The following is a 92,515-nucleotide window of genomic DNA, read 5'->3' on the forward strand; positions in this document are numbered from 1 at the left end:
CGCCTCGACCCGGTCCCTGCCCGCCTGCTTGGCCACATACACCGCCGAATCCGCACGCAGCAGCAACCCATCTATATCCTCATCGGCCCGCCAACTGGCCACGCCAAAGCTGGCGGTGACGATACCCACCGGTTCCATCGACGTATTGCGCAACGACTGCCACAACTGCGTCGCCAGGCTGTAAGCCTGGGCGCCATCGGTGCCGGGGCACAGCACCGCGAACTCTTCGCCGCCTACCCGGCAGAAGACATCGGTACGCCGCAAACGCTGGCCAATGCGCTTGCACAACTCCTGCAATACGCGGTCACCCATGGCGTGGCCGTGCTGGTCGTTGATCCGCTTGAAGTGATCGATATCGAGCATGATCAACGACAGAGTACCGGCGCTGCGGTTAAGGCGGAGCATCTCGACCTTGAGGCGATCCTGGAAATAACGGCGATTATAAATGCCCGTCAATGAATCGGTGATGGACAGCGCACGCAGTTCTTCCTCGACCCGCTTGAGATCGGAGATATCCGATACATAACCGTGCCAGAGCGTACCGCCTCCCGGTAATTCCTCCGGCGTCGCCTCGCCGCGAATCCAGCGCAGGCCTCGCTGCGGCAATTGCACGCGGTACTCTTCGCGCCAGTGGCTCAATTGCAGGGCCGACAAACGAATCGACGCCCGCACCCGCTCGGCGTCCAACGGGTGAATGCGCTCGAACACCGTGCGCGCATCCTGTTGCAACACGCCGAGTTCAATTTCATAGATATCGCGCATGCCTTGGCTGGCGTAGATGAAACGCCAGTTGTCCTGGGGTTCCAGGGTGAACTGGAAGATTCCGCCAGGCACGTGACTGCTGAGCTTCTTCAGCAAGCGGTCCCGCGCGGCAAGGGCTTCGTAGGCGCCCTTCTGCGCGGTGATGTCCAGGTAAATCGCCAAATGCCCGACCCATAGGCCGTAGTCGTCCAGCAGTACCGTTACCAGCATGTTGACGGTCAGCTGGCTGCCGTCCTTGCGTACCAACGTCCACTCCCGGGCTTCATGTTGGCTGTCAGGGCTCTCCACCAGCATCGCCTGGCTCGGCGGGATGCGCTTGCCCAACGCCGCGCTCAACGGCACAGCGCGTGCTTCAAGTTCCGAGGCCAGGTGCAGGCTTTCCAATTTCAGGCGGCCCAGCACCTCTTCGCTCTTGAACCCCAGCATGCGTTCGGCGCCAGCGTTGAAGGTGTTGATCACACCACGCAAGTCGGTAGCGATGATCGCCACTTGGGTCGCCGCGTTCAGCACACTGCGCAGCTGACCATGAGCCCCACGTAACTCCTGCTCTCGCAAGCGCAACTGCACGGTACGCTGCTCCACCAGTTTCAACGCGCGCTGGCGCTGGCTGACCAACACGTAGAGCAAGGCACTGAGCAAGGCACTGAGCAGCACGCCCATGGCCAGGACGGTGTTCATGGACGAGTGATTCGCCATGTCGAACACCTGGCTCGCACGCACGCTCAGGGCGTAGACATGGTCACCGAGGGCAAGACGGCGCGTAGACGACAGGTCACTGTTGCCCAGTGCATTGCTCGACGCATATAACTCCCGCTGCTGGCTGTCGGAAGTATCGACGATCTGCATCACCAGGTTGTCGCGGTTCGGTTTGGGTAAACCGTCGGTCACCAGCTGGCGCATGCTGATCACCGCCATGACAAAACCGTAGGGCTCGGTATCGCCAGCTTTGCTGACCGGCGCTACCAGCAATACTCCGGCTGCATAGGCAGGCTCGACGCCCACCAATTGCATGGGTTGTGACACCGCAGGCTTGCCGCTTTGTTGTGCACGTTCCAGGGCTGAGCGGCGCAAAGGCTGGGCCAGCAGGTCAAAACCCAAGGGGGCGCCCAGCAGGCTTTGCGTCTGGCTGTAGAGTACCGGGACGTATTCATCGCGCTCGGTGGCCGGCGCCAACTCGCCCAAGGCATTCAGTTCACGGATCGCAAAAGGTACGCCGCGCTGGCGTGAGATTTGTTGTTCAAACTGGCTGCGCTGCTCGCGAAATACCCGCGGCGCCCAGGAATAGGCACGGGCATGCAGCAGCAGCGGCTGGGCAAAACCGTCGAACTCGCTACGGGACACATCAGCGGAATTGGCGAAGAAACGCTGCAAGCTACCCAGGCGTTGTTCCTGATCTTCGAAACGTTCCTGGATACGAGTGAAGCGTTCATTGACCAACAATTGGAAACGCTGGTGCACCTGCTGCTGATACAGGTCGGCCGCCGCCCACGCGACAACCACCGTCAATGCGCTACCGACCGACAGTACGACCAACGCCACCAGCCAAGCCGACGCCTGCTCACTGATAAAACCAAGGATTTTCGGGCGACCGGCTTGCATCGGCATGGGCAACACTCGCAACGCCAGCGTGCGGGGGCGTCACTATGGCTAGGCTTTCAGTTATAGCCATTGGCCCAGGGTTTGACCAGCGTAAAAACTGCGGGCGCTTGATGTTGGAGAGGGTTTGCTCCCGATAGAGGTGTATCAGTCAATACATCGGGTGACTGACACTTTGCTATCGGGAGCAAGCCCCCTCCCACACTGGATACTCAACGCATTCAGAACTTCTGATGTTTAATCAGCGTGCGGTGATTTTCCAGGCCCGGTGGATCTTCGCATTGCGCGCAAAATCCGGATCGATGGTCTTGTCGCTGATCTCCTCGACCGCATAGCGTTCACTGAGGTTGGCTTCCAGCTGGAACTTGCGGAAGTTGTTGGAGAAGTACAACACTCCACCCGGTGCCAGGCGGGCCATGGCCAGGTCGAGCAACTGCACGTGGTCGCGCTGCACATCGAAGATGCCTTCCATGCGCTTGGAGTTGGAGAAGGTCGGCGGGTCGATGAAAATCATATCGAACTCATCGCGGCTGGCCTCCAGCCATGCCATGACGTCACCCTGCTCCAGCCGGTTTTTGTCGGAGAAACCGTTGAGCGAGAAGTTGCGACGCGCCCAGTCCAGGTAGGTCTTGGACAGGTCGACGCTGGTGGTGCTGCGCGCACCGCCCTTGGCGGCGTGCACACTGGCGGTGGCGGTGTAGCAGTACAGGTTGAGGAAGCGCTTGCCCGCCGCTTCCTTCTGGATACGCATGCGCATCGGGCGGTGATCGAGGAACAGGCCGGTATCCAGGTAGTCGGTGAGGTTGACCAGCAACTTCACGCCGCCTTCACTGACTTCGGTGAACTTGCCCTGGGCGCTCTGGCGTTCGTATTGCTTGGTACCGCTCTGGCGCTCACGACGCTTGACCACCACGCGGCTCTTGTCGACGTTGAGTGCCTGGGGAATCGCTGCCAGGGCATCGAACATGCGGGCCGAGGCTTTTTCCGGGTCGATGGATTTCGGCGCGGCGTACTCCTGCACGTGCACCCAATCGTGGTACAGGTCGATAGCCATGGAGTATTCAGGCATGTCAGCGTCATACACACGGTAGCAATCCACGCCTTCACGCTTGGCCCATTTGCCCAACAGCTTGAGGTTCTTTTGCAGGCGGTTGGCAAACATCTGCCCGCCTTCACTCAAGCGCGCCTGCTCTACCACGGGCGCCGGGGCCGGCTTGATCGGGTTGCCGTTCTTGTTGTAATGGCGCTCTACCGGCTCGGTCGGGGCCTGGTCGTAAGCCGCTTGCTCACGCTCGGCCTGGCGCTGTTCCGGGGTACGGCGTTCGCCGGTGACGAACTGATCCGGGTTGACCTTGATCAGCAGCAATTTGCACGGCAATGCGCCGTTCCAGAAGGAATACTGCTTGTGACTGCGGATGCCCATGCGCTTGCCCAGGTCCGGCGCGCCGGTGAACACAGCCGCTTCCCAGCCCATGCAGGCCTGGCGCAGGCGCTCGCCGAGGTTCTGGTAGAGGTACAACAGGCTGGCTTCGTCACCCAGGCGCTCGCCGTAGGGCGGGTTGCAGATCACCAGGCCTTTCTGGTTCTGGTCCGGGCGCGGCTCGAAGGTGCCGACTTCGCCCTGGTACACCTTGATCCAATGGCTCAGGCCAGCGCGCTCGATGTTGTTGCGTGCCGGCTGGATCAGGCGTGGGTCAGCTTCGTAGCCTCGTACCCACAACGGCGGTTTGTTCATGCCGATGGCCGCGCGTTCGGTGGCCTCGCTGTGCAGCTTCTTCCACAGCGCCGGGACGTGGCCCAGCCAGGTGGTGAAGCCCCACAGTTCGCGGTTGAGGTTGGGGGCCATGTCGGCGGCGATCATCGCGCCTTCGACCAGGAAGGTGCCTACGCCGCACATCGGGTCAGTCAGCGCGCCGCCTTCGGCGGCGATGCGTGGCCAGCCGGCGCGGATCAAAATCGCTGCCGCCAGGTTCTCCTTCAACGGTGCCGCGCCCTGCTGCAGGCGGTAGCCGCGCTGGTGCAGGCTGTGGCCGGACAGGTCCAGGGACAGGATCGCTTCGCCACGGTCCAGGCGCAGGTGAATGCGCAGGTCAGGGTTGATTTTGTCGATGGACGGACGTTCGCCGGTCGGGGTGCGCAGCTTGTCGACGATCGCATCCTTGACCTTCAGCGCGCCGAAGTGGGTGTTGTCGATGCCCGAGCCATGACCGCTGAACTCCACCGCCAGGCTGCCATCGGGCACCATGTGGTCGGCCCATTCGATATCCAGCACACCATGGTAGAGGTCTTCGGCGTCCTTCATCGGGAAGCGCTTGAGCACCAGCAGCACACGGTTGGCCAGGCGCGACCACAGGCACAGGCGGTACGCGGTTTCCATGTCGGCCATGCCGCGCACAGCCGAGGTGTGCTCGCGGGCTTCCTCAAGGCCAAGCCCGACGGCTTCCTCGATCAGCAGGCCTTCAAGGCCCTTGGGGCAAGTGAGGAAGAGTTCAAAACGGTCCGACATGGGGCATTCCAGGCTTTTCAGCAATAAATGAACGGGCGACGCATCGCCGGCTCGGTTTTCAATCAAGCACTTTTCTTGAAGAGTGCTCGCGTGGCACGAATGTGCCGTTCCACCCCGTCTGACGGGCCCTCGGGCCTTTATTGACGGGGCAGAGAGAACTTTTTAGCGATTACATCCGCAACAAAACGAAATATTCTGACCCTTCGTCGAATAATAACCGACTGCAACAGGCGGAAATTCTCACTAAAGGATTAAACCCTTTCTCTTTGCAGGGCACATCATAGCTGGCTTTGCCCAATAAAAGGGACGAAAAGCCATCCCAGCTTATGGCTATAGCATCGTTATCGTTACGTGCTTATGACAAAACGATCATTGAATCCATGTGACCTATTGGTTAGAACTCAACACAGGTTGGCGCCGTAACGACGCCGACACATCGGCTCGCCACGCCGGCAGCGAGCCCACCAACGGCAGAAAAACTCTGCCCGGCCTTGGACAAGGCCGAAGGATATCTAGACAGTCAACAAGTGAGGGAAACACCCTATGAGAAGACTTAAGCGTGATCCGTTGGAAAGAGCATTTTTACGCGGATATCAATATGGTGTTCATGGAAAATCCCGTGAGCTTTGCCCATTTACTCTACCGTCGGTACGCCAAGCCTGGATCAATGGCTGGCGAGAAGGACGCGGCGACAACTGGGACGGTATGACTGGCACTGCGGGCATACACAGACTCAACGAACTTCACGCCGTCGGCTAATCAGGGCACTTAAATTCCGACACACACCTCTGAATATGTAACGACTTAACCACGCGCGCCCCATCCGGGCGGCGGGCTTCGGCCCAGGGGCTCCTTTATGGAGCCCTTTTTATTACCTGCCGATTAGCGTTTACATCAGCGCAAGGCAGCGATGGCATCCACCGACTGGCGTATCAGCGCCGGTCCCTTGTAGATAAACCCTGAATACAACTGCACCAGGCTCGCGCCAGCCGCGATCTTTTCGGCAGCGTGCTTGCCTTCGGTGATACCGCCCACCGCGATGATCGGCAACCGCCCAGCCAACTCGGCCGCCAGCACCTTGACGATATGGGTGCTCTTGTCCCGCAACGGCGCGCCCGACAGGCCGCCCGCCTCGTCACCATGGGCCAGGCCTTCGACGCCCACGCGGCTGAGGGTCGTGTTGGTTGCAATCACTGCGTCCATCCCCGACTCCACCAGGGCCTGGGCCACCAGCACGGTTTCTTCATCGCTCATGTCCGGCGCGATCTTGATCGCCAATGGCACGCGCTTGCCATGGCGCACGGCCAGATCTTCCTGGCGTTGGCGCAAGGCTTCGAGCAGTTGCTTGAGGGAGTCACCAAACTGCAGGCTGCGCAGGCCCGGCGTATTGGGCGAGCTGACGTTGACGGTGACATAGCTGGCGTGCGCATAGACCTTGTCCAGGCAGATCAGGTAGTCATCCACCGCGCGCTCAACCGGCGTATCGAAGTTCTTGCCGATGTTGATACCAAGGATGCCTGTGTACTTCGCCGCCTGGACCCGCGCCAGCAGATGGTCGACGCCCAGATTGTTGAAACCCATGCGATTGATGATCGCCTCGGCTTCCGGCAAGCGGAAAATGCGTGGTTTGGGATTGCCCGGTTGTGGCCGCGGGGTCACGGTGCCGATTTCGACAAAGCCGAACCCCAGCTGCGCGAACCCATCGATGGCCGCGCCGTTCTTGTCCAGGCCGGCTGCCAGGCCGACCGGGTTAGGGAAATCCAGCCCCATCACCGACACCGGCATTTTCGCCGGGGCCTTGCATACCAGGCCATTGAGTCCCAGGCGGCCACCGGCACCGATCAGGTCCAGGGACAGATCGTGGGAGGTTTCCGGGGAGAGTTTGAACAACAGCTGGCGGGCCAAGGTATACATGGGCGGGCTAGACTCGGATGGCGGCAAAAGGTGGCGCCGATTATAGCCGGGGTGGCGGGCCGCATGCGAGGCGCGCCGCGCTGATCTCATTGACGCTGCGAAACCAGCGCTTCATAACGCACCCAGATCCTTTCCGCGTACCGCAGGCGTAGTGCCTCACGCTGCGGGCCTGGCCCCGGCCCGACGTTGTAGGCACCCACCGCCGTCCAGTTATATCCGAAACGCTGGATAAACTCAGCCAGGATCGAGGCACCGACCTCCACTGACAGGCAAGGCTCGTTCAGCAGACGCTCTTCGGTAATGCCCTGCTTGAGCAAACGCGGCAGGTGGATGCTGTTGATCTGCATCAGGCCGATATCACGCGTGCCGTTGCGGTTGGTGTAGTTCATTGCCTGGGAGCGGTAACCCGACTCTACTGCAGCGATGGCCTGCAACAACTCAGGTTCCAGATCGTATCGCCGGGCCATTTCGTCCCAGCAATAGGCCAGTGCCTGGTTGCTGCCCATCAGCAAGCCGAGCAGCAGGCTCCTGCTCCCCCCCTTAAGCATTGCTGGCCTGACCGCAGAATGAGCACACGTGCACAACGTGCCTTGATGGGTCGCTAACCACCCGCACCGGGCAGGTAAAGCGATACCCCTTGCCGTAGATCGTCTTGATAAATCCTTTGTCAGCACCCAGGTGCTTGCGCAGGGAGTAAATGCATCGCGTCAGTGACTCATCGGCCACCTCGCCCCGGGACCAGGCCAGTTCCAACAAACGGTCCTTGGTCATCAACGTGCCACCGGAGGCCAGCAGCAGACGCAGAACCTGCCCCTCCTTGGGTGGCAACTGAATATCCGCGTGCCCGCCCGTCAACCGGCCATCGCCATGCAAAGTCCAGCGAGCAAAGACCAGGGAAGTCGCAGGTTCAGCAGTCACGACGACCATACACACCTCTGCATTCGACTACTGCCATTCAAAATCCTTATTTCCTGTGCCAGCTCGCGCCAATGTCACAACTATAGAAATCGGCACTTCGGCCCGCGCTAGGACAAAACCCATTCAGCCGACTTTTTTTTACACCCTCCGGTAGGACAATTCGCTACCCGCTCTTATTGAGAGATCCACTCCTGATAGGTCTCCTGCAACTCCACCCCCAGCCGGTCCTCCAGTTGCACCAGCTCACCCAATGCCATCAGTTGCCCATTGACCCGCACCTCCACACATCGGGTTACCCCTGGATCCAAGGGCAGCACCTTCCCCGGTGCGAACGCAGCCAGACGCTTGCGGCTGATCAGTTGTTCCTGCAACAGTATTTCCAGGTGCATGGACAAAGGCCTTTTTCAGGGGGAAAACTCAGGATCTGTTTGCAGGAACGCACGTTGCACAGGCTCAAGTTGCGCGGTGGTCAACTGCGCCAGCACGGTCGTGGGCGGCAATGGGGCACGGCTGAAGGTGTGCAAGCCCTCAGCCCGTGCCAGGTACGCCTCGCACCAGGCAGCTCGACTGCTCAGCAACAACACGCCACAGATCAGCCCGAGGTACAGCCAGCGGTATTTGATCGTTACAGATGAATCAGCGTACACCGTAGATATTCCCGGGCTGTATGGCTTGAAGAAGCGGCCATACTGCGAGGCGCACGAGGTTCAATCATGATGGAAAGCTGACGGCAGAACCCACCCTCCAGCCCATGGCATGTGCCTTGCTATGCACTCTGTAACAGGCCCGCGCCAAAGACTCGGCGAGCCTACGTACATAGGCGTGGTTACCCTGCAATGGCCTGCACCGCCACCCCAGGGAATCACGGCTCTCCTGGAAAAAGGCAGGTGTTGATGAACGATCCACTGGCTTGGGTAAACGGCAGTGACGCCCCGGAAAAAAGCAGCCTCGACCTGGGCTTCATGGCATTGACCGATTGCGCCTCGCTGGTAGTTGCCGCCACCCAGGGCTTTGCCCAACCCTATGGCCTCACGCTGAATCTCAAGCGCCAGTCGTCCTGGGCCAACCTGCGTGACAAGCTGGTCAGCGGCGAACTGGACGCCGCCCACAGTCTCTACGGGCTGATCTATGCCGTGCATCTGGGCATCGGCGGTGTCGCACCCTGCCCCATGGCGGTGCTGATGGGGCTGAACCAGAACGGCCAGAGCATCAACCTGTCCCGCGGCCTGCAAACCCAGGGTGTGGTCACTCCTGAGGCACTGGAACGCCATGTGCACCAAAGCCGGACGAAACTGACCTTCGCCCAGACATTTCCCACCGGCACCCACGCCATGTGGTTGTATTACTGGCTGGCCAGCCAAGGCATTCATCCGTTGCGGGATGTGAACAGCGTAGTGGTGCCGCCACCGCAGATGGTTGCGCACCTGCAAGCCGGACGCATCGAGGGGTTTTGTGTCGGCGAACCCTGGAGCGCCAGCGCAGTGAAGGAAAATCAAGGCTTTACCCTGGCGACCAGCCAGGCGATCTGGCCCGATCATCCGGAAAAAGTCCTGGGCTGCACCCAGGCCTTCGTCGACGAGTATCCCAATACCGCCCGCGTGCTGGTGATGGCGATCCTCGAGGCCAGCCGGTTTATCGAACAGGGCAGCGAAAACCGCCGCTCCACTGCGCAACTGCTCAGTGCCCCTGAGTATCTGGACGCCCCACTGGACTGTATCGAGCCGCGCCTGCTGGGCAACTATGACGATGGCCTGGGCAACCAGTGGCAAGATCCCCACGCATTGCGTTTTTTCGCCGGTGGCGAAGTGAACCTGCCCTACCTCAGCGACGGTATGTGGTTCATGACCCAGTTCCGACGCTGGGGCTTGTTGCGTGAAGACCCTGACTACCTGGGCGTCGCCCGGCAGGTGCAGCAACTGGCGCTGTATCGCCAGGCGGCCGAGACGCTGGGCATTGCCGCCAGCGACTCAGAGATGCGCAGCAGCCAGTTGATCGACGGCAAGACCTGGGACGGCTCCGACCCTGCCGGCTACGCCCGCAGCTTCCGCCTGCATGCCCTGGCCGATGACGCCAGCCGCCAAGCGCTGCGCTGAAAGGGGTAAGACAATGCTGCGAATCCTGTTGATCAATGACACTGCGCGCAAGGTCGGGCGCCTCAAGGCTGCGCTGACCGAGGCTGGTTTCGAAGTGATCGATGAGTCGGGGCTGACCATCGACCTGCCCGCACGCGTCGAAACGGTGCGCCCGGACGTGATCTTGATCGATACCGAGTCACCCGGTCGCGATGTGATGGAGCAAGTGGTGCTGGTCAGCCGCGACCAACCCCGGCCCATCGTGATGTTTACCGATGAGCACGACCCGCACGTGATGCGTCAGGCAATCAGGGCCGGGGTCAGTGCCTATATTATCGAAGGCATCCAGGCCCAGCGCCTGCAACCGATCCTTGATGTGGCCATGGCCCGCTTCGAGAGCGACCAGGCCCTGCGCGCCCAGCTTCACGCCCGCGACCAGCAGTTGGCCGAGCGCAAGCGCATCGAGTTGGCCAAGGGCCTGTTGATGAAAATGAAGGACTGCAATGAAGAAGAGGCCTACACCCTGATGCGCCGCCAGGCCATGAGTCGCCAACAGAAACTGATCCAGGTGGCGGAGCAGATTATTGCCATGAGCGAGTTGCTCGGCTGATCTGGCTCAGCTCTTGCTAAACAATCCTGACAGGTAGCCAACGGCGGTTGCCCCTCCACGACAAAGACGTCGCCCATCCGGTTTGCCCCTCGCGAACCTGGTGGCGGCGTTTTTTGCGTTTTGGTCCCCTAGCCCCCAACCGTTGAGGTGCATGATGAAATCAAGCTTTTGGAAATCCGGGCATACCCCGACCCTGTTCGCCGCGTTCCTGTATTTCGACCTGAGCTTCATGGTCTGGTACCTGCTGGGCCCGCTGGCGGTGCAGATTGCCGCCGACTTGCAGCTGACCACTCAACAGCGTGGCCTGGTGGTGGCGACACCGATCCTGGCGGGCGCGCTACTGCGCTTTCTGATGGGCATGCTGGCCGATAAGCTATCGCCCAAGACCGCAGGTTTGATTGGTCAGGTGATTGTGATCGTGGCGCTGTTCTGTGCCTGGAAACTGGGGATCCACAGCTACGAGCAAGCCTTGCTGCTGGGCCTGTTCCTGGGCATGGCTGGTGCCTCCTTCGCGGTCGCCCTGCCCTTGGCGTCCCAATGGTACCCGGCGGAACACCAGGGCAAGGCCATGGGCATCGCCGGCGCCGGTAACTCCGGGACCGTGTTCGCCGCATTGCTGGCACCGGTGCTGGCGGCCGCGTTCGGCTGGAGCAACGTGTTCGGCTTTGCGCTGATTCCGCTGGTGCTGACGCTGATCGTGTTCGCCTGGCTCGCACGCAATGCACCAGAGCGGCCGAAAGCCAAATCCATGGCCGACTACTTCAAGGCCCTGGGCGACCGCGACAGCTGGTGGTTCATGTTTTTCTACAGCGTGACCTTCGGCGGTTTTATCGGCCTGGCCAGCGCCCTGCCCGGCTACTTCAACGACCAGTACGGCCTGAGCCCGGTGACTGCCGGCTACTACACCGCCGCCTGCGTGTTCGGCGGCAGCCTGATGCGGCCCTTGGGCGGCGCCCTCGCGGATCGATTCGGCGGGATTCGCACCCTGCTCGGCATGTACGGCGTGGCGGCGGTGTGCATCGCTGCAGTAGGTTTCAACCTGCCGAGTTCTTACGCGGCATTGGCGCTGTTCGTCTGCACCATGCTCGGCCTCGGCGCCGGTAATGGCGCGGTGTTCCAACTGGTGCCCCAGCGTTTTCGGCGCGAAATCGGCGTGATGACCGGACTGATCGGCATGGCCGGCGGTATCGGTGGCTTTGCCCTCGCGGCGGGCATGGGTGCGATCAAGCAGAGTACCGGCAGTTATCAACTGGCCCTGTGGTTGTTCGCCAGCCTCGGTGTGCTGGCCTGGTTCGGCCTGCATGGCGTGAAACGGCGCTGGAGAACCACCTGGGGGTCGGCCGCCGTGACCGCCGCACGCGTTTGATGAGCCTGCAACTGAGCGTCGCCCAGGCCAGTGCCATCGGCCCGCGCAGCGAAAACCAGGATGCGCTGCGCGTGGTCACGCCCCTGGCGGAACTGGCGGCGAGCAAAGGCTACCTGTGCGCACTGGCCGATGGCGTCAGCCAATGCGCCGACGGTGGCCTGGCCGCACGCTCGACCCTGCAGGCCCTGGCCCTGGACTACTACGCCACGCCGCAGACCTGGGGCGTGGCCCAGGCGCTGGAGCGTCTGCTGCTGGCGCAGAACCGCTGGTTGCAGGCCAATGGCGGCGGGCAACCGTTGCTGACTACCTTGAGCGCCCTGGTGTTTCGCGGCCGGCGTTTCACCCTGGCCCATGTCGGCGATTGCCGGGTATATCGCTGGCTCGACGGCGAGTTGCAACGCATCAGCGAAGACCATGTGTGGGAACAGCCGGGCATGCAACATGTGCTCAAGCGCGCCCTCGGCCTGGATCAGCACCTGGTGCTGGATTTCCTCGACGGCGAACTGCGCGAAGGTGAATGCTTCCTGCTGCTCAGCGACGGGGTGTGGGCCACGCTGGGCGACGCCAGCATCGGCACGATCCTGCGTGAACAAAGCGACCTCGACCTGGCCGTCAACACCCTGGTCAACGCTGCGCACCTGGCCGGCAGCCAAGATAACGCCAGTGCGTTGCTGGTGCGCATCGACCAACTCGGCGCCGCCACCCTCGGCGACGCCCTGGTGCAGTTACAGCAATGGCCGCTGCCGCCAGTGCTGAAGGCCGGCCAGACCTTTGAAGGCTGGCGAGTGGAGAACGTGCTGGCCGAGAGTCGGCAGTCGCTGCTGTATCGGGTCCGCGATGCCCAGCATCAACCCTGGCTGCTCAAGACCCTGCCACTGAGCCACGACGACGACACCGAAGCGGCCCAAGCCTTGTTGTCGGAAGAATGGTTCCTGCGCCGAGTCGCCGGCCGCGCCTTTCCTGAAGTCCACGCCGCCAGTGGTCGTCAGCATTTGTACTACGTCATGCGCGAATATCCCGGCCAGACCCTGGCCCAGCTGTTCCAGCAGCAAGGCCCGTTGCCGCTGGCGCAGTGGCAGACTATCGCCGAACGTTTGCTGCGCGCCGTAGGCCTGCTGCATCGCCGACAGATCCTGCACCGCGATATCAAGCCGGAAAACCTGCTGCTGGGGGACGATGGCGAACTGCGGGTGCTGGACTTCGGCCTGGCCTACTGCCCTGGGCTGTCTGAAGACCGCGCCCATCTGCTGCCCGGCACCCCGAGCTTTATTGCACCGGAAGCCTTCGGTGGCGAGCAGCCTACGGCGCAACAGGATTTGTATGGCGTTGGTGTGACCTTGTATTACCTGCTGACCGGGCATTACCCCTACGGCGAAATCGAAGCCTTCCAACGCCCGCGCTTTAACCAGCCGGTCAGCGCCAGCCGCTATCGTCCCGACTTGCCGGATTGGTTGCCCCTGAGTCTGGAACGTGCCGTGGCCATCCTTCCCGCCCAACGTTATGAAACCGCCGAAGAATGGCTGCTGGTACTGGAACAGGCCGACCGCCGCGAACTCAATGTACGACCACGGCCTTTGCTGGAGCGCGAACCGCTCAAGGTGTGGCAGACCCTAGCGGTGGCTTCGCTGCTGATCAATCTGGTGCTGATGTACTGGCTTTTGCACCACTAACGAGCAAAATCCGCCGAGGCTCTATTTAGACGCCCAATAAAACAGGGGGCATTCGAACTTGGCACAGCTGCTGCATTAGCTTTCCCAACAACCCACATACAGCCGCCCCTTCAACGACGAAGGCGCGTGCTTCCCGAGAGAACGGGACCAGGACAAAGGCGTCCTCGCTAGCTGACTAGCGGGGACGCCTTTTTTTGTTTGCGCGTGTTTGGTCGGAGAGCGACATGAAAAAACTCAAGCTGGTGATGATCGGCAACGGCATGGCCGGGGTGCGTACCCTGGAAGAACTGCTCAAGCTCAGCAGCGACATTTATGACATCACCGTGTTCGGCGCCGAGCCCCACACCAACTACAACCGCATCCTGCTGTCGCCGGTGCTGGCCGGTGAGCAAACCTTCGAAGAGATCGTACTCAACGACCTGGACTGGTACCTGGACAACAACGTCAAGTTGCTGCTCAACCGCAAGGTGGTGCAGATCGACCGGGTCAAGCGCAGAGTCATCGCCGAAGACGGTACTGAGGCCGAATATGATCGCCTGCTGATCGCCACCGGTTCCACGCCGTTTATCCTGCCGATCCCCGGCAACACCCTGCAGGGCGTGATTGGCTACCGCGATATCGCCGATACCCAGGCCATGATCGACACCGCCAAGACCCACAAGCATGCGGTGGTGATCGGCGGCGGCCTGCTCGGCCTGGAAGCTGCCAATGGCCTGATGCTGCGTGGCATGCATGTAACCGTGGTGCACCTGGGCGAATGGTTGCTGGAACGCCAGCTGGACAAAACCAGCGGCCAACTGCTGCAGACCGAGCTGGAAAGCCGTGGGCTGGTGTTTCGCCTGTGCGAACAGACCCAGGCCCTGCACGACGCCGGCAATGGCCGGGTCGGCTCGGTGCAGTTCAAGAATGGCGACATCATCCCCGCCGACCTGGTGGTGATGGCCGCCGGTATCCGCCCCAATACCGAACTCGCGGAAAAGTCCGGCATCCCCTGCAACCGTGGGATCCTGGTCAATGACACGATGCAAACCTACGATCCGCGCATCTACGCCATCGGCGAATGCGCCAGCCATCGCGGCATCGCCTATGGCCTGGTGGCGCCCCTTTTCGAACAGGCCAAGGTCTGCGCCAACCATCTGGCCCAGCTGGGTTTTGCCACCTACAAGGGCTCGGTCACCTCGACCAAGTTGAAAGTCACCGGCATCGACCTGTTCTCCGCCGGCGACTTCATGGGCGCAGAAGGCACCGAGACCATCACCCTCTCCGACCCGATCGGCGGCGTGTACAAGAAGCTGGTGATCAAGGATGACATCCTGGTCGGTGCCTGCCTGTACGGCGACACCGCGGATGGTGGTTGGTATTTCCGTCAGATTCGCGAGAACCACGCCATTGGCGAAATTCGCGATCACCTGATGTTCGGTGAGAATGCGCTGGGCGACGTCGGCCACCAAGGGCAGGACAAGGCCATGAGCATGGCCGACAGCGCCGAAGTCTGTGGCTGCAACGGCGTGTGCAAGGGCACCATCGTCAAGGCGATCCAGGAACAAGGCTTGTTCAGCGTCGACGAGGTGAAAAAGCACACCAAGGCCGCCAGTTCCTGCGGCTCCTGTGCTGGCCTGGTGGAACAGATCCTGATCAACACCGTGGGCGGTGCCGCCGACGTTAAACCCAAAAGCGAAAAGGCCATCTGCGGCTGCAGCGATCTCAATCACGGGCAGATCCGCCAGGCCATCCGCGAGCAGCACCTGCTGACCATCGACAGCACCCTGCGTTACCTCAACTGGCGCACGCCCAATGGCTGCGCCACCTGCCGCCCGGCCCTCAACTATTACTTGATTTCCACCTGGCCCGGCGAGGCCAAGGACGACCCGCAATCACGGCTGATCAACGAGCGCGCCCACGCCAATATTCAGAAAGACGGCACCTACTCGGTAGTCCCACGGATGTGGGGCGGTGTGACCAACCCCTCGGAACTGCGCCGAATTGCCGACGTGGCCGACAAGTACAACGTGCCGATGGTCAAGGTCACGGGCGGCCAGCGTATCGACCTGCTCGGCATCAAGAAGCAGGACTTGCCGGGCGTATGGAAGGACCTGGATATGCCGTCAGGCCACGCCTACGGCAAGTCCATCCGCACCGTGAAAACCTGCGTGGGCAGCGAGTTCTGCCGATTCGGCACGCAGAACTCCACGCAACTGGGCATCGAGCTGGAGCATGACCTGTTCAATATGTGGTCGCCCCACAAGGTCAAGCTGGCGGTCTCCGGCTGCCCACGCAATTGCTCGGAAGCGGGGATCAAGGATGTCGGAATCATCGGCGTCGACTCTGGCTGGGAGATGTACATCGGCGGCAATGGCGGGATCAAGACCGAAGTCGCGGAGTTCTTCGTCAAGCTGAAAACCGCTGAAGAGGTGCGCGAATACAACGGCGCGTTCCTGCAGCTGTACCGTGAAGAAGCTTTCTACCTGGAGCGCACGGTGCACTACCTGCAACGGGTTGGCATGGAGCATATCAAGAAGGCGGTGCTTGAGGACCCGGCCCGCCGCAAGGCCCTCAACGAGCGCCTGCAGTTCTCGCTGTCATTCGAGCAGGACCCGTGGAAAGAGCGTCTGGAACAGCCGCTGCTGAAAAAGGAATTCGACGTTATCGCTGTCAAACAGCTGGAGGTCTCGCTATGAACTGGCTGGATATCTGCGCCCTGGATGAAATCAACACCCTGGGCTCGCGCATCATCAGTGGGCCGAAAGGCGACATCGCGATTTTTCGCACCAGTGACGACGAAGTCTTCGCCCTCGACGACCGATGCCCGCACAAGGGCGGCCCGCTGTCCCAAGGCTTGATCTACGGCAAGCGCGTGGCCTGCCCGCTGCACAACTGGCAGATTGACCTGGCGTCCGGCGAAGCCCAGGCCCCGGATATCGGCTGCGCCCACCATCACCAGGCCCGGGTGGAAAACGGTCGGGTGATGCTGGCCCTACGGGACGCTGGTTGATGAACCGCCAGACCACCGCGTCCACCTGCTGTTATTGCGGGGTGGGCTGCGGCGTGCTGATCGAGCACGACGGCGTGCAGATCCTCGGCGTGCAAGGCGACCCAAACCACCCGGCCAACTTCGGCAAGTTGTGCAGCAAAGGCGCGAGCCTGCACCTGACCGGCGACTTGAGCGCGCGCGCCCTGTACCCGCAATTGCGCCTGGGCAAGGACTTGGCACGCACGCGCACCGATTGGGGCACCGCCCTGGAACACGCGGCCACTGTGTTCGCCGACACCATCGCCGAACATGGGCCCGACAGCGTGGCGTTCTATATCTCGGGGCAGCTGCTGACCGAGGATTACTACAGCTTCAACAAATTAGCCCGGGCCTTGGTTGGCACCAACAATATCGACAGCAACTCACGGCTGTGCATGTCTTCGGCCGTGGTCGGCTACAAACGCAGCCTGGGCGCCGATGCACCGCCGTGCAGCTATGAAGACCTGGAAAACAGCGACTGCGTGATGATCGTCGGCAGCAATATGGCCTACGCCCACCCGGTACTGTTCCGACGCCTGGAGCAAGCCAAGGCGCAACGCCCGCAGATGAAAGTGGTGGTGATTGACCCTCGGCGTACAGACACCTGCGATTTGGCTGACCTGCACCTGGCAATCCTGCCGGGGACGGATGTGGCGTTGTTCCATGGGATCTTGCATCTGCTGCTGTGGGAAGGCTGGATCGACCACGCCTTTATCCAGGCCCACACCGAGGGCCTGGCCGAGCTGAAACGCCTGGTGCATGACTACACGCCGCAAATGGTCACGCAGCTGTGCGGCATCAGTGTCGAGCAGTTGCGCCTGTGCGCCCAGTGGATAGGCACTTCCAGTAGTTTTTTGTCGCTGTGGTGCATGGGGCTTAACCAATCCACTGCTGGCAGCGCGAAAAACAGCGCATTGATCAACCTGCACCTGGCCACGGGCACCATTGGCCGGCCGGGCTGCGGGCCGTTTTCCCTGACTGGACAACCGAATGCCATGGGTGGGCGCGAGACCGGCAGCCTGTCCAACTTGCTGCCGGGCCATCGTGACGCAGCCAACCCAGAACATCGCGCCGAGGTCGCGCGTTATTGGGGCGTGGATCAACTGCCGGCGCCCACCGGCCTCACTGCGATCGAACTGTTTGAACAGGTGCAGGCCGGCAAGATCAAGGCCCTGTGGATCGCCTGCACCAACCCTGCCCAATCCCTGCCAGACCAGAGTGCCGTGCGCGCAGCCTTGGCGGCGTGCCCGTTCGTGGTGCTACAGGAGGCGTTCCGCACCACCGAAACCGCCGCCTATGCCGACCTGCTGCTGCCGGCAGCCAGTTGGGGCGAAAAGGACGGCACCGTGACCAACTCCGAACGGCGCATTTCCCACGTACGCCATGCCATCGACCCACCGGGAGAGGCGCGGGCGGACTGGGCAATCACCGTGGATTTCGCACAGCGCCTGGAACAGCGCCTGCGGCCCGGCGCGCCCAGCCTGTTCGCCTTTGAAGAGCCGGCGCAGTTGTTTGATGAATTCAAGCAACTGACTCAAGGCCGTGACCTGGACTTGTCGGGGATCAGTCATGCCCTGCTCGACCAGCTTGGCCCACAGCAATGGCCATTTCCCGAGGGCGCGCAGACGGGTACGCCGCGCCTGTACACCGACGGTATTTTCCCCACGGACGATGGCCGGGCGCGGTTTATCGCCGACCCTTACCGCGCCGCCAAGGAACAGCGTGACGCACGATTCCCCCTGACCCTGATCACCGGGCGCCTGCGCGACCAGTGGCATGGCATGAGCCGCACCGGCACGGCCGCGCAGTTGTTCGGGCATGTCAGCGAGGCATTGTTGGGCCTGCACCCGGACGAACTGCGTCGCCATCGTTTCAAAGAAGGTGACCTGGTCAACCTGAAAAGCCGTCGAGGCAATGTGATCGTCGCCGTCAGCAGCGATGACAGCGTGCGCCCCGGCCAGGCGTTCCTGCCTATGCATTGGGGCGACCGCTTTCTCAAGGGTGGCGTGAACGTTCTCACCCAACCGGCGTTCGACCCACTGTCCAAGCAGCCGGAACTCAAGCACAGCGGCGTGCGCCTGGAAGCGGTGCAACTGCCGTGGCAGCTGTTTGCGCTGATCGAGGGCGATGTGCAGCAACACTTCGAAGCCCTGCGCCCGCTGTGTGAGGGCTTTGCCTACGTGAGCCTGAGCCTGGCCGGACGTGAGAGACCAGCGCTGCTGGTGCGGGCGGCACATACCGAGGCACCCGACCTGCAACAGCTGAACCGCATTGACCAACTGCTGGGACTGGACGACGGGCCGGTCATGGCCTACGACGACCCGCGCCGCTCAATCGGCAAGCGCGTGAAGATCGAGAAGGGACGCATCACCGCCCTGCGCCTGGCCGGCGAAACCCTGGCCCGTCACTGGCTGCAAAGCCTATGGCTGGAAGGTCGCGCCGACGAACAGCTGCGACGCTGGCTCCTGGCGCCATTAAGCGCGCCACCAGGCGGTGCGGCGGCCAGCAGCAAGATTTTGTGCAACTGCAAGAACGTCAGTGAAAACGCCGTATGCGCAGGTATTGCCCAGGGCCTGGACCTGGACGGCCTCAAGCAGGAACTGGGCTGCGGCACGCAATGCGGCTCCTGCGTACCGGAAATCAAACGTCTTTTGGCCAGCACCCCGCAGCCAATCGCAATCAGTGTGTGAGGGAACAACATGAGCGCAAAAGTGTGGCTGGTAGGCGCCGGGCCCGGTGATCCGGAATTGCTGACCCTCAAGGCGGTCAGGGCCCTGCATGAGGCGGATGTGGTGCTGATTGATGACTTGGTCAACCCGGCAGTACTGGAACACTGTAACGCTGCACGGGTGGTGACTGTCGGCAAGCGCGGTGGCTGCCGCTCCACGCCCCAGGAATTTATTCACCGCCTGATGCTGCGTTATGCACGCCAGGGTAAATGTGTGGTGAGGCTCAAGGGCGGCGACCCGTGCATCTTTGGTCGCGGTGGTGAAGAGGCGCTGTGGCTGCGCGAGCACGGCGTTGAAGTTGAATTGATCAATGGCATCACAGCAGGGCTGGCGGGTGCGACCAACTGCGATATTCCGCTAACGCTGCGCGGTGTCAGTCGCGGGGTGACATTGGTCACCGCCCATACCCAGGACGACAGCCAACTGAACTGGCGCGCACTGGCCGAAGGTGGGACCACCTTGGTGGTGTACATGGGAGTGGCGAAGCTGGAGGAAATTCGTCAACAACTGCTGGACGGTGGCATGGCGGCTGATATGCCCGTGGCGATGATCGAAAACGCATCGCTGCCCCGGCAGCGCGAATGCCGCAGCAATCTGGCGCGGATGCATGAGGACGCGCAGGCATTCGCCTTGAAAAGCCCGGCGATCCTGGTGATTGGCCACGTTGCTGCTGCCGCACAGACGGCTTGTGTCGCTGCAGCGGCCAGCGCCTGAGGCAAATTACAGGCGAAAAAAACCCGGCCTAAGCCGGGTTTTTTTATAAAGCCAGGCTAATTACTTAGCAGTGGCTTCAACAGCAGCTTCTACGCGACGGTTAACAGCGCGGCCAGCTTCAGTTGCGTTGTCAGCAACTGGGCGGGACTCACCGTAACCTACGGAAGTGATGCGGCTTGGAGCTACGCCATCTTTAACCAGGACTTGCTTAACAGCGTCAGCACGACGCTGGGACAGCTTCTGGTTGTAGGCGTCTGGACCGATGGAGTCAGTGTGACCAGCAACTTCTACGTTGGTGTCTGGGTACTGAGCCATGAAGTCGGCCAGGTTTTTCACGTCGCCGTAGCTGTTAGGCTTAACAACCGACTTGTCGAAGTCGAACTTAACGTCCAGCTCAACACGAACAACCTGAGCAACCGGAGCTTCTGGCTCTGGAACTGGCTCTGGAGCTGGTGCTGGGGTAGGAGCTGGAGCAGCTGCGCCAGCGTTACCGCCGAAGTTCACGCCCAGGCCAACCAGTGCGGAGTAGTCCCACTTGCCGTTGTCCAGACCGTAGTCAGCTTCAACACCAGCACGTGCGTACAGGTTGTTGGTGAAGTAGTACTTCACGCCGGTACCGATGGTAGCGAAAGTGGTCTGGTCGCGACCGCTGTGGCCATCAGCCTTGACGTTGGTACGGCTCTGGTGGCCGAAACCGCCTTCAACGTATGGACGCAGGCTATCAACGCCAGCCTGACCGAAGTGGTACTGGGCAACGAGGCTGCCAGTGTCACCTTTGATCTTCTGGTTGCCAGTGCCGTCGTTCGAACGGGTGTGGTTGGTCTTGTCGTACGACAGATTCAACGACAGATCGTCGGTCAGGAAGTAACCAATGCGAGCGCCTGGGTTGAAGCCGTCTTCGATGTGCTTGACGCTATCGTTGTACTGCTTCTTGTAGAACAGCTCGCCTTCAACTGCGCCTTGGCCTTGTGCCAGAACGCCGAAAGAAGTAGCGGCAATAAGAGAACCAATGGCCAAGCCCAAGGTGTTTTTCAGTTTCATCCGTTAAATCCCCATCTGGTGATTGTAAAGCAGTCCCACAAACCGGGGGACAACTCGGCGACAAGTCTAACAGAACTTGCCTACACGTAAGAGATATTTGCTACGCACTAAGTTTCAGTCTCGCCCGCAAATTTCTCACGTAATTTATCAAGAGCACGTTTGTAACGCATTTTTGTAGCACTCAAGCCCATATGCATGATGTCAGCGATTTCCTGAAATTCCAGCTCTGCGACAAAGCGAAGCACCAGAATTTCTCGGTCAATCGGGTTCACATGCACCAACCAGCGATCAAGTCCGCCCTTCTCCTCGGGTGCCGGCGCCTTTTCCTCAGACGCCTCCTCAAGGGGGTCCAGACTCAAAGCGTCCATCAAGCGACGCTTTCGCCGTTCCTTCCGATACTGCGTGATGCACTCGTTGTACGTGATGCTGTACAGCCATGTCTTGAACTTCGATTTGCCCTCGAAGTTCTTCAGGCCGTAGAGCACCTTGAGCATCACTTCCTGACAGACATCATCCGCATCTCTATCGTTCCCCAAATACCTTGAACAAACGTTGAACAGAGTGCGTTGATACCTGCGCATCAATTCTTCGTACGCACGTGTTACGTGAAACAGCTCCGTGTGCGAGCGCGCGACCAACTCCTCATCAGAGAGCTCACGTGGGTCATAGCGCGTGGACAGCGTTTGGGCTTTATTCAAAACAAGTCGTGCCGACAGTCAGGTCAATGTCCGTTGCAACCCGGTCACCCGGGTTCGCGGCGGCGTACATTAGCAGGGTTTTCCGGATTAGCGGCTACTGACCTGCTGCTCAAGGAGAATCCTGTTGGACAGCGACACCAGTTCCCCGTCATCGGTCAGCACGGTTGTCTTGACTGTGCCGATCTCCTCGATTTGCCCTTCGACCTCGCCCACACGCACCTGTTGCCCAACTTGATACAGCTCACGCACATAGATTCCCGCAAGAATCTGGCCGGCAATTTCCCGGCTTCCCAAGCCCATGGCCAGCGCAACGGCCAGACCAACGGTAATCAAAACAATCACAATCACGTGGTTGAGCAGGTCAGTCTTGACCTCCAACTGGCTGATCGCGACAGAAATACTGATGATGATCACCAGCCCCTGGGCGATTCGCCCCAGGCCTGCCGCATAGTCCAACCCCACGCCTTCGGCGGCCCCGCGCACCAGCCCGTTGGCCAGTTGCGCCAGTAAAACCCCCACCAGCAGCACCAGCGCGCCACCGAAGACTTTCGGCAAATACAGCGCCAGCATGTCGAGCGTAGCTGAAACTCGCTCAAGTCCAAGGGATTGAGCCGCAGAAACCAGAAAAATAAGTAGAACGAACCAGTAGACGATCTTGCCGATCAGGGTCGAAATCGGCACTTGCAACCCTGCCCGGCCCAGCAACTTGGTAAGGCCGGTGCCGGCCATCAGGCGATCCAGCCCCAGTTTCGCCAGCAACTTGGACAGCAGGGTATCGAGCAACTTGGCCACGACAAAACCCAGCAATACCAGGACCAGGGCGCCAAACAGGTTGGGAATGAAATTCGCCACCTTGGTCCACAATGCGGTCATCGCGGTGACCAGGCTCTGGGTCCAGAGATCAAGTTCCATATTCAATCAGCCTTATCAGCGGTGCGAGCAAGAGGTTTACGACGGGAAACCGGTGAAACATGGGCCGAACCGTTGTTCAGGGCCATCATCAATGCCGGCAGCCAGCGCCCGAGCAGACCGAACAGATCTCCCGCCCCGACCTGACGGTTGGCGGTTTTCAGTACGCGACCCAGGCAAGCATCGTCATCACGATTGGATGGCGAGGCATTGAGCATGTCACGCAAAGACTGTTCGAACGGATCGTGCATAAGAGACCTCTCGCAAGTGTTTTAAAAGACGAGGGTAAATTTCATGGGGTCACATCGGCCCCTTCTTACGTTCAGCTCATATTCAGGTCAAACCCAGCGCAATCGTCGAAATAACCACCACTGCCCGAGTGCCACAGAGACCATCAACAGGCAGGCAATCATGAATCCATAAGGGCTGGAAGAGAACGGAATGCCCCCCACATTTATACCGAGCAACCCGGTGAGAAAACTCATCGGCAAGAAGATCCCGGTAATGATCCCAAAGCGGTACATGGTGCGGTTCATACGCACGCTCAAGCGCCTATCTTCGGCCTCAAGCACAAGCCCCACGCGCTCTCGCGCCAATTCCAGCTCTTCCAGGTAACGGGTCAGGCTGTTGTGCAATTCATTCCAATAGTCGGCATCGTCGTCACAAAACCACGCCAGTTTGATCCGCGTCAGCTGGGCGAAAATATCCCGCTGCGGCGCCAGGAAACGCTTGAGCCCTGCCGCTCGCCGACGGATCTGCAAAACGCTGCCGTGCTCCGGGGTATACCGTTCGTCGGCATCGAGTTTTTCTTCCTCGGCATCGACGATTTCAGACAAGGACGTGACCAGATCCTGCACTTTATTGGTCAGGTACTGGGCCATATAAAGGATGAGTTCAGACGCAGTCCGTGGGCCCTTACCCTCCGCCAATTGCACCAGCAGCTCATCGGTCGCACGCAGCGGGCGCAAACGCAGGGAAATCACCCGGTTGGCGGCGGCGAAGATGCGTACCGAGACCATGTCCTCGGGCTCGGCGCCTGGGTTGAGGTTGATCCCGCGCAGAAACAACAGCAATTCGGCGTCCGGCAGCGGCAACAGCCGTGGGCGAGTGTTCTCTTCCAACAGCAGGTCGCAGGCAAACTCGCTCAGGCCGCTGGATTTGCGTAGCCAGGTCTGGGTCTGGGGATGGCTGCGATCCCAATGCAGCCACAGGCTTTCATGGGGCTGCACTTGCAAATCGTCGAGCTCAGTCCGGGCAATCGAACGCGCACCGCCTTTACCGTCCAGCACCAGGGCATGTACCAGCCCCCATTGCGCGTTCTCTTCCTCGAACATCCTCACCCCTATCGGCTACTGCGGTTTATTCAGGCATTTTCAGCGGGTTGGGCGATACGATCACGCCGTTGTTATCGGCATAGATGTACTCGCCCGGGCGGAACGTCACGCCTGCGAACGTCACCACTACGTTCAGGTCACCCAGACCGCGCTTATCGGTTTTCATCGGGTGCGAGGCCAGCGCCTGCACGCCCAGGTCGGTCTGGGCGATAACATCGACATCACGGATGCAACCGTAGATCACCAGCCCTTCCCAGCCGTTTTTCGCGGCTTTCTCGGCGATCAGGTCGCCCAGCAACGCACGACGCAGGGAACCGCCGCCATCGACCACCATGACTTTGCCGGCGCCAGGCTGGTCCGCCTGTTCCTTGACCAGGGAGTTATCTTCGAAGCATTTGATGGTGACTATCTCGCCACCAAAGGAGTCTCGGCCACCGAAGTTGCTGAACATCGGTTCCACTACCTGCACGAGCTCCGGGTAGGCGTCACACAGGTCGGGGGTCACGTAATGGTTCATCGAGAAACTCCTGTCGTCAAAGAAGAGGTCAAACATCCACGCTGTACATCAGGAAAACGCGCCGCGACAGGCATTCTTTAAGTGCGTGTCGGTCAGCGGCGGCCATGATCAGATCCACCTCGGTGCAACGCAATACACGTTGCGCGACTGAATATGACCAGAAGTGCCTGGCGCGTCATATCTTAGCCGCAACCACTCAAGAGTGAAACGCCCTTGGTAGAGCGTTTCGTCAAACCGCCGCGGCCATGTCGGGCTGCGTACCGAATAAAGGTGTCAGCGGGTCTCGCAACCAACGCTCCACCAATGGCCATACTTCGGCCTGCGCGGCCTTGCTGACCAGCATCTGCACATGTCCAAAATCCTCACTGAAACCTTGCTTGCGCCCCAGACACAGGACTGACGATGCTCGCTGCCGACTTGCTCGAAGAGCTGGCGGCACGCCCAGTCAGGGTCTTGACGATCACCGGCCGCACTGACCGCCAGCAGTGGCACGTCGACCTCTGCCAGGCCCTTCCACCAATCACGCTCGGCATCGCCAAAACGGCCAAACAGGCCGTTCCAGCGCATCGCTTCGATTATCACACCGGCCGGCTCGTCCTCCGGGCCGCGCTTGAATCGCGGGCCGGACACCTGGGCAAGGCGCTTGAGGATAAAACGCCCGCCCCACTCCACCGGTGGAATTTTCAACGGCCAATGGGTGCGACTGACCTGGCAGCCGAACAAGGCCACCGACGCTACCATTGGCGCCCCCAGGTGTTGGCCCCCCAGGGCCGCCGCCAAGGTCGTGGCACCCAGTGAATGCCCGACCCAATGGGGGATTTGCCCGCTTTGCTCACGCACAAACGCCCCGATGGCCGGCAAATCGTAGCGTGCGTAATCAGCGACACGGTTTCTGGCGTAGTCCTGGTTGCGCTTGGACAGGCCATGCCCGCGCATTTCCGGGATCCACACATCAAAGCCCCGGCGCGCCAGGTAAGCGCCCAGGCCAATGCCTTTGGGGGAGTACCAGAAGCGTCGATTGGAAAAACTGCCGTGCAACAAAATAATCGGCGTGCCCCGGTTTTCAGGGACATTGGCCAGGCCCAAACGGGTCACCGCCAGTTCGACGGTGCCGTCGGGACTGTTGCCGGGCTTGAGCCGGTACACATCTTCACTCAGGTCGCCACGACGCTCAGCGCTGATCAAGGCGACAGGAAATAGTTTGCTGCTGCTTTGCATAATGCTCTTGCACAAAAAAGGGCGGCGTCCGCAAGGAGTTCCGCCCTGTACAGATAAGAATGCCGGTCACCCTCTACGAGTGACCGGCACTTTTGACATAGCGACCTTAGGCCGACGCTTGGCCTTCCGCCAGGAAGAACCAGGTTTCCAGCACGGAATCGGGGTTCAGCGAGACGCTTTCGATGCCCTGCTCCATCAGCCATTTGGCCAGGTCAGGGTGGTCCGAAGGGCCTTGGCCGCAGATCCCGATGTACTTGCCGGCCTTGTTACAGGCCTGGATGGCGTTGGCCAGCAGCTTCTTGACCGCAGGGTTACGCTCGTCGAACAGGTGAGCGATGATCCCCGAGTCGCGGTCCAGGCCCAGGGTCAGCTGGGTCAGGTCGTTGGAGCCGATGGAGAACCCATCGAAGAACTCCAGGAACTCTTCGGCCAGGATGGCGTTGGACGGCAACTCGCACATCATGATCACGCGCAGGCCGTTCTCGCCACGAGTCAGGCCGTTTTCGGCGAGCAGGTCGACCACCTGGCTCGCTTCGCCCAGGGTGCGCACAAATGGCACCATGATCTCGACGTTGGTCAGGCCCATCTCGTTGCGCACGCGCTTGAGTGCACGGCACTCGAGCTCGAAGCAGTCACGGAAGGCTTCGCTGATGTAGCGCGAAGCACCGCGGAAGCCCAGCATCGGATTTTCTTCTTCCGGCTCGTAGAGCTTGCCGCCGATCAGGTTGGCGTATTCGTTGGACTTGAAGTCCGACAGGCGCACGATGACTTTTTTCGGATAGAACGCCGCCGCCAGGGTACTGATGCCTTCCACCAGTTTCTCGACGTAGAAGCCTACCGGGTCGTTGTAGCCGGCAATGCGCTTGTCGACGCTTTCCTTGATGTCCAGCGGCAGGCCGTCGTAGTTCAACAGAGCCTTGGGGTGCACGCCGATCATGCGGTTGATGATGAACTCCAGGCGGGCCAGGCCCACACCGGCGTTCGGCAACTGCGCGAAGTCGAAGGCGCGATCCGGGTTGCCGACGTTCATCATGATCTTGAACGGCAGGTCAGGCATGGCGTCGATGGAGTTCTGCTTGATATCGAAGCCCAGCTCACCTTCGAAGATGAAGCCAGTGTCGCCTTCGGCGCAGGACACGGTCACACCTTGGCCGTCCTTGAGCAGTTGGGTGGCGTTGCCGCAACCGACTACCGCAGGAATCCCCAGCTCACGGGCGATGATCGCCGCGTGGCAGGTGCGCCCGCCACGGTTGGTGACAATGGCGCTGGCACGTTTCATCACCGGTTCCCAGTCCGGGTCGGTCATGTCGGAGACCAGCACGTCGCCGGGCTGGACCTTGTCCATCTCGGACACGTCCTTGATGATCCGCACCTTGCCGGCGCCGATGCGCTGGCCGATGGCACGGCCTTCCACCAGCACGGTGCCGGTTTCCTTCAACAGGTAGCGTTCCATGACATTGGCCGAAGTGCGGCTCTTCACGGTCTCGGGACGGGCCTGCACGATATACAGCTTGCCGTCGTCACCGTCCTTGGCCCACTCGATGTCCATCGGGCACTTGTAGTGCTTCTCGATGATCATCGCTTGTTTGGCCAGCTCGCTGACTTCAGCGTCGGTCAGGCAGAAACGCGCGCGCTCGGCCTTGTCGACGTCAACGGTTTTCACCGAGCGACCGGCCTTGGCCTCGTCGCCGTAGATCATCTTGATCGCCTTGCTGCCCAGGTTACGGCGCAGGATGGCCGGGCGGCCGGCCTCAAGGGTGTGCTTGTGCACGTAGAACTCGTCGGGGTTGACCGCGCCTTGCACGACGGTTTCGCCCAGGCCGTAGGCACCCGTGATAAATACCACGTCACGGAAGCCCGATTCGGTGTCCAGGGTGAACATCACGCCGGCCGTGCCGGTTTCCGAACGCACCATGCGCTGCACGCCGGCAGACAGGGCCACCAGCTTGTGGTCGAAACCCTGGTGGACGCGGTAGGAGATCGCCCGATCATTGAACAGCGAGGCGAAGACTTCCTTGGCTGCGCGGATCACGTTTTCCACGCCGCGGATGTTCAGGAAGGTCTCTTGCTGGCCGGCGAAGGAGGCGTCCGGCAAATCTTCGGCGGTCGCCGAAGAGCGCACGGCCACGGCCATGTCCGGGTTACCGGCGGAAAGGGTCGCGAAGGCGGTACGGATTTCTTCGTTGAGCTTCTCGGGGAACTCGGCTTCCATGATCCATTGGCGGATCTGGGCGCCGGTCTTGGCCAGGGCGTTGACGTCGTCGACGTCCAGGGCGTCCAGCGCGGCGTGGATCTGGGCGTTGAGGCCGCTCAGCTCGAGGAAGTCGCGGTAAGCCTGGGCCGTGGTGGCGAAACCACCGGGCACCGAGACACCAGCGCCTGCAAGATTACTGATCATCTCGCCGAGGGATGCGTTCTTGCCCCCTACGTGCTCTACATCATGGACGCCGAGCTTATCGAGGGAAACTACGTACTCTACCAAGGTGATCTCTCCACTTTCTGTGTTGGAAAAGCTCAGGACGCCGGCCGCTCAGTAGGAGCTAACGCCAGCGCTTGTGGCCTGGACCTGGAAAATAAGTGAGAATGCGGCCCACTGCGGGACGGCAAAATCGCGCCTATCATATCCAAGATTCGCCATCAGCTTAAGGCCCAGGGCTCAAATGAAACGATCTGCTTTCTTTATCTCCGACGGCACCGGCATCACAGCCGAAACATTGGGCCAGAGCCTGCTCGCGCAGTTCGAAAACATTACCTTCGCCAAATTCACACGGCCTTATATAGACAGCGTGGATAAAGCGCGGGCCATGGTACAACAAATCAATCTGGCGGCTGAAAAAGACGGATTTCGTCCGATCATTTTCGACACCATCGTCAATCAAGACATTCGTGAGATTCTCGCAACGTCGAATGGTTTCATGATCGACATTTTCTCGACCTTCCTGGCGCCGTTGGAACAGGAGTTGAGTGAACACTCCTCCTACTCCGTCGGCAAGTCCCACTCCATCGGGCACAACTCCAACTATATGGAGCGGATCGAGGCGGTGAACTTCGCCCTCGACAACGATGATGGCGCCCGCACCCACTACTACGACAAGGCCGACCTGATCCTGGTGGGCGTGTCCCGCTGCGGCAAGACCCCGACCTGCCTGTACATGGCCATGCAATTCGGCATCCGTGCGGCCAACTACCCGCTGACCGAAGATGACATGGAGCACCTGACGTTGCCCGCGGCCCTGCGCGCCCATTCGCACAAGCTGTTCGGCCTCACGATTGACCCGGATCGGCTGACCGCCATCCGTAACGAGCGCAAGCCCAACAGCCGCTATTCCAGCTACGCCCAGTGTGAGTTTGAAGTGCGCGAAGTAGAAAATCTGTTCCGGCGCGAGAATATTGCGCACATCAATTCCACGCATTTTTCGGTGGAAGAGATTTCAGCGAAGATTTTGGTGGAGAAAGGTGTGGAGCGGCGCTTCAAGTAATCTCTGTCGCCTGATCTGACGCTATCGCAGGCAAGCCTGCTCCCACAGTTGGAATGCGTTCTCCTGTGGGAGCTGGCTTGCCTGCGATGAACGGTAACGCGGATTTACAGATGAAACCGCCCGCCCCCCTGCCCCAACGCCGTCGCCAGCGCATCAAACCCCTCGCGCAGTAACTGATCATCGCCAGATGTATTGCAGATACTCGCCCGGATAAACTGCGGCACCGCCGTCTGCCCCACGGCGAACGCCTCGGCAGTGGCAATCAGGTAATTATTTTGCTTGAGCTCTGCCTCGATTTCCGACGCACGCCATGGCTCCGGCACCTCAATCCAGAAGTGTGGGCTATTAAGGTGAGTGCGATAGGCCAGGCCATCGAGCAGGTCGCTGACCAAGGCTTTGCGACGGCTGATTTCGTTGATCTGCTGGCGCAGCAGGTACTCCGCCGTGCCGTTCTCGATCCATTGAGTGGCCAGCTCCAGGGTCACGGGCGTGGCCATCCAGCAGGTCGAGCGCAGTGCCGCCGAGATGCGGCTGACCAGTGCCGGTGGCGCGTGCACGTAGCCAACCCGCAAGCCTGCCGACACCGCCTTGCTCAGGCTACTGATCAAAATCGTACGCTCGGGCGCGAAATAGCTGAGGGGCGGCGGACGATCTTCCACCAGCACGCCGTGGGCTTCGTCCTCAAGAATCAGCAGGTTGTGTTCGCGGCACACCTTGGCCAGGGCTTCGCGGCGCGCAACCGATAACACCGCCGTCGTCGGGTTCTGAATAGTCGGCGTGCAGTACAACGCCGAAATCCGGTGATTACGACAGACCTCGTCCAGCGCCGTAGGCAGCACGCCCTCCTCATCCATGTCCAGGCCAATCAGCCGTATGCCGAGCATGCGCGCAGCGGTAATCAGCCCGGGATACGTCAGTTGCTCGGTGACCACCGTATCGCCGGCACGCAGCAACGCCATCATCGCGCACAACAAGCCATGCTGACCGCCGTTGACGCAGATGACCTGCTCGGGGATCGGATGAAAATCGCGCTGCACCAACCATTGGGCACCGGCTTCACGGTACCGCGGCAGGCCGGCGTCGGGGGTGTAGGCACTGATGTCCTGGAGGAACTTGGCGTTGGTCGACAGGGTTTGGAAGCTTTGGGCAAGAAACACCGTCTCCTGCCCAGGTATATGCATGTTGCGGCTCATGTCGAAGTATTGGCGCGGCTCCTCGCTGAAATTGCGAAAGCCTTCATCGCGCTGACGCTCCATCCCACGCTTGCGCACGAAGGTTCCATCACCTACTCGCGCGACCACCAACCCCAAGCGCTCAAGCTCACCATAGGCGCGGCTGATGGTGCCGATGGTCACCCCCAGATTGTCGGAAAGCACCCGATGGGGAGGCAGTTTTCGTCCCGGTTCAATCAAGCCTTCGAGGATGCCCCGCTCCATGACATCGGACAAGCGCTTGTACTTCACGCCCTGCCCGTTGGACAACCCCTCACGCATAATTGACACCATGTCAATATTTGTTTTGACAGTCATCTTTTGCCCTAATAGTGTGCTTTTACGGGTTCAATCGCCGATAAACATACCTCATTACAAGTTCAATATAGAGTTCAATTTCGGCTCAGGGAAGCAATAAACGATGCCAATGTCCGCCGTTCTCGAAAACACTGCAAAAACAAAAACGCAAAAACAGTGGTTGGCCGGGCTGGTGACCAGCGTGATGTTCCTCATCGTATGCCTGAGCTGGGGGACCACCTGGCTGGGCATCAAGATTGCCGTGGAGAGCGTGCCGCCGCTGACCTCCGCCGGCCTGCGCTTCCTGATCGCCTTCCCGCTGTTCCTGTGTTTTGCCCTGGTACGGCGCGAGCCGATCCTGTTCCCCCGGGAAAGTCGCTGGTTCTTCGTATTCGTGACCCTGTCCTACTTCAGCATTCCTTATTACCTGCTCAACTATGGCGAGATGCATGTGTCGTCCGGCCTCACCGCCCTGCTGTTCAGCTGCATGCCGGTGTTCATCCTGATCTTTTCCGCGCTGTTCCTGCGTGAGCGCATCTACTTCTCCCAGGTAGTCGGCATCGGCATCGGTTTCGCCAGCCTCTACATGATCATCAGAAGCCAGGGCCTGCACCTGGACCACGCCGAGTTCTTCGGTGTGCTTGCCATCCTGAGCGCGGCGATTATGCATGCCTTGTGCTATGTCATCACCAAGCAAAAAGGCAGCGCCATCAGCGTGATTACCTACAACACCCTGCCCATCGGCATTGCCGGGCTGATGCTGTTCGTGGCCGGCCTGTGGTTTGAAACTCCGGTCTTCCACGCCATCACCCTGCGTTCCTGGAGTGCGCTGTTCTACCTGGGGCTGGTGGCCTCGGTAGGCGGGTTCATCGTGTATTTCATGCTGCTCAAGCGCCTGAGCCCGATCATCCTGTCGTTCGTGTTCATTATCTTCCCGGTGTTCGCGGTCATCATCGGTGCCTGGTACGAAGGCGTGGAAATTTCCCGCGACCTGATGCTGTACTCGGCGATCCTGCTGGCCGGCTTTGCGATCACCAAGTTGCCCATCGAAAAACTCTTGGCCAAGAAAAATTGACCCCCAACCAACGCGAGAGAAACATGGAAGTCCTCCGCCCCACCGCCCTGGAACAAATCTACGCCCACGCCAGCCGCAGCTACCCCGAGGAATGTTGCGGTTTTGTCTTCGCCGACGGCAGCGTGTACCTGGGCAACAATATCCAGAACGAGTTGCACCGCAAGAACCCCGAGATATACCCGCGCAGCGCGGCCAACGGCTACACCTTCTCGGTGGCCGACACCTTGTTGATGAACAAGGCGTTTCGCAGCGACAACCCGGTGGTGGTGATCTACCACTCGCACCCGGATGTCGGCGCTTATTTCAGTGACGAAGACCAGGACAAGGCGCTGTTCCTGGGGGAGCCGATCTACCCCGTCAGCTATCTGGTGGTGGATGTTCGCCAGGGCCAGGCCCTGGGTTCAAAGCTGTTTGCCTGGGATGGCAAGCATTTCGCCCTTCAACCCTTCAACGACCTGCACACGGAGTTGTCCATGAACGCTGTCTCTTTCCCCGACATCCTGGTCCGCGTGGCCAAGCTGCCGGAATCAACCCTCGAGGGCACTGGATCGACATTGCGCGAAGTCATTGAAAACCTCTGCAGCAGTTACCCGCAGTTGCGCCAGCACCTGTTTCATGAAAACAACAACCAGCTCAAGGAACACTTCCTGTTCACCGCCGAGGAAGAACTGATCGAGGCCGACGAACGCTTGCCGGAAAAAGCCCGCATCGAAGTGTTGCTTGCCACCTCCGGCGGCATGGACGTCGATACCCTGAGCAATGAAGAAGTGCAGCGCTACGTGCGCCACATCACCCTGCCCGGCGTCGGTCGCGAGGGCCAGTTGAACCTGAAGAAAGCCAAGGTGCTGATCATCGGCACCGGCGGCCTGGGCTCGCCCATCAGCCTGTACCTGGCGGCGGCCGGCATCGGCACCCTAGGGCTGGTGGACTTTGATGTGGTGGAAAGCAGCAACCTGCAACGCCAGGTTGTCCATGGCAACAGCACCCTGGGGATGCCCAAGGTCGAGTCCGCCAAGCAACGCCTGCAAGACCTCAACCGCCATATCCAGATCAACGCCCACGACACGGCGCTCAACGCCGACAATGCCCTGGAGCTGGTGGGCGCCTATGACCTGGTGATCGACGGCACCGATAATTTTGACACCCGCTACCTGGTTAACGACGCCTGTGTACAGCTGGGCAAGCCCTTGGTGTACGGTGCCATCTACCGCTTCGATGGGCAGATCAGCGTGCTGAACTATAAAGGCGGGCCATGCTATCGCTGCCTGTTTCCCAAGGCTCCCCCTGCCGAACTGGCACCCAATTGCAGCGCCGGCGGCGTGATCGGCGTGCTCCCGGGCGTGGTGGGAATGATCCAGGCTACCGAGGCGATCAAGTTACTCATCGGCATTGGCGAGCCCCTGTCCGGGCGCCTGATGCGCTTCGACGCGCTGGCAATGAAATTCAGCGAGATCCGCTTCAAGCGCCGCGCCGACTGCCCTTGCTGCTCGGAGCTGCGCCACAGCGAAACCCTGGCCCCGGCGATCTGCGCAGATGCCGTACCAAGCCAACCATCGCTAGCGGCAGAGCGCTACATCAAGCCCCAAGGCCTCAAGCAAGTGCTCGAACACCCCAGCAGCGCCGATGTACTGCTGGATGTGCGCGACGCCAGCGAACTGGAAGTGTGCAAACTACCGGGCGTGGTACATATCCCCCTGGCCGAGCTGGATGGGCAATTGGCCAACCTGAGCCGCGACAACACCCATTACCTGATCTGCTACGCGGGCACCCGTGCCGAGCAAGCCGCCAGCACCTTACTGGCGGCCGGCTTTGCCAATACCAAAGTCCTGCAGGGCGGTATGAAGCACTGGGTTCGCGACGTCGAACCCGACATGCCTTTGTATTGATCGTGGGGGCGTGCTGATGTTGCATAACTCGATTCTCGACGTCATCGGCCAGACGCCGATCGTGCGCCTGGCGCAGTTTTCCGAAGACCTTGGCATCGAGGTCTACGCCAAGCTGGAGTCCCTCAACCCCGGCGGCAGCCACAAGGCGCGCATCGCCCTGGGCATGATCCTGGATGCCGAGCGCCGCGGCGTGCTGATCCGTGATTCCGGGCAAACCATTATCGAGCCAAGTGGGGGCAACACCGGCATCGGCCTGGTGATGGCCGGCAACGTGCTCGGCTACAAAGTAGTGCTGGTGATCCCTGACAACTACAGCCCCGAAAAGCAGAAACTGCTGCGCCTGTATGGCGCCAGAGTAGTGCTGTCGGACAGCCGCCTGGGTAACAATTCCCACGGCGAAAAGTGCATGGAACTGCAGTTGGAGAACCCCAACTACGTGATGCTCAACCAGCAGCGCAACGGCGCCAACCCTCAGACCCACCGCGACACCACCGCACCGGAAATCATCCGCGCCTTCGGTGAGCGGCGCGTGGACTACTTCGTCAGCGGTATCGGTACCGGCGGTCATATCACCGGCATCGGCGAAACCCTCAAGGCGACCTGGCCGGCGCTGCGCATCATGGGGGTGGAGCCGGAAGAATGCGACCTGTTGAAAGACCAGCACGCCGCGCACGCGATCCAGGGCCTGTCGATTGGCCTGATTCCGAGCATCCTCAACCTGGATGTGATCGACGGCATGCTCAAGGTGTCGCACGCGGCCTGCCTGGACATGATCAAACGCATCATGCGTACCGACGCCATCAGCCTGGGGTTGTCCTCGGCCGCCAACATGGTTGCCATCGCCCAACTCGCTCCCGAATTACCGCCTGAAACGGTGGTGTTGACCATGGTCTACGACAATGCCGACAGCTACCTGCCCAGTTTCGAGTAACGGGTTTTCCAACCATCCAGAATGCGGGGGTGCCTCCATGGGGGGCTTTATCGACATGCAACAGCTGCACGATGAGCTGCTGACCCATCTCATCACGACCCTGACGCCCGGACAGATGAAGCAGTTGGAACCGCACCTTGCGCCGCTGATCCAGAACGCGGCCCAGGCGGTGGCCGAAGACCTGATCGCCTACGCCTATCGTGACCCCGCATCACGTGGGCGCGGGGAGTTGATCCTGGAATCCTATGCCTCGTTCAAGGCAGTGCTGTTCTATCGCCTTGCGCATCTGGTGTGGAATTTCCCCGACCCTGGCCACGCGATGTTTTCGCGCATGGCCCTCAAGCTCAGCAATCAGGGCAAGATCCTCTCTGGCGCCGAGATTCACCCGGCGGCGCGCATCGGCCGGCGCTTTGTGCTGGACCACGGCTTCGGCACCGTTATCGGCGAGACCTGTGTGATTGGCAACGACTGCTACATCCTCTGCGGCGTGACCCTGGGCGCACGCGGCATCGCCAACAACCCGGACGGCAAGCGCCACCCGCGCCTGGGCAACAATGTCGAGGTGGGCGCCGGTGCCCGGGTGCTGGGTTATGTGTCGATTGGCGATAACGTGTTTATCAGCCCCTCCTGCGTGATCACCCAGGACGTGCCGGCAGGCACCAAGGTCAAGGTGGTCAACCAGATCCAACTGCAAAAAAACGATGAATCGGACCACAGCAACTACCTCGGCGCCTTTGCCCTGGATGAGCGCTTGCATGTCGTCGGCGAGGTCAGTGCCGGCCACAAGGTCACCGTGCTGGATGCTGACTTTCATCCACTGCAAGGGTTGATGCTCGAGCCCACGGTAAAAGAGCGGCATCACCTGCAATTCCGCCTGCATCGCCTCGACATCGGTGACCAACTGCCGCGCCTGCCGCTGAACCTGAAAGTCTGCGGACCAGAATTTGAAATCACCCTGCTCTCTCCTCCTGGCTTGAGCGCAATGGTGCGCCACCTGCTGCAAGCCAGCCCACTGATCGTCGGAGGTTGAAAATGTCCGTGCACACCATGGAAACCCTGGCGCTGTTCGACAGCGCGCCCTACCAGAACGCTTTCAGCGCCCGGGTGATTGCCGTCAGCGAACATGGCATCGCCCTGGAGCACACGCTGTTCTACCCCACCGGTGGCGGGCAACCGGGCGATACCGGCCATCTCACCCTGGCCGATGGCACCCGGGTCGAGGTGACGGGTACCGTGCGCGACCCGGTGTTGCGTTCGATCATCTGGCACCAGGTGGAGCATTGCCCCGAGCAATTGACCGCCGGCGTCCAGGTCGACGCGGGGCTGGATTGGGAGCGGCGCTACCAGCACATGAAGATGCACACCTGCCTGCACTTGCTGTGCTCGCTCATCGACGCGCCGGTGACCGGTTGCAGCATCAGCTCGGATAAAGGCCGCCTGGATTTCGACCTGCCGGAAATGACCCTGGACAAAGACAACCTCACCCGCGACCTCAACGCCCTGATCGAGCAGGCCCACGCGGTGAAGACCCTGTCGATGCCCGCCACCGAATACGCGACCTTGCTACAGATCACCCGCACCCAGGCGGTTGCGCCACCGGTGGTGTCGGGCTCGGTACGGGTGATTGAGATCCCCGGCATCGATATCCAGCCATGCGGCGGCACCCATGTGCTCAACACCGAGGAAATCGGCCGGGTGTTCTGCGAGAAAATTGAAAAGAAGAGCAAGCACAACCGCAGGGTGATACTGCGGTTTGAACAAGCTTGCGCCTGACCCGATAGTTGCCCCAATGATGGACAAATGTGGGAGGGGGCTTGCTCCCGATAGGGGTGGACCAGTCAATGAATCTGTTGACTGACACCCAGCTATCGGGAGCAAGCCCCCTCCCACATTGGCCGCGTTGTTTTTTAGATCACCAACAGGTCCATGAAACGGTTCACAGGCGTCGCCTCAAGCCGCGCCTGGTCCTTGCACAACGCAACAATCTCGGCGCTGCGCTGCGCGGTGAACCTCGTCACCAGGTTGGCCTTGAACTTGTCCTCCAGCAATGGAATGCCGTCCACTCGACGGCGACGATGGCCAATCGGGTACTCCACCGCCACTTGCTCGGTGCAAGTGCCATCGGTAAAGAACACTTGGATAGCATTGGCGATGGAGCGCTTGTCGGCTTCCAGGTACTCGCGGCTGTAGCGAGGGTCTTCGACAATGACCATCTTGCCGCGCAACTCATCAATGATCGGGTGGGCCGCGTGGAAGTCATCTTCGTAGTGCTCGGCCACCAGGTTGCCGAACGCCAATGGCACGGCGGTCATGTATTGCAGGCAATGGTCACGGTCGGCGGCGTTGGCCAGTTGACCGACCTTGGAAATGATACGAATCGCCGACTCATGGGTGGTGATCACGATGCGCTCGATCTCGTGCAGGCGCGGCTTGACCTGCGGGTGCAGGGTCACCGCCGCTTCACAGGCGGTTTGCGCGTGGAACTCGGCAGGGAAGCTGATCTTGAACAGCACGTTTTCCATCACGTAGGTGCCGTAGGGCTGGGACAGGCTGAAGGTGCGCTTGTCCTCAGGCTTGAGCGCAAGATCCTTGTTGGTGTGGCTGAACAACACATCATAAAAGCCCCACTGCGGCGCACTCAGCACACCGGGGATGCCCATCTCGCCACGCAGGGCGATATCCGCCAGACGCACGCCGCGGCTCGATGCGTCCCCCGCGGCCCAGGATTTGCGCGAGCCGGCATTCGGCGCATGCCGATAGGTGCGCAACGCCTGCCCATCGACAAAGGCGTGGGACAGAGCAGATAGCAGCTGTTCACGGTTAGCGCCCATCAGCTTGGCGGTGACGGCTGTGGAGGCAACCTTCACCAGCAGCACATGGTCGAGACCGACGCGGTTGAAAGAATTCTCCAGGGCAATCACACCCTGGATTTCGTGGGCCATGATCATCGCTTCCAGCACCGCACGCACGGTCAGCGGCGCGTCGCCATTGGCGACGCGCTTTTGCGACAGGTGATCGGCCACCGCGAGGATGCCGCCAAGGTTGTCCGAAGGATGGCCCCATTCAGCGGCGAGCCAGGTGTCGTTGTAATCGAGCCACCGCACGATGCAGCCAATATCCCAGGCAGCCTTGACCGGGTCGAGGCGAAACGAAGTGCCCGGCACGCGCGCGCCGAACGGCACCACGGTGCCCTCCACTATCGGCCCCAGGTGCTTGGTGCACTCGGGGAAGCGCAGGGCCAGCAGGCCACAACCAAGCGTGTCCATCAGGCAATTGCGGGCAGTGTCCAATGCGTCCCGGGAGTCGATGCGGTAGTTGAGGACATAGTCGGCGATGTCCTGCAAAACCTGGTCGTAGTCGGGGCGGTTGTTCTGGTCGACGTTGGCGCTCATGGCAGTTCTCCTAAAAGTTGGGTTGTTCCATCCTCAGGGTCAGGGTTAATCGTTGCGCAGGTCTGATTGCCTGCTTGTATCCCTGTGGGAGGGGGCTTGCTCCCGATGACGGTGGGTCAGTTAATGAATGGGGCGACTGACACCCTGCTATCGGGAGCAAGCCCCCTCCCACATAAAGCTAAAAAGCGTCGCCCGGAACGCGTACGAAGCCTTCCATCAGCACCCGCGCACTGCGGCTCATGATGGCTTTTTTCACCACCCATTCGCCGTTCACTTGGGTGGCCTCGGCGCCAACGCACAACGTCCCGGACGGATGCCCAAAGCGCACGGCATTTCGCTCAATACCGCCCGCCGCCAAGTTGACCAAGGTGCCGGAAATCGCCGCCGCCGTGCCAATCGCCACCGCCGCGGTGCCCATCATCGCGTGGTGCAGCTTGCCCATGGACAGGGCGCGCACCAGCAGATCCACATCGCCGGCCTTGATAGCCTTGCCGCTGGACGCCACGTAATCGGCTGGCTTGGCCACAAATGCCACCTTGGGCGTGTGCTGGCGCTGGGCGGCTTCGTCCACATGCTTGATCAACCCCATGCGCAGCGCGCCGTAGGCGCGTAGGGTCTCGAACATCGCCAGGGCCTTGGGGTCGCTGTTGATCGCGCCTTGCAGCTCGGTGCCGGTGTAGCCGAGGTCTTGGGCATTGATGAAAATCGTCGGAATGCCGGCGTTGATCAATGTGGCCTTGAAGGTGCCCACGCCGGGCACTTCCAGGTCGTCGACCAGATTGCCCGTGGGGAACATCGAGCCGCCGCCGCCCTCTTCTTCTGCCGCCGGGTCCATGAATTCCAACTGGACCTCGGCGGCCGGGAAGGTCACGCCATCGAGTTCGAAGCCCCCGGTTTCCTGCACCGCACCGTCGGTAATTGGCACGTGGGCGATGATGGTCTTGCCGATATTGGCCTGCCACACTCGCACAACGGCTATACCGTTGTGCGGCACGCGGGCCGGATCGACCAGGCCCGCGCTGATGGCGAAAGAGCCCACCGCCGCCGAAAGGTTGCCGCAGTTGCCGCTCCAATCGACAAACGGCTTGTCGATGGAGACCTGGCCGAACAGGTAGTCCACGTCGTGATCGGCGCGGGTGCTTTTAGCGAGGATCACGCTTTTGCTGGTGCTCGAGGTAGCCCCGCCCATGCCGTCGATCTGCTTGTCGTAGGGGTCGGGGCTGCCGATCACTCGCAGCAGCAAGGCATCGCGCGCCGCCCCCGGGACCTGCGCCGCTGCGGGCAGGTCCTTGAGGCTGAAGAACACGCCCTTGCTGGTGCCGCCACGCATGTAGGTGGCAGGGATCTTGATTTGCGCTACGTGTGCCATGGTAATCCTCTTCAGGCGGTCGCCGCCGATTCCAGGAAGTCCTGGGCGAAGCGTTGCAACACGCCGCCCGCCTCGTAGATCGACACTTCTTCGGCGGTGTCCAGGCGGCAGGTCACCGGCACTTCGACACGTTCGCCATTCTTGCGGTTGATCACCAGGGTCAGTTGCGCCCGCGGGGTGCGTTCGCCGACCACGTCATAGGTTTCACTGCCGTCGATCTGCAGGGTGTGGCGGTCGGTGCCCGGCAGGAACTCCAGGGGCAACACGCCCATGCCCACCAGGTTGGTGCGGTGGATGCGCTCGAAGCCTTCGGCGGCAATCGCCTCCACACCGGCCAGGCGCACGCCCTTGGCGGCCCAGTCGCGGGACGAGCCCTGGCCGTAGTCGGCACCGGCGATGATGATCAGCGGTTGCTTGCGCTCCATGTAGGTCTCGATGGCTTCCCACATCCGCGTGACCTTGCCTTCCGGCTCGATACGCGCCAGGGAACCCTGCTTGACCTTGCCGTTTTCCTGCACCATTTCGTTGAACAGTTTCGGGTTGGCGAAAGTAGCGCGCTGCGCAGTCAGGTGGTCGCCACGGTGAGTCGCATAGGAGTTGAAGTCGACCTCCGGCAAGCCCATTTTCGCCAGGTATTCACCCGCAGCGCTGTCGAGCATGATCGCGTTGGACGGCGACAGGTGGTCAGTGGTGATGTTGTCCGGCAGTACCGCCAGCGGGCGCATGCCCTTGAGCGGTCGCGCACCGGCCAGCGCGCCTTCCCAGTACGGCGGGCGGCGGATATAGGTGCTCTGCGGGCGCCAGTCGTACAGCGGGGTGACTTTGGGGCCGGTGTCTTCGTGGATCGCGAACATGGGGATATACACCGCACGGAACTGCTCGGGCTTGACCGACGCCTTGACTACCGCGTCGATCTCTTCATCGCTCGGCCAGATATCTTGCAGGCGGATTTCCTTGCCGTCGGCGTCGAAGCCGAGCACGTCCTTCTCGATATCGAAACGGATGGTGCCGGCAATCGCATAGGCCACCACCAACGGCGGCGACGCCAGGAAGGCTTGCTTGGCGTAGGGGTGGATACGCCCGTCGAAGTTGCGGTTGCCCGACAACACCGCGGTGGCGTACAGGTCGCGGTCGATGATTTCCTGCTGGATCACCGGGTCGAGGGCGCCGGACATGCCGTTGCAGGTAGTGCAGGCAAACGCCACCACGCCGAAACCGAGCTTTTCCAGCTCATGGCCGAGGCCAGCTTCTTCCAGGTACATGGCCACGGTTTTGGAGCCCGGCGCCAGGGATGACTTGACCCACGGCTTGCGGGTCAGCCCGAGCCTGTTGGCGTTGCGCGCCAACAGGCCTGCGGCGATCACGTTGCGCGGGTTACTGGTGTTGGTGCAACTGGTGATGGCAGCGATGATCACCGCGCCGTCGGGCATCTGCCCTGGCACTTCGTCCCACTGGCCGCTGATGCCTTTTGAAGCCAGGTCGCGGGTGGCAACACGGGCGTGGGGGTTGCTCGGGCCGGCCATGTTGCGCACGACGCTGGAGAGGTCGAAGGTCAGCCCGCGCTCGTATTGCGCGCCCTTGAGGTCATCGGCCCACAGGCCGGTGTGGCGGGCGTACTGTTCCACCAGGGTGACTTGCTCATCTTCGCGGCCGGTGAGTTTCAGGTAGGCGATAGTCTGTTGGTCGATATAGAACATCGCGGCCGTGGCGCCGTATTCCGGGGCCATGTTGGAGATAGTTGCGCGGTCGCCCAGGGTCAGTGCCGAAGCCCCTTCGCCGAAGAACTCCAGCCAGGCGCCGACCACTTTCTGCTGGCGCAGGAACTCGGTGAGCGCCAGCACCATGTCGGTGGCGGTGATGCCTGGTTGCAGCTTGCCGGTCAATTCTACACCGACGCTTTCCGGCAGGCGCATCCACGATGCACGGCCGAGCATCACGCTCTCGGCTTCCAGGCCGCCGACGCCGATGGCGATCACGCCCAGGGCGTCCACGTGCGGGGTGTGGCTGTCGGTGCCGACGCAGGTATCCGGAAAGGCAACGCCATCGCGCACCTGGATTACCGGGGACATTTTCTCCAGGTTGATCTGGTGCATGATGCCGTTGCCCGGCGGGATCACATCGACGTTCTTGAAGGCCTTTTTGGTCCACTCGATAAAGTGGAAGCGGTCTTCGTTACGACGGTCTTCGATGGCGCGGTTTTTCTCGAATGCCTGCGGGTCGAAACCACCGGCTTCGACGGCCAGGGAGTGGTCGACGATCAGTTGGGTCGGCACCACCGGGTTGACCTGGGCGGGATCGCCGCCTTGCAGCGCGATAGCATCGCGCAGGCCGGCGAGGTCCACCAGCGCAGTCTGGCCGAGGATGTCATGGCATACCACGCGGGCCGGGAACCACGGGAAGTCGAGATCGCGCTTGCGGTCGATCAACTGTCCCAGAGACGCATTGAGGGTGGCCGGGTCGCAACGGCGCACCAGGTTCTCGGCAAGCACGCGCGAGGTGTAGGGCAAGGTGGCGTAGGCGCCGGGGGTGATTGCCTCGACAGCCGCACGAGCGTCGAAGAAATCCAGGCGGCTGCCGGGGAGCGGTTTGCGAAACTCAGTGTTCATCGTCAGGACTCGGTCACGGTGATTACAAAAGGGACCTACTGATCCAGATTTGAAATGCAGTCCAAATGTGGGAGGGGGCTTGCCCCCGATGGCGGTGGTTCAGTGCCAGTTGTATCAGCTGACAGAATGCTATCGGGGGCAAGCCCCCTCCCACATTTTTGGCCTCATTCCAATTCTGGAAGCGTTGGTTTTCAGCGACGTTCGATTGGCACGAACTTGCGCTGCTCAACGCCGATGTACTCGGCGCTTGGACGGATGATGCGGTTGTTGGCGCGCTGTTCGAACACGTGCGCGGCCCAGCCAGTCAGGCGCGAGCACACGAAGATTGGCGTAAACAATTTGGTCGGGATGCCCATGAAGTGGTACGCCGAGGCATGGTAGAAGTCGGCGTTGGGGAACAGCTTTTTCTGCTCCCACATGGTCTTGTCGATAGCCTCGGAGACCGGGAACAACACGGTGTCGCCCACTTCATCAGCGAGTTTTTTCGACCAGCCCTTGATCACTTCATTACGCGGGTCGCTGTCTTTATAGATGGCATGGCCGAACCCCATGATCTTGTCTTTGCGCGCCAACATGCCGAGGGTGCCTTCGACAGCGTCTTCGGCCGAGGAGAAGCGCTCGATCATTTCCATGGCCGCTTCGTTGGCACCACCGTGCAGCGGGCCGCGCAGGGAACCGATGGCGGCGGTAACGCAGGAGTACAGGTCGGACAAGGTCGAGGCACATACCCGAGCAGTGAAGGTCGAGGCGTTGAATTCGTGCTCGGCGTAGAGGATCAGCGATACGTTCATGACCTTGACATGCAGCTCGCTCGGTTTCTTGCCATGCAGCAGGTGCAGGAAATGGCCGCCGATGCTCGCTTCATCAGTCACGCAATCGATGCGTTTGCCGTCGTGGCTGAAACGGTACCAGTAGCACATGATCGCCGGGAACGCGGCGAGCAGGCGGTCGGTGACATCGCGTTGTACGCTGAAATCCTGCTCCGGCTCGATATTGCCCAGGAATGAGCAACCGGTGCGCATCACGTCCATTGGGTGGGCGTCGGCGGGGATGCGTTCGAGCACTTCCTTCAGCGCCTGGGGCAAATCACGCAGCTTGCTCAGTTTGGCGCTGTAGGCGGCCAGTTCGGTCTTGGTTGGCAGTTCGCCGTACAGCAGCAGGTAGGCGACTTCTTCAAACTGCGCATCGGCAGCGAGTTCGCGCACGTCGTAGCCGCGATAAGTCAGGCCGGCCCCGGCTTGGCCCACGGTGGACAGAGCAGTCTGCCCGGCCACCTGGCCACGCAGGCCGGCGCCACTCAATACTTTTGCTTCAGCCATGTTCGTTCTCCAATCTTGAATTTATTAGGGAGGCGCACCGCATCACTTTTTCGCGGCAAACAGCGCGTCGAGCTTCTGCTCGAAGGTGTGGTAGTCGATGCGATCATAGAGCTCCATGCGCGTTTGCATGGTGTCGATCACGTTCTGTTGGGTGCCATCGCGACGGATCGCGGTGTAGACGTTCTCGGCGGCCTTGTTCATGGCACGGAAGGCCGAGAGCGGGTACAGCACAATGGAAACATCGGCAGATTTCAACTGTTCGGTGGTGTACAACGGGGTCGCGCCGAACTCGGTAATGTTAGCCAGAATCGGGGCCTTTACGCGGGAGGCAAACAGCTTGTACATCTCAAGTTCGGTAATGGCTTCCGGGAAGACCATGTCGGCACCGGCTTCGATACAGGCCGCGGCACGCTCAAGGGCGGACTCCAGGCCTTCGACAGCCAGGGCGTCGGTGCGCGCCATGATCACGAAACTGTCATCGGTGCGCGCATCCACGGCGGCCTTGATACGGTCGACCATTTCCTGCTGCGACACGATCTCTTTGTTAGGGCGATGCCCGCAGCGCTTGGCACCCACCTGGTCTTCGATATGGATGGCGGCGGCGCCGAACTTGATCATCGACTTGACGGTGCGCGCCACGTTGAACGCCGAGGAGCCGAAACCGGTGTCCACGTCGACCAGCAACGGCAGGTCGCATACGTCGGTGATGCGCCGCACATCGGTGAGTACGTCATCCAGGCCGGTAATACCCAGGTCCGGCACGCCGAGCGAGCCGGCGGCTACCCCGCCACCTGACAAGTAGATCGCCTTGAAACCGGCGCGCTTGGCCAGCAGCGCGTGATTGGCGTTGATGGCGCCGACCACTTGCAAGGGCTTTTCGCTGGCAACTGCGTCACGGAAACGCTGGCCGGGAGTGTTGTTGTTGGAACTCATGACTCACCTCGTGATGAAGGAGCGCCGTCCGGGAAGTGACGGGCAATGTTGCGTTTGGATGCGCCGATATGTCGGCGCATCAACAGTTCGGCCAGCTCGCCATCGCGATCGGCAATCGCGTCAAGAATGCGGTGATGCTCGGCAAAGGCCTGGCGTGGACGATTGGGAGTGGTGGAGAACTGGATGCGGTACATGCGCACCAGCTGATACAGCTCGCCGCACAGCATCTGCGTCAGGGTACGGTTACCGGCGCCCTGGATGATGCGGTAATGAAAGTCGAAGTCGCCTTCCTGCTGGTAGTAACCGACACCGGCCTGGAACGCCGCATCCCGCTCATGGGTGTGCAATACCTGGCGCAGCTCTTCGATTTCCGCGTCGGTCATGCGCTCGGCAGCCAGGCGGCAGGCCATGCCTTCCAGGGACTCGCGGATTTCATAGAGTTCGATCAGCTCGGCATGGCTCAAAGACACCACCCGCGCGCCAACATGGGGCACGCGTACCAGCAGGCGTTGGCCTTCCAGGCGGTGGATCGCCTCACGCAGCGGGCCGCGGCTGATACCGTAGGTACGCGCCAGCTCCGGCTCGGAGATCTTGCTGCCGGGGGCAATCTCACCCTTGACGATAGCCGCCTGGATACGCCGGAAGACGTTCTCAGACATGGTTTGGGATTCGTCTGACGTCGCTATCGGAATTTCCGCCTGATCGAGCATATTGTCGACACCTTTCAAATCAATGCGGCAAAAACTAGCCAATCACCCCGCAATAGTCAAAGAATAAATAGGTATTGTCGACAATCGTCTAATAGGCTCGCTTTACTTATGCCGGGCATGGCCGCCTGCCAGCGCTGGCGCCAAAAAAGCATCATGTTAGAATGCCCGGCGTATTTGCCTGACATCTCTGGATGAAACGGCGCACGAGGGAGTTTGCGCAGCAATGCCAGTCGCCTTGAATTGAACATCGCACGGCACCGCCTCAGGATTTATGAGACTCAAGCCCTTCCCCCTGTTTTTCTGCCTTCTGTTTATACCCAGCCTCGGCATCGCCGCCGAGAAGACGGTGTATGGCCTCAATGAATACGCCAAGCTGGACGGTATCGATCTGGAAGTCGCGGCCAAGCTCGACACCGGCGCCAAGACCGCCTCGCTGAGTGCCCGTGACATCAAGCGATTCAAGCGCAACGGCGAATCCTGGGTGCGCTTCTACCTGGCCATCGACACCGCCCACTCCCACCCCATCGAACGCCCCCTGGCCCGCGTCAGCAAGATCAAGCGCCGCGCCGGTGACTATGACCCCGATGAGGACAAGAACTACACCGCCCGTCCGGTGATTGCCCTGGATATCTGCATGGGCACTGCTTTACGCAGCATAGAAGTGAACTTGACTGACCGCAGCGCTTTCCAATACCCGCTGCTGATCGGCTCCGAGGCGCTCAAACGCTTTGATGCGCTGGTCGACCCCAGTCTTAAATACGCAGCAGGCAAACCTGCCTGCGCCGCCGACGCTCATACCGCCGAGTAAACCGAATGCGCTCTTTGACCCTGCACCTGAAAATCCTGATCACCTTGCTGGTGGTGCTGGGCATTTCGGTCACCGCCTATCAGATTTTCGTGCTGGGCATCCCCGTTACCGAGGATGCCACCGACGACTTGTGGAACATCGACGCCAAGGTCGAGTTCGTCGCCAACCCGAAAGACCCCGTCAAGATCCAGATGTTCGTGCCGCCCCTGAGCCGCGACTTCGTCAGCCTCAACGAAAGCTTTATCTCGAACAACTACGGGGTGAGCGTCAATCGCATCGACGGCAACCGCAAGGTCACCTGGTCGGCGCGCCGGGCCAAGGGCAACCAGACCCTGTATTACCGCCTGGTGCTGACCAAGCGCTACAGTGGCGAGAAGGTCAAGATCAAGGGCCCGACCTTTCGCGACAGCATCGCTGTGGAAGGCCCGGAAAAAATCGCTGCCGAAGCCTTGCTGGCGCCGATCCGCCAGCACTCGGCCGACGTCGAGACCTTTATCAGCGAAGCGATCAAGCGCACCAACAACCTCAACGACGACAATGTGAAATTGTTGCTGGCCGGCGACCCGTCGACGCCACACAAGGCCAAGATCGTCGAGCTGCTGCTGTCCATCGCCCATGTGCCGGTAGAGAAAGTCCACACCATCCGCCTGGTGGCCGACCAACCGCAAACCCCGGAACTGTGGCTGCGCAGCTTCAATGGCAGTGACTGGTTGTACTTCAACCCGGAAACCGGCGAACAGGGCCTGCCGGCCGACCGCCTGCTGTGGTGGACTGGTGATGAAAACCTGATCACGGTCGACGGCGGCAAGAAAGCCATGGTGACCTTCAGCCTGAACAACAGCGAGATGAATGCCATCCGCCTGGCCAAGCTGACCGACGAGAATACCGACGCCAATTTCCTCGAATACTCCCTATATGGCCTGCCGCTGCAAACCCAGCAGACCTTCATGATCATGGTGATGATCCCGATTGGCGTGCTGGTGATCCTGATCCTGCGCAACCTGATCGGCCTGCAGACCCTGGGCACCTTCACACCGGTGCTGATCGCCCTGGCATTCCGCGAGACGCAGCTGGGCTTCGGGATTGTGCTGTTCACGATCATCACGGCGCTGGGGCTGTCCCTCAGGTCGTACCTGGAGCATTTGAAACTGCAGATGCTGCCGAGGCTGTCGGTGGTGCTGACCTTCGTGGTGGTACTGATTGCCGCCATCAGCCTGTTCAGCCATAAACTTGGGCTGGAACGCGGCCTGTCGGTCGCGCTGTTCCCGATGGTGATCCTGACCATGACCATCGAACGCCTGTCGATCACCTGGGAGGAGCGTGGCGCCAACCATGCGCTGAAGGTGGCGATCGGCACGCTGTTCGCAGCGTCCCTGGCGCACATCATCATGAGCGTGCCGGAGCTGATCTACTTCGTGTTCACCTTCCCGGCGATCCTGCTGATCCTGGTGGGCTTCATGCTGGCCATGGGGCGTTATCGCGGCTACCGCCTCACCGAGCTGGTGCGTTTCAAGGCGTTCTTGAAGGCTGACTCCTGATGTTCGGCTTCTGGAAGACCTGGAAGGCCCTCGAAGCGCGGGGGATCATGGGCATCAACCGGCGTAACGCCGACTACGTGCTCAAGTACAACAAGCGCAGCCTGTACCCGATTGTGGATGACAAGATCATCACCAAGGAGCGGGCGCTGGCGGCCGGCATTCATGTGCCGGAAATGTACGGGGTGATCTCCACCGAGAAGGAAATCGACAAGCTCGACGAGATCATCGGCGGCCGCAGCGACTTCGTGATCAAGCCGGCCCAGGGTGCGGGCGGTGATGGCATCCTGGTAGTGGCCGACCGGTTTGAAGGACGCTATCGCACGGTGTCCGGCAAGATCATCAGCCATGAAGAGATCGAGCACCAGATTTCCAGCATCCTCACCGGCCTGTATTCACTGGGTGGCCACCGCGACCGGGCGCTGATCGAGTACCGCGTGGTGCCCGATCAGATCTTCAAGAGCATCAGCTACGAAGGCGTGCCGGATATCCGCATCATCGTGCTGATGGGCTACCCGGTGATGGCGATGCTGCGCTTGCCGACCCGCCAGTCCGGGGGCAAGGCCAACCTGCACCAGGGTGCGATTGGCGTGGGCGTCGACCTGGCTACCGGCCTGACCTTGCGCGGCACCTGGCTGAACAACATCATTACCAAGCACCCTGACACCACCAATGCCGTGGATGGCGTGCAACTGCCCAACTGGGACGGTTTCATGCAGCTTGCGGCTGGCTGCTACGAGCTGTGCGGGCTGGGCTATATCGGCGTGGACATGGTGCTGGACCAGGAAAAAGGCCCGCTGATCCTTGAATTGAATGCACGGCCGGGGCTGAATATCCAGATCGCCAATGACTGCGGGCTGACCTTGCGCACCCATGCGGTGGAGGCGCGACTGGAGGAACTCAAAGCTGCCGGCGTGACGGAAACCCCGCAAGAGCGGGTGAAGTTCGTGCAGGAGATGTTTGGGCATATACCGCCCGTGGAAGGCTGATCCGGTCTTCAAACTGTCTATCCCCGACATCCCCTCTAGGAGCAAATCCTACAGGGGACTACAATCTCCATCCCCCGCGCCATTAGCTGATCCACCCCGCATGTTGACCTGCTCCGTACACCCATTGCCCTACCGGGCCAACCCCGCCGAGTATTTTGCGGCGATTCGCCATGCCCCTGGCGCGGTGCTGCTCGACAGCGGCCGCCCCACGGCTGATCGCGGCCGTTATGACCTGCTCAGCGCCTGGCCCGAAGCGACCTTGACGGTAGGGCCGGACGAAAGCGGCAATGATTTCCTGCAACGCTTGCGGGAAAACCTCACGCGATTGGGTGAAGCCGCAATCCCCGCCGATTTACAGTTGCCGTTCGCCGGAGGCTTGATAGGCTACCTGAGCTACGACTTCGGCCGGCACCTTGAGGACATGCCGCACCTGGCGATGGATGACCTGCACCTGCCGGACGCGCGCTTCGGGCTGTACGCCTGGGCGCTGATCAGCGACCACCAGGCCCAAAGCAGCCAACTGGTGTTTCATCCCACGCTGGCCGATAGCGAACGACAACGGTTGATCGCGCTGTTCAGCCAGGGGGCTGTCGACACCTCTGCGACGTTCAAACTCCAGGGCCCGATGGCGCCCGACCTCACCGCAGAGACCTACCGCCAAGCCATCGTGCGTATCCAGGATTACATCCAGGCCGGCGACTGCTATCAGGTCAACTTCGCCCAGCGCTTTCGCGCCCCCTGTATGGGGGATCCCTGGGTAGCCTATTGCGTCCTGCGCGAAGCCTGCCCCACGCCGTTTTCCGGGTTCCAGAGTTTGCCCGATGACGGTGCGGTACTGAGCCTGTCGCCGGAGCGTTTTGTACGCATCAGTGACCGCCAGGTCGAAACTCGCCCGATCAAGGGCACCCGCCCTCGCGGTGTAACGCTCGCAGAGGATGCCGACCACGCCGCCGAACTGCTGGCCAGCCCCAAGGACCGCGCAGAAAACCTGATGATCGTCGACCTGCTGCGCAATGATCTCGGCCGCAGTTGCCGCATCGGTTCGGTGAAAGTGCCGGAGTTGTTCAGCCTGGAAAGCTACCCCAACGTGCACCACCTGGTGAGCAGCGTCACCGGCGTATTGGCCGACGACAAAGACGCCCTGGACCTCATCGCCGGCAGCTTCCCCGGCGGCTCCATTACCGGCGCGCCGAAGATTCGCGCGATGCAGATCATCGACGAGCTAGAGCCAACCCGCCGCGGGCTGTACTGCGGCTCGTTGGTGTACCTGGACGTGCGCGGAGAGATGGACAGCTCCATCGCCATCCGCAGCTTGCTCGTCAAGGATGGGCAGGTGTGCTGCTGGGGCGGCGGTGGGATTGTGGCGGATTCAGAGTGGCAGGCTGAGTATCAGGAGTCGCTGACCAAGGTACGGGTGTTGTTACAGACTTTGGAAAGTTTGTAGGGCACAGCCCTTTCCGGGGTTCGCTTGCAGGAGCGGCCAGTAGAAAAAGCCTGAATTAGAACCGCTGTGGACGGGATAGGCGCTTGCAGATAGCGTCAGGATCCACCGTCCACCCGCCATCTGTGAAGGACCACATGAAGCGACTGCCCCCTCGTCTGAAAATATTTCCGAGATTGCCTATTCAAGCACTCACGCCTATGATCTCCCAAACTGGGAGGTTAAGGCGATGCGGATAATCGCTCTCTCTACCCTACGAATATTTTGGGAAAGCCACTCAGCTTATAGCGACGCCAAAATACCGCTGGTCGAGTTGTATCGTCACATGGAGAAAGCCACCTATCCAACGCCGCAAGCACTCAAGGCAGAGCTTAGAACAGCGAGCATTCTCAAAGGCGGCAGGGTCGTGTTCAACGTCGGTGGCAACAAATACCGAGTGATCATGGCGATCGACTATCAGCGACAGCTAGGGTTCATACGTTTTGTGGGAACCCACGCTCAGTACGACCAGATCAACGCGGAGATTGCGTGATGAACATCAAACCTATTCACTCCCAGGACGATCTGACAGCTGCACTCGCACGGGTCGAGCAGATATGGGGAGCACCACCCGGCTCGCCTGAAGGTGACGAGCTGGAAATCCTGGCAATTCTTATCGAGAAGTACGAAGCCGAGCATTATCCAATGCCCCCTTCGGATCCGGTGGAAGCTATCAAGTTTCGCATGGAGCAGTTGGGCATGACCGCCCGCGACCTGGAGCCGTTTATCGGCACCAGCGGACGGGTATCCGAGGTGTTGAACCACAAGCGCAAGCTGAGCCTGTCGATGATCAAGCGCCTGCATGAAGGCTTGAGTATTCCTTATGAGCGGTTGCTGGCAGGGCTGTAGCCGGTGACTGCCCGCGATGGGGCCCTCCGCCTCGCTGGATAACTTACAGGCTCAACTGCCGATTCGACGCCTTGATGAACTCCCGCTTCAAATCCTCAAACGTGTGCACCGCCGGGAAATGGGGAAACTCATCCATCACATTCTGCGGCGCATGGAACAGGATCCCACGATCAGCTTCGCCCAGCATGGTGGTGTCGTTGTAGGAATCACCGGCCGCGATCACGCGGTAGTAAAGCGACTTGAACGCCAATACCGATTGGCGCTTGGGGTCTTTCTGACGCAGTTGATAGCTTACCACCCGGTCGTGTTCATCGGTGATCAGGCGGTGGCAGAGCAAGGTCGGGAAGCCCAGCTGGCGCATCAGTGGCTGGGAAAATTCGTAGAAGGTGTCGGACAGGATCACCACCTGGAAACGCTCGCGCAGCCAGTTGACGAATTCGACGGCACCGTCCAAAGGCTTGAGAGTGGCGATCACTGCCTGGATATCGGCCAGCTTGAGCCCGTGCTCGTCGAGGATACGCAGGCGCTGCTGCATCAGCACGTCGTAGTCGGGAATGTCGCGCGTGGTGGCTCGCAGGGGTTCAATACCGGTTTTTTCGGCGAAGGCGATCCAGATTTCCGGAACCAGCACCCCTTCCAGGTCAAGACAGGCAATTTCCACAAGACACTCCCATTGAATTTATTAGTTGAGCGGGCAAAAGGACTGCCGAACTCTAGCGACTCACGCACGCCGCCGCAACGCGGGACAGATTTGATACCATCGCCCCCTATAGAGCGCTCAGCGCCACTGACCTGTAGGAACCGTCCTGATGAACCAAGCCTTCGACGTCGTTGAACTCGCCACGACTTATGCCAACAAGTCTGCCCAGGACATTCTCAAGCTGGCGTTCAGCCAGTTCGGCGATGACCTATGGATTTCCTTCAGCGGTGCCGAGGATGTGGTGCTGGTGGACATGGCCTGGAAGCTGAACAAGAACGTCAAGGTGTTCAGCCTCGACACCGGCCGCCTGCACCCGGAGACCTACCGGTTTATCGAGCAGGTGCGTGAGTTCTACAAGATCGACATCGAACTGATCTCGCCGGACCAGAGCAAACTGGAACCCTTCGTCAAGGAAAAGGGCTTGTTCAGTTTCTATAAGGACGGCCATGGCGAATGCTGTGGCATCCGCAAGATCGAACCGCTGCGCCGCAAGCTTGCAGGTGTAAGTGCCTGGGCCACCGGCCAGCGCCGCGACCAGAGCCCCGGCACCCGTAGCCAGGTGGCGGCGCTGGAAATCGATACGGCGTTCTCTACCCCGGAACGTACCTTGTACAAGTTCAACCCGCTGGCGCAGATGACCAGTGAAGAGGTCTGGGGTTATATCCGCATGCTGGAACTGCCTTACAACAGCCTGCATGAGCGCGGGTTTATCAGCATCGGCTGCGAGCCCTGCACCCGGCCAGTATTGCCCAACCAGCATGAGCGCGAAGGCCGCTGGTGGTGGGAAGAAGCCACACAGAAAGAATGCGGGCTGCATGCGGGGAATATCATCACCAAGGCATGAGCCTGGCAAACTGGTGTGGTAAAAATGTGGGAGGGGGCTTGCTCTCTCCCACATTTTGTTTTGTGCGCAGCATAAAATGTACACAACCTTGTAACCATCGGTGCCATTTTTGTGTGCAACTCATATTCTGGCGCACCAAAACGTAACATCCATCTCTGCTAGTTCCCACGCACCCAAATCACCTCATTCCCAATAAAAAATAAATACCTGTTCAAACGGTCAATTTATATTGCTTTTAATTCAGTAGTTTATTGAAGAGTACTATTAAAACGAAATTACCCACGTTTTTCATATAACGAAAACTGGCACGCATGTAGCTTAGTGAAATGCACGCTTTGTATACAATCAATACAAAACCTACATACACTTTGCCATCCGCCGCTATGCTGCAGATGTGCTGGAGCCTGCCGGAATGCGTACAAGTCTCTCGAGCAACATCGCACTGGATCTGCCCTCCTCCACCTTGAATCCCGCAGCTGCAAGCCCCGGCCCGCTGGTACTCAGCCCACGCCTGCACAACAAGGACCTGGCCCCCACCAAGGTTGAAGGCCGCCGCTGGGGGCGCTACAGCATCTTTGCGTTGTGGACCAATGACGTGCACAACATCGCCAACTATTCATTTGCCATCGGCTTATATGCGTTGGGCTTGGGCGGCTGGCAGATATTGCTGTCCCTGGGGATCGGCGCGGCACTGGTTTACTTTTTCATGAACTTGTCTGGGTACATGGGGCAGAAAACCGGCGTGCCGTTTCCGGTGATCAGCCGCATCAGTTTCGGTATCCACGGCGCGCAGATTCCAGCCTTGATCCGCGCAGTCATTGCGATCGCCTGGTTCGGCATCCAGACCTACCTGGCATCGGTGGTTTTCCGCGTGTTACTGACGGCGATTCATCCGGGCTTTGCCGATTATGACCACAACTCGATCCTCGGCTTGTCGACCCTGGGCTGGGCGTGCTTTGTGGCGATATGGTTGGTGCAGTTGGTGATCCTCGCCTATGGCATGGAGATGGTGCGCCGTTATGAAGGGTTTGCCGGACCGGTAATTCTGCTGACCGTGGCTGCGTTGGCCGGCTGGATGTACTTCCAGGCGGGCGGCGTGATTGCCTGGTCGATCCGCGAACCACTGAGCGGCGGCGAGATGTGGCGCAATATCTTTGCTGGCGGCGCCTTGTGGCTGGCGATCTATGGCACCTTGATCCTCAACTTCTGCGATTTCGCCCGCTCTTCTCCGTGCCGAAAGACCATCAAGGTCGGCAACTTCTGGGGGCTGCCGGTAAATATCCTGGTGTTTGCCGCCATTACCGTGCTGCTGTGCGGCGGGCAGTTTCAACTCAATGGCCGGGTGATCGAAAGCCCCACCGAGATCATTGCGGCGATCCCCAACACCTTCTTCCTGGTACTCGGTTGCCTGGCCTTCCTGATCGTCACCGTGGCGGTGAACATCATGGCCAACTTCGTCGCCCCGGCCTTTGTGCTGAGCAACCTGGCGCCCAAGTACCTGAATTTCCGCCGCGCCGGGTTGATCAGTGCCTTCGTTGCCGTGCTGATCCTGCCGTGGAACCTCTACAACAGCCCGTTGGTGATTGTGTACTTCCTCTCTGGCCTGGGCGCACTGCTGGGGCCGTTGTACGGGGTGATCATGGTCGATTACTGGTTGATCCGTAAAAGCCAGGTGGATGTGCCGCAGCTGTACAGCGAAGACCCCCAAGGCATTTATTACTACAGCCGTGGAATAAATATGCGTGCGGTGGCTGCGTTCATTCCTGCTGCGGTGATCGCCATCCTGCTGGCGCTATTGCCGGGGTTTGCCAGTGTCTCACCGTTTTCCTGGTTGTTTGGCGCAGGCATCGCCGGGTTGCTGTACCTGCTGATCGCCAAGCGTCAGCCGTTCTACGCCGATGTCAGCGGCGAAAGCATTGCCGTCGATAACGTCAGTCATTAAACAAGGACTTTCCATGCGTATCCTCGTGGTCAACGTCAACACCACCGAATCCATCACCGAGACCATTGCCCAGCAAGCACGTGCCGTGGCGTCACCGGGCACCGAGATTGTCGGGCTCACCCCCTACTTCGGCGCCGAATCGGTGGAGGGTAATTTTGAAAGCTACCTGGCGGCCATCGCCGTGATGGACCGGGTGATGGCCTACGATCAGCCGTTCGATGCGGTGATCCAGGCCGGCTATGGCGAACATGGTCGGGAAGGTTTGCAGGAATTGTTGAATGTGCCGGTGGTGGATATTACCGAAGCGGCCGCCAGCACCGCGATGTTTCTGGGGCATGCCTACTCGGTGGTGACCACCCTGGACCGTACCGTGCCACTGATTGAAGACCGGCTGAAACTCGCCGGCCTGTACCAGCGTTGTGCGTCGGTGCGCGCCAGCGGTATGGCGGTGCTGGAGCTGGAAGAAGACCCGCTGGCTGCCATGGAGGCCATTGTGCACCAGGCGGAACTGGCGATTCGCGACGATAAGGCCGAGGTGATCTGCCTGGGATGTGGGGGCATGGCCGGACTGGACGAGCAGATTCGCCAGCGCACTGGGGTGCCGGTGGTGGATGGGGTGACGGCGGCGGTGATGGTTGCCGAGTCGTTGGTGAGGTTGGGGTTGTCGACGTCCAAAGTCAGGACGTATGCGCAGCCAAGACCCAAGAAGATCATTGGTTGGCCCGGCAAGTTCGGCCACTGAAGATCAAATGTGGGAGGGGGCTTGCTCCCGATAGCGGTGTATCAGCCAGCTTATCTATAGCTGACCCACCACAATCGGGAGCAAGCCCCCTCCCACATTTTGATCACTGCAAGGTGTTAGATGGCACTGAATCTTTGGCCTAACTGCTGCTCGGCAAACTGCTCGATGATGAAATCCACGAACGCCCGAGTCTTGCCTGGCAGCAGTTTATGTTCGGCGTAGTAGATGCAAATATTGCCGTCGTTCACATACCAATCCGGCAATACCCGCAACAACTTGCCGCTCGCCAGCCAGGGCACAGCAAACGGCATGCTCACCAGCGCGATGCCCAGCCCATGGTCGGCAGCGATGCAGGCGGCTTGGGAGTCGCTCATGGTCATGCGCGGCTTGAGGTTCAGCGGACCGTGCTCGCCATTGCGATGAGTCAGTTGCCAGGAACGCACACGCCCGGTTTGCGGTGAGCGAATCAGAATGCCGTCGCAACGCTCCAGATCCTCGGGCTGTAACAGCGCCGGGCGTGCCGCCAGGTAGGCAGGGGATGCCACCAACACCCGATGAGCCGGCGCCAGCTTGCGTGCCACCACGCCCTGGGGCAGCTCGAAGCCGCCGCCAATGGCCGCGTCGAAGCCCTGGCCAATCAGGTCGACCTGGCGATTGTCGAAATGCCAGTCTGGAATGATATCGGGATAACGTTTCAGGAATTCACCCAGCAGCGGCACGATATACAAGCAGCCGACCACTGTGCCCATACTGACCTTGAGCGTGCCCACCGGCCGCCCTTCGGCACTGGCCAGGTTGGCTACGGCATTCTGGATGGTGGTGAGGCTGGAGCTGACCTCGTCAAGGAACAGCTTGCCGGCTTCGGTCAGGGCGAGGCGTCGGGTACTGCGTTGGAACAGCCGCACACCCAGGCGTGCTTCCAGTTTGGCAACGCTTTTACCCACTGCTGCCGGGGTCAGGCTCAGGTGCCGGGCGGCCTCGGCAAAACTGCCACCCTCGGCGCTGCGCACAAAGCATTCGATACTGCCAAAGCTCTCCATATCGCCCCACTCTAAACTTTTGGTTTACACAGACTATAGCAATCGCGGTCTACCGGCTTGGGTGGGTGAGGTCGATACTCGGTCCATCAACTACTCGGAGATCGACATGACCACACAAAATCTGATCGGCAAAGTCGCCTTGATTCAAGGCGGTTCCCGCGGCATCGGCGCCGCCATCGTCAAGCGCCTCGCCGCGCAGGGTGCAGCGGTTGCCTTTACCTACGTCAGCTCGGCCTCCAAGGCCGAAGCGTTGCAGAACGACGTGATCAGCGATGGCGGCAAAGCCCTGGCGATTCAAGCCGACAGCGCTGATGCCACGGCAATTCGCAATGCGGTCAATGCCACTGTCGAAGCGTTCGGGCGCCTGGATATCCTGGTGAATAACGCCGGCGTGCTTGCCATCGCCCCACTGGAAGATTTCAAGCTGGAAGACTTCGACCAGACCCTGGCAATCAACGTGCGTAGCGTATTTATTGCCACCCAGGAAGCCGCCAGGCATATGGGCGAAGGGGGTCGGGTGATCAATATCGGCAGCACCAATGCCGAGCGCATGCCGTTTGGTGGTGGCGGGCCTTATGCGATGAGCAAGTCGGCACTGGTGGGCTTGACCAAAGGCCTGGCACGAGACCTGGGGCCGCGAGGCATCACCGTCAATAACGTGCAGCCCGGGCCGGTGGATACCGATATGAACCCGGCCAACAGTGACTTTGCCGAAAGCTTGATCGGGTTGATGGCGGTGGGCCGTTATGGGCATGTGGAAGAGATTGCCAGCTTTGTGGCGTATCTGGCAGGGCCGGAAGCCGGGTACATCACCGGTGCCAGCCTGACCATCGATGGTGGCTTCAGCGCTTAGTTTTTTGGAAAACTGCAATACCAAATGTGGGAGCAAGCCCCCACATTTTGCCCTGAGTTGAATCAGGCCATGGGGGGCAGGCCATAGGCCGCCAAATCGAAATCCGCGAGCTTGCGGATGATCTGGTCAGCATGCTGGTACTTGCTGTCCGCCATCGCCTCATCGGGCACTGCAATGGCAGTCATATGGGCAGCCTTCGCCGCGGTCACGCCGAACGGCGAGTCTTCGAACACCAGGCAATCCTGCGGCGCCACACCCAGACGGCGCGCGGCGGTCAGGAAGATATCCGGCGCAGGCTTGGCAGCGCCGACCTCCGGGTCGTCCGCCGTAACGATGGTGTCGAACAGGCCAAACCATTCGCGGTGCAGGGTGGTCTTGTGGCCAAACGAGTTGCGCGATGAACTGGTGCCCACCGCAATCGGAATATTGTGCGCCTTCAAATGCCGCACCAACGCCTCGGCGCCTGGCATACCCAGGGCCTTTGGAAAGCGCTCGCTCATCAGCGGCTCGCGGATCTCCAGGAACTCGGCGGGTGTGATCGGCAAGTCCAGCGCCTTGACCACGTAATCGGCCAGGTCTTGGGCACCCCGCCCAATGATCTGCTGCTTGATCCCCCAGTCATAGGTACGGCCGTAGCGCTCGGCAATGATCTGCGTGACTTCGGTGTAGATGCCTTCGGTATCCAGCAACAACCCGTCCATATCGAAAATTACGGCCTTGATTGGACCGACTGCTGTACGCGGTGCATTCATCACAACAAAACCCTGGGGTAAGACTAAAAGGATTCAGCACAATAGCGGCCCTCGTTGCCTGCAAGCAACCTTCGTTGCCCACGATGACCAATTCATACCACGCAACAGTTCACCAGCCGACACCCACAGCGGCTGTCTAGGGTTTATCAAGGCAGAGCGATCAACCATTGACTCGCGCAGGAAAATACACCTTGCAAACCTTATAAAAGACTTATTAATCTCCGATGAATTCAATCCACTGGACGCGAAAATCCGTCAAACAATTGCTTCGGCTACATTCGTACCATCAGCAACAGGTCCGCGATTCCGTGTCCGCTCTTGAGCGAATGCCCGATGCACTCAACGTCAAGGCGCTGGTAAACCATCCTCACAGCTATAGGTTGCGGGTAGGTAATTACCGCGTCCTCTTCGACTGGGATGGCAGCATCCAGGTGGTCAGCATCCAAGAGGTTAAAAAACGTGACGAGCGAACCTACTGCCGTACAGATCATCCACAATACGCAGGGCAAGCCCGCCTTCGTGGTGATTCCCTATGAACACTATGTAGCGCAGCAAAACGATCAAAACCTGATCCCCCACGCGGTAGTCAGCCGCCTGGTGGATGGCGCGACACCTATCCGGGCTTGGCGCGAACATCTGAACCTGACCCAGGAAGAAGTCGCCAGGCGCCTGGGTATTTCACAACCTGCCTTTGCCCAGCAAGAGGCGGTCAATAAACCTCGACGGACCACGCGGGAAAAAATTGCCAAGGCGTTCGGTATCAATGCCAGTCAACTGGAGATATAAACATGATCCTGCAAGATTCGCGCGCCCTTTAACCTCAAATCGAGCTCAAGCATGCTCTATCGTTTAGCCGCCGACGGCCTCGTGCTGTTTCACCTGACCTTTATCCTGTTCGTGCTGTTCGGCGGCCTGCTCACCCTGAAATGGCCCCGAGTGATGTGCCTGCATTTGCCCGCCGTTGCCTGGGGCATCGCTGTGGAGGTGCTGCACCTGCCCTGCCCGCTCACCCGTTGGGAAAACCTGTTGCGCCACCTGGCCGGGCAGGACGGTTATGGTGACGGGTTTATCGAGCACTACATCCTGACGCTGATCTACCCCGCCGGCCTGACCGCGAATATTCAGCTGGCGCTGGGAGCCGTGGTGGTGTTGGTTAACCTGGCGGTGTACGGGCGGGTTATCCGGCGTTACGTACAGGCTTGAGACAGCTGCGCTGGTGAAGAATCAGCCCTCCTCAATCCGTTCGCAGACGCCGCCATGTCCGAAGCCTTCGAAGTTCCCAGCCCTCACGAAAAACACCTCGAACACACTACCGAACATGCCCACGGTCGCGGCGACACCTTCGCCAGCCGCATTGCCGTGATGACCGCCATCATGGCTACCGTCGGCGCCATGCTCAGCTACCAGGCCGGCTCCAGCGAAAGCACAGCTGCGATGGACAAGAACAACGCCGCCATCATCAAGACCGAAGCTGCCAACCAATGGAATTACTACCAGGCCAAATCCAGCCGCCAGAACCTGGCAGAACTAGCCACCCATATTCCCGGCGTAGATGCGGCGCACTACACGGATGAGATAGAGCGCTACAAACACCAGAAGGAAGACGTGCGCAGGCAAGCCGAGAAGCTGGAGGCCACGTCACGGGAATGGGATCAGAAATCCGAGCAGGCACTGCACCAGCACCATCGCTGGGCCCAGGCAATGACAGCAATTCAGATCGCGATTTCGTTGGCGGCGATTACCTTGCTCACGCGTAAGGAGTGGCTCAAACGCATGTCGTACACGGCAGGCGCAGTGGCTGTGGTGCTGGGCAGCCTGGCATCGCTGCATCTCTGACCCAATGCGGGCAAATGTTGGAGGGAGCTTGCTCCCGATGGCGGCCTGACAGCCGCCACCTACACATGAAACCTTGGCCGATTGATTTCAATCTGCCTGCTCAGCGCTTAGAGTGTCGCCCCTCGAGAATTGAGTCTCGAGATTGAGTCCATGGAGTTACAAGTGAAATACGTCAGTAAAGTAGTTGCAGCAGCCGTTCTCGGTTTCACCCTGGCAGGTTGCACCGGCACCGCCATGAAAACCCCGCAATACGACGCCAGCCAATACACCGTCCTCGGCCACAGCGAAGCCAGCGCCACCGGCATCATGCTGCTGGGCGTTATCCCAATCGGCCAGAACAACCGTTTCGTACGCGCTCAGAATGCCGCCATCAAGGCCAAGGGCGGCGACGCGCTGATCAACACCCAAGTGCAGGAAAAGTGGTTCTGGGCCTGGGTACTGAACGGCTACACCACCAAGATTTCTGGTGATGTGATCAAGCTGAAAACCGCGCAATAAAGCACGAAATAGCCAGGGCGCCGAGCCCGGCAAGCGACGTATCATGGGCCGGACTTCCCGAGGATGGCCCATGAACCTCAGTATCGTTTACGCCCTCGCCGCCGCCGCGCTGTTCGGCGCCAGCACCCCGCTCGCCAAAAGCCTCGGCCTGGGCCTCTCACCCATACTACTTGCGGGCCTGCTTTACCTCGGCAGCGGCATAGGCCTTGCCGGCGCACGCCTGATCCGCGATCGCGGTTGGGCACCCACCGGGCTCACCCCGTCGGAATGGCCCTGGCTACTTGGCGCCATCGCCTTCGGCGGCATCCTCGGCCCTGTCGCCCTTATGTTCGGCCTGACACGTACCGCCAGCGCCACCGCCTCGCTGATGCTCAACCTTGAATCGGTGCTGACCGCCGTGATCGCCTGGGTCGTATTCCGAGAAAACGCAGACCGCCGCATCATCCTTGGCATGCTCACTATTGTGCTGGGCGGCGTGGTGTTGTCCTGGACCGGCGCTGGCGTTAGCAGCCAGGATTGGACCGGGCCACTTGCCGTTGCGCTGGCGTGTTTGTGCTGGGGGATCGATAACAACCTGACGCGCAAGGTCTCTGCATCTGACGCGGTGTTTATCGCTGCAGCCAAGGGCTTGATTGCAGGGCTGGTAAATTGCAGCCTCGCGCTTTACCTCGGGGCGCAGATTCCCGGCGTGGCGCAACTGGCGCCTATCCTGCTGGTTGGGCTCCTCGGCTATGGCATCAGCCTGGTAATGTTCGTGCTGGCGCTACGCGGGCTGGGCAGTGCGCGCACCGGCGCCTACTTCTCGACGGCGCCCTTCCTCGGTGCCGCAGTGGCCTTGCTGGTGTTTGGAGAGTCGGTGACCCTGGCGTTCTGGATTGCTTCGGCGCTGATGGCCGTGGGTGTGTGGCTGCACCTGACGGAACGGCATGCCCATGAGCATCTGCATGAAGCGACGGAACATGGGCATCGGCATGTGCATGATGAGCATCATCAGCATGAGCATGGGTTTGAGTGGGATCCGAAGGAGGCCCATAGTCATGTGCATGTTCATGGTGTGATGAGGCATAGCCATGCGCATTTTCCGGATGTGCATCATCGGCATAGGCATTGAGCGGATGTATCAGGGCGGCTCTATTGGCCGCCCTGGTGGAGAGCAGGCCCGTTTAAGCGTGGTGGCCCGTGTAGCCTTTATGCTCATACTCCCACCCCCTGCATGCCAACCCGACATGCTTGGGAATCAGCGCTGCACCACTGCTGTACGCGGTGATAGTCCTACGAGAAAAGCCCAGTTCAACAGCAGCTGCGGAAAGGGATAAATTGTTACTGAGCATCCACTTTCTGAAATCCTGGGTCAGCATGACTTCACCAGATTGCTCCAACGCCAGGCGGTGCAACGTGACAGCGGACAGTTCCAGGTCATTACCCCATGTCACATCAAAGCCCCACTCACCCACTACCACTTGGCTGAATAGCGCCAAATCCAAGAGTGGTGTAAGCACAGGAAAAGTATTTATATGATCGGTGAGGTCAACAGTGTGTCGCTTACCGTTGTTCCATTCGATCTCCAAGGCATGCTTGCCGGCAACTGGTTGCACAGCAGAAATGCGAAGCTTGCTGGTCATATGTCAGTCCCTCCGGTTTTGTTCATCCCATACCCGTTTAAGATCAGCGATATGAGCTTTTGCCCAAAGCAGGGCAGCTTTCAAGGCTTTCTTCTCGGCGCCTGTACCGAGCACAACAAGCCCTTCTATCTGAACCAGCGACTCACCATCCGGCGTCTGCACGTGGAAATGCGGCGGCGCGTGGTCGTCGGGATAGATTTTTATTTTCCAGTTTCGTTCAGTGTGAAGGGTAGCCATGACGGAAGATGCTAGAGAAATATTTTCTCTAGCACAACCTCACTTTTTAATCCCATACGCCAAGACTCTACGATTCCTTCGGCACCCTGAGACGACTAGACAAGAAGCCGCAACAAGAGCCGTTCATACGAGCAACGTCCTACAGGCCAAGCAGAAATGTGGGGCTCCCGTTTCAAAATCGCAATGTCTATAGTCACCCGGTCGCCCATACGGCGGCCGAGTTTGGCGACTCGAAAACAAGACGGAACGTAGACGGCGTTATTTTCATGCGGCTGCCATCTTTGACGGCTTAGCGTGAAAAGCCTTCGTTGTTTTTATATTTGTCTTGTGGAATTACGCATGAACCAATACATAGCCCTCACCAGCAACGACAGCGCCACCCCTGCCCTTTTTGTCGATACCACCGTGCCGCTGGAAATACTCCTCGACGCCGCGACCTATCGACTTCGTGCCGTTACACAGGTCCTTGAAAACCTTGCTCTACGTAGTGAAATCAGTAGTGATGCGGTGGTGCTCAGTGATTTTGCGCTGCTCTGCTCAATTCCTCTGCGGGACGGGTGCGATTTGCTCGATGTTATTGGACGACGGATGGATGCGCCGAGCATATGACCTGAAAAACTAAGTTTTCAAACTCAAAAACCACAAGCCCTCTAGCTTCTTCCGAGCCAGAGGGTTCGTTTGATTCAAATTTGGTGGGGTCGAGATTAACGATTCACTCGTCTATTTTTTATAAAAATCACTGTTAGGCATGCGTGTAAAAGTATACATTCCCAACATCTGTATACGATGTATACGAGTGAGATTGAGGAGTCTTTTATGGCATCACCCGTGCTGTCATTTCGCGTGGAAGAGGAATTGGTTGAACAGCTTGATCAGTTGTCATTGGCAACGGATCGCGACCGCCAATATCACCTCAAGCGCGCCTTGGCTCGTTACGTTGAGGCCGAGTCATGGCATATCAACGCGATCGCTGAAGGTATCGCAGACGCAGAGGCAGGCAACCTCATAGATATGGACGCCGTAAAGGCTAAGTGGGTAAACCGTGCCAAAAATCGCGTTGACGGAAAAGGCGAACAGTGATCTAGAGTCGATCTACGAATACTATGAGTCACGCTTGGGGGCAGAAGCCGCCGAAGGGGTCGTGGCTCAAATCATTGAGGCGCTTGAGCAGCTGGAAACATTTACAGGTTTGGGCAGGCCCTCCCAAATTCCAGATGTCAGAGAACTGATCCTGTCCGGATTTCCTTTCATCGCCCCCTATCGTCTTGCTCACGGAATAATACAGATTCTGCGCATCCTGCATCAGCGCATGGAGCGCTCTGAAGACTGGTAATCACCAGCGCTCTACAGCGTGACAGCCTGGACGTCATCGGCATGCGGCAGCGCATCCTAAGCATTCAACAAATGCCCGTGTTCCCATGGATGTTCCGATAAGAGCCTTTTTTGACCCTCTGAAAACACAAAACCCCTGAAAACTTTAACGTTTTCAGGGGTTTTGTCGTTTCAAATTTGGCGGTGAAGGAGAGATTCGAACTCTCGATACAATTTCTTGTATACACACTTTCCAGGCGTGCTCCTTAAGCCACTCGGACACTTCACCGTATCTCGGCAAACCAGTTCAGTCTGTCGAGGCGCGCTAATGTAGTCGAAAGCCTTTCTGATGGCAAAGGTTTTTTTCAGAATTTTCATGCGGTTAGACGGTTATGCCGTGGCGCGCCTGATAACGGGCGGTGTTTCTGCCATTCTTGGGCAGGCCCGGCGCCGGTTTTGCGGGACTGCTGCGCTGTGCCGCGGGGCGTCTACCCTTGGGGATTGAGGAAAAGCCTGACCGGGTAGTCAGTCACAGCGCTTTACCCGCGAGGGCGTGGTGGGTAACGTCTGCTGCATTCTCTCTATAACAAGCCCTACAAGGAACCGCGTCATGAGTGAGTTGATTGCCTACCATTTCGAAGACGGTATCGCGACCCTGACCTTGAGCAACGGCAAGGTGAATGCCATTTCTCCGGCGGTGGTGAGCGAATTCAACGCTGCGCTGGATCAGGCCGAGAAGGATCGGGCGGTGGTGATCATCACGGGTACGCCGGGAATTTTGTCGGGTGGTTATGATTTGAAGGTGATGACCGCCGGCCCTAAAGAAGCGATCAGCCTGGTGACGTCGGGCTCGACCCTGGCGCGGCGTTTGTTGGCGCATCCGTTCCCGGTGATCGTGGCGTGCCCTGGGCATGCGGTGGCCAAGGGCGCGTTTTTATTGTTGTCGGCGGATTACCGCATTGGCGTGGAAGGCCCGTTCAGCATTGGTCTGAATGAAGTGGCAATCGGCATGACCATGCATCACGCTGGTATCGAGCTGGCGCGGGATCGTCTGCGCAAGTCGGCATTTCATCGGTCGGTGATCAATGCCGAAATGTTTGATCCGCAAGGCGCTTTGCAAGCCGGCTTCCTGGATAAGGTGGTGGCGCCGGAAGAGTTGCACGCTGCAGCGTTGGAAGCGGCGCGTCAGTTGAAGAAGATCAACATGAACGCCCACAAGCACACCAAGTTGAAAGTGCGTCGCGCACTGCTGGAAGCCCTGGACGAAGCAATCATCCAGGATCAGGGCCACAACCTGGGTTAATTCCCACACCTGCTTGATTAAAGCCCGACCTAGAGTCGGGCTTTTTCTTACAAATAAACCTGAAACATCTGTAACCGCTCTAGACGGCCTTTATCGGCATATGTGGAAACATGCGCTTAAACATCGCCTATCTCCTACATCTGTAGGGGCAATTGCCGAATACAGTGTACATCCGTACACTGCGCCACCTTTTGTCCCAATAGGCCGTGTCGATGCTGTTTCTGTTACGTATGTTGTTGATGAGCCTGCACTTTATGGTCGCCGGGGTATTGGGCGTGCTTATCGGTGTGTGCCGGCCGTTTAACCCGGATAACAGTCGTCTCTGCGCCCGCCTCTATGCGTTGCCAGCCATGTGGATTCTGCGCCTGAACGTGAAGACGGATGTGGATTCGCTGCGCAACAAACCCGGTACCTGTGTGGTGATCGCCAACCATCAGTCCAACTATGACCTGTTTGTGTTAGGCAATGTGGTGCCGCATCGCACGGTGTGCATCGCCAAGAAAAGCCTGAAATGGGTGCCGCTGTTCGGCCAGTTGTTCTGGCTGGCGGGCAATGTGCTGATCGACCGTGGCAATGCACACAAGGCGCGGCGTGCCATGCTCACCACCACCCATACGTTGCAGCATGAGGACACCTCGATCTGGGTGTTCCCCGAAGGCACGCGCAACCTGGGCAACGGGTTGTTGCCGTTCAAGAAAGGCGCGTTCCATATGGCAATTGCGGCCGGCGTGCCGATCGTGCCGGTGTGTGTCAGCACTTATGTGAAGCAGATGAAGCTCAATCGTTGGGACAGTGGGGATGTGCTCATACGTTCGCTGCCGCCGACTCCTACGATTGGCCTGACAGTGGACGACATCCCTCAGTTAATGATGACCTGTCAGACGCAGATGGATGAGTGCATTGCCCTGATGGACCGCGAACTTGTAGAAGCGAGCTTGCTCGCGAAAACCGAATAGGCGACGCGGGTCACCTGATAGCGCTGCGTCATCGTTGATGATCTTCGCGAGCAAGCTCGTTCCTACAAGGGAATGGGCAATGTCTGCCAGCAACAACGGAACGTCATTCAGGCTAAGCTGCCCAACATCTGTCCTCTTGATAAGAAGTGATCAGCACCATGGGTAGAGTTGTTGCGGCCGCCGTCTACAGTGCCGGAAAGAAAGTCTCGGATATCACCCTCGATGAAGGCGCGGCCTGGGCCGCCAAACCCGGACACTTTGTGTGGATCGGCCTGGAAGAGCCCAGCGCCCAGGAGTTGAACAACCTGCAACGCCAGTTCAACCTGCACGAACTGGCCATCGAAGACGCCATGGAAAAGCACAGCCGCCCGAAGCTGGAAACCTTCGGCGACGCGCTGTTTATCGTCACCTACTCACCAGTTCGTGAGAACGGCAAGCTGGAGTTTATCGAAACCCATATCTTTGCCGGCAACGGCTACATCATCACCGCACGCAATGGTCATTCTGCGTCCTACGGTTTTGTGCGCCAACGTTGTGAAGCGCGACCACTGTTGCTGGAGCATGGGGAAGACTTCGTACTCTATGCGCTGCTGGATTTCGTCACCGAAAACTACCAGCCGGTGAGCGAGGCGATCCATGCGGAGATTGATGAGCTGGAGCGCAATGTGCTGTGCAGTTCGCTGAGCGAGGGCGATATCCAGAACCTGCACGGCCTGCGCCGCGACGTGCTGCGGCTCAAGCGTTATGTGGCACCGATGGTGGAGATCAGCCAGGAGCTGCAGAAGCTGAGCTTTCCGTTTATCGACAAGAACATGCGCCCATACTTTCGCGACGTGCAGATCCATGTAACGCGGCAGATGGAAGACCTCACCACCCTGCGCGATATCGCCAGCCAGACCATCGAGATCGGTGTGTTACTGGAGGCCTCGCGCCAGAGCGTAGTGCAGCGCAAGTTCGCCGCGTGGGCGGCGATCCTGGCATTCCCCACGGCAGTGGCGGGGATTTATGGGATGAACTTCCAGAACATGCCCGAGCTGCAATGGCACTACGGCTATTTTGCGGTGCTCGGGTTTATTGCGCTGGGCTGCACAGGTTTATGGGCCAGCTTCAAGCGTTCGGGCTGGCTTTAACGCTGGCGTCCGGCTTGTGGGCGACAAAACGCATCATCCACTCCGCCACGGTTGCGCCGTGGTGGTCGCGTTCCAAGCTGGCAACGCCGTTGGTGTAAACCTTTTCCCCCAGGGTTGTCTGAAGAATCTCCAACAACTCGCGGGAATAGTCTTGGACAAATTCAGGGTGCCCCTGGAAGCACAACACCTGGTCACCGATGTGGTAAGCGGCAATCGGGCAAAACTCACTGGAGGCAATGACCGTGGCATTTTCCGGCAAGGTCGTGACCTGGTCCTGGTGACTGATCAATAGCGTCAGTTCCGGCACCTCGGGGCTCATCCACGGGGCCTTGGCATCCAGCTTGTAGTCATGGATGCCCATGCCCCAGCCTTGGCTCGCGCGCTCAGTCTTGCCGCCGAGCAGCAATGCCAGGAGTTGATGACCGAAGCAGATACCCAACAGCTTGTCACCGCGCTCGTAGCGCTCGAGCACATAGGTCTTGAGGGTCTGGATCCAAGGGTCGGTGCCAAAGGAATCGGCCTTGCTGCCAGTGATCAGGTATGCGTCAAACACTTCATCATCCGGCGGGTATTCGCCCTGCACAACGTTATAGACGACAAATTCGGCGGCAATCGGTTGCTTGGCGAACAGGCGCTTGAACATCTGCCCGTAACCTTGGTACTGATCGATCAAGCCTGGACGCAGGATATCGGTTTCCAGGATGCAGACGCGTAGCGACATAAAAAATACCTGACACGGCGATGGGAATATTGCACACCCCAGAGCCTGCCTTGAAATACACCCTCAAGGCAAGCTCCCCCTCCCACATTTTGCTCAGCGGAACACTTCCCCCTGTGCCGCTTTCTCCAGCAACAAAGCCGGCGGCGAGAAGCGCTCGCCATACTGCTCGGCCAGGTAACGGGCGCGGGCGACAAAGTCGTCCAGCCCGTACTGGTTGATAAACTGCAACGCCCCGCCACTCCACGCGGCAAAACCAATGCCGAAGATCGAACCGACGTTGGCGTCAGCCGTGGACATCAGCACGCCCTCCTCCACACAACGTACGGTTTCAATGGCCTGAATAAATAGCAAGCGGTCGCGCACGTCCTGAGCTGAAATGCGCTTGTCGGGCTGTTCGAAGCGGTTTTTCAACTCGGGCCACAGCTGCTTCTGGCCACCGGCTGGATAATCGTAAAAACCGCCGCCCGCCGCCTTGCCCGTGCGCTTGTATTCGTTCACAAGCAAATCGATCACCGCGGTCGCCGGATGGTTCGGCAGTGCCTTACCTTCGGCCTGTAGATCCTTGGCGGTTTGCTGTCGGATATGACTCATCAGGCTGAGGGAAACTTCATCGGACACCGCCAGCGGCCCCACCGGCATGCCGGCCTTGCGCGCTTCGGTTTCGATCATCGGCGCGGCCACGCCTTCGCCGAGCATGGCGATGCCTTCGTTGGTGAACGTGCCAAACACCCGCGAAGTGAAGAAGCCACGACTGTCATTGACCACAATCGGGGTTTTCTTGATTTGCAGGACGAAGTCGAAACCTCGGGCCAGGGTTTCGTCGCTGGTGTGGGCGCCCTTGATGATTTCCACCAGGGGCATCTTGTCCACGGGGCTGAAGAAGTGCAGGCCGATAAACTTGGCTTGATCGGGGACTGCCGTGGCCAGGCCGCTGATCGGCAAGGTGGAGGTGTTGGAGGCGATCACTGCGTCGGCACCGACCACGCTTTGTGCGGCGGCCGAGACCCTGGCTTTGAGTTCGCGGTCTTCGAACACCGCCTCGATGATCAGGTCGCAGCCGGCCAGATCAGTATCATCCTGCGTCGGATGAATGCGCGCCAGGGTGGTTTCCCGCTGCTCGGCGGTCAATTGCCCACGGCTGACCTTCTTGTCCAGCAACGCTGCCGAGTGTGCCTTGCCTTTCTCGGCGGCAGCGAGGTTGATGTCCTTGAGCACCACGTCGATGCCGGCACAAGCGCTGACATACGCAATGCCGGCGCCCATCATCCCGGCCCCGAGCACACCGACCTTGTGTGTGACGTAAGGGGCAAAACCCTGGGGCCGCGAGCTGCCGGCGTTGATTTCATTAAGCTGGAACCAGAAGGTGCCGATCATGTTTTTCGCCACTTGCCCGGTCACCAGTTCGGTGAAGTAGCGGGTTTCGATCAGGTGCGCGGTATCGAAGTCCACCTGGGCGCCTTCCACGGCGGCGCAGAGGATTTTCTCCGGCGCCGGGAAGCAGCCATTGGTTTTGCTGCGCAAAATCGATGGGGCAATGGCGAGCATCTGCGCGACTTTGGGATTTGACGGCGTACCACCTGGGATCTGATACGCCTTGTTGTCCCACGGTTGCTTTGCCTCAGGATTAGCGAGAATCCAGGCCCGTGACTTGCTCAGCAGCTCATCACGATCAGCCGCCAGCTCATCAATCAAACCTGCTTGCAGGGCCTGGGCGGCCCGGACTTTTTTACCCTCGAGCAAGTACGGCAGGGCTTTTTCCAGGCCCAGCATGCGCACCATGCGCACTACCCCGCCACCGCCCGGCAACAGACCAAGGGTGACTTCCGGCAGGCCGAGCTGAACAGCTTTGTCGTCCAGCGCGACCCGATGATGGCAGGCCAGGCAGATCTCCCAGCCGCCGCCCAAGGCCGCGCCATTGATCGCAGCCACCACCGGCTTGCCGAGGGTTTCCAGGCGCCGCAACTGCGCCTTCAACACCAGCACGCTGGCGTAGAAATCCTTGGCGTGAGCCTTGTCGACCTTGATCAGTTCATTGAGATCGCCACCGGCAAAAAAGGTCTTTTTGGCAGAGGTGATCACCACCCCGGCGATGCCGTCTTTTTCTGCCTCCAGGCGCGTGACGGTGGCCGCCATGGCCTCGCGATACGCTGCGTTCATGGTGTTGGCGCTCTGGCCGGGCATGTCCAGGGTCAGCACCACGATCTGGTCCTGGCCTTTTTCGTAACGAATGGCGTCGGTCATGACAGATTCCTTAGGCTCAGAGGCGTTCGATAATGGTGGCGATACCCATGCCGCCGCCGACACAGAGCGTGGCCAGGCCGTAGCGTTGCTGACGCACCTCCAGCTCATCGAGCAAGGTGCCGAGGATCGCGCAACCGGTGGCGCCAAGCGGGTGGCCCATGGCGATGGAGCCGCCGTTGACGTTGACCCGGGCGGCGTCGATGCCCATGTCCTTGATAAACTTGAGCACCACCGAGGCGAACGCTTCGTTGACCTCGAACAGGTCGATGTCTTCAACCCGCAGGCCGGCCTTGGCCAGGGCCTTGCGAGTGGCTGGCGCCGGGCCGGTGAGCATGATGGTCGGGTCGGTGCTGGTCACGGCCGTGGCAACAATGCGCGCCCGCGGTTGCAGGCCGAGTTCGCGACCTTTGGCCTCAGAGCCGATCAACATCAATGCGGCGCCGTCGACGATGCCGGAGCTGTTGCCCGGAGTGTGCACATGCTGGATGCGCTCCACATGGCTGTAGACCCGCAGTGCGGTGGCGTCGAAGCCCATCTGGCCCATCATTTCGAAGCTGGGCTTGAGCTTGCCCAAGCCCTCAAGGGTGGAGCCGCCGCGGATAAACTCGTCATGGTCCAGCAGCACGATACCGTTCTGGTCCTGCACTGCGATCAGCGACTTGTTGAAGGAACCGTCCGCCCGTGCCCGGGCGGCTTTCTGCTGGGACTGCAGGGCAAAGGCGTCCACATCCTGGCGGCTGAAGCCTTCCAGGGTGGCGATCAGGTCGGCGCCGATACCTTGGGGCGTGAAGTGGCTGTGCATATTGGTTTGCGGGTCGAGCACCCAGGCGCCGCCATCGCTGCCCATGGGTACCCGGGACATGGATTCGACGCCGCCGACGACGACCAGGTCTTCGAAGCCTGAACGCACCTTCATCGCGCCCAGGTTGACCGCCTCCAGGCCCGAGGCACAAAAGCGATTGACCTGGACGCCGGCGACGCTGATGTCCCAGTCCGCTGCCAACGCGGCAGTCTTGGCGATATCGGCGCCCTGGTCGCCCACGGGAGTGACGCAGCCGAGCACGATGTCATCCACCTGGCGCGTATCAAGCTCGCTGCGTTGCGCCAGCGCATTGAGCAAGCCGGCCACCAGGTTTACCGGCTTGACGCTGTGCAGGGCACCGTCGGCCTTGCCCTTGCCCCGGGGCGTGCGTACCGCATCAAAGATCAAAGCTTGGGTCATGACATCCTCGAGCCGCTGTGGGTGTATGCCCCTTACCTTAGGCCCGATTGACACGGTTTCAATGACGGATGCGCTCAATGCTTTTGACCCCCTCGCTCGGACGAACGGTAGGTAGCTACGGAAAATGCCTGATTAAACGTTTTAGCTGTCTAGCCCTAGGGCTGGCGCCAAGATGGCAATAAGCCTCATGCCTTTTTTAGCGCAAATGCTGATTAGCTGATATGAAATGGATCTAAGCGAAGTCGAACGCGCGCTCTAAGGTTGAACCTGTAGGGCGCTGCTGCCGGGTCTTGCTGGAGCAGCTGTAAGAAAAGTGCAACGTCAGCTCGCGATACTGGAATAAAACGGCACGCATTTGACGCTCAGGAATAACAACAAATAGGCAGTCAGCCATGTTCAAACATTCGAAAGTACGTCAGGCAGGACTTATTCTGTTCGCCACCACACTGATTCTGATCTTGCCCAACCTAACCAAGGTGCTCGGGTGACGCCCCGCCCCCCAGAAGCCGTGCATATACAGCACCAGGCCTGCAGCTTTTGGCAGCACCTGCCGGAACAGTGCGCTTAGCACTGCCGTTGCGGGCGCTGTCTTTTTTACCTGTCAATTTCCGGTATCGTGAGCGCCATCGCCACCTTGCATCGGGCCGCTGCCTTGAAATCGATCCTCGCCTTATTTGCCCTGCTGCTGAACCTTCCTGCAGCCGCTGCGCAACTCACCATCGACTTGGACCACACCAGCCGGACCTGGCAGACCGCCGATCTGCTCAAGCACCCGCAGGCACAGACGGTACAGATCGTCGATGACGTGTCCTACAAGCGCGACATGACCTATCGCGCGGTACCCCTGGCGGTGCTCCTGCCGGACCTGAACCCTGCGAGCCACTTGCAAGCGGTTGCCCTGGATGGTTTCGCCGCCGAACTGTCTGCCGCGCCGTTGTTGGAAAAGACCGGTGCCCGCGCCTGGTTGGCGGTGGAAGACCCGGCTCATCCATGGCCCGCCCTGGCGCAAGGCAAACCGAGCGCCGGGCCGTTTTACCTGGTGTGGACCCAACCCGAAGCCGGGCACATCAGCCCGGAACAGTGGCCCTTCCAGGTATCCAGAATCAAGCAATTGCAGACGGTTGCCGAACGTTTTCCCGCGTTGTTGCCCGACCCGAAACTGGCCGCAAATGACCCGATCAACCAAGGCTTTGCGTTGTTCCAGAAGAACTGCCTGGCCTGCCACCGCCTCAACGGTGCCGGCGATGCCCAAGTGGGACCGGACCTGAACATTCCCTACAACCCCACCGAGTATTTCGGCGGTGATTTCCTCAAGCGTTATATCCGTGACCCGCAAAGCCTGAGGCACTGGCCACAGGCAAAGATGCCGGCGTTTGCTGCCAGTGTATTGCCGGATAACGAGCTGGATATGCTGGTCGAGTATTTGCAGCATATGGCGGGGCGCAAGCACCAACCTTAAGTCTGGAGCAATTCAAAAGTTATTGCTGCTGCACTGAAACCACGGTCGGTGCCACGAATACCTTGGCATGCATCTGCTCATGCCCGCCCCCACGGCGCATACCGCGTACCGGGCAGGCGTCGAGGTAGTCCAGGCCCACGGCCAGTTTCAAGTGCCGCTCCGGCCGGGCCAGTTGGTTGGTCACGTCAAAACTGTACCAGGCGTCATCCAGCCAGGCTTCGGCCCAGGCGTGACTGGCCAGATGTGCGCAGTCTTCGGTGTACAAATACCCCGACACATACCGCGCAGGAACTCCCAGGCTGCGTGCGCAGGCGAGAAATGCATGGGTATGGTCCTGGCACACGCCCGCAGCGCCTGCAAAGGCCTGGGCGGCACAGGTGTCGACTTCGGTAGCCCCCGGCGTGTAGATCATCGCTTGGTTGAGGGCCTGCATCAGGTCAATGAGCGCCGTGCGGTCGCGACGCTGGTGGCAATGCTGCTCGGCAAACCGGCGCAGGGCTTCATCGGGCTCGGTCAGACGCGTGCAGCGCAGGAACGGCCAGGCAGACTGGCTTTCGTGTTCGGCCTCGCGCAACTCGTCGATCTCCACCTGGCCACGGGCGCCGATGATAATGGCGTCGTGAGGTTCGTCCAGGGTCAGCACATGCAGGATATTACCGAAGGGGTCCACCTGCGCCCGCACCGGGCGTGGCAGGTCGAGCTGCCAGCTCAATACGTGCTGGCGTTCGCTGTCATGGGGCGTGAGCCGCAGGTACTGGATGCTGGCGCGCACTTGGTCTTGGTAGTGGTAGGTGGTTTCGTGGCTGATGGAGAGTCTCATGCCGCCTCCAGGTAGGAACTGTAGATGGCGTCGCCCAATTGGCGGACCAAGGGGATAAAGTCGGTCAGCCAGGCATGCAGGCCTTCCTCGAGGATTTCGTCGATCGCGGTAAAGCGCAGGCGCGCGTCCATCTCGGCGGCCAGGCGCTGGGCCGGGCGGCCGTTGAGGCCAGGCAGGCTGGCGAGCACTTGGTCGATTTCCTCGCTGCAGGCCCGCAGCGAGCGCGGGACATCGGCGCGTAACAGCAGCAGTTCAGCCACTTGCCGGGACCCCGGCGCATCACGATAAATCTCGGTGTAGGCCTCGAACGACGACAACGCACGCAGCAGTGCACTCCATTGGTAATACGCGTGAGCCGTGCCATCGCTGACCGACGCGGCCTGGTCGCCGGCCATTTCGTAGCGCGCATCCAGCAGGCGCAAGGTGTTATCGGCGCGCTCGATAAAGGTGCCCAGGCGGATAAAGCGGAAGGCATCGTTACGCATGATGGTGCCGTAGGTGGCGCCGCGGAACAGATGGGAACGCTCCTTGACCCACTCACAAAACCGGCTCATGCCGTATCGGCTCAGCCCCTGCTGGGCGATATCGCGAATGTCCAGCCAGGTGGCGTTGATGTTTTCCCACATGTCAGCGGTGATTCGCCCACGTACCGCATGGGCGCTGGCCCGTGCAGCGCCCAGACAACTGTAGATACTGGCCGGGTTAGCGGCATCCAGCGCGAAGAAGTGCAGCAGGCGTTCGGCATGCAATTGGCCGTGGCGCTCGTGGTAATCCTCCAGGGTGCCGGTGATCAACAACGGCATGGCCAGTTCGTGCAGTCCGTCGCCGCGCCCATCCTGGGGCATCAGCGACAGTGAATAGCTGACGTCGAGCATGCGTGCGAGGTTTTCGGCACGTTCCAGATAGCGCGACATCCAGTACAAATCCGAGGCAGTTCTACTCAACATGGCATCAGTCCTCGACCACCCAGGTGTCTTTAGTGCCGCCGCCCTGGGACGAGTTGACCACCAGCGATCCTTCGCGCAGGGCCACGCGAGTCAGGCCGCCGGGCACCACGCGGGTTTCCTTGCCGGACAGCACGAACGGGCGCAGGTCGATATGTCGTGGGGCGATACCGTTTTCGACAAAGGTCGGGCAGGTGGATAAACACAGGGTCGGCTGCGCGATATAAGCGTGGGGCTTGGCCTTGATGCGCGCACGGAAGGCTTCGATTTCCGCCGCCGTGGACGCCGGGCCAACCAACATGCCATAGCCGCCGGAGCCCTGGGTTTCCTTGACCACCAAATCGGGCAGGTGGGCCAGTACGTGGGACAATTCGTCGGGATTACGGCATTGAAAGGTCGGAACGTTCTGCAGAATGGGCTCTTCGTCCAAGTAGAAGCGAATCATTTCAGGGACGAACGGGTAAACCGATTTGTCGTCCGCCACTCCCGTGCCGATGGCATTGGCCAGCACCACATTGCCGCAACGATAGGCCGCAAGCAGACCGGGCACGCCGAGCATGGAGTCCGGGTTGAAGGCCAACGGGTCGAGGAAGGCATCATCTAGGCGGCGGTAGATCACATCCACGGCCTTTGGGCCGTCGGTGGTGCGCATGAACACACGGTCATCGCGTACGAACAGGTCCGCCCCCTCCACCAGCTCCACGCCCATTTCCCGGGCAAGAAAGGCATGCTCGAAGAACGCGCTGTTGAAGCGCCCCGGGGTCAGCACCACCACACTGGGGTTATCCAAAGGGCTGGCGCTTTTCAGGGTATCGAGCAACAGGTTGGGGTAGTGGTCGATGGGCGCGATGCGCTGGGCTGCAAACAGTTCCGGGAACAGGCGCATCATCATCTTGCGATCTTCGAGCATGTAGCTGACGCCACTGGGCGTGCGCAGGTTGTCTTCCAGTACGTAGTAGGTGCCGTCACCATCGCGTACGAGGTCGACCCCGGAAATGTGGGAATACAGATCACGGTGCAGGTCCAGGCCCTGCATTGCCAACTGATACTGCTCGTTGGCCAGTACCTGCTCGGCGGGAATAATGCCGGCCTTGATAATGCGTTGGCCGTGGTACAGGTCGGCGAGGAACATGTTCAATGCCTTGACCCGTTGGATGCAGCCGCGCTCGACAACCCGCCACTCGCTGGCCGGAATACTGCGCGGAATGGTATCGAAGGGAATCAGGCGCTCAGTGCCCAGCTCATCCCCATAGAGGGTGAAGGTGATACCGGCGCGGTGGAACAGCAAATCGGCTTCACGCCGACGCTGGGCCAGCAATTCGGTGGGGGTGTCGGCCAACCAGCGGGCGAACTCGCGGTAATGAGGACGGACCTGCCCTGCCCCATCGTACATTTCATCGTAATAAGTGCGGATCATGCCGTACTCCTTGTCACCCGGACGCGAGAACCTTCGCAAGGCCCGTGCCAGCGGCATAAACACTTAATAATCAACGATTTGAATAATTCAGGCGACTTCGTCGCACCATTCCGGTGCGTAGAACGTGCCCGTTGCATGTCGCACGCTTCATTGCAACGCGGCCCTTGGCTATCGATAGCATAGCCAGAGTTGATTTCACTGCCCGGCCGGCGCTGCGGATAATCACCTCCATCGGCTGAACAGGACATGTCCTACAGCGAAACCCTTTGTGCAAGCGGTACTGTGTTACTTCGTGTACTGATCTGCTCCCTCGAGCTTCCCTTTCCGCCACCCTACTGGGGTGGCTTTTTTTTGCATGTAACAAAACCAGTGCAGGTCACCCCCAAACAAAATCGGCCGACCCAAAGGTCAGCCGATACGCTGCGCTGCTCATAAAAACCAACTACATGGGTAACCCACGCACCTCCTGCTTGACGCCCCATCCTTCGATGATCCCACCCAGGGGCTCGACCACCGCCTCGAAGTCTTGCTCGAAGTCTCCTATGCCGTCGTAGGTTGCAAACATGATTTTGCTCAGTTCCAGGTACCACGCGCCATCGTCGCGCGCGCTGACCTGGGCATTCAGGGATTCGCCACGAAATCGACCCGCAGCCCTGCGCGCCCGTTCCTCATCCGGGAAAATGGCGTAGAACTCAATGGGGTGAAAACGCGAGAAATCGAAGCCGCCTTCTTTCATGCGGCGCAGGACGTTGGTACTGATGTCTTCTTGATAGGCTGTGCTCATGAAAAGTGCTCCTCAAATGATGGATAGACTTTCCGTGCTTCCCGAAGCTCGCGCCCTACTGGCGCGAGTACTACGGCAGGAACAACACCGCTGGAAAACAAGCATGTAGCTGACAAGACCAGACCTTAGCGATTCATTCGCTGATCTCGATTGCAGAGTAGCGCGAAGCTATCACCTCCACCAGAGGTGCTTGATGGGTCTAACGGAAATATTCAGGCCGCGGGTTCGACCTTGAGGTCCTTGATACCATTTTGATCATGCAGGCTCTTGACCGTGGGCTCGGGAACACGATCGGCAAGATCGTTAAGGTCCAGCTTTTCTAACACCGGCGACACACGCACCCGCACCATCTGTGCGGCTTCTTCCAGCGTCGGCTCATGCTCGCAGTCGAATTGCTCGACTACCGGCTCGCCACGGTCATTGATGAAAGAAACATTCCACTTCGGCATCGGTGCCTCCTCGATAAAACCCTATGTGTGGGCTTACATCTATCTGGACCTTGAGGCTTCGCCAAACGTTCCACCCAAGGCAGGAGGCACCGGATCAGTTGCGCTTATTTTTCAGCGCGTCCCTTAAGGGCCTTCAGGGTATTGAACGGCGCCTCCACCACGAACTTGTTGGCCAACCAAGACGGCACGCTGCCGCCCGGCTCGGTGTGCACTTGGTAGATCACTTCGGTCTCATTGGCGCCCTTGGGCACCAGTTTCCAGAAGCCTTCGACCTGAGCGACCCGTACATAGCCTTTTTCTTCCGGCTTGTAGGTAGGCACGCCCTGCAAGGTGCGGGTTACGCTGCCATCGGCGTTTTTAGCGGTTGTGACATGAATATACGAGTCACGATCACTCACCGGAAACGGTGCCTTGAATTGCGTGTAGGTCCAGGCCTCGTCGCCTTTCTTGTCGACCAGTTTCTGGGATTTACACTCGTGAATCCACGCGCAGGCACCCGCCACGTCTTCTTGCAATGCAACGATCTTGGCCACAGGCGCCTTGATCACGGTCACGCCGCGATACGCTTTGTACTTGGAGCCGGCAACTTCGCTCAGGGACACCTTGATACCGTCTTCGTCCTTGGCCACTTGCCATTCCTCAGCTTGGGCAGTAGCAGCAAACAGCAGTGTAAAACCGCACAACACGGCCAGTCGTTTCAGCGAACCCATTGTTGTATTCCTTATTGTTGAAGTTCCAATAGTAAAGCCCATCAAGCCGCCGTCATCTGCTCCCACCAGCCGATCAAGCGAATTGCATCGGCCTGGTCATTGCCACAGACCTCGATATCAGCCTTGAAATCACTGCACACCGCCGGCCGTTCAGGCAGGCCGAACAGCTGGCACAGTTGTCCGACCGACAGGTGCAGGCAGCGAACGCCTGCAGGCTTGCCCTGGGGCATTCCGGGCAGCGGCGAACTGATGGAGGGGGCGATGCAGCATGCGCCACAGCCTTCACGGCATTTCATGACCAGCAGGTCCTCGACGACTCAATAGGGATGGCCGGGCTAGAGTACGCCCTTAAACAGCCGTTTTAAAATGGTCAAACAGGGGTTTTTCGCGCAAAACAAAAGTGACCGACCAGTCTGCGACAGATGGTCGGCAACCTGGGTCACGCGTAGCGGCAAAGTTTATTGCTTGAATTCGAAATCCAGCGCGGCACCTTCAACATCACGGCGCTCATCGTTGCGCAGTTGCAGCTTCATCTCATTGCTGAGCAAGCGGCCGTTGATCTGGAACGCACTGTTGTCGGTGGGCTTTTCGCCAAACATCGGCGGCAGCAAGGGCACGCTCTTGGGCTTGGGCATGGTGCCGATCGGCTGCAACAGCCTGACCATGTCCGAGGGCAGCGAAAGGTCCAACTGTGCCGGTGGCAATTTAGTCTGGGCGACTTCATGGGCAGACTTGGACTTGCTCGCAACGGGCGCGCGCTTTTTGCTCGCTGCGGCTTTTTTCTGTGTGGCCGGGGCTTTTTTCACGGGCGTCGGCTTCTTCACGGAGGCCTTCTGCTCAACACTGGCAGCCGGCGTGCTATCGCCCACCGGCGTGGCTGCCAGCACCCCGCTAACATTGCACAGGCTCAACAAGCCAATCACCAAGGTAACGCGAAAAATAGATGTCATATCGCCAACAGCGTTAACGGCAGAAGGCCATATGCTCGCTTGTTGTGCACGGCATGACAAGGGCGCAGATCAATGCTGTCCCCTTTGCACGCCTCAAAAACCCGCCGCAGTCTCCTGGCACAGCTGGCTGGCCAGCATGCCCAAGGTCATCAACGCCCGCTCTGCCTCGCGGTTCCAGGGAGTACCGCAGTTGAGGCGAATACAGTGGTTGAACTGTTCCGTATTACTGAAGATCAGCCCCGGCGCAATACTGATGCCCTGTTGCAGGGCACGTACGTGCAGTTCCTGCGTATTGACCCGACCCGGCAAACTGACCCACAGGATAAAGCCGCCGGTTGGACGGGTCATCTGGGTACCTTCGGGGAAATATTGCTGCACCGCCAGTTGGAAGGCGCTGAGGTTCTTGCGGTATTCCTGGCGGATGTAGCGCAGGTGGCGGTCGTAGCCACCGTTTTCCAGGTAAGCCGCGACACCCATCTGGGTAACACTGCATGCTGAGTGGGTACTGAACATCTGCAGGCGCTGGATCTCCTGCTGGTACTTGCCGGCGATCATCCAGCCGATGCGCACACCTGGGGACAAGGTCTTGGAAAAACTCGAGCAGTAGATGACCCGGTCAAGGCGGTCGTAGGCTTTCAGAGCCTTGGTGCGACCCAGTTCGAACATCAGCTCGCCGTAGATATCGTCCTCGACGATCTGGATATCGAAATCCGACGCCAGGCGCAGCAGTTGTTTCTGGCGCTCCTCGGGCATGGTGCCACCCAGGGGGTTGCTCAGGCGCGCGGTGAGCACCAGCGCCTTGATTGACCATTGGTTGGCGGCCAGTTGCAGGGCTTCCAGGCTCATTCCCGTGGCTGGGTCGCTGGGGATCTCGATAACTTTCAGGCCGAGCAAATCGGCGAGTTGCAACAAGCCGTAGTAAGTCGGTGATTCGGCGGCGATCAGGTCGCCAGGCCGCGTGAGCACGCGCAAGGACATCTGCAACGCGTCGACGCAGCCGTGGGTGATCACCACCTCGGAAGGGTCTACCACCACACCGGCATCGCGCATGCGGATCGCCACCTGGCGGCGGAGCGGTTCAAAGCCTGGGCTGAACATGTAGCTGAAGGCCCGCGGGCTCTGGAACCGTGTGACCTTGGCCAATTGCTGGTGCAGCGCCCGTACAGGAAGATAGTCGACACTCGGCACCGCGGCGCCCAAGGGGAACACCCCTTCACGGCGCGACTCGACCAATACCTGCTGGATGATACTGCTGCGGGTGACCAAGCCTGGACGTTCGACCCGCGCAATATCTGGCGTCGGCGCCGTGAGTGCGGGTGTCTGGTGCACGTAATAGCCCGACTGCGGCCGCGCCCGGATCAGCCCCTGGTCTTCCAGGTTGGCATAGGCCTGCAGCACCGTGGCATGGCTCACATTGAGCTGGGAACTCATCTTGCGCACCGACGGCACGCGCTCCCCCGGTTGATAGACACCGCGTCGGATGTCCTCAGCCAGTTGCTGGGCAATACGCTGGTAAAGCAACAGATTGGTCATGACGCAGCACTCGATTTCACGGGTATTTTATTTTTGTGTGAAACATACCAGCACAGTTTAGAAGTGTACGGGGACAGTTGTCACGATAGTCGAGCGCGGGTGGGAGTGATAGCAAAAACTTTAAAGGGAGTACGCCTGACAAAATGTGGGAGGGGGCTTGCTCCCGATAACGGTGTATCAGTCAAAAATGTTGCAACTGAACTACCGCTATCGGGAGCAAGCCCCCTCCCACATTGAATTTCGTCAGACTTCAGCGAGCAGCGCCCAGTTGGCCTTTCTCGTCGGAGAATACGATTTCCACGCGGCGATTCTGTGCGCGGCCTCGTTCGGAGGCGTTGGCTTCTACCGGATACTGATCGCCATAACCCTGGACCTCGATACGCTTGTCATCGATACCCAGGTCCATCAACAGGTCCGCCACCGATTGGGCACGGTCGCGGGACAGTTTCAGGTTCTCCTGCTCGCCCCCGGTGTTGTCGGTGTAGCCCTCGATGCGCACACGACGCTTGGGGTTAAGTTGCAGAAACTGCACGATCTTCAACACCGTGCGATTGGCCGAGTTGGCCAGTTCCGCTTCGCCGGTGTCGAACAGCACATCTCCCAGCGTCATCACCAAGCCACGGTCGGTCTGGGTGGTGAGGCTGGCAATTTGTGCTTCAACCCACTTGCCCTGTTGCTGCACGCTGGCCAGTTTGTTTTCGCGCAGGGCCAGTTGCAGGCGCTGGCGTTCCAATTCGAGTTGGGCGCCGCGTTCTGCGTTGAGGCCTTGCTCGGTGTGTTCACGGGCGATGGCACTGTAGCGCTGGCTCAGGTAGGCGTAATGCACCACATCGGCGCCGCTGCCCCAGTAGCTGGACAAGCGATCGGCACGGGCCAGGGACTCGCCGGCGCGGATCACATCCTTGGGGGCGAAGCGCAGCACGTTGGCGTCCTCCTTGACCTTCTGAAAGTCATCGCCGGCCTGTTGCAACGCCTGCTCGCTGCTGGGTTGACTGGCGCACCCGCCGAGGGCTGCGCTGCCCAGCAGCAACACACAGCCTAAACTACGGATCATCGGGCTCATTGCGCGTCTCCCAACTGCAGCTGCTTACGCAGGCGGGTGATGCGGGTATTGAGCACGTTCAATTGCTCCTGGCTCTTGGCGGTGAGTACTTTAGCCTCGGCGAGACGCGCATCCAGCTCAGCCTGCTCGGCTCGCATACGCGCACGCTTGTAGGATTGGTCGGCCATGTTCGCCTTGGCCCTGGCGAATTTTTCTTCGGCCAGTTTCAGCTCGGGCGATTCGTCGGCGTTGACCCCGACCGCGGTGGCTTGCTCCAAGGCTTGCTGGGTCAGGCGCATTTGTTCATTCGGCGCAGGATCGGTTGCACATCCCGCCAGAGCGACAACGGCGAGGGCCGCGAAAAGAGGTCGAAAAATCACTGTAAATCCCTACTGTGTTGGGGTGCCGACGGGCTGTTGCAGTTGCGCCTTCCAGCGCTCCAGATTGCGCTGCAGCGCGGCTTGCGCGACACCGGACGCGGGCAATTCTGTCATCTTTTTCGCCAACTGTCCGCGCAGCCATGGATCATTGCACGCTGAGTTGTGGGAAATCGCCAGGTACAAGCCGGGCTGATCGACAGGCTCTTCATGGGCGACCAAGTCGTCACTCATGCCCAACGTCTGGGCCATGGCCATGCCGGAATAGCGCCCGGCCAGCACGTAATCCACCTCACCCAGCAACAGTTTCTGGAATGCCGGCGTCAGATTGGGCAGGCGTTGCAGGCTGAGCTGCTGGCTGGCGAAGGTTTCGAATTCAGCGCTCAAGCGGGCGCGCTCCGATACCGCGCCCTTGTGGCCATGCAGGTCAGCCACTGAGGTGTAGGCCAGCTGTGAATCCTTACGTGTCCAGACCAGGTAATCGGTCTGCATCAACGCCGGATGGATGTAGTCGAAGTTATCCAGTTCACCGAGGTTCAGCGGCGCGTCGGCGAGGATGTCCATGCGCCCGCTGCGCGCTTCATCCAGGGCCAGGGAGCGTTTGCCGCCGTAGAGCAGGTCGATTTTCAGCCCGAGGTCCTTGCCCACTTGTTGCAGCACCTCGGCGGTAGCGCCGATCAGGTGCGTCGGGTCCTGGGGGTCACGCCACAACAAAGGTGGGGCATCAGGGCTGCCGGTGATCACCAGGCGCTCGCACTTGCCGGCGGCCAGTGACAGGCTCGGCAGCAGCACAAGGCCCAGCAGTACAGTCCAGGGACGCAGCTCCATGGCATGTTCCTTCGTAAAGTTCTTGGTAGGAGCGAGCTTGCTCGCGAAAAACGTCAACGATAACGCGTGCTTTCTGAATAAATGCATCGCCTGGGAGTTTTTCGCGAGCAAGCTCGCTCCTACAGGGAATAAAAAAGCCCGGTCACAAGACCGGGCTCTTTATAAGTGAAGCGGCTGGATTAGACCAGCTTCTCCAACTCAGGTACGGCTTCGAACAAGTCCGCCACCAGGCCGTAATCGGCGACCTGGAAGATCGGCGCCTCTTCGTCCTTGTTGATCGCGACGATCACCTTGGAGTCCTTCATACCGGCCAAGTGCTGGATCGCGCCGGAGATACCGACGGCAATATACAGCTGTGGCGCAACGATCTTGCCGGTCTGGCCGACCTGCATATCGTTGGGTACGAAACCTGCGTCGACGGCTGCGCGGGAAGCGCCGACCGCAGCGCCCAGCTTATCGGCCAGGGCGTACAGGTGCTTGAAGTTGTCACCGTTCTGCATGCCGCGGCCGCCGGAAACGACAATCTTGGCAGCCGTCAGCTCAGGGCGATCGGACTTGGCCAGCTCTTCGCCAACAAAACTGGACGTGCCAGCGTCGTGGGCAGCAGAGACGGCTTCAACGGCGGCCGAACCACCTTCGGCGGCAACCGGATCGAAACCGGTGGCGCGTACGGTAATGACCTTGATCGCTGCGTTGGATTGCACGGTGGCGATGGCGTTACCGGCATAGATCGGGCGCTTGAAGGTATCGGCGCTTTCTACCGAGATGATCTCGGAGATCTGGTCAACGTCCAGTTGCGCGGCAACCCGTGGCAGGATGTTTTTGCCATTGGAAGTGGCGGCAGCCAGGATGTGGCTGTAGTTTTTGCCCAGCTCCGCAACCAGAGGAGCCACGTTTTCCGGCAGCTGGTGCGCGTAAGCGGCATTGTCAGCGTTCAGGACTTTGCTTACGCCCGCGATTTTCGCAGCGGCTTCAGCCACGGCACCAGCGCCTTGGCCGGCCACCAATACGTGGATGTCGCCACCGATTTTAGCGGCTGCGGCCACGGTGTTCAGGGTGGCCGGGGCCAGCACCTTGTTATCGTGTTCGGCGATTACGAGGATAGTCATGATCAGATCACCTTCGCTTCGTTTTTCAGTTTCTCGACCAGTTCAGCCACCGACTTGACCTTGATGCCCGCGCTGCGTGCTGCCGGCGCTTCAACCTTGACGGTCTTGTTGGTGGAGGCGGTAGAAACGCCCAAAGCATCCGGAGTCAGCACTTCAAGAGGCTTCTTCTTGGCTTTCATGATGTTTGGCAGAGACGCATAGCGCGGCTCGTTCAAACGTAGGTCGGTGGTGACGATGGCCGGCAGTTTCAGGGAAACCGTCTGCGCGCCACCGTCGATTTCACGGGTCACCGCGACGCTGTCGCCGTTCACTTCGACTTTCGAAGCGAAGGTGCCCTGGCCGTAACCGGTCAGTGCGGCCAGCATCTGGCCCGTCTGGTTGTTGTCGCTGTCGATGGCTTGTTTGCCGAGGATCACCAACTGAGGCTGTTCCTTGTCGACAACGGCCTTGAGCAGCTTGGCAACCGCCAGGGAGGTCAGCTCTTCGGCGGATTCGACCAGGATTGCGCGGTCGGCACCCAGGGCCAAAGCGGTACGCAGCTGCTCTTGGGCAGTGGTCGGACCGATGGACACCACGACGATTTCAGTCGCAACACCTTTCTCTTTCAGGCGTACGGCTTCTTCCACAGCGATTTCGCAGAAAGGGTTCATCGACATCTTGACGTTAGCAAGGTCGACGCCGGAATTGTCCGCCTTGACGCGAACTTTCACGTTGTAATCGACAACGCGTTTGACAGCTACAAGAACCTTCATGGATTCCTCGTTACTCTCCGGTGAAAAGAAAGTCGCCTAGGCGAACCTGGCGGTTGATGCTCATCGGCACACAAGGGCACCTCCAAAGACTTCGGCAGTGGCTTTGCACACGGGAAGTGACGACCGTTCGTCAGTGGTGACTGAGAGGTCATTCTTTATCGCGGCGTGTAAACTGCGCCCCTGTGTGCGGGTACGCGTCACATTTTTACCTTCGGCCGGCCTTTGGACGTGCTCTTGAAACCTGCAGTCTGCCTACGGGAAGCGCAAAACCGACCGTATCTTGACCGGAACGCCTATTCTGGTCAATACGGCAAAATGGTCAGTCATAAGCCCCGTTGCTTTGATTTACCTAGGCTGCAGGCAATTCAAACAAACGTTTGTATTGGACGCTGCCAGTGGTCTATATATAATGCGCCACCTAGAGAGACAGGTGGGTGCTGCCGTTGAGCAGAACCCCGCCGAACCTCCACCCATTAGAAAAAAAAGCCTGTTGAGCCTTGAGTAGGAGATAGCCTGTGGAACGCGAATACATGGAATTCGACGTGGTCATCGTCGGCGCTGGCCCGGCTGGCCTGTCTGCCGCCTGCCGCCTAAAGCAGAAGGCCGCCGAAGCCGGTAAGGAAATCAGCGTCTGCGTGGTCGAGAAAGGCTCCGAAGTCGGCGCCCACATCCTCTCCGGTGCCGTGTTCGAACCCCGGGCCCTGAACGAACTGTTCCCGGACTGGAAAGAGCTCGGCGCCCCGCTCAACACGCCGGTGGTGCGTGACGACATCTACGTACTGCGCAGCAGCGATACCTCCACCAAGGTTCCCGACTTCTTTGTGCCCAAGACCATGCACAACGAAGGCAACTACATCATTTCCCTGGGCAACCTGTGCCGCTGGCTGGCCCAGCAGGCCGAGAACCTGGGCGTGGAAGTCTACCCAGGCTTCGCCGCCCAGGAAGCGCTCTTCGACGAGAACGGCGTGGTGCGCGGGATCATCACCGGCGACCTCGGTGTCGACCGTGAAGGCAAGCCCAAGGAAGGCGTATACACCCCGGGCATGGAATTGCGTGGCAAGTACACGCTGTTTGCCGAAGGCTGCCGCGGCCATATCGGCAAGCAGTTGATCCAGCGTTTCAACCTGGACAGCGACGCCGACGCCCAGCACTACGGCATCGGCCTGAAGGAAATCTGGGAAATCGACCCGGCCAAGCATCAGCCAGGCCTGGTGGTGCACACCGCCGGTTGGCCGCTGGATATCATGAGCGCCGAAAACACCGGTGGTTCGTTCCTCTATCACCTGGAAAACAATCAGGTAGTGGTCGGCCTGATCGTCGACCTGTCCTATAGCAACACCTTCCTGTCGCCCTTCGATGAGTTCCAGCGCCTCAAGCACCACCCGGTGCTGGCCCAGTACCTGGAAGGCGGCAAGCGCGTCAGCTACGGCGCCCGCGCCATCTGCAAAGGTGGCCTGAACTCGCTGCCCAAAATGGTCTTCAAGGGCGGTGCGCTGATCGGTTGCGACCTCGGCACCCTGAACTTCGCCAAGATCAAGGGCAGCCACACCGCGATGAAGTCCGGCATGCTCGCCGCCGATGCGGTTGCTGATCGTCTGTTTGCCGAATCCGAAGGCGGTGACGAGCTGACCGCGTATGTCGACGGCTTCAAAGCCAGCTGGCTGTATGAGGAACTGTTCGCCACCCGTAACTTCGGCCCGGCGATGCACAAGTTCGGCCCGATCATCGGCGCCGGCTTCAACTGGTTCGACCAGAACATCCTCGGCGGCAAGATGCCGTTCACCCTGCACGACACCAAGCCGGACTATGCCTGCCTCAAGCTGGCCAAAGACTGCAAGAAAATCGACTACCCCAAACCCGACGGCAAGTTGAGCTTCGACAAACTGAGCTCGGTGTTCATCTCCGGTACCAACCACGAAGAGGAGCAGCCTTGCCACTTGAAGTTGAAAGACCCGAGCATCCCGATCGGCACCAACCTGCCGCTCTACGATGAACCGGCGCAGCGCTACTGCCCGGCCGGCGTGTATGAAGTGATCACCAAGGAAGACGGCGAGAAGCGCTTCCAGATCAACGCCCAGAACTGCGTGCACTGCAAGACCTGTGACATCAAGGACCCTTCGCAGAACATCACCTGGGTGACACCGGAAGGTGCGGGCGGGCCAACTTACCCGAATATGTAAGCCACTGAGGCTCCCAATTGGGAGCCTTTTTTATGGCCAACATCAATCCAAATGTGGGAGGGTGGTTTGGCCTGAAATGCTACGCAGCGCGCTCTTCACCAGGGTTACGCAGGAAATAGCGCTTGTACTCGCGACTGAACTGCGACGTGCTCTGATACCCCACGCTATGCGCCGCCTGCGCCACACTCATGCCGTCTATCAGCAACAATTGCTGGGCCTTCAACAACCGCAGGCGCTTGAGGTACTGCACCGGCGACAACAAGGTGCAGCGCTTGAAATGCTCATGAAAGGTCGAGGCACTCATATGGGCATAACCGGCCAACGTCTCGATATTCAACGGCTCGGCGTAATGGGCATGCAGGTGGTTCAATGACGTGGCGATTCGCGAAAACTGCCCCTGCTGTTCCACCAACGCACGCAACACATCCGCCTGGGGCCCACGCAACGCGGTGAACAACAATTCGCGTACCCGCGCCGGGCCCATGATCCGGCTTTCCAGCGGATCGTGCAGGCACTGCAACAGCCGCTCCACGCAGCCGCGCATGGCATCGTCCAGCACCACCGAACTCATCGACTCCAAGGTCTGCGCCGTCGGCGGTGGTCCGCCCTGCATGCCCATGGCAATGACCAACTCCCCCAGCACCACCCGATCGATACCCACCGTCACGCCCAACAGCGGCGCGCCAGGCGCCATGGCAAAGGTCTCGCACTCGAACGGCACCGGCATCGCCTGGACCAGGTAATGCCCGGCGCCATACTCCAGCGTTCTCGGGCCGAGGTAGGCAACCTTGCTGCCTTGGGCCACGAACATCAGGCTTGGCTCGTAGATCTGCGGCCCACGCGCCACGTCGCAACTGGCGCGCAGCACCTGCACGCCGGGCAGGTTGGTCGGGGAGAAACCGTCGCGGGGCGCGAGCCCTTCAATCAGGGACACCAGCGTGGCGTTGGCGTCGAGATGGCGGGTCAACAACATGGCAAAAAACTTCGTGAACAAGGGATGAGAGCATCATCGCAGGTCTGACGGCGAATACATCCAAAGCAATGCCAGTCCCGGACGAATAGGCATGAGACTCGGAGCATTTGCCATGTTCGCGCCCATGACCCAAGCGCAGAATGCGCCGCCTCCCCAGTCCAAGCTTTAGCGAGGTTTACCATGTACACCGCCATCGGTTATGCCGCCCAGTCGGCCACCACTCCCCTCGCCCCCATGTCGTTTGAACGCCGCAGCCCGCGCGTCGATGACGTGGCCATCGAGATCCTCTACTGCGGCGTGTGCCACTCCGACATCCACCAGGCACGCAACGAGTGGGGCATCGCCGTTTACCCGCTGATGCCGGGCCATGAGATTGTCGGCAAGGTCACCGCTGTCGGCACCAATGTGACCGCACATAAAGTCGGCGATCTGGTCGGCGTCGGTTGCATGGTCGACTCGTGCCGCCACTGCGAAGCCTGTCAGTCAGACCTCGAGCAATACTGCCTCGAAGGCCCGACCATGACCTACGCCACCCCGGACCGTGTGGATGGCAGCAACACCATGGGTGGTTACTCCGACAGCATCGTGGTCAGCGAGCACTTCGTGGTGAAAATCCCGGCCAAGCTTGACCTGGCCAGCGCCGCGCCGATCCTGTGCGCGGGCATCACCACCTACTCGCCGCTCAAGCACTACGGCGTGAAGGCCGGCGATAAAGTCGGGGTTCTCGGCATGGGTGGCCTGGGCCACATGGGTATCAAGTTTGCCAAGGCCATGGGCGCCGAAGTCACGCTGTTCACCCGCTCCGCCAGCAAGGCCGAGGAAGGCCGTCGCCAGGGCGCCGACCATGTGATCGTGTCCACCGATGCCGAGCAGATGAAAGCCGCTGCCGGGCACTTCGACTTCCTGCTGGACACCATCCCGGTGCAACACGACCTGAACCCCTACCTCGATGTACTGCGCTTTGACGGTGTGCATATCCTGGTCGGCCTGATCGAGCCGGTGGACCCGCCCGTCAATGCCGCAAAGTTGGTGCTGGGCCGTAAAGTACTGGCCGGTTCGCTGATCGGCGGTATTGCCGAAACCCAGGAAGTCCTGGATTTCTGCGCCGAGCACAACATCACCTGCGACATCGAAATGCTCGACATCCGCCAGATCAACGAGGCTTACGCACGCATGATCGCGGGTGACGTGAAGTACCGCTTTGTCATCGACATGGCGAGCCTGAAAGCCTGATCAGGCTTTCGCGCCCAACTCCGCTGACAGCCGGGCTGCGACCTGTTTGATCACAGGGATCAGCTCGGCCATTTTTTCCAGCGGCATGTAGGGCACGGTACTGGCGATGCTGATGCCGGCGACTATACGCCCGCTGGCATCACGCACCGGCGCGGCCACACAGCGGATCGATGGCTCGTTATCTTCGAGATCGAAGGCATAGCCACCCGCCACATATTCACCCATGCGCTGCTTGAATTGCGCCCAGGATTGCTCCGGGTGCTGCGGCCATTGCAGGTTTTTGCCTGCCGCCGGCAAGCTGACTTCGTAGAGGCGCTGCCACTCCTGCGGCGAATCATCCAACAACAACGCCTTGCCGATGCCGGTGCGCGCCAGCGGCATGCGATGACCGACCCGCGAGCGCATCTCCGGGCCATTGCGACCGGGGTTCTTGTGCAGGTAAAGCACGTCGTCGTATTCACGAATCGCCAGATGGATGGTGTCGCCCGTCAAGGCCGACAGCTCGTCCAGATACGGCACCGCCAGGCTCACCAATGGCAGCTCTTCGCGGGCCTGGAAGCCCAGCTCGATCAGCTTTGGCCCCAACAGGTAGCCGACCTGCGGCACCACGCGCAGGTAACGCTCATCCACCAGGCAACTGGCTAGGCGATGCGTGGTGCTGCGGGTGGTGCCGATGCGCCGGGCGATCTCCTTGAGATCCCGCGCACCGGCCGCCACCGCTTGCACCACGCCCAGGCCACGCAGCAGGGTCTGGGTGCCGGTGGGGGCGGCGTCTTTGACGGGGGTGTGGGCGTTTTCCTGCATATCCGGGCCTATAAATAAAAAAGCGGGGGCATTATGGCAAATACCGCCCTTCAATACAGAGCAGATCCAAATGTGGGAGGGGCGGTGCGACGATTCGACTTGCTCCCGATAGCGGTGGGTCAGTTACAGATTTTCTATCTGATACACCGCTATCGGGAGCAAGCCCCCTCCCACATTGAGTCCTCACCTGGCATAACTCAGCGCTGCTTCATGCGGTCGATGATCACCGCCAGCAGCAGGATCGAGCCGCGAATCACGTACTGGTAAAAGGTGTCGATGTTTTTAAGGTTCATCGCGTTCTCGATGATCGCCAGGATCAGCACACCCGCAATCACGTGGCGGATCATGCCGATGCCGCCACTCAGCGATACCCCGCCCAGTACGCACGCAGAGATCACCGTCAATTCGAAGCCCTGGCCGATCATCGGCTGGCCGGAGGTCATGCGCGAGGCGAGGATCACCCCGGCCAGTGCACCGATCAAACCGTGCACGGCAAAGATAATGATCTTGGTGCGGTCAACATTCACACCTGCCAATAGCGCAGCTTCCTGGTTGCCACCAATGGCCATGGTGTTGCGCCCATAGCTGGTGTAGTTGAGCAGCCAGCCGAAGAATACAAAGCACAGCACGGTGATGATAATCGGCACCGGCACGCCCAGCAGCTGGCCGTTGCCGAACACAAAGAAGCCTTCGTCCATCACCCCCACCGCCTTGCCGTTGGAGAAGATGTAGGCCAGGCCGCGTACGATTTGCATGGTCGCCAGCGTCGCAATCAGTGCATTGATGCGCAGCTTGGCAATCACAATGCCGTTGATCAGCCCTACCACCAGGCCCATGGCCAGAGCCGCCGACACGCCGAGTGCCACACTGTCGGTGTCGCGGATCACAATCCCCGCCACTACGCCGGCGCAGGCGATCACCGAGCCCACCGACAAATCGAAATGCCCCGAGGCCAGGCAGAACAGCATGGTGCACGCGGCGATGCCCACGGTGGAAATTGCCAGGCCAAGGCCGCGCATGTTCAGCGGCGAAAGGAAGTTGTCGATAAACACCGCGCTGAGCACAAAGATGCCCAACGCCGCTAACAGCATCACCCAGTCATCGAGAAATTTGCGCTGGTTGAATGCCGGCCAGAAGCCCTTTGCAGTTTTTACCTGAGTCATAGCCAAACCCTCTTATTCTTCAAGCCCGCGAACGCGGGAGTGCCAGTTGCAACAGGCGCGCTTCATCCGCCTGCGCGCGGGGCAGTTCACCGGTCAAGGCGCCTTCACTCATCGCGAGGATACGGTCGGCAATGCCCATCACTTCCATCAGGTCACTGGACACCACGATCACCGCAATGCCGCTCGCCGCCAGGTTATGGATAATCTGGTAGATCTCTGACTTGGCGCCGATATCGATGCCACGGGTGGGTTCGTCCAGCAGCAGCACTTTCATCGGCATCGACAGCCAGCGACCCAGAATGGCCTTCTGCTGGTTGCCGCCNCGAGCATGGCATCCTGCTGATCATCGATGAAATCCAGTCAGGCTTTGGTAGCGCCGATATCGATGCCACGGGTGGGTTCGTCCAGCAGCAGCACTTTCATCGGCATCGACAGCCAGCGACCCAGAATGGCCTTCTGCTGGTTGCCGCCGGAGAGGTACAGGATCTTCTGCGCGGCGTTCGGGGTTTTGACCCGCATCGCCTGAATCTGCCGCTCCGCGTTGCCCTTCTCCCAGCCGTCGCGCAACAGCCAGCCAAAGGTGGAATGCGCCGCGCGGGCACTGATGTTGATGTTTTCGGCGACGCTGGCCAGCGGGATGATGCCTTCCTTCTTGCGGTCCTCCGGGCACAGCAACACGCCAGCGGCGATGGCGTCGCGGGGTGAGCGCAACTGCAGCGCTTGCCCGCACAGCTCCAGGCTGCCGGCGCTGGCGCGCTCCAGGCCGCTGAGCAAACGAAACAGCTCGGTGCGCCCCGCGCCCACCAGCCCGAACAGGCCCAGGATCTCGCCCTTGCGCACCTGGAAACTGATCGGCTCACGCAGCCCCGGGCCGAGCAGGCCGTCGACCTTGAGCGCCACCTCGCCCTGCTCCCGCGGGCGGTAGTCGTAGATGTCCTGGATATCGCGGCCGACCATGCAGGTCACCAACTGGTCGTGGGTCAGGGTGCTCATGTCTTCGAAGGTGCGCACATAGCGACCGTCCTTGAACACCGTCACCGCATCGCAGATACGGAACACTTCTTCCATGCGGTGCGACACGTAGAGCACCACTTTGCCCTCGTCACGCAGGCGCGCGATGATCGCCATCAGCCGGTCGATTTCCCGTGCCGACAAGCTGCTGGTGGGTTCATCGAAGGCGATCACGTTGGCGCCACGGGACAGCGCCTTGGCGATTTCCACCAGTTGGCGCTGGCCCAGGGACAGGCGCCCAAGCTTCTCGTCGGGGTCGATCTCATCGGCCAGGCCCTTSAGRCACGTCAGCGCCTGCTGGCGCAGCAGRGCGCGATTGACCACGCCCAGGCGCGTCGGCAAGTGCCCSAGGAACAGGTTCTCGGCGACGCTCATTTCCGGCACCAGGTGCAGTTCCTGGTGGATCACCGCGACGCCGCTGGCGATGCTGTCGGCGGCATTTTTGAACGCCATGACCTGCGYGCCGATCTGCACGCTGCCGCTGCTGGGAATGTARGCGCCGCCGAGGATTTTCAGCAGCGTCGACTTGCCCGCACCGTTCTCGCCCATCARGGCRTGCACCTGCCCSGGGTGGGCGGTGAARCTGATGCCGTCCARCGCCTTGACCCCGGGAAAGGTTTTGCCGATCGCGTCGAAACGCAGGGCCGCAGCGGTCATTTCCACAGCCCGATCTTGGTCAGTTCTTCCTTGAAGTTCTCGCGGGTGATCAGGGTGACTTCGTCCATGGCGGTGTACTTCGGTGGTTCAGTGCCTTTGGTGACCCACTCGTACATCATCAGCGCGGTGTTATAGCCCTCGATGTGCGGGCTCGGCAGCATGGAGCCGAAGAAACCGCTGTCGGCTTTCTTCAATTCGCCGATGGCGTCGGTACCATTGATGCCGATGCCGATCACGTTGGCGGCCTTGAAGCCGGCGCTTTCAGTGGCGCGCACGCCGCCGAGCACGGTGTTGTCGTTCATGCCGCCGATGATCAGGTTTTTAGCGCCGCCGGGCAGCTTGACCAGGGCCGAGTTGGTGGCGTCCATGCTGCCAGGCACGTCAAGAGTCTTGAGGGCAGCGGTGAGGATGTGATCCTTGGGGATGCCGGCTTCYTCCAGGGAYTTGATCGAGCCGTCAGTGCGCTTTTTACCGGTATCGAGCTCGTTGAAGGTGTTGATCACCGCGTAAGTGTCCTTCCAGTCCCAACCGCGTTTCTTCGCCTCGGCGGCCATGGCGGCGCCCTGCTTCTGGCCCACTTCGAAGGCGGCCATGCCCARGTACGGCACGTCCTCCATGAAGTTGCCCTTGGCATCGACAAAGCGRTCATCCACGGCCATCACTTTCAGGCCATTGACCTTGGCCTTGGCGACGATGGCCGGGCCCAGGGACACGTCCGGCGGGCAGATCACAAAGCCCTTGGCGCCGTTGGCGGCCAGGCTGTCGATGGCCGAGAGGGTTTTCTCGCCGTCGGGCACGGCGATCTTGATCACGGTGAAACCGTGTTCCTTGCCGGCTTTTTCGGCGAAGGCCCATTCTGTTTGAAACCAGGGTTCTTCGGCCTGCTTGACCAGAAAGCCGATCTTCACTTCTTCAGC

86 protein-coding genes, 1 tRNA gene and 4 pseudogenes (1 of these 91 running past the window's edge) are annotated in these 92,515 nt (G+C 60.0%); 40 read left to right on the forward strand and 51 right to left on the reverse strand.

What is annotated here, in order from left to right; all coding sequences use genetic code 11:
* Together ASD70_RS03315 and rlmKL are read right to left on the reverse strand one after the other, a co-directional pair.
* Positions 1-2,367 carry the 5' portion of a sensor domain-containing diguanylate cyclase gene (locus tag ASD70_RS03315; RefSeq protein ID WP_056845686.1) on the reverse strand. 60 nt of this gene lie to the left of the window's left edge, so the window shows 2,367 of its 2,427 coding nt (coding positions 1-2,367); its start codon is at positions 2,365-2,367; its stop codon lies beyond the left edge, outside the window.
* Between the two features lie 232 nt (positions 2,368-2,599).
* On the reverse strand, positions 2,600-4,864 hold the full coding sequence (rlmKL, locus tag ASD70_RS03320) for a bifunctional 23S rRNA (guanine(2069)-N(7))-methyltransferase RlmK/23S rRNA (guanine(2445)-N(2))-methyltransferase RlmL (protein ID WP_056845647.1): 2,265 nt from the start codon (positions 4,862-4,864) through the stop codon (positions 2,600-2,602).
* A gap of 543 nt (positions 4,865-5,407) precedes the next feature.
* Here rlmKL and rmf point away from each other — a divergent pair.
* A complete protein-coding gene (gene rmf / locus ASD70_RS28060) occupies positions 5,408-5,623 on the forward strand; it encodes a ribosome modulation factor (protein ID WP_002553055.1) in 216 nt (71 codons plus the stop codon).
* A gap of 135 nt (positions 5,624-5,758) precedes the next feature.
* On the opposite strand, the gene ASD70_RS03325 is transcribed toward rmf, so the two are convergent.
* The 5 genes from ASD70_RS03325 to ASD70_RS03345 all read right to left on the reverse strand — a co-directional run bounded on the left by ASD70_RS03325 (position 5,759) and on the right by ASD70_RS03345 (position 8,343).
* Complete coding sequence (locus tag ASD70_RS03325; RefSeq protein ID WP_056845648.1) at positions 5,759-6,778, reverse strand: quinone-dependent dihydroorotate dehydrogenase; 1,020 nt, start codon at positions 6,776-6,778, stop codon at positions 5,759-5,761.
* A gap of 86 nt (positions 6,779-6,864) precedes the next feature.
* Positions 6,865-7,326: a transglycosylase SLT domain-containing protein gene (locus tag ASD70_RS03330; protein WP_046071672.1), complete on the reverse strand. Its 462-nt coding sequence runs from the start codon at positions 7,324-7,326 to the stop codon at positions 6,865-6,867.
* Positions 7,319-7,705: a winged helix-turn-helix domain-containing protein gene (locus ASD70_RS03335; protein ID WP_046071671.1), complete on the reverse strand. Its 387-nt coding sequence runs from the start codon at positions 7,703-7,705 to the stop codon at positions 7,319-7,321. Before ASD70_RS03335 ends, ASD70_RS03330 begins: the two co-directional genes overlap by 8 nt.
* A gap of 164 nt (positions 7,706-7,869) precedes the next feature.
* A complete protein-coding gene (locus ASD70_RS03340) occupies positions 7,870-8,085 on the reverse strand; it encodes a FliM/FliN family flagellar motor switch protein (protein WP_043047071.1) in 216 nt (71 codons plus the stop codon).
* Positions 8,086-8,100: 15 nt separating this feature from the next.
* Positions 8,101-8,343 carry a hypothetical protein gene (locus ASD70_RS03345; protein ID WP_056845649.1) on the reverse strand — a complete coding sequence of 81 codons (243 nt, stop codon included), beginning with the start codon at positions 8,341-8,343 and terminating at the stop codon, positions 8,101-8,103.
* Positions 8,344-8,589: 246 nt separating this feature from the next.
* On the opposite strand from ASD70_RS03345, the gene ASD70_RS03350 reads away from it, so the two are divergent.
* The 8 genes from ASD70_RS03350 to cobA all read left to right on the forward strand — a co-directional run bounded on the left by ASD70_RS03350 (position 8,590) and on the right by cobA (position 19,867).
* The gene (locus ASD70_RS03350; RefSeq protein ID WP_046071669.1) at positions 8,590-9,789 is read left to right on the forward strand and encodes a CmpA/NrtA family ABC transporter substrate-binding protein; all 1,200 of its coding nucleotides are present in this window, start codon (positions 8,590-8,592) and stop codon (positions 9,787-9,789) included.
* Between the two features lie 13 nt (positions 9,790-9,802).
* A complete protein-coding gene (locus tag ASD70_RS03355) occupies positions 9,803-10,378 on the forward strand; it encodes an ANTAR domain-containing response regulator (RefSeq protein WP_046071668.1) in 576 nt (191 codons plus the stop codon).
* A 154-nt stretch (positions 10,379-10,532) separates the two neighbouring features.
* Entirely contained in the window at positions 10,533-11,744 is a 1,212-nt protein-coding gene (locus tag ASD70_RS03360) for a nitrate/nitrite transporter (RefSeq protein ID WP_056845650.1), read from the forward strand.
* Complete coding sequence (locus tag ASD70_RS03365) at positions 11,744-13,414, forward strand: bifunctional protein-serine/threonine kinase/phosphatase (RefSeq protein ID WP_056845651.1); 1,671 nt, start codon at positions 11,744-11,746, stop codon at positions 13,412-13,414. Before ASD70_RS03360 ends, ASD70_RS03365 begins: the two co-directional genes overlap by 1 nt.
* 224 nt (positions 13,415-13,638) lie before the next feature.
* Positions 13,639-16,092 (forward strand): nitrite reductase large subunit NirB, encoded by a 2,454-nt coding sequence (gene nirB, locus ASD70_RS03370; protein ID WP_056845652.1) that lies wholly within the window; start codon positions 13,639-13,641, stop codon positions 16,090-16,092.
* Entirely contained in the window at positions 16,089-16,406 is a 318-nt protein-coding gene (gene nirD, locus ASD70_RS03375; protein ID WP_005790365.1) for a nitrite reductase small subunit NirD, read from the forward strand. Before nirB ends, nirD begins: the two co-directional genes overlap by 4 nt.
* Positions 16,406-19,114 (forward strand): nitrate reductase, encoded by a 2,709-nt coding sequence (locus tag ASD70_RS03380; RefSeq protein ID WP_056845653.1) that lies wholly within the window; start codon positions 16,406-16,408, stop codon positions 19,112-19,114. Before nirD ends, ASD70_RS03380 begins: the two co-directional genes overlap by 1 nt.
* 9 nt (positions 19,115-19,123) lie before the next feature.
* On the forward strand, positions 19,124-19,867 hold the full coding sequence (cobA, locus tag ASD70_RS03385; RefSeq protein WP_056845654.1) for a uroporphyrinogen-III C-methyltransferase: 744 nt from the start codon (positions 19,124-19,126) through the stop codon (positions 19,865-19,867).
* A 60-nt stretch (positions 19,868-19,927) separates the two neighbouring features.
* Here cobA and ASD70_RS03390 read toward each other — a convergent pair whose 3' ends face one another.
* The 8 genes and pseudogenes from ASD70_RS03390 to ppsA all read right to left on the reverse strand — a co-directional run bounded on the left by ASD70_RS03390 (position 19,928) and on the right by ppsA (position 28,066).
* Positions 19,928-20,908 carry an OmpA family protein gene (locus ASD70_RS03390; protein ID WP_046071663.1) on the reverse strand — a complete coding sequence of 327 codons (981 nt, stop codon included), beginning with the start codon at positions 20,906-20,908 and terminating at the stop codon, positions 19,928-19,930.
* 107 nt (positions 20,909-21,015) lie between these two features.
* Complete coding sequence (sigX, locus tag ASD70_RS03395; RefSeq protein WP_003193286.1) at positions 21,016-21,606, reverse strand: RNA polymerase sigma factor SigX; 591 nt, start codon at positions 21,604-21,606, stop codon at positions 21,016-21,018.
* A gap of 87 nt (positions 21,607-21,693) precedes the next feature.
* On the reverse strand, positions 21,694-22,518 hold the full coding sequence (locus tag ASD70_RS03400) for a mechanosensitive ion channel family protein (protein WP_003193288.1): 825 nt from the start codon (positions 22,516-22,518) through the stop codon (positions 21,694-21,696).
* Between the two features lie 2 nt (positions 22,519-22,520).
* Complete coding sequence (locus tag ASD70_RS03405) at positions 22,521-22,766, reverse strand: hypothetical protein (RefSeq protein WP_005790375.1); 246 nt, start codon at positions 22,764-22,766, stop codon at positions 22,521-22,523.
* Between the two features lie 87 nt (positions 22,767-22,853).
* The gene (locus tag ASD70_RS03410) at positions 22,854-23,849 is read right to left on the reverse strand and encodes a zinc transporter ZntB (protein ID WP_046071662.1); all 996 of its coding nucleotides are present in this window, start codon (positions 23,847-23,849) and stop codon (positions 22,854-22,856) included.
* A gap of 25 nt (positions 23,850-23,874) precedes the next feature.
* Positions 23,875-24,366: a ribonuclease E activity regulator RraA gene (rraA, locus tag ASD70_RS03415; protein ID WP_056845655.1), complete on the reverse strand. Its 492-nt coding sequence runs from the start codon at positions 24,364-24,366 to the stop codon at positions 23,875-23,877.
* Positions 24,367-24,595: 229 nt separating this feature from the next.
* Positions 24,596-25,584: pseudogene (locus ASD70_RS03420) on the reverse strand (alpha/beta fold hydrolase).
* A gap of 106 nt (positions 25,585-25,690) precedes the next feature.
* Positions 25,691-28,066, reverse strand: coding sequence for a phosphoenolpyruvate synthase (gene ppsA / locus ASD70_RS03425; protein ID WP_043047082.1), 2,376 nt, complete (start codon positions 28,064-28,066; stop codon positions 25,691-25,693).
* A 178-nt stretch (positions 28,067-28,244) separates the two neighbouring features.
* Here ppsA and ppsR point away from each other — a divergent pair, with 178 nt between their 5' ends.
* Positions 28,245-29,063 (forward strand): posphoenolpyruvate synthetase regulatory kinase/phosphorylase PpsR, encoded by an 819-nt coding sequence (gene ppsR, locus ASD70_RS03430; protein WP_003193298.1) that lies wholly within the window; start codon positions 28,245-28,247, stop codon positions 29,061-29,063.
* Positions 29,064-29,167: 104 nt separating this feature from the next.
* On the opposite strand, the gene ASD70_RS03435 is transcribed toward ppsR, so the two are convergent.
* Positions 29,168-30,592: an aminotransferase-like domain-containing protein gene (locus ASD70_RS03435; RefSeq protein WP_056845656.1), complete on the reverse strand. Its 1,425-nt coding sequence runs from the start codon at positions 30,590-30,592 to the stop codon at positions 29,168-29,170.
* Between the two features lie 160 nt (positions 30,593-30,752).
* Here ASD70_RS03435 and ASD70_RS03440 point away from each other — a divergent pair, with 160 nt between their 5' ends.
* From ASD70_RS03440 to ASD70_RS03460, 5 genes are read left to right on the forward strand one after another with little or no spacing between them, the layout of a single operon-like run.
* Positions 30,753-31,646: a DMT family transporter gene (locus ASD70_RS03440; protein ID WP_162252745.1), complete on the forward strand. Its 894-nt coding sequence runs from the start codon at positions 30,753-30,755 to the stop codon at positions 31,644-31,646.
* Positions 31,647-31,669: 23 nt separating this feature from the next.
* Complete coding sequence (moeB, locus tag ASD70_RS03445) at positions 31,670-33,532, forward strand: molybdopterin-synthase adenylyltransferase MoeB (protein WP_056845657.1); 1,863 nt, start codon at positions 31,670-31,672, stop codon at positions 33,530-33,532.
* 16 nt (positions 33,533-33,548) lie between these two features.
* On the forward strand, positions 33,549-34,463 hold the full coding sequence (locus tag ASD70_RS03450; protein WP_056845687.1) for a PLP-dependent cysteine synthase family protein: 915 nt from the start codon (positions 33,549-33,551) through the stop codon (positions 34,461-34,463).
* A 37-nt stretch (positions 34,464-34,500) separates the two neighbouring features.
* Positions 34,501-35,493 (forward strand): serine O-acetyltransferase, encoded by a 993-nt coding sequence (locus ASD70_RS03455; RefSeq protein WP_046071656.1) that lies wholly within the window; start codon positions 34,501-34,503, stop codon positions 35,491-35,493.
* Between the two features lie 2 nt (positions 35,494-35,495).
* On the forward strand, positions 35,496-36,236 hold the full coding sequence (locus tag ASD70_RS03460) for an alanyl-tRNA editing protein (RefSeq protein ID WP_046071655.1): 741 nt from the start codon (positions 35,496-35,498) through the stop codon (positions 36,234-36,236).
* A 134-nt stretch (positions 36,237-36,370) separates the two neighbouring features.
* On the opposite strand, the gene prpD is transcribed toward ASD70_RS03460, so the two are convergent.
* The 6 genes from prpD to ASD70_RS03490 all read right to left on the reverse strand — a co-directional run bounded on the left by prpD (position 36,371) and on the right by ASD70_RS03490 (position 44,792).
* Positions 36,371-37,855 carry a 2-methylcitrate dehydratase gene (gene prpD, locus ASD70_RS03465; protein ID WP_056845658.1) on the reverse strand — a complete coding sequence of 495 codons (1,485 nt, stop codon included), beginning with the start codon at positions 37,853-37,855 and terminating at the stop codon, positions 36,371-36,373.
* A gap of 178 nt (positions 37,856-38,033) precedes the next feature.
* Positions 38,034-39,224, reverse strand: coding sequence for a 2-methylaconitate cis-trans isomerase PrpF (gene prpF, locus ASD70_RS03470; RefSeq protein ID WP_056845659.1), 1,191 nt, complete (start codon positions 39,222-39,224; stop codon positions 38,034-38,036).
* A gap of 11 nt (positions 39,225-39,235) precedes the next feature.
* The gene (gene acnD, locus ASD70_RS03475) at positions 39,236-41,830 is read right to left on the reverse strand and encodes a Fe/S-dependent 2-methylisocitrate dehydratase AcnD (protein WP_056845660.1); all 2,595 of its coding nucleotides are present in this window, start codon (positions 41,828-41,830) and stop codon (positions 39,236-39,238) included.
* A 191-nt stretch (positions 41,831-42,021) separates the two neighbouring features.
* Positions 42,022-43,149 carry a bifunctional 2-methylcitrate synthase/citrate synthase gene (gene prpC / locus ASD70_RS03480; protein WP_056845661.1) on the reverse strand — a complete coding sequence of 376 codons (1,128 nt, stop codon included), beginning with the start codon at positions 43,147-43,149 and terminating at the stop codon, positions 42,022-42,024.
* 42 nt (positions 43,150-43,191) lie between these two features.
* Positions 43,192-44,082, reverse strand: a complete 891-nt coding sequence (gene prpB / locus ASD70_RS03485; RefSeq protein WP_056845662.1) for a methylisocitrate lyase — start codon at positions 44,080-44,082, stop codon at positions 43,192-43,194.
* Complete coding sequence (locus tag ASD70_RS03490) at positions 44,079-44,792, reverse strand: GntR family transcriptional regulator (protein WP_056845663.1); 714 nt, start codon at positions 44,790-44,792, stop codon at positions 44,079-44,081. The genes prpB and ASD70_RS03490 overlap by 4 nt, the downstream gene beginning before the upstream one ends.
* A gap of 271 nt (positions 44,793-45,063) precedes the next feature.
* On the opposite strand from ASD70_RS03490, the gene rloA reads away from it, so the two are divergent.
* From rloA to ASD70_RS03520, 6 genes are all read left to right on the forward strand, one after another.
* Complete coding sequence (rloA, locus tag ASD70_RS03495; protein ID WP_046071648.1) at positions 45,064-45,600, forward strand: retropepsin-like aspartic peptidase RloA; 537 nt, start codon at positions 45,064-45,066, stop codon at positions 45,598-45,600.
* Between the two features lie 5 nt (positions 45,601-45,605).
* Positions 45,606-47,138 carry an osmotic stress tolerance membrane protein RloB gene (gene rloB, locus ASD70_RS03500; protein WP_043047095.1) on the forward strand — a complete coding sequence of 511 codons (1,533 nt, stop codon included), beginning with the start codon at positions 45,606-45,608 and terminating at the stop codon, positions 47,136-47,138.
* Positions 47,138-48,124, forward strand: coding sequence for an alpha-L-glutamate ligase-like protein (locus ASD70_RS03505; protein ID WP_005790412.1), 987 nt, complete (start codon positions 47,138-47,140; stop codon positions 48,122-48,124). The genes rloB and ASD70_RS03505 overlap by 1 nt, the downstream gene beginning before the upstream one ends.
* A gap of 100 nt (positions 48,125-48,224) precedes the next feature.
* Positions 48,225-49,568 (forward strand): aminodeoxychorismate synthase component I, encoded by a 1,344-nt coding sequence (pabB, locus tag ASD70_RS03510; RefSeq protein WP_056845664.1) that lies wholly within the window; start codon positions 48,225-48,227, stop codon positions 49,566-49,568.
* A gap of 226 nt (positions 49,569-49,794) precedes the next feature.
* Positions 49,795-50,097 carry a type II toxin-antitoxin system HigB family toxin gene (locus ASD70_RS03515; RefSeq protein ID WP_046071646.1) on the forward strand — a complete coding sequence of 101 codons (303 nt, stop codon included), beginning with the start codon at positions 49,795-49,797 and terminating at the stop codon, positions 50,095-50,097.
* On the forward strand, positions 50,097-50,453 hold the full coding sequence (locus tag ASD70_RS03520; protein ID WP_046071645.1) for a helix-turn-helix domain-containing protein: 357 nt from the start codon (positions 50,097-50,099) through the stop codon (positions 50,451-50,453). Before ASD70_RS03515 ends, ASD70_RS03520 begins: the two co-directional genes overlap by 1 nt.
* 43 nt (positions 50,454-50,496) lie before the next feature.
* Here the strand turns inward: ASD70_RS03520 and thrH are convergent, their stop codons facing one another.
* Positions 50,497-51,114 carry a bifunctional phosphoserine phosphatase/homoserine phosphotransferase ThrH gene (thrH, locus tag ASD70_RS03525; RefSeq protein ID WP_056845665.1) on the reverse strand — a complete coding sequence of 206 codons (618 nt, stop codon included), beginning with the start codon at positions 51,112-51,114 and terminating at the stop codon, positions 50,497-50,499.
* Positions 51,115-51,262: 148 nt separating this feature from the next.
* Here thrH and ASD70_RS03530 point away from each other — a divergent pair, with 148 nt between their 5' ends.
* The 3 genes from ASD70_RS03530 (at position 51,263) to ASD70_RS03540 (ending at position 54,681) form a co-directional block, all read left to right on the forward strand.
* Positions 51,263-51,997 (forward strand): phosphoadenylyl-sulfate reductase, encoded by a 735-nt coding sequence (locus tag ASD70_RS03530; RefSeq protein WP_046071643.1) that lies wholly within the window; start codon positions 51,263-51,265, stop codon positions 51,995-51,997.
* Between the two features lie 412 nt (positions 51,998-52,409).
* The gene (locus ASD70_RS03535) at positions 52,410-53,939 is read left to right on the forward strand and encodes an NCS1 family nucleobase:cation symporter-1 (RefSeq protein WP_056845666.1); all 1,530 of its coding nucleotides are present in this window, start codon (positions 52,410-52,412) and stop codon (positions 53,937-53,939) included.
* 13 nt (positions 53,940-53,952) lie between these two features.
* Positions 53,953-54,681 carry an aspartate/glutamate racemase family protein gene (locus ASD70_RS03540; protein WP_056845667.1) on the forward strand — a complete coding sequence of 243 codons (729 nt, stop codon included), beginning with the start codon at positions 53,953-53,955 and terminating at the stop codon, positions 54,679-54,681.
* Between the two features lie 116 nt (positions 54,682-54,797).
* Here the strand turns inward: ASD70_RS03540 and ASD70_RS03545 are convergent, their stop codons facing one another.
* Positions 54,798-55,721, reverse strand: a complete 924-nt coding sequence (locus ASD70_RS03545) for a LysR family transcriptional regulator (protein ID WP_056845668.1) — start codon at positions 55,719-55,721, stop codon at positions 54,798-54,800.
* A gap of 106 nt (positions 55,722-55,827) precedes the next feature.
* Between ASD70_RS03545 and ASD70_RS03550 the strand changes: the two genes are divergently transcribed.
* Positions 55,828-56,574: a 3-oxoacyl-ACP reductase family protein gene (locus ASD70_RS03550; protein ID WP_046071640.1), complete on the forward strand. Its 747-nt coding sequence runs from the start codon at positions 55,828-55,830 to the stop codon at positions 56,572-56,574.
* 62 nt (positions 56,575-56,636) lie between these two features.
* On the opposite strand, the gene ASD70_RS03555 is transcribed toward ASD70_RS03550, so the two are convergent.
* The gene (locus tag ASD70_RS03555) at positions 56,637-57,326 is read right to left on the reverse strand and encodes an HAD-IA family hydrolase (RefSeq protein ID WP_056845669.1); all 690 of its coding nucleotides are present in this window, start codon (positions 57,324-57,326) and stop codon (positions 56,637-56,639) included.
* 224 nt (positions 57,327-57,550) lie between these two features.
* Between ASD70_RS03555 and ASD70_RS28065 the strand changes: the two are divergent.
* The 6 genes and pseudogenes from ASD70_RS28065 to ASD70_RS03580 all read left to right on the forward strand — a co-directional run.
* Positions 57,551-57,802: pseudogene (locus tag ASD70_RS28065) on the forward strand (type II toxin-antitoxin system RelE family toxin); the annotation flags it as partial.
* Positions 57,744-58,112: a helix-turn-helix domain-containing protein gene (locus ASD70_RS03560; protein ID WP_056845670.1), complete on the forward strand. Its 369-nt coding sequence runs from the start codon at positions 57,744-57,746 to the stop codon at positions 58,110-58,112. The pseudogene ASD70_RS28065 and the gene ASD70_RS03560, both read left to right, overlap by 59 nt.
* 51 nt (positions 58,113-58,163) lie before the next feature.
* On the forward strand, positions 58,164-58,529 hold the full coding sequence (locus ASD70_RS03565) for a DUF2784 domain-containing protein (RefSeq protein ID WP_046071637.1): 366 nt from the start codon (positions 58,164-58,166) through the stop codon (positions 58,527-58,529).
* A gap of 54 nt (positions 58,530-58,583) precedes the next feature.
* A complete protein-coding gene (locus tag ASD70_RS03570; protein ID WP_046071636.1) occupies positions 58,584-59,162 on the forward strand; it encodes a DUF4337 domain-containing protein in 579 nt (192 codons plus the stop codon).
* Positions 59,163-59,324: 162 nt separating this feature from the next.
* A complete protein-coding gene (locus ASD70_RS03575) occupies positions 59,325-59,660 on the forward strand; it encodes a hypothetical protein (protein ID WP_046071635.1) in 336 nt (111 codons plus the stop codon).
* A 70-nt stretch (positions 59,661-59,730) separates the two neighbouring features.
* Positions 59,731-60,771 carry a DMT family transporter gene (locus ASD70_RS03580; RefSeq protein ID WP_056845671.1) on the forward strand — a complete coding sequence of 347 codons (1,041 nt, stop codon included), beginning with the start codon at positions 59,731-59,733 and terminating at the stop codon, positions 60,769-60,771.
* A 52-nt stretch (positions 60,772-60,823) separates the two neighbouring features.
* On the opposite strand, the gene ASD70_RS03585 is transcribed toward ASD70_RS03580, so the two are convergent.
* Together ASD70_RS03585 and ASD70_RS03590 are read right to left on the reverse strand one after the other, a co-directional pair.
* On the reverse strand, positions 60,824-61,282 hold the full coding sequence (locus tag ASD70_RS03585; protein WP_056845672.1) for a DUF2442 domain-containing protein: 459 nt from the start codon (positions 61,280-61,282) through the stop codon (positions 60,824-60,826).
* A gap of 3 nt (positions 61,283-61,285) precedes the next feature.
* A complete protein-coding gene (locus ASD70_RS03590) occupies positions 61,286-61,519 on the reverse strand; it encodes a DUF4160 domain-containing protein (protein WP_056845673.1) in 234 nt (77 codons plus the stop codon).
* A gap of 339 nt (positions 61,520-61,858) precedes the next feature.
* Here ASD70_RS03590 and ASD70_RS03595 point away from each other — a divergent pair, with 339 nt between their 5' ends.
* The 3 genes from ASD70_RS03595 (at position 61,859) to ASD70_RS03605 (ending at position 62,852) form a co-directional block, all read left to right on the forward strand.
* Complete coding sequence (locus tag ASD70_RS03595) at positions 61,859-62,128, forward strand: hypothetical protein (protein ID WP_046071631.1); 270 nt, start codon at positions 61,859-61,861, stop codon at positions 62,126-62,128.
* A gap of 207 nt (positions 62,129-62,335) precedes the next feature.
* Positions 62,336-62,599, forward strand: coding sequence for a CopG family ribbon-helix-helix protein (locus tag ASD70_RS03600; RefSeq protein WP_046071630.1), 264 nt, complete (start codon positions 62,336-62,338; stop codon positions 62,597-62,599).
* Positions 62,562-62,852, forward strand: a complete 291-nt coding sequence (locus ASD70_RS03605; RefSeq protein WP_046071629.1) for a type II toxin-antitoxin system RelE/ParE family toxin — start codon at positions 62,562-62,564, stop codon at positions 62,850-62,852. Before ASD70_RS03600 ends, ASD70_RS03605 begins: the two co-directional genes overlap by 38 nt.
* A gap of 177 nt (positions 62,853-63,029) precedes the next feature.
* Here the strand turns inward: ASD70_RS03605 and ASD70_RS03610 are convergent.
* A tRNA-Ser gene (locus ASD70_RS03610) sits at positions 63,030-63,119 on the reverse strand.
* A gap of 321 nt (positions 63,120-63,440) precedes the next feature.
* Here ASD70_RS03610 and ASD70_RS03615 point away from each other — a divergent pair.
* The 3 genes from ASD70_RS03615 to ASD70_RS03625 all read left to right on the forward strand — a co-directional run bounded on the left by ASD70_RS03615 (position 63,441) and on the right by ASD70_RS03625 (position 66,219).
* Complete coding sequence (locus tag ASD70_RS03615; RefSeq protein WP_056845674.1) at positions 63,441-64,133, forward strand: crotonase/enoyl-CoA hydratase family protein; 693 nt, start codon at positions 63,441-63,443, stop codon at positions 64,131-64,133.
* Between the two features lie 212 nt (positions 64,134-64,345).
* A complete protein-coding gene (locus tag ASD70_RS03620) occupies positions 64,346-65,089 on the forward strand; it encodes a 1-acylglycerol-3-phosphate O-acyltransferase (RefSeq protein WP_046069114.1) in 744 nt (247 codons plus the stop codon).
* Between the two features lie 158 nt (positions 65,090-65,247).
* A complete protein-coding gene (locus ASD70_RS03625) occupies positions 65,248-66,219 on the forward strand; it encodes a magnesium and cobalt transport protein CorA (RefSeq protein ID WP_043047199.1) in 972 nt (323 codons plus the stop codon).
* On the opposite strand, the gene ASD70_RS03630 is transcribed toward ASD70_RS03625, so the two are convergent.
* From ASD70_RS03630 to ASD70_RS03640, 3 genes are all read right to left on the reverse strand, one after another.
* On the reverse strand, positions 66,197-66,940 hold the full coding sequence (locus tag ASD70_RS03630) for an amidotransferase (RefSeq protein ID WP_043047168.1): 744 nt from the start codon (positions 66,938-66,940) through the stop codon (positions 66,197-66,199). The two genes, ASD70_RS03625 and ASD70_RS03630, sit on opposite strands and share 23 nt — an antisense overlap.
* A gap of 93 nt (positions 66,941-67,033) precedes the next feature.
* The gene (locus ASD70_RS03635) at positions 67,034-69,181 is read right to left on the reverse strand and encodes a 3-hydroxyacyl-CoA dehydrogenase NAD-binding domain-containing protein (protein ID WP_056845675.1); all 2,148 of its coding nucleotides are present in this window, start codon (positions 69,179-69,181) and stop codon (positions 67,034-67,036) included.
* Positions 69,182-69,197: 16 nt separating this feature from the next.
* A complete protein-coding gene (locus ASD70_RS03640) occupies positions 69,198-70,403 on the reverse strand; it encodes an acetyl-CoA C-acetyltransferase (protein ID WP_056845676.1) in 1,206 nt (401 codons plus the stop codon).
* A 652-nt stretch (positions 70,404-71,055) separates the two neighbouring features.
* Here ASD70_RS03640 and ASD70_RS03645 point away from each other — a divergent pair.
* Entirely contained in the window at positions 71,056-71,862 is an 807-nt protein-coding gene (locus ASD70_RS03645) for a c-type cytochrome (RefSeq protein WP_056845688.1), read from the forward strand.
* A 19-nt stretch (positions 71,863-71,881) separates the two neighbouring features.
* On the opposite strand, the gene ASD70_RS03650 is transcribed toward ASD70_RS03645, so the two are convergent.
* From ASD70_RS03650 to ASD70_RS03715, 14 genes are all read right to left on the reverse strand, one after another.
* Positions 71,882-72,682: a transglutaminase family protein gene (locus tag ASD70_RS03650; protein WP_046069118.1), complete on the reverse strand. Its 801-nt coding sequence runs from the start codon at positions 72,680-72,682 to the stop codon at positions 71,882-71,884.
* Positions 72,679-73,629, reverse strand: coding sequence for an alpha-E domain-containing protein (locus ASD70_RS03655; protein WP_046069119.1), 951 nt, complete (start codon positions 73,627-73,629; stop codon positions 72,679-72,681). The genes ASD70_RS03650 and ASD70_RS03655 overlap by 4 nt, the downstream gene beginning before the upstream one ends.
* A gap of 4 nt (positions 73,630-73,633) precedes the next feature.
* Positions 73,634-75,043 carry a circularly permuted type 2 ATP-grasp protein gene (locus ASD70_RS03660; protein WP_056845677.1) on the reverse strand — a complete coding sequence of 470 codons (1,410 nt, stop codon included), beginning with the start codon at positions 75,041-75,043 and terminating at the stop codon, positions 73,634-73,636.
* Between the two features lie 442 nt (positions 75,044-75,485).
* Positions 75,486-75,827, reverse strand: coding sequence for a ribonuclease E inhibitor RraB (locus ASD70_RS03665; protein WP_003193463.1), 342 nt, complete (start codon positions 75,825-75,827; stop codon positions 75,486-75,488).
* A gap of 212 nt (positions 75,828-76,039) precedes the next feature.
* The gene (locus ASD70_RS03670) at positions 76,040-76,276 is read right to left on the reverse strand and encodes a hypothetical protein (RefSeq protein WP_046069121.1); all 237 of its coding nucleotides are present in this window, start codon (positions 76,274-76,276) and stop codon (positions 76,040-76,042) included.
* A 104-nt stretch (positions 76,277-76,380) separates the two neighbouring features.
* Positions 76,381-76,986: an START domain-containing protein gene (locus ASD70_RS03675; RefSeq protein ID WP_056845678.1), complete on the reverse strand. Its 606-nt coding sequence runs from the start codon at positions 76,984-76,986 to the stop codon at positions 76,381-76,383.
* A gap of 41 nt (positions 76,987-77,027) precedes the next feature.
* Positions 77,028-77,282 (reverse strand): YkgJ family cysteine cluster protein, encoded by a 255-nt coding sequence (locus tag ASD70_RS03680; RefSeq protein WP_043047177.1) that lies wholly within the window; start codon positions 77,280-77,282, stop codon positions 77,028-77,030.
* 162 nt (positions 77,283-77,444) lie between these two features.
* A complete protein-coding gene (locus ASD70_RS03685; RefSeq protein ID WP_046069123.1) occupies positions 77,445-77,936 on the reverse strand; it encodes a hypothetical protein in 492 nt (163 codons plus the stop codon).
* Between the two features lie 93 nt (positions 77,937-78,029).
* A complete protein-coding gene (locus ASD70_RS03690) occupies positions 78,030-79,469 on the reverse strand; it encodes an aminotransferase-like domain-containing protein (protein ID WP_056845679.1) in 1,440 nt (479 codons plus the stop codon).
* Between the two features lie 250 nt (positions 79,470-79,719).
* Complete coding sequence (locus tag ASD70_RS03695) at positions 79,720-80,532, reverse strand: OmpA family protein (protein WP_056845680.1); 813 nt, start codon at positions 80,530-80,532, stop codon at positions 79,720-79,722.
* The gene (locus tag ASD70_RS03700) at positions 80,529-80,891 is read right to left on the reverse strand and encodes a DUF4398 domain-containing protein (protein ID WP_046069126.1); all 363 of its coding nucleotides are present in this window, start codon (positions 80,889-80,891) and stop codon (positions 80,529-80,531) included. The genes ASD70_RS03695 and ASD70_RS03700 overlap by 4 nt, the downstream gene beginning before the upstream one ends.
* Before the next feature lie 9 nt (positions 80,892-80,900).
* Positions 80,901-81,716 carry a substrate-binding periplasmic protein gene (locus ASD70_RS03705; RefSeq protein WP_056845681.1) on the reverse strand — a complete coding sequence of 272 codons (816 nt, stop codon included), beginning with the start codon at positions 81,714-81,716 and terminating at the stop codon, positions 80,901-80,903.
* 179 nt (positions 81,717-81,895) lie between these two features.
* Positions 81,896-82,825: an electron transfer flavoprotein subunit alpha/FixB family protein gene (locus tag ASD70_RS03710; RefSeq protein ID WP_046069128.1), complete on the reverse strand. Its 930-nt coding sequence runs from the start codon at positions 82,823-82,825 to the stop codon at positions 81,896-81,898.
* A gap of 2 nt (positions 82,826-82,827) precedes the next feature.
* Complete coding sequence (locus tag ASD70_RS03715; RefSeq protein ID WP_015885405.1) at positions 82,828-83,577, reverse strand: electron transfer flavoprotein subunit beta/FixA family protein; 750 nt, start codon at positions 83,575-83,577, stop codon at positions 82,828-82,830.
* A gap of 515 nt (positions 83,578-84,092) precedes the next feature.
* Here ASD70_RS03715 and ASD70_RS03720 point away from each other — a divergent pair.
* Positions 84,093-85,757: an electron transfer flavoprotein-ubiquinone oxidoreductase gene (locus tag ASD70_RS03720; protein ID WP_043047184.1), complete on the forward strand. Its 1,665-nt coding sequence runs from the start codon at positions 84,093-84,095 to the stop codon at positions 85,755-85,757.
* A 79-nt stretch (positions 85,758-85,836) separates the two neighbouring features.
* Here ASD70_RS03720 and ASD70_RS03725 read toward each other — a convergent pair whose 3' ends face one another.
* Complete coding sequence (locus ASD70_RS03725; RefSeq protein ID WP_046069129.1) at positions 85,837-86,730, reverse strand: AraC family transcriptional regulator; 894 nt, start codon at positions 86,728-86,730, stop codon at positions 85,837-85,839.
* Between the two features lie 180 nt (positions 86,731-86,910).
* On the opposite strand from ASD70_RS03725, the gene ASD70_RS03730 reads away from it, so the two are divergent.
* Positions 86,911-87,963 carry an NAD(P)-dependent alcohol dehydrogenase gene (locus tag ASD70_RS03730; RefSeq protein WP_046069130.1) on the forward strand — a complete coding sequence of 351 codons (1,053 nt, stop codon included), beginning with the start codon at positions 86,911-86,913 and terminating at the stop codon, positions 87,961-87,963.
* Here ASD70_RS03730 and ASD70_RS03735 read toward each other — a convergent pair whose 3' ends face one another.
* From ASD70_RS03735 to ASD70_RS03755, 5 genes and pseudogenes are all read right to left on the reverse strand, one after another.
* Complete coding sequence (locus tag ASD70_RS03735) at positions 87,964-88,767, reverse strand: IclR family transcriptional regulator (protein WP_046069131.1); 804 nt, start codon at positions 88,765-88,767, stop codon at positions 87,964-87,966.
* Between the two features lie 197 nt (positions 88,768-88,964).
* Positions 88,965-89,930, reverse strand: a complete 966-nt coding sequence (gene araH / locus ASD70_RS03740; RefSeq protein ID WP_056845682.1) for an L-arabinose ABC transporter permease AraH — start codon at positions 89,928-89,930, stop codon at positions 88,965-88,967.
* A gap of 19 nt (positions 89,931-89,949) precedes the next feature.
* Positions 89,950-90,252: pseudogene (locus ASD70_RS03745) on the reverse strand (hypothetical protein); the annotation flags it as partial.
* A 50-nt stretch (positions 90,253-90,302) separates the two neighbouring features.
* A pseudogene (araG, locus tag ASD70_RS03750) lies at positions 90,303-91,598 on the reverse strand (L-arabinose ABC transporter ATP-binding protein AraG); the annotation flags it as partial.
* Positions 91,595-92,515: substrate-binding domain-containing protein (locus ASD70_RS03755; protein WP_056845684.1), on the reverse strand; the 921-nt coding region annotated here is incomplete at its 5' end. The gene ASD70_RS03755 and the pseudogene araG, both read right to left, overlap by 4 nt.

The sequence above is a fragment of the Pseudomonas sp. Root569 genome (assembly GCF_001427465.1).
GTDB lineage: Bacteria > Pseudomonadota > Gammaproteobacteria > Pseudomonadales > Pseudomonadaceae > Aquipseudomonas > Aquipseudomonas synxantha.

What these genes read in the sequence shown, in the direction of transcription:
- ASD70_RS03705 (WP_056845681.1), bottom strand. Translation starts at nt 81,716, where the DNA reads ATGGAGCTGCGTCCCTGGACTGTACTGCTGGGCCTTGTGCTGCTGCCG.
- ASD70_RS03685 (WP_046069123.1), bottom strand. Translation starts at nt 77,936, where the DNA reads ATGACATCTATTTTTCGCGTTACCTTGGTGATTGGCTTGTTGAGCCTG.
- ASD70_RS03735 (WP_046069131.1), bottom strand. Translation starts at nt 88,767, where the DNA reads ATGCAGGAAAACGCCCACACCCCCGTCAAAGACGCCGCCCCCACCGGC.
- ASD70_RS03540 (WP_056845667.1), top strand. Translation starts at nt 53,953, where the DNA reads ATGCGTATCCTCGTGGTCAACGTCAACACCACCGAATCCATCACCGAG.
- ASD70_RS03665 (WP_003193463.1), bottom strand. Translation starts at nt 75,827, where the DNA reads ATGAGCACAGCCTATCAAGAAGACATCAGTACCAACGTCCTGCGCCGC.
- ASD70_RS03355 (WP_046071668.1), top strand. Translation starts at nt 9,803, where the DNA reads ATGCTGCGAATCCTGTTGATCAATGACACTGCGCGCAAGGTCGGGCGC.
- pabB (WP_056845664.1), top strand. Translation starts at nt 48,225, where the DNA reads ATGTTGACCTGCTCCGTACACCCATTGCCCTACCGGGCCAACCCCGCC.
- ASD70_RS03400 (WP_003193288.1), bottom strand. Translation starts at nt 22,518, where the DNA reads ATGGAACTTGATCTCTGGACCCAGAGCCTGGTCACCGCGATGACCGCA.
- ASD70_RS03550 (WP_046071640.1), top strand. Translation starts at nt 55,828, where the DNA reads ATGACCACACAAAATCTGATCGGCAAAGTCGCCTTGATTCAAGGCGGT.
- ASD70_RS03545 (WP_056845668.1), bottom strand. Translation starts at nt 55,721, where the DNA reads ATGGAGAGCTTTGGCAGTATCGAATGCTTTGTGCGCAGCGCCGAGGGT.
- ASD70_RS03630 (WP_043047168.1), bottom strand. Translation starts at nt 66,940, where the DNA reads ATGTCGCTACGCGTCTGCATCCTGGAAACCGATATCCTGCGTCCAGGC.
- ASD70_RS03635 (WP_056845675.1), bottom strand. Translation starts at nt 69,181, where the DNA reads ATGACCGACGCCATTCGTTACGAAAAAGGCCAGGACCAGATCGTGGTG.
- rmf (WP_002553055.1), top strand. Translation starts at nt 5,408, where the DNA reads ATGAGAAGACTTAAGCGTGATCCGTTGGAAAGAGCATTTTTACGCGGA.
- ASD70_RS03590 (WP_056845673.1), bottom strand. Translation starts at nt 61,519, where the DNA reads ATGGCTACCCTTCACACTGAACGAAACTGGAAAATAAAAATCTATCCC.
- moeB (WP_056845657.1), top strand. Translation starts at nt 31,670, where the DNA reads ATGGAAGTCCTCCGCCCCACCGCCCTGGAACAAATCTACGCCCACGCC.
- rloB (WP_043047095.1), top strand. Translation starts at nt 45,606, where the DNA reads ATGCGCTCTTTGACCCTGCACCTGAAAATCCTGATCACCTTGCTGGTG.
- ASD70_RS03405 (WP_005790375.1), bottom strand. Translation starts at nt 22,766, where the DNA reads ATGCACGATCCGTTCGAACAGTCTTTGCGTGACATGCTCAATGCCTCG.
- ASD70_RS03455 (WP_046071656.1), top strand. Translation starts at nt 34,501, where the DNA reads ATGGGGGGCTTTATCGACATGCAACAGCTGCACGATGAGCTGCTGACC.
- ASD70_RS03515 (WP_046071646.1), top strand. Translation starts at nt 49,795, where the DNA reads ATGCGGATAATCGCTCTCTCTACCCTACGAATATTTTGGGAAAGCCAC.
- ASD70_RS03660 (WP_056845677.1), bottom strand. Translation starts at nt 75,043, where the DNA reads ATGATCCGCACTTATTACGATGAAATGTACGATGGGGCAGGGCAGGTC.
- ASD70_RS03340 (WP_043047071.1), bottom strand. Translation starts at nt 8,085, where the DNA reads ATGCACCTGGAAATACTGTTGCAGGAACAACTGATCAGCCGCAAGCGT.
- acnD (WP_056845660.1), bottom strand. Translation starts at nt 41,830, where the DNA reads ATGAACACTGAGTTTCGCAAACCGCTCCCCGGCAGCCGCCTGGATTTC.
- nirD (WP_005790365.1), top strand. Translation starts at nt 16,089, where the DNA reads ATGAACTGGCTGGATATCTGCGCCCTGGATGAAATCAACACCCTGGGC.
- ASD70_RS03450 (WP_056845687.1), top strand. Translation starts at nt 33,549, where the DNA reads ATGTTGCATAACTCGATTCTCGACGTCATCGGCCAGACGCCGATCGTG.
- ASD70_RS03390 (WP_046071663.1), bottom strand. Translation starts at nt 20,908, where the DNA reads ATGAAACTGAAAAACACCTTGGGCTTGGCCATTGGTTCTCTTATTGCC.
- ASD70_RS03360 (WP_056845650.1), top strand. Translation starts at nt 10,533, where the DNA reads ATGAAATCAAGCTTTTGGAAATCCGGGCATACCCCGACCCTGTTCGCC.
- rraA (WP_056845655.1), bottom strand. Translation starts at nt 24,366, where the DNA reads ATGAACCATTACGTGACCCCCGACCTGTGTGACGCCTACCCGGAGCTC.
- rloA (WP_046071648.1), top strand. Translation starts at nt 45,064, where the DNA reads ATGAGACTCAAGCCCTTCCCCCTGTTTTTCTGCCTTCTGTTTATACCC.
- ASD70_RS03380 (WP_056845653.1), top strand. Translation starts at nt 16,406, where the DNA reads ATGAACCGCCAGACCACCGCGTCCACCTGCTGTTATTGCGGGGTGGGC.
- prpB (WP_056845662.1), bottom strand. Translation starts at nt 44,082, where the DNA reads ATGAGTTCCAACAACAACACTCCCGGCCAGCGTTTCCGTGACGCAGTT.
- ASD70_RS03675 (WP_056845678.1), bottom strand. Translation starts at nt 76,986, where the DNA reads ATGGGTTCGCTGAAACGACTGGCCGTGTTGTGCGGTTTTACACTGCTG.
- ASD70_RS03565 (WP_046071637.1), top strand. Translation starts at nt 58,164, where the DNA reads ATGCTCTATCGTTTAGCCGCCGACGGCCTCGTGCTGTTTCACCTGACC.
- ASD70_RS03490 (WP_056845663.1), bottom strand. Translation starts at nt 44,792, where the DNA reads ATGCTCGATCAGGCGGAAATTCCGATAGCGACGTCAGACGAATCCCAA.
- ASD70_RS03670 (WP_046069121.1), bottom strand. Translation starts at nt 76,276, where the DNA reads ATGCCGAAGTGGAATGTTTCTTTCATCAATGACCGTGGCGAGCCGGTA.
- ASD70_RS03325 (WP_056845648.1), bottom strand. Translation starts at nt 6,778, where the DNA reads ATGTATACCTTGGCCCGCCAGCTGTTGTTCAAACTCTCCCCGGAAACC.
- ASD70_RS03640 (WP_056845676.1), bottom strand. Translation starts at nt 70,403, where the DNA reads ATGACCCAAGCTTTGATCTTTGATGCGGTACGCACGCCCCGGGGCAAG.
- ASD70_RS03725 (WP_046069129.1), bottom strand. Translation starts at nt 86,730, where the DNA reads ATGTTGTTGACCCGCCATCTCGACGCCAACGCCACGCTGGTGTCCCTG.
- ASD70_RS03585 (WP_056845672.1), bottom strand. Translation starts at nt 61,282, where the DNA reads ATGACCAGCAAGCTTCGCATTTCTGCTGTGCAACCAGTTGCCGGCAAG.
- ASD70_RS03690 (WP_056845679.1), bottom strand. Translation starts at nt 79,469, where the DNA reads ATGACCAATCTGTTGCTTTACCAGCGTATTGCCCAGCAACTGGCTGAG.
- ASD70_RS03505 (WP_005790412.1), top strand. Translation starts at nt 47,138, where the DNA reads ATGTTCGGCTTCTGGAAGACCTGGAAGGCCCTCGAAGCGCGGGGGATC.
- ASD70_RS03695 (WP_056845680.1), bottom strand. Translation starts at nt 80,532, where the DNA reads ATGAGCCCGATGATCCGTAGTTTAGGCTGTGTGTTGCTGCTGGGCAGC.
- prpF (WP_056845659.1), bottom strand. Translation starts at nt 39,224, where the DNA reads ATGGCACACGTAGCGCAAATCAAGATCCCTGCCACCTACATGCGTGGC.
- ppsR (WP_003193298.1), top strand. Translation starts at nt 28,245, where the DNA reads ATGAAACGATCTGCTTTCTTTATCTCCGACGGCACCGGCATCACAGCC.
- ASD70_RS03615 (WP_056845674.1), top strand. Translation starts at nt 63,441, where the DNA reads ATGAGTGAGTTGATTGCCTACCATTTCGAAGACGGTATCGCGACCCTG.
- araH (WP_056845682.1), bottom strand. Translation starts at nt 89,930, where the DNA reads ATGACTCAGGTAAAAACTGCAAAGGGCTTCTGGCCGGCATTCAACCAG.
- ASD70_RS03520 (WP_046071645.1), top strand. Translation starts at nt 50,097, where the DNA reads ATGAACATCAAACCTATTCACTCCCAGGACGATCTGACAGCTGCACTC.
- ASD70_RS03335 (WP_046071671.1), bottom strand. Translation starts at nt 7,705, where the DNA reads ATGGTCGTCGTGACTGCTGAACCTGCGACTTCCCTGGTCTTTGCTCGC.
- ASD70_RS03650 (WP_046069118.1), bottom strand. Translation starts at nt 72,682, where the DNA reads ATGAGACTCTCCATCAGCCACGAAACCACCTACCACTACCAAGACCAA.
- ASD70_RS03710 (WP_046069128.1), bottom strand. Translation starts at nt 82,825, where the DNA reads ATGACTATCCTCGTAATCGCCGAACACGATAACAAGGTGCTGGCCCCG.
- ASD70_RS03560 (WP_056845670.1), top strand. Translation starts at nt 57,744, where the DNA reads ATGGCAGCATCCAGGTGGTCAGCATCCAAGAGGTTAAAAAACGTGACG.
- ASD70_RS03530 (WP_046071643.1), top strand. Translation starts at nt 51,263, where the DNA reads ATGAACCAAGCCTTCGACGTCGTTGAACTCGCCACGACTTATGCCAAC.
- ASD70_RS03715 (WP_015885405.1), bottom strand. Translation starts at nt 83,577, where the DNA reads ATGAAGGTTCTTGTAGCTGTCAAACGCGTTGTCGATTACAACGTGAAA.
- ASD70_RS03600 (WP_046071630.1), top strand. Translation starts at nt 62,336, where the DNA reads ATGGCATCACCCGTGCTGTCATTTCGCGTGGAAGAGGAATTGGTTGAA.
- prpD (WP_056845658.1), bottom strand. Translation starts at nt 37,855, where the DNA reads ATGAGCGCCAACGTCGACCAGAACAACCGCCCCGACTACGACCAGGTT.
- ASD70_RS03350 (WP_046071669.1), top strand. Translation starts at nt 8,590, where the DNA reads ATGAACGATCCACTGGCTTGGGTAAACGGCAGTGACGCCCCGGAAAAA.
- ASD70_RS03435 (WP_056845656.1), bottom strand. Translation starts at nt 30,592, where the DNA reads ATGACTGTCAAAACAAATATTGACATGGTGTCAATTATGCGTGAGGGG.
- ASD70_RS03595 (WP_046071631.1), top strand. Translation starts at nt 61,859, where the DNA reads ATGAACCAATACATAGCCCTCACCAGCAACGACAGCGCCACCCCTGCC.
- ASD70_RS03570 (WP_046071636.1), top strand. Translation starts at nt 58,584, where the DNA reads ATGTCCGAAGCCTTCGAAGTTCCCAGCCCTCACGAAAAACACCTCGAA.
- ASD70_RS03365 (WP_056845651.1), top strand. Translation starts at nt 11,744, where the DNA reads ATGAGCCTGCAACTGAGCGTCGCCCAGGCCAGTGCCATCGGCCCGCGC.
- ASD70_RS03535 (WP_056845666.1), top strand. Translation starts at nt 52,410, where the DNA reads ATGCGTACAAGTCTCTCGAGCAACATCGCACTGGATCTGCCCTCCTCC.
- ASD70_RS03555 (WP_056845669.1), bottom strand. Translation starts at nt 57,326, where the DNA reads ATGAATGCACCGCGTACAGCAGTCGGTCCAATCAAGGCCGTAATTTTC.
- ASD70_RS03730 (WP_046069130.1), top strand. Translation starts at nt 86,911, where the DNA reads ATGTACACCGCCATCGGTTATGCCGCCCAGTCGGCCACCACTCCCCTC.
- rlmKL (WP_056845647.1), bottom strand. Translation starts at nt 4,864, where the DNA reads ATGTCGGACCGTTTTGAACTCTTCCTCACTTGCCCCAAGGGCCTTGAA.
- ASD70_RS03680 (WP_043047177.1), bottom strand. Translation starts at nt 77,282, where the DNA reads ATGAAATGCCGTGAAGGCTGTGGCGCATGCTGCATCGCCCCCTCCATC.
- ASD70_RS03580 (WP_056845671.1), top strand. Translation starts at nt 59,731, where the DNA reads ATGAACCTCAGTATCGTTTACGCCCTCGCCGCCGCCGCGCTGTTCGGC.
- ASD70_RS03460 (WP_046071655.1), top strand. Translation starts at nt 35,496, where the DNA reads ATGTCCGTGCACACCATGGAAACCCTGGCGCTGTTCGACAGCGCGCCC.
- ASD70_RS03655 (WP_046069119.1), bottom strand. Translation starts at nt 73,629, where the DNA reads ATGTTGAGTAGAACTGCCTCGGATTTGTACTGGATGTCGCGCTATCTG.
- prpC (WP_056845661.1), bottom strand. Translation starts at nt 43,149, where the DNA reads ATGGCTGAAGCAAAAGTATTGAGTGGCGCCGGCCTGCGTGGCCAGGTG.
- ASD70_RS03625 (WP_043047199.1), top strand. Translation starts at nt 65,248, where the DNA reads ATGGGTAGAGTTGTTGCGGCCGCCGTCTACAGTGCCGGAAAGAAAGTC.
- ASD70_RS03620 (WP_046069114.1), top strand. Translation starts at nt 64,346, where the DNA reads ATGCTGTTTCTGTTACGTATGTTGTTGATGAGCCTGCACTTTATGGTC.
- ASD70_RS03410 (WP_046071662.1), bottom strand. Translation starts at nt 23,849, where the DNA reads ATGTTCGAGGAAGAGAACGCGCAATGGGGGCTGGTACATGCCCTGGTG.
- nirB (WP_056845652.1), top strand. Translation starts at nt 13,639, where the DNA reads ATGAAAAAACTCAAGCTGGTGATGATCGGCAACGGCATGGCCGGGGTG.
- cobA (WP_056845654.1), top strand. Translation starts at nt 19,124, where the DNA reads ATGAGCGCAAAAGTGTGGCTGGTAGGCGCCGGGCCCGGTGATCCGGAA.
- ASD70_RS03330 (WP_046071672.1), bottom strand. Translation starts at nt 7,326, where the DNA reads ATGCTTAAGGGGGGGAGCAGGAGCCTGCTGCTCGGCTTGCTGATGGGC.